The 115343-nt window shown below is 61.4% G+C and carries 92 protein-coding genes (1 of these 92 running past the window's edge); 52 read left to right on the plus strand and 40 right to left on the minus strand.

Annotation, left to right across the window (positions count from 1 at the left end; genetic code table 11):
- Positions 1 to 164: 164 nt before the first annotated feature.
- A complete protein-coding gene (locus HX818_RS27525) occupies positions 165 to 1046 on the minus strand; it encodes an NmrA family NAD(P)-binding protein (protein WP_177021081.1) in 882 nt (293 codons plus the stop codon).
- Between the two features lie 96 nt (positions 1047 to 1142).
- Positions 1143 to 1586, minus strand: coding sequence for an Lrp/AsnC family transcriptional regulator (locus HX818_RS27530; protein WP_003217805.1), 444 nt, complete (start codon positions 1584 to 1586; stop codon positions 1143 to 1145).
- A gap of 130 nt (positions 1587 to 1716) precedes the next feature.
- Between HX818_RS27530 and HX818_RS27535 the strand changes: the two genes are divergently transcribed.
- A complete protein-coding gene (locus HX818_RS27535; RefSeq protein WP_177021082.1) occupies positions 1717 to 2616 on the plus strand; it encodes a DMT family transporter in 900 nt (299 codons plus the stop codon).
- 19 nt (positions 2617 to 2635) lie between these two features.
- Here the strand turns inward: HX818_RS27535 and HX818_RS27540 are convergent, their stop codons facing one another.
- Together HX818_RS27540 and HX818_RS27545 are read right to left on the minus strand one after the other, a co-directional pair.
- Positions 2636 to 4624 (minus strand): U32 family peptidase, encoded by a 1989-nt coding sequence (locus HX818_RS27540; RefSeq protein ID WP_177021083.1) that lies wholly within the window; start codon positions 4622 to 4624, stop codon positions 2636 to 2638.
- 238 nt (positions 4625 to 4862) lie between these two features.
- Positions 4863 to 5243, minus strand: coding sequence for a RidA family protein (locus tag HX818_RS27545; RefSeq protein WP_003217799.1), 381 nt, complete (start codon positions 5241 to 5243; stop codon positions 4863 to 4865).
- A 543-nt stretch (positions 5244 to 5786) separates the two neighbouring features.
- Here HX818_RS27545 and HX818_RS27550 point away from each other — a divergent pair.
- Entirely contained in the window at positions 5787 to 6728 is a 942-nt protein-coding gene (locus tag HX818_RS27550; protein ID WP_008433330.1) for a cupin, read from the plus strand.
- Here HX818_RS27550 and HX818_RS27555 read toward each other — a convergent pair.
- Genes HX818_RS27555 through HX818_RS27565 form a run of 3 tightly spaced genes read right to left on the minus strand, consistent with a single transcriptional unit; the run spans position 6721 to position 10176 of the window.
- Positions 6721 to 7626 (minus strand): LysR family transcriptional regulator, encoded by a 906-nt coding sequence (locus HX818_RS27555; protein ID WP_177021084.1) that lies wholly within the window; start codon positions 7624 to 7626, stop codon positions 6721 to 6723. The genes HX818_RS27550 and HX818_RS27555 overlap by 8 nt on opposite strands.
- Positions 7627 to 7660: 34 nt before the next feature.
- Positions 7661 to 8383, minus strand: a complete 723-nt coding sequence (locus HX818_RS27560; protein ID WP_177021085.1) for a FadR/GntR family transcriptional regulator — start codon at positions 8381 to 8383, stop codon at positions 7661 to 7663.
- Between the two features lie 56 nt (positions 8384 to 8439).
- On the minus strand, positions 8440 to 10176 hold the full coding sequence (locus HX818_RS27565; protein WP_008433338.1) for an IlvD/Edd family dehydratase: 1737 nt from the start codon (positions 10174 to 10176) through the stop codon (positions 8440 to 8442).
- A 192-nt stretch (positions 10177 to 10368) separates the two neighbouring features.
- Between HX818_RS27565 and HX818_RS27570 the strand changes: the two genes are divergently transcribed.
- Genes HX818_RS27570 through HX818_RS27590 form a run of 5 tightly spaced genes read left to right on the plus strand, consistent with a single transcriptional unit; the run spans position 10369 to position 16265 of the window.
- Positions 10369 to 11691, plus strand: a complete 1323-nt coding sequence (locus tag HX818_RS27570) for an MFS transporter (RefSeq protein WP_087693837.1) — start codon at positions 10369 to 10371, stop codon at positions 11689 to 11691.
- Between the two features lie 21 nt (positions 11692 to 11712).
- Complete coding sequence (gene araD1, locus HX818_RS27575) at positions 11713 to 12705, plus strand: AraD1 family protein (RefSeq protein WP_134326635.1); 993 nt, start codon at positions 11713 to 11715, stop codon at positions 12703 to 12705.
- 11 nt (positions 12706 to 12716) lie between these two features.
- Positions 12717 to 14297 (plus strand): aldehyde dehydrogenase (NADP(+)), encoded by a 1581-nt coding sequence (locus tag HX818_RS27580; protein ID WP_177021086.1) that lies wholly within the window; start codon positions 12717 to 12719, stop codon positions 14295 to 14297.
- 39 nt (positions 14298 to 14336) lie between these two features.
- Complete coding sequence (locus HX818_RS27585) at positions 14337 to 15212, plus strand: SMP-30/gluconolactonase/LRE family protein (protein WP_177021087.1); 876 nt, start codon at positions 14337 to 14339, stop codon at positions 15210 to 15212.
- A 48-nt stretch (positions 15213 to 15260) separates the two neighbouring features.
- Positions 15261 to 16265 carry a substrate-binding domain-containing protein gene (locus HX818_RS27590; RefSeq protein ID WP_003217769.1) on the plus strand — a complete coding sequence of 335 codons (1005 nt, stop codon included), beginning with the start codon at positions 15261 to 15263 and terminating at the stop codon, positions 16263 to 16265.
- Positions 16266 to 16419: 154 nt separating this feature from the next.
- Here HX818_RS27590 and HX818_RS27595 read toward each other — a convergent pair whose 3' ends face one another.
- On the minus strand, positions 16420 to 17568 hold the full coding sequence (locus tag HX818_RS27595) for an aldose epimerase family protein (RefSeq protein ID WP_102369085.1): 1149 nt from the start codon (positions 17566 to 17568) through the stop codon (positions 16420 to 16422).
- Between the two features lie 128 nt (positions 17569 to 17696).
- Here HX818_RS27595 and HX818_RS27600 point away from each other — a divergent pair, with 128 nt between their 5' ends.
- The gene (locus HX818_RS27600; protein ID WP_003217767.1) at positions 17697 to 18479 is read left to right on the plus strand and encodes an SDR family NAD(P)-dependent oxidoreductase; all 783 of its coding nucleotides are present in this window, start codon (positions 17697 to 17699) and stop codon (positions 18477 to 18479) included.
- A gap of 122 nt (positions 18480 to 18601) precedes the next feature.
- A complete protein-coding gene (gene treS, locus HX818_RS27605) occupies positions 18602 to 20653 on the plus strand; it encodes a maltose alpha-D-glucosyltransferase (RefSeq protein ID WP_008433350.1) in 2052 nt (683 codons plus the stop codon).
- Between the two features lie 36 nt (positions 20654 to 20689).
- On the opposite strand, the gene HX818_RS27610 is transcribed toward treS, so the two are convergent.
- The 3 genes from HX818_RS27610 to HX818_RS27620 all read right to left on the minus strand — a co-directional run bounded on the left by HX818_RS27610 (position 20690) and on the right by HX818_RS27620 (position 26499).
- Positions 20690 to 23737 carry an efflux RND transporter permease subunit gene (locus HX818_RS27610; protein ID WP_177021088.1) on the minus strand — a complete coding sequence of 1016 codons (3048 nt, stop codon included), beginning with the start codon at positions 23735 to 23737 and terminating at the stop codon, positions 20690 to 20692.
- Between the two features lie 9 nt (positions 23738 to 23746).
- Positions 23747 to 24859, minus strand: a complete 1113-nt coding sequence (locus HX818_RS27615) for an efflux RND transporter periplasmic adaptor subunit (protein WP_008433355.1) — start codon at positions 24857 to 24859, stop codon at positions 23747 to 23749.
- 104 nt (positions 24860 to 24963) lie between these two features.
- Entirely contained in the window at positions 24964 to 26499 is a 1536-nt protein-coding gene (locus HX818_RS27620; protein ID WP_256346325.1) for an efflux transporter outer membrane subunit, read from the minus strand.
- 409 nt (positions 26500 to 26908) lie between these two features.
- Between HX818_RS27620 and HX818_RS27625 the strand changes: the two genes are divergently transcribed.
- The 4 genes from HX818_RS27625 (at position 26909) to HX818_RS27640 (ending at position 31898) form a co-directional block, all read left to right on the plus strand.
- Positions 26909 to 27865: an ABC transporter substrate-binding protein gene (locus tag HX818_RS27625; RefSeq protein WP_177021089.1), complete on the plus strand. Its 957-nt coding sequence runs from the start codon at positions 26909 to 26911 to the stop codon at positions 27863 to 27865.
- 23 nt (positions 27866 to 27888) lie between these two features.
- A complete protein-coding gene (locus HX818_RS27630; RefSeq protein WP_177021090.1) occupies positions 27889 to 29220 on the plus strand; it encodes an LLM class flavin-dependent oxidoreductase in 1332 nt (443 codons plus the stop codon).
- Between the two features lie 96 nt (positions 29221 to 29316).
- On the plus strand, positions 29317 to 31263 hold the full coding sequence (locus HX818_RS27635; protein ID WP_177021091.1) for a PAS domain-containing sensor histidine kinase: 1947 nt from the start codon (positions 29317 to 29319) through the stop codon (positions 31261 to 31263).
- A gap of 32 nt (positions 31264 to 31295) precedes the next feature.
- The gene (locus HX818_RS27640; RefSeq protein WP_177021118.1) at positions 31296 to 31898 is read left to right on the plus strand and encodes a dTMP kinase; all 603 of its coding nucleotides are present in this window, start codon (positions 31296 to 31298) and stop codon (positions 31896 to 31898) included.
- A 12-nt stretch (positions 31899 to 31910) separates the two neighbouring features.
- Here the strand turns inward: HX818_RS27640 and HX818_RS27645 are convergent, their stop codons facing one another.
- Positions 31911 to 33038 (minus strand): NAD(P)/FAD-dependent oxidoreductase, encoded by a 1128-nt coding sequence (locus HX818_RS27645; RefSeq protein ID WP_177021092.1) that lies wholly within the window; start codon positions 33036 to 33038, stop codon positions 31911 to 31913.
- 140 nt (positions 33039 to 33178) lie between these two features.
- Between HX818_RS27645 and valS the strand changes: the two genes are divergently transcribed.
- On the plus strand, positions 33179 to 35746 hold the full coding sequence (valS, locus tag HX818_RS27650; protein ID WP_177021093.1) for a valine--tRNA ligase: 2568 nt from the start codon (positions 33179 to 33181) through the stop codon (positions 35744 to 35746).
- Between the two features lie 79 nt (positions 35747 to 35825).
- Here valS and HX818_RS27655 read toward each other — a convergent pair whose 3' ends face one another.
- The gene (locus HX818_RS27655) at positions 35826 to 37205 is read right to left on the minus strand and encodes an NAD-dependent succinate-semialdehyde dehydrogenase (RefSeq protein ID WP_177021094.1); all 1380 of its coding nucleotides are present in this window, start codon (positions 37203 to 37205) and stop codon (positions 35826 to 35828) included.
- Positions 37206 to 37454: 249 nt separating this feature from the next.
- Between HX818_RS27655 and HX818_RS27660 the strand changes: the two genes are divergently transcribed.
- The 11 genes from HX818_RS27660 to HX818_RS31075 all read left to right on the plus strand — a co-directional run bounded on the left by HX818_RS27660 (position 37455) and on the right by HX818_RS31075 (position 51329).
- Positions 37455 to 38681, plus strand: coding sequence for an MFS transporter (locus HX818_RS27660; RefSeq protein WP_177021095.1), 1227 nt, complete (start codon positions 37455 to 37457; stop codon positions 38679 to 38681).
- Between the two features lie 68 nt (positions 38682 to 38749).
- A complete protein-coding gene (locus HX818_RS27665; protein ID WP_003217687.1) occupies positions 38750 to 39592 on the plus strand; it encodes an oxidoreductase in 843 nt (280 codons plus the stop codon).
- Between the two features lie 17 nt (positions 39593 to 39609).
- Positions 39610 to 40548 (plus strand): AraC family transcriptional regulator, encoded by a 939-nt coding sequence (locus HX818_RS27670; protein WP_177021096.1) that lies wholly within the window; start codon positions 39610 to 39612, stop codon positions 40546 to 40548.
- Positions 40549 to 40729: 181 nt separating this feature from the next.
- A complete protein-coding gene (locus HX818_RS27675) occupies positions 40730 to 41242 on the plus strand; it encodes a sigma-70 family RNA polymerase sigma factor (protein WP_177021097.1) in 513 nt (170 codons plus the stop codon).
- Positions 41239 to 42192 (plus strand): FecR domain-containing protein, encoded by a 954-nt coding sequence (locus HX818_RS27680; RefSeq protein ID WP_003217682.1) that lies wholly within the window; start codon positions 41239 to 41241, stop codon positions 42190 to 42192. The genes HX818_RS27675 and HX818_RS27680 overlap by 4 nt, the downstream gene beginning before the upstream one ends.
- Positions 42193 to 42383: 191 nt before the next feature.
- A complete protein-coding gene (locus HX818_RS27685; RefSeq protein ID WP_177021098.1) occupies positions 42384 to 45323 on the plus strand; it encodes a TonB-dependent receptor in 2940 nt (979 codons plus the stop codon).
- A 129-nt stretch (positions 45324 to 45452) separates the two neighbouring features.
- Positions 45453 to 47291 carry an extracellular solute-binding protein gene (locus tag HX818_RS27690; RefSeq protein WP_177021119.1) on the plus strand — a complete coding sequence of 613 codons (1839 nt, stop codon included), beginning with the start codon at positions 45453 to 45455 and terminating at the stop codon, positions 47289 to 47291.
- A complete protein-coding gene (locus HX818_RS27695; RefSeq protein ID WP_003217676.1) occupies positions 47278 to 48342 on the plus strand; it encodes a microcin C ABC transporter permease YejB in 1065 nt (354 codons plus the stop codon). Before HX818_RS27690 ends, HX818_RS27695 begins: the two co-directional genes overlap by 14 nt.
- Positions 48342 to 49364 carry an ABC transporter permease gene (locus tag HX818_RS27700; RefSeq protein WP_166742170.1) on the plus strand — a complete coding sequence of 341 codons (1023 nt, stop codon included), beginning with the start codon at positions 48342 to 48344 and terminating at the stop codon, positions 49362 to 49364. The genes HX818_RS27695 and HX818_RS27700 overlap by 1 nt, the downstream gene beginning before the upstream one ends.
- 15 nt (positions 49365 to 49379) lie before the next feature.
- A complete protein-coding gene (locus tag HX818_RS27705; protein WP_008433389.1) occupies positions 49380 to 50960 on the plus strand; it encodes an ABC transporter ATP-binding protein in 1581 nt (526 codons plus the stop codon).
- Positions 50961 to 50969: 9 nt separating this feature from the next.
- On the plus strand, positions 50970 to 51329 hold the full coding sequence (locus HX818_RS31075) for a hypothetical protein (protein ID WP_218173812.1): 360 nt from the start codon (positions 50970 to 50972) through the stop codon (positions 51327 to 51329).
- Positions 51330 to 51450: 121 nt separating this feature from the next.
- On the opposite strand, the gene HX818_RS27715 is transcribed toward HX818_RS31075, so the two are convergent.
- Positions 51451 to 52200 (minus strand): SDR family NAD(P)-dependent oxidoreductase, encoded by a 750-nt coding sequence (locus HX818_RS27715; protein ID WP_102369069.1) that lies wholly within the window; start codon positions 52198 to 52200, stop codon positions 51451 to 51453.
- A 98-nt stretch (positions 52201 to 52298) separates the two neighbouring features.
- On the opposite strand from HX818_RS27715, the gene HX818_RS27720 reads away from it, so the two are divergent.
- A complete protein-coding gene (locus tag HX818_RS27720; RefSeq protein WP_177021099.1) occupies positions 52299 to 52658 on the plus strand; it encodes a helix-turn-helix domain-containing protein in 360 nt (119 codons plus the stop codon).
- A gap of 198 nt (positions 52659 to 52856) precedes the next feature.
- Positions 52857 to 54059, plus strand: coding sequence for a multidrug effflux MFS transporter (locus tag HX818_RS27725; RefSeq protein WP_003217667.1), 1203 nt, complete (start codon positions 52857 to 52859; stop codon positions 54057 to 54059).
- A 40-nt stretch (positions 54060 to 54099) separates the two neighbouring features.
- On the opposite strand, the gene HX818_RS27730 is transcribed toward HX818_RS27725, so the two are convergent.
- Positions 54100 to 55179 carry a LacI family DNA-binding transcriptional regulator gene (locus HX818_RS27730; RefSeq protein ID WP_102604341.1) on the minus strand — a complete coding sequence of 360 codons (1080 nt, stop codon included), beginning with the start codon at positions 55177 to 55179 and terminating at the stop codon, positions 54100 to 54102.
- A gap of 203 nt (positions 55180 to 55382) precedes the next feature.
- On the opposite strand from HX818_RS27730, the gene hisD reads away from it, so the two are divergent.
- Both hisD and HX818_RS27740 read left to right on the plus strand, forming a co-directional pair.
- Positions 55383 to 56690 carry a histidinol dehydrogenase gene (gene hisD, locus HX818_RS27735; protein WP_003217662.1) on the plus strand — a complete coding sequence of 436 codons (1308 nt, stop codon included), beginning with the start codon at positions 55383 to 55385 and terminating at the stop codon, positions 56688 to 56690.
- A gap of 120 nt (positions 56691 to 56810) precedes the next feature.
- Positions 56811 to 58202, plus strand: a complete 1392-nt coding sequence (locus HX818_RS27740; RefSeq protein ID WP_003217660.1) for a GntP family permease — start codon at positions 56811 to 56813, stop codon at positions 58200 to 58202.
- Positions 58203 to 58241: 39 nt separating this feature from the next.
- Here the strand turns inward: HX818_RS27740 and HX818_RS27745 are convergent, their stop codons facing one another.
- The 9 genes from HX818_RS27745 to HX818_RS27785 form a co-directional block, all read right to left on the minus strand.
- Positions 58242 to 58541: a DUF971 domain-containing protein gene (locus HX818_RS27745; RefSeq protein WP_102604342.1), complete on the minus strand. Its 300-nt coding sequence runs from the start codon at positions 58539 to 58541 to the stop codon at positions 58242 to 58244.
- Positions 58538 to 59491 (minus strand): HEAT repeat domain-containing protein, encoded by a 954-nt coding sequence (locus tag HX818_RS27750; RefSeq protein WP_177021100.1) that lies wholly within the window; start codon positions 59489 to 59491, stop codon positions 58538 to 58540. The genes HX818_RS27745 and HX818_RS27750 overlap by 4 nt, the downstream gene beginning before the upstream one ends.
- Positions 59488 to 60327, minus strand: a complete 840-nt coding sequence (locus HX818_RS27755; protein WP_177021101.1) for an ABC transporter ATP-binding protein — start codon at positions 60325 to 60327, stop codon at positions 59488 to 59490. The genes HX818_RS27750 and HX818_RS27755 overlap by 4 nt, the downstream gene beginning before the upstream one ends.
- The gene (locus tag HX818_RS27760) at positions 60327 to 61109 is read right to left on the minus strand and encodes an ABC transporter permease (protein WP_134326624.1); all 783 of its coding nucleotides are present in this window, start codon (positions 61107 to 61109) and stop codon (positions 60327 to 60329) included. Before HX818_RS27760 ends, HX818_RS27755 begins: the two co-directional genes overlap by 1 nt.
- A 12-nt stretch (positions 61110 to 61121) precedes the next feature.
- The gene (locus HX818_RS27765; RefSeq protein ID WP_087692993.1) at positions 61122 to 62528 is read right to left on the minus strand and encodes an ABC transporter substrate-binding protein; all 1407 of its coding nucleotides are present in this window, start codon (positions 62526 to 62528) and stop codon (positions 61122 to 61124) included.
- Between the two features lie 122 nt (positions 62529 to 62650).
- Complete coding sequence (locus tag HX818_RS27770; protein WP_003217650.1) at positions 62651 to 62896, minus strand: ferredoxin family protein; 246 nt, start codon at positions 62894 to 62896, stop codon at positions 62651 to 62653.
- Positions 62897 to 62935: 39 nt separating this feature from the next.
- On the minus strand, positions 62936 to 64666 hold the full coding sequence (locus HX818_RS27775; protein ID WP_177021102.1) for a fumarate reductase/succinate dehydrogenase flavoprotein subunit: 1731 nt from the start codon (positions 64664 to 64666) through the stop codon (positions 62936 to 62938).
- Positions 64663 to 65424, minus strand: coding sequence for a GntR family transcriptional regulator (locus tag HX818_RS27780; protein WP_008433419.1), 762 nt, complete (start codon positions 65422 to 65424; stop codon positions 64663 to 64665). The genes HX818_RS27775 and HX818_RS27780 overlap by 4 nt, the downstream gene beginning before the upstream one ends.
- A gap of 170 nt (positions 65425 to 65594) precedes the next feature.
- On the minus strand, positions 65595 to 68516 hold the full coding sequence (locus HX818_RS27785; RefSeq protein ID WP_177021103.1) for a TonB-dependent receptor: 2922 nt from the start codon (positions 68514 to 68516) through the stop codon (positions 65595 to 65597).
- A 229-nt stretch (positions 68517 to 68745) separates the two neighbouring features.
- Between HX818_RS27785 and HX818_RS27790 the strand changes: the two genes are divergently transcribed.
- Both HX818_RS27790 and HX818_RS27795 read left to right on the plus strand, forming a co-directional pair.
- A complete protein-coding gene (locus HX818_RS27790) occupies positions 68746 to 69018 on the plus strand; it encodes a DUF2790 domain-containing protein (RefSeq protein WP_008433423.1) in 273 nt (90 codons plus the stop codon).
- A gap of 99 nt (positions 69019 to 69117) precedes the next feature.
- On the plus strand, positions 69118 to 69975 hold the full coding sequence (locus tag HX818_RS27795; RefSeq protein WP_003217640.1) for an SDR family oxidoreductase: 858 nt from the start codon (positions 69118 to 69120) through the stop codon (positions 69973 to 69975).
- Between the two features lie 119 nt (positions 69976 to 70094).
- Here the strand turns inward: HX818_RS27795 and HX818_RS27800 are convergent, their stop codons facing one another.
- From HX818_RS27800 to HX818_RS27810, 3 genes are all read right to left on the minus strand, one after another.
- Positions 70095 to 70319 (minus strand): DUF2188 domain-containing protein, encoded by a 225-nt coding sequence (locus HX818_RS27800; RefSeq protein ID WP_003217639.1) that lies wholly within the window; start codon positions 70317 to 70319, stop codon positions 70095 to 70097.
- A 115-nt stretch (positions 70320 to 70434) separates the two neighbouring features.
- On the minus strand, positions 70435 to 71349 hold the full coding sequence (xerC, locus tag HX818_RS27805) for a tyrosine recombinase XerC (protein ID WP_087692998.1): 915 nt from the start codon (positions 71347 to 71349) through the stop codon (positions 70435 to 70437).
- A gap of 103 nt (positions 71350 to 71452) precedes the next feature.
- Complete coding sequence (locus HX818_RS27810; RefSeq protein WP_087692999.1) at positions 71453 to 72241, minus strand: M949_RS01915 family surface polysaccharide biosynthesis protein; 789 nt, start codon at positions 72239 to 72241, stop codon at positions 71453 to 71455.
- Positions 72242 to 72710: 469 nt separating this feature from the next.
- Between HX818_RS27810 and arnC the strand changes: the two genes are divergently transcribed.
- From arnC to HX818_RS27870, 12 genes are all read left to right on the plus strand, one after another.
- Positions 72711 to 73745 (plus strand): undecaprenyl-phosphate 4-deoxy-4-formamido-L-arabinose transferase, encoded by a 1035-nt coding sequence (gene arnC / locus HX818_RS27815; RefSeq protein WP_003217633.1) that lies wholly within the window; start codon positions 72711 to 72713, stop codon positions 73743 to 73745.
- Positions 73742 to 75733 (plus strand): bifunctional UDP-4-amino-4-deoxy-L-arabinose formyltransferase/UDP-glucuronic acid oxidase ArnA, encoded by a 1992-nt coding sequence (arnA, locus tag HX818_RS27820; protein ID WP_177021104.1) that lies wholly within the window; start codon positions 73742 to 73744, stop codon positions 75731 to 75733. The genes arnC and arnA overlap by 4 nt, the downstream gene beginning before the upstream one ends.
- A complete protein-coding gene (gene arnD, locus HX818_RS27825) occupies positions 75733 to 76617 on the plus strand; it encodes a 4-deoxy-4-formamido-L-arabinose-phosphoundecaprenol deformylase (protein ID WP_177021105.1) in 885 nt (294 codons plus the stop codon). The genes arnA and arnD overlap by 1 nt, the downstream gene beginning before the upstream one ends.
- Positions 76614 to 78269, plus strand: a complete 1656-nt coding sequence (gene arnT, locus HX818_RS27830) for a lipid IV(A) 4-amino-4-deoxy-L-arabinosyltransferase (protein ID WP_177021106.1) — start codon at positions 76614 to 76616, stop codon at positions 78267 to 78269. The genes arnD and arnT overlap by 4 nt, the downstream gene beginning before the upstream one ends.
- On the plus strand, positions 78266 to 78613 hold the full coding sequence (arnE, locus tag HX818_RS27835; RefSeq protein WP_003217625.1) for a 4-amino-4-deoxy-L-arabinose-phosphoundecaprenol flippase subunit ArnE: 348 nt from the start codon (positions 78266 to 78268) through the stop codon (positions 78611 to 78613). Before arnT ends, arnE begins: the two co-directional genes overlap by 4 nt.
- Positions 78610 to 79023 carry a 4-amino-4-deoxy-L-arabinose-phosphoundecaprenol flippase subunit ArnF gene (arnF, locus tag HX818_RS27840; protein WP_177021107.1) on the plus strand — a complete coding sequence of 138 codons (414 nt, stop codon included), beginning with the start codon at positions 78610 to 78612 and terminating at the stop codon, positions 79021 to 79023. The genes arnE and arnF overlap by 4 nt, the downstream gene beginning before the upstream one ends.
- Entirely contained in the window at positions 79020 to 80399 is a 1380-nt protein-coding gene (locus HX818_RS27845) for a UDP-glucose/GDP-mannose dehydrogenase family protein (RefSeq protein ID WP_102369058.1), read from the plus strand. Before arnF ends, HX818_RS27845 begins: the two co-directional genes overlap by 4 nt.
- A gap of 3 nt (positions 80400 to 80402) precedes the next feature.
- Entirely contained in the window at positions 80403 to 82025 is a 1623-nt protein-coding gene (locus HX818_RS27850) for a phospholipid carrier-dependent glycosyltransferase (RefSeq protein WP_177021108.1), read from the plus strand.
- Between the two features lie 520 nt (positions 82026 to 82545).
- On the plus strand, positions 82546 to 82725 hold the full coding sequence (locus HX818_RS27855) for a type VI secretion system contractile sheath small subunit (protein WP_256344058.1): 180 nt from the start codon (positions 82546 to 82548) through the stop codon (positions 82723 to 82725).
- 176 nt (positions 82726 to 82901) lie between these two features.
- On the plus strand, positions 82902 to 83618 hold the full coding sequence (locus HX818_RS27860; protein ID WP_102369056.1) for an HPP family protein: 717 nt from the start codon (positions 82902 to 82904) through the stop codon (positions 83616 to 83618).
- A 124-nt stretch (positions 83619 to 83742) separates the two neighbouring features.
- Positions 83743 to 84846: an enoyl-CoA hydratase/isomerase family protein gene (locus HX818_RS27865; RefSeq protein ID WP_177021109.1), complete on the plus strand. Its 1104-nt coding sequence runs from the start codon at positions 83743 to 83745 to the stop codon at positions 84844 to 84846.
- 3 nt (positions 84847 to 84849) lie between these two features.
- The gene (locus tag HX818_RS27870; RefSeq protein ID WP_177021110.1) at positions 84850 to 86001 is read left to right on the plus strand and encodes an acyl-CoA dehydrogenase family protein; all 1152 of its coding nucleotides are present in this window, start codon (positions 84850 to 84852) and stop codon (positions 85999 to 86001) included.
- A gap of 141 nt (positions 86002 to 86142) precedes the next feature.
- On the opposite strand, the gene HX818_RS27875 is transcribed toward HX818_RS27870, so the two are convergent.
- Genes HX818_RS27875 through HX818_RS27895 form a run of 5 tightly spaced genes read right to left on the minus strand, consistent with a single transcriptional unit; the run spans position 86143 to position 91698 of the window.
- Complete coding sequence (locus HX818_RS27875) at positions 86143 to 86916, minus strand: enoyl-CoA hydratase (RefSeq protein ID WP_003217608.1); 774 nt, start codon at positions 86914 to 86916, stop codon at positions 86143 to 86145.
- 9 nt (positions 86917 to 86925) lie between these two features.
- Positions 86926 to 88053, minus strand: a complete 1128-nt coding sequence (locus tag HX818_RS27880) for an acyl-CoA dehydrogenase (protein WP_008433455.1) — start codon at positions 88051 to 88053, stop codon at positions 86926 to 86928.
- A gap of 9 nt (positions 88054 to 88062) precedes the next feature.
- A complete protein-coding gene (locus tag HX818_RS27885) occupies positions 88063 to 89247 on the minus strand; it encodes an acetyl-CoA C-acyltransferase (RefSeq protein ID WP_087693007.1) in 1185 nt (394 codons plus the stop codon).
- 11 nt (positions 89248 to 89258) lie between these two features.
- Positions 89259 to 90026 (minus strand): SDR family NAD(P)-dependent oxidoreductase, encoded by a 768-nt coding sequence (locus HX818_RS27890; RefSeq protein ID WP_008433459.1) that lies wholly within the window; start codon positions 90024 to 90026, stop codon positions 89259 to 89261.
- A gap of 22 nt (positions 90027 to 90048) precedes the next feature.
- Positions 90049 to 91698, minus strand: coding sequence for an AMP-binding protein (locus tag HX818_RS27895; RefSeq protein ID WP_177021111.1), 1650 nt, complete (start codon positions 91696 to 91698; stop codon positions 90049 to 90051).
- A gap of 446 nt (positions 91699 to 92144) precedes the next feature.
- Here HX818_RS27895 and HX818_RS27900 point away from each other — a divergent pair, with 446 nt between their 5' ends.
- From HX818_RS27900 to HX818_RS27915, 4 genes are all read left to right on the plus strand, one after another.
- Positions 92145 to 93035 carry a bestrophin family protein gene (locus tag HX818_RS27900; RefSeq protein ID WP_087693011.1) on the plus strand — a complete coding sequence of 297 codons (891 nt, stop codon included), beginning with the start codon at positions 92145 to 92147 and terminating at the stop codon, positions 93033 to 93035.
- A gap of 75 nt (positions 93036 to 93110) precedes the next feature.
- Complete coding sequence (locus HX818_RS27905) at positions 93111 to 94169, plus strand: lipopolysaccharide assembly protein LapB (RefSeq protein WP_003217597.1); 1059 nt, start codon at positions 93111 to 93113, stop codon at positions 94167 to 94169.
- 111 nt (positions 94170 to 94280) lie between these two features.
- Positions 94281 to 95783, plus strand: coding sequence for an ATPase domain-containing protein (locus HX818_RS27910; protein ID WP_102369051.1), 1503 nt, complete (start codon positions 94281 to 94283; stop codon positions 95781 to 95783).
- The gene (locus tag HX818_RS27915; RefSeq protein WP_008431031.1) at positions 95780 to 97450 is read left to right on the plus strand and encodes a response regulator; all 1671 of its coding nucleotides are present in this window, start codon (positions 95780 to 95782) and stop codon (positions 97448 to 97450) included. The genes HX818_RS27910 and HX818_RS27915 overlap by 4 nt, the downstream gene beginning before the upstream one ends.
- Before the next feature lie 30 nt (positions 97451 to 97480).
- Here the strand turns inward: HX818_RS27915 and HX818_RS27920 are convergent, their stop codons facing one another.
- From HX818_RS27920 to HX818_RS27940, 5 genes are all read right to left on the minus strand, one after another.
- Positions 97481 to 97858, minus strand: a complete 378-nt coding sequence (locus HX818_RS27920) for a response regulator (RefSeq protein ID WP_003217591.1) — start codon at positions 97856 to 97858, stop codon at positions 97481 to 97483.
- A gap of 78 nt (positions 97859 to 97936) precedes the next feature.
- The gene (locus HX818_RS27925; protein ID WP_003217587.1) at positions 97937 to 99130 is read right to left on the minus strand and encodes a hybrid sensor histidine kinase/response regulator; all 1194 of its coding nucleotides are present in this window, start codon (positions 99128 to 99130) and stop codon (positions 97937 to 97939) included.
- Entirely contained in the window at positions 99124 to 99723 is a 600-nt protein-coding gene (locus HX818_RS27930; protein WP_008431027.1) for a chemotaxis protein CheB, read from the minus strand. Before HX818_RS27930 ends, HX818_RS27925 begins: the two co-directional genes overlap by 7 nt.
- Positions 99720 to 100535 (minus strand): protein-glutamate O-methyltransferase CheR, encoded by an 816-nt coding sequence (locus HX818_RS27935; RefSeq protein WP_003217583.1) that lies wholly within the window; start codon positions 100533 to 100535, stop codon positions 99720 to 99722. The genes HX818_RS27930 and HX818_RS27935 overlap by 4 nt, the downstream gene beginning before the upstream one ends.
- Positions 100536 to 104033 (minus strand): response regulator, encoded by a 3498-nt coding sequence (locus tag HX818_RS27940; protein ID WP_008431024.1) that lies wholly within the window; start codon positions 104031 to 104033, stop codon positions 100536 to 100538. It lies immediately after the preceding gene.
- Positions 104034 to 104313: 280 nt separating this feature from the next.
- Here HX818_RS27940 and HX818_RS27945 point away from each other — a divergent pair, with 280 nt between their 5' ends.
- The 3 genes from HX818_RS27945 to HX818_RS27955 all read left to right on the plus strand — a co-directional run bounded on the left by HX818_RS27945 (position 104314) and on the right by HX818_RS27955 (position 110091).
- Positions 104314 to 107880, plus strand: a complete 3567-nt coding sequence (locus HX818_RS27945) for a hypothetical protein (RefSeq protein ID WP_256346326.1) — start codon at positions 104314 to 104316, stop codon at positions 107878 to 107880.
- Between the two features lie 216 nt (positions 107881 to 108096).
- Entirely contained in the window at positions 108097 to 108456 is a 360-nt protein-coding gene (locus HX818_RS27950; protein ID WP_003217574.1) for a response regulator, read from the plus strand.
- Between the two features lie 234 nt (positions 108457 to 108690).
- The gene (locus tag HX818_RS27955) at positions 108691 to 110091 is read left to right on the plus strand and encodes a DUF1254 domain-containing protein (protein ID WP_177021112.1); all 1401 of its coding nucleotides are present in this window, start codon (positions 108691 to 108693) and stop codon (positions 110089 to 110091) included.
- A gap of 30 nt (positions 110092 to 110121) precedes the next feature.
- Here HX818_RS27955 and HX818_RS27960 read toward each other — a convergent pair whose 3' ends face one another.
- Complete coding sequence (locus tag HX818_RS27960; protein WP_102369048.1) at positions 110122 to 110793, minus strand: DUF3313 domain-containing protein; 672 nt, start codon at positions 110791 to 110793, stop codon at positions 110122 to 110124.
- A gap of 197 nt (positions 110794 to 110990) precedes the next feature.
- Here HX818_RS27960 and HX818_RS27965 point away from each other — a divergent pair, with 197 nt between their 5' ends.
- Entirely contained in the window at positions 110991 to 112814 is a 1824-nt protein-coding gene (locus HX818_RS27965; protein WP_177021113.1) for a serine hydrolase, read from the plus strand.
- A 6-nt stretch (positions 112815 to 112820) separates the two neighbouring features.
- The gene (locus tag HX818_RS27970; protein WP_177021114.1) at positions 112821 to 113624 is read left to right on the plus strand and encodes a MipA/OmpV family protein; all 804 of its coding nucleotides are present in this window, start codon (positions 112821 to 112823) and stop codon (positions 113622 to 113624) included.
- A gap of 135 nt (positions 113625 to 113759) precedes the next feature.
- Here the strand turns inward: HX818_RS27970 and HX818_RS27975 are convergent, their stop codons facing one another.
- Together HX818_RS27975 and HX818_RS27980 are read right to left on the minus strand one after the other, a co-directional pair.
- On the minus strand, positions 113760 to 115037 hold the full coding sequence (locus tag HX818_RS27975; RefSeq protein ID WP_177021115.1) for an ATP-binding protein: 1278 nt from the start codon (positions 115035 to 115037) through the stop codon (positions 113760 to 113762).
- Positions 115038 to 115343: the 3' end of a winged helix-turn-helix domain-containing protein gene (locus HX818_RS27980; protein WP_003217561.1), read on the minus strand. 402 nt of this gene lie beyond the right edge of the window; 306 of the gene's 708 nt are visible here — the last part of the coding sequence; the start codon falls outside the window, past its right edge; its stop codon occupies positions 115038 to 115040.

Here is a 115343-nt window from a genome sequence, read left to right on the forward strand (position 1 = left end):
TTTTGATCTGACTGCCCCAATAAGCCCGAGGCCGAACGCAGGTATTGCGGAGCGGCGGCCCGCGGAGCAATGCCGTTTGGTGGACTTTGCCGCTTTTGCAAAGTGACTCGCTGTAAGAGCGAAACCATACGCCGCCGTTACCCAAATAACGGATATGTACCCAATCACTGAGCTGGCTTGCAGGCCATGGCATCAGGTTTTGCAGCCAACTCCCGCAGCACCTTGAGCAATGTGGTCTCACCCTTGACCACGTCCGCCTGCTCAAAGCAGATCCAACCTTCGTTAAACCCATCAATCATGCGCATGCGCGGCATTGGATTCTGCGCGCCTTGCTCACGAAACATCGGCTCCCACGCATCGCGAGGCACCACCTGTGCTGTCACACCACGACCAAGCACTTCGGTCAACGTACGAGCGATGTCGTTCGGGCTGACCCATTGGCCTTCCAGCTCAACTACCCGACGCCCACTCCAGTGCTGCTGTAACAATTGCGCGGCAAGGCGGCCGACGTCGGCAGTAGCGATCATCGGCACGGCTTTATCCAGCGGTTGCAGGAAGCTGTTGATCACCCCGTGCTCGCGGGCGGCCAGCACGTCATAGGCCGAGTTCTCCATAAACCAGCCCGGGCGCAAAAAGGTCACCGGCACGTTCAACGCGCTCAGCGCCTGTTCCATCAAGGTGCGTTGGGTCAGCAGGTTCAGGTGTTCGGCCTGGGCGCCAATGGTCGACAGGCAAACAACTTTCTGCGGGGCCGCAGCTTCAATGGCCTGAGCGACGGCGGCAATCACCTTGCGCGCCTCGGGAAAACCCGGCTCCGGGTCGAAATCCGAAGGCGGCAGGATGAACACGCCGGTGGCTCCCTTGAACGCGTCGGTAAGCGTAGCGGCGTCGTCCATATTGGCGATGGCGACCTCGCAACCAAGGGCGGCCCATACGGCGCCTTTGCTGGCATCGCGAATGATTGCGCGCACGGGTTGACGATCGTTGAGGAGAAAGCGCGCGAGGGCGCCGCCGACTTTGCCTGTGATTCCGGTGATGACATACATGGTGTTTACGCCTGTTGTTCCAATGTGTGGATCAAGCATAAACACCGCCCTGGATTGACAGAATAGCGATCCCGTCACTGCATCAGTGACTCAGAATCATGAATCACTCAGTGGTGGCAATCGGCGTTTTACCGGGGTTTTCTTGACGATGGCGGTGTTGGTTTCGGCGTAAGCGTTGAGCTTATCCAGCAGTGTGTCGAGTTGGTCCATGGTGCGCACATGCAGGCGTGCGATGAAGCAGTCATCGCCGGTCACTTTGTCGCATTCGGTGAACTCGGGGATCGCCTGGATCTGGCGCTCCACCTCCTGCAGTTTCCCGGGCAGTGGGCGGATGCGCACGATGGCTTGCAGCAGATAGCCAAAATGCTTGGGGTCAATGTCCACGGTGTAGTTCTTCAACACGCCACGCTCTTCCAGCCGTCGCAGCCGCTCGCCGACGCTGGGGGAGGACAGGCCGGTGATACCCGCCAAGGCCTTGAGGGACAGGCGCGAATCGTCCATCAGCGCGGCGATCAGTTGCTGGTCAATGCTGTCAATCATGGTCGCTCCGAAAGCGATTGCTCAGGTTTGCCTAATAAGAATAGGCGAAATGAAAGGTTCGCCTTATTTAGAATATGGAGTCGCTACAGGCCAGATTGCCATAATTGAGCCTCACTTGAGGAGCTCAATCATGGACAAATCCATACGTCGCGGTTCATGGGAAATGGTCGCCGCCATGCTCATATCCGGCACCATCGGCTGGTTCGTGCTGGTGTCGGGAGTGCCAGTGGTCGAAGTGGTGTTCTGGCGCTGCGTGATCGGCGCGCTGACGTTGCTGGTGGTGTGCTGGCTGCTCGGCTATCTGCGCCTGGACTTGCTGGACTACACCAAACTCGGGCTGGCGATGCTCAGCGGCGTGGCGATCGTGGGGAATTGGTTGCTGCTGTTCGAGTCCTACGCCAGGGCATCCATTTCCATCAGTACAGCGGTGTATAACGTGCAGCCGTTCATGCTGGTGTTGCTGGCGGCAGTGTTCCTGGGCGAGAAAATCACCGTGCAGAAGCTCGCCTGGCTGAGCGTGGCGTTCGTGGGAATGCTGGCGATTGTCACTGCCCATGGCGATCAGTCAAATACCGGGGACGACTATCTGGTGGGCGTGGCATTGGCGATGGGCGCGGCGCTTTTGTACGCGATTGCCGCCCTGATCATCAAGCGCTTGAAGGAGGTGCCGCCGCATTTGATGGCGTTGATCCAGGTGACCACGGGCGCCTTGCTGCTGGCACCGCTGATGCAGTGGCACAGCCTGTCTGCATCGATGGATGCCTGGGCGGCATTGCTGACCCTGGGCGTTGTGCATACCGGCTTGATGTACGTGTTGCTGTATGGCGCGATCCAGAAGTTGCCGACGGCAATTACCGGGGCGCTGTCATTTGTCTACCCGATTGCGGCAATCTTTGTCGACTGGATTGCCTTTGGGCATCGGCTGGGCTGGATGCAATGGCTGGGCGTGGCGGCCATTCTGCTGGCGGCGGCGGGATTGCAGCGGGGTTGGTGGTGGCGTTCGAAAACAGTGATGAGCGTCACGCCGTAGCATGACGCTCACCGGCGACTCAATGTGCGCCGCGCGGGATGGTCTTGAGCAGGTCATCCGGGCTGATATAACCCACCACGCTGCCCGGTTGCGGCAGGCCGAGGATGTGGCCCTTGATCTTGCCGATCACGTGCATCTCGCAAGGCTTGCAGTCGAACTTCAGCGTCAGTACTTCGTCGCCGTGGATCAACTGCATCGGCGCAACCTTGGTCTTCACCCCCGTCACACCCTTGGCCTGTTTGGGGCAGAGGTTGAACGAGAACCGCAGGCAGTGCTTGGTGATCATCACCGGCACTTCGCCGGTTTCTTCGTGGGCTTCGTACGCCGCGTCGATCAGTTGCACACCATGGCGGTGATAGAAGTCGCGAGCCTTCTGGTTGTAGACGTTGGCCAGGAACGACAGGTGCGATTCCGGATACACCGGCGGCGGCGTGGTTTCCGCCTTGCGGCCGCCCCGTGGATGAGCCTGGATACGCGCCTCGGTCAGCGCCTCGATCACTTCACGGCGCAGGGCCTTGAGCTGCGAATTCGGGATGAAGAACGCCTGCGGCGCATCCAGCTCGATCGCAGTGGCGTGGTACTGCGTGGTGCCCAGTTGGCCCAGCAGGTCGCGCAGGGTTTCCAGGGCCTGTTCCGGCTTGTTGGCCACGCCAAACGGGCCGGGCAGGGCAACGCTGGCGCTGATGCCTTCTTCGCTGGTGACGGTCAGTTCCAGGTGATCTTCCTGCAGGCGAGCCGCCCATGACACGCCGATCCGGCGTTCGGCGGAAGTCTTCAGCAAAGCCTGCTGCCAGTTATGGTCCAGGTTGCGGTTCAACGGATGGTTCGGGCGCAGTTGGTGCAAGCCTGCCGGCATTTCATTGGGTTCGACGCGGTAGCGATAGCGCTTCTCGCCGTCTTCTTCGAACTCACCTTTTGGCTCGGCGATGTTCGCGCGGAAACCTACCACTTCACGCTTGATCAGCACATTGAGGCCGTCGCCGTTGGACAGCGGCTCATGGGTGACCACTTGCAAGTCACGCTTGCCGGCTTTTTCCACCACCCCCACCGGCAGGCCGGTAAAGGTTGGGGTGTCGAAGGCGCCAATGTCGACCTTGCGGTCGGTGACGAAGTAGTCGGTGCTGCCACGGTGGAAGGTCTTTTCCGGGTCCGGCAGGAAGAAATGCGCGGTGCGGCCGCTGGAAGCGCGAGCCAGGTCCGGACGGTCTTCGAGGATCTCGTCGAGGCGCTGACGGTAATAGGCGGTGATGTTCTTCACATAACCCATGTCCTTGTAGCGGCCTTCGATCTTGAACGAACGCACGCCGGCATCCACCAGGGCGCGCAGGTTGGCGCTCTGGTTGTTGTCTTTCATCGACAACAGGTGCTTTTCAAAGGCAACCACACGGCCCTGGTCATCTTTCAAGGTGTAGGGCAGGCGGCAGGCCTGGGAGCAATCGCCGCGGTTGGCGCTGCGGCCATTCTGGGCGTGGGAGATGTTGCACTGGCCGGAGAAGGCCACGCACAAGGCACCGTGGATGAAGAACTCGATGGCGGCATCGGTTTCATCGGCAATCGCACGGATTTCCTGCAGGTTCAGCTCACGGGCCAACACCAGTTGCGAGAACCCGGCCTGGTCGAGGAACTTGGCCCGGCCCAGGGTGCGGATGTCGGTCTGGGTGCTGGCATGCAGTTCGATGGGCGGGATATCCAGCTCCATCACCCCCAGGTCCTGGACGATCAGCGCGTCGACGCCGGCATCGTAAAGCTCGTGGATCAGCTTGCGCGCCGGCTCAAGCTCGTTGTCGTGCAGGATCGTGTTGATGGTGGTGAACACCCGCGCATGGTAGCGCCGAGCGAACTCCACCAACTGCGCGATATCGCTCACGTCGTTGCAGGCGTTATGGCGCGCGCCGAAACTCGGGCCGCCGATGTACACGGCGTCGGCGCCATGCAAGATGGCCTCGCGGGCGATGGCAACATCGCGCGCAGGGCTGAGCAATTCCAGGTGATGCTTGGGCAAGGACATAGTTTTTTTAGTCAGGCTTGTCACGGAGGCGGGCATTGTAGCTGCGAAATGCGCTATCGACATCTATCAAGCCCCAGGTGTGCTCCCAAATTGGAATGCACTCAACGGTGGGAGCCGGGCTTGCCCGCGATGCAGACACCGCGGTGTATCAGTGACACCGAGGCGATCCCATCGCAGCCTCGCTGGGGCTCGACAGCTCCCACATTTGATCATCGTTGGTTGATATAGAGCGTTTGGCTTAGCCCTTGGCGGCCATCGCCGTGACTTCTACCCGCATGCCTTCGACGGCCAGGGCGGCAACACCAACCGCCGCACGCACAGGCCAGGGCTTGGCGAAGTAGCGCTTGTAGACTTCGTTGAACGCGGCGCGGTCGGCCATGTCGGTCAGGTAGATGGTCAGGTGCATGACCCGGTCAATCGAACTGCCGGCACGTTCCAGGGCCACCTTGAGGGCTTGCAGGGTGCATTCGCTTTGCAGGGTGATGTCGCCAAGCTCCAGGCTGCCGTCGGCGCGGGTAGGGATTTGCGTGGAGACAAGAATGCCGTTGAAGCCGATAACGTCGGAAGAGATGGAGTCCGGGTCGAGATCGGGGGTGAAGGCGAGGTCGTGGTTGGCCATGGGATTCCCTTGGGTGACATCAGAAAGAAGGCCGATATGGTCCCCGAAAAAAAGGCCCGGGGCAAACCCGGGCCTTTTCGGCGAAGCAGCAAGGTAAAACGGAAGTCCACGATCAACCGTGTTTGTTTAACTAGCCTGTTGTTTCGTGGATAGTTTAATTACCAATAGTTGCGTGCGCAGGTGCACTGCCGATTAAACTCGATTAATTAAAATTCACTGTGCATATGCGCACGCTGCTGTAGTTTTAACCCTGTCTTAGCCGCTCTGCTTCGACAACATCCTTTGGTTTGCCGCCGCAGTCTCTGCGGCGGATTTTTTATGGGCGCTGATGTATATATATTTAACTTATTTATAAAGTGGCACTTTGATAGTTGGTTGAATCAAACTATCAGTACACCAAGAGAGGCTTGTGCCTGCCCCATTTCGCACAACTGCTATGCAAGATGAGGGATTAATCCACCGCCGCTGAATGCCTATAGTTCTTTCACCGCCGCAGCGCCCCACGGGGCATGCGAAATCCAGTCGTAGATTGAGGTGATCATAATGAATAGCGAATTCAAGCCTGACGTGGCCGATACCCAACCGCAGCACCTGCTCGATGCCGAATACTTTGAATACAGCAAGGCCGCCAATCCCATCAGCGCCAACCTGATCACGCGCATTCCCTATCACAGCTTCCCGGCCTCGCTGTACGACAGTGGGCCCTCTCGGGTAGTGCCGCTGGACCTCAGCGATGCCTTGGGTTGCGAAGGTCCGGCCACCGGTCCGGGGCTGTGTGCGAACTTCATTCGCCTGAACGCCGGCGATACGCTGGAACTGCACCCAAACGCCACTTCACAGGTGTTTTATGTCATCGCCGGGCAGGGCAGTGTGGTTCAGGGCGCGCACCGCATCGACTGGACCAAAGGCTGCTTCATTGCGCTGCCAGGTCTGCAGCAAGCGCGGTTCAGCGCATCAGAGGATGCGCGCCTGTATTACGTCCACGATGAGCCGCTGTTGCGTTACCTGGGCGTGATCCGCAGTGCCGATCGCTTCGTGCCGACGCTGTATCCCGCGGAGCTGGCCAACGCAAAACTGCGGGAAGCGGCCGATGATCCCCGCGCCCAGGACCGTAGCCGTATCAGCATCCTGCTGGGCAATCGCAACTTCCCGCAGACCCGTACCGTGACCCATGTGCTGTGGGCGATGTACGGCATCCTGCCGCCGGGGTCGATTCAGAAGCCCCACCGACACCAGTCGATTGCGCTGGATTTCATCATTGATTGCCCCAAGGGCTGCTATTCGCTGGTGGGCACCGAACTGGACGCCGACGGGCAGATCCGCAACCCGGTGCGGGTCGACTGGTCGCCGGGCCTGGCGTTCGTGACGCCGCCAGGTTACTGGCATGCCCACTTCAATGAGTCCGACACGGAAGCCTTCCTGATTCCGATCCAGGACGCCGGGCTGCAAACCTATCTGCGGTCGCTGGATATCCGCTTCAGTTGAGACGTTTCCAGTGCGGTGTTTCGCCCAGCTGCTCGACGATAAAGTCGATGAAGCACCGCACTTTGGAAGACACGATCCGCTTGGGTGGATAAACGAACCAAACCGCCGATTCACGGCCTGCGATGCGGATATCCCACTCAGGCAACCACACCAGCAACTCGCCGGTTTCAATGGGTTTGGCTACCAGCCAGTCGGGCAGCAAGGCAAATCCCAGGCCCTGTTGTGCGGCGATCAATTGTGCGTCCAGGTCGTTGATCCGGATGCTGTCTTTATGCACCAGCGGTGACACCTCACGCCCGTTGGCAAATGCACTGTCAGCCGCCCCCAGGATCGCCGGCATGGCAGCCAGGTCGGCAGGGTTGACCGGCGCCGGATACTCCCGGCAAAACGCCGGGCTGGCCACCAGCCGGTAGCGCTCATCGCAGATCTTGCGTGCCTTCAACGTGGAATCCGCCAGGGTGCCAATGCGGATCGCCAGGTCCGCGCCGGCATGAATCAGGTTGACGTGGCTGTCGTCCAGCACCAGTTCCAGCTTGATCTGCGGGTAGCGGGCCAGGAAGGCATTCAAGGTGGGAAGGATATGGTGGCGGGCAAAGGCGGGCGGCAGGTTGAGCTTGAGCACGCCCCGTGGTTGTTCGTTCAGTGCGGAGGTGGCGGCCTTGGCTTGTTCGAGTTCATCCAGTACCCGGCGTGCGTGCGTCAGGAATGTCTGGCCACCCTCGGTCAGGTGCAGCGTACGGGTAGAGCGGTTGAACAAGGCGATGCCGAGGTCCTGTTCAAGGTCCTTCACGTAGCGTGAAACCGTGGAAGCCTTGATGCCAAGCCGGTCGGCGGCACGGGAGAAGTTATTGCCCTCGGCGGCTTCGACAAAGGCGGTTAACGCAGCGAAGTAATCCAAGGGCGGCCTCGACTTGACGGTGGGTTGCCTGGCGCTACAGCGGCGTCAGCACGTTCATCACGGTGTCCAGCGCCACCCGGGTATCGTCCAGTTGCACCAGGGAGGCATGCCGCGCGCCGAGGGCGTCACGGTTCTTGATCGCCGTGAGGATCGCCTTGTGCCGGGGCAGGCTGAGGCCCTGGATGTCGGGACGACGGTTGGTGATGTTGATGGACTCGCGAAGTGGCAGCGACAGCATGTTGCACATGTAGGCCAGCAAGTCGTTGCGGGTCGCATCGGCAATCGCCCGGTGGAAGTCCAGGTCTGCCTGCAGCAACGTTTCGTGGGTATTGGCGGTTTCCATGCCGAGGTAGGCTTTTTCGATGGTAGCAATGTCGTCGTCGGTCGCGGTGGTCGCAGCCATGGCGGCGATTTCCGGCTCGAGGATCCGACGTACACCGGCCAGGGTGTTGAAAAACTCGCTGTGGGGTGTCGACTGCATCAGCCAGGTCAGCACGTCCGGGTCCAGCAAGTGCCACTGCACCCGTGGGCGCACCACGGCGCCAACCTTGGGCTTGGAAATCACCAGGCCCTTGGCGCTGAGCACCCGGGTCGCCTCACGCAATACCGAGCGGCTGACCTTGTACTCCTCGCACAAGGTGGCCTCCATGGGCAACCGTTCTTCCGGCTTGAAGCGCCCGGAAACGATGTGCATGCCCAAGTCCTGAACGATTTGGGCGTGCATGCTCTTGCGCGGCTTGGTCGGCTGCTGATCCATAACAGGGAGGCTACTCTGGCGAAATACGCGGCATCATAGCATTGCTCCCGTCCCAATTAGTGGGAATGACGCGGCACTTCGGCGCCACGGCAGCCCACCAGGAAGTCGAAGTCGCAGCCCTGGTCTGCCTGTAATACGTGGTCGATGTACAGCTGCCGGTAGCCCCCGACAATCAGCTGCTCGGGCGGCGCAAGGTCGGCCATGCGGGCCGCCAGTTCGGCGTCCGGGATGTCCAGGTGCAGGCGGCCATTGGCGCAATCGAGTTCGATCCAGTCGCCTTCCTTGACCGTCGCCAATGGACCGCCGGCCGCCGCTTCCGGTGCCACGTGCAACACCACGGTGCCGTAGGCCGTGCCGCTCATGCGCGCATCGGAAATCCGCACCATGTCGGTCACGCCCTGGGCCAGCAGTTTGGCCGGCAAGCCCATGTTGCCGACTTCCGCCATGCCCGGATAACCCTTGGGCCCGCAGTTTTTCATCACCAGGATCGAGTTGGCATCCACGTCCAGTTCCGGGTCGTTGATCCGTGCCTTGTACATGTCGAAGTTCTCGAACACCACGGCACGCCCGCGATGCTGCATCAGTTCGGCACTGGCAGCCGAGGGCTTGAGGACTGCACCCAGTGGTGCGAGGTTGCCCCGCAGCACACAAATGCCGCCGTCGGCGCGGATCGGGTTGTCGAGGGTGCGGATCACTTCGTCCTGGCCGTAGATCGGTGCTTCGCGGGTGTTTTCGCCGAGGGACTTGCCGTTGACGGTCAAGGCATTCGGGTGCGGGATCAGGTTGGCCTCACCGAGGCGGCGCAGCACCGCCGGCAGGCCGCCAGCGTAGTAGAACTCCTCCATCAGGAAGCGCCCGGACGGCTGCAGGTCGACGATGGTCGGCATGCCACGGCCCATGCGGGTCCAGTCGTCCAGGTCGAGCTCGACGCCGATGCGTCCGGCGATGGCTTTCAGGTGAATCACCGCGTTGGTCGAGCCGCCGATGGCTGCGTTGACGCGAATCGCGTTTTCGAAAGCCTCCTTGGTCAGGATCTTCGACAGCTTCAGGTCTTCACGCACCATTTCCACCGCACGCATGCCGGACATGTGCGCCAGTACATAACGCCGTGCATCCACCGCGGGAATCGCCGCGTTGTGGGGCAGGGACGTGCCGAGTGCTTCGGCCATGCAGGCCATGGTCGAGGCGGTGCCCATGGTGTTGCAGGTGCCCGCCGAGCGGGACATGCCACCTTCGGCCGCGAGGAAATCGTCGAGGGTAATGGTGCCCGCCTTGACCTGTTCGCTGAGCTGCCACACCACGGTGCCCGAGCCGATGTCCTGGCCCTTGTGCTTGCCGTTGAGCATCGGCCCGCCGGTGACGACGATCGCCGGCACGTCGCAACTGGCGGCGCCCATCAGCAGCGCCGGAGTGGTCTTGTCACAGCCGGTCAGCAGCACCACGCCGTCGATGGGATTGCCGCGAATGGCTTCCTCCACGTCCATGCTGGCCAGGTTACGGGTGAGCATCGCGGTGGGGCGCAGGTTCGATTCGCCGTTGGAGAACACCGGAAATTCCACTGGAAAGCCACCGGCTTCGATCACGCCGCGTTTCACATGCTCGGCAATCTGGCGGAAGTGCGCGTTGCAGGGCGTCAGCTCCGACCAGGTATTGCAGATCCCGATGATCGGTTTGCCGTGGAACTGATGATCGGCAATCCCCTGATTTTTCATCCAGCTGCGGTACATGAAGCCGTTTTTATCGGCGGTACCAAACCAGCTGGCGGAGCGCAGGACGGGCTTTTTCTCGGACATGGCTGACTCTCTTATTGTAAGACTATATTGATCCATTCTCGGCTTAACATAGGCGTAAATTCGGGTGTTTGGAAGTGTTGTTGATTAAATAGTATTACTATATAGTCCGATTCAACGAGGCCTGGCCCTGGCGGTTTTCCGCGAGAGGCGACCCGAAACGCTCTATAAAAATAACAATCGGAGACCGCTCACATGAGCCAGGAACAGCGGCTGATACGTCGCATCACGCTGAAACTGATTCCCTTCCTGATCTTGCTGTACCTGATTGCCTACGTGGATCGCTCGGCCGTGGGCTTCGCCAAATTGCACATGGGCGCGGATGTCGGCATCGGCGATGCGGCGTATGGACTGGGAGCAGGGCTGTTCTTTATTGGCTACTTCCTGCTGGAAATCCCCAGCAACCTGATGCTCGACCGTTTCGGCGCGCGGCGCTGGTTCGCACGAATCATGGTGACCTGGGGCGCGATTACCATCGGCATGGCATTCGTCCAGGGCCCCCACAGTTTCTATGTGATGCGCTTTCTGCTGGGCGCCGCCGAAGCCGGGTTCTTCCCGGGTGTCCTCTACTACATCACCCAATGGTTCCCGGTGAGGCACCGCGGCAAGATCCTCGGGCTGTTCATCCTGTCCCAACCCATCGCCATGATGATCACCGGCCCCGTGGCGGGCGGCTTGCTCGGCATGGACGGGATACTCGGCCTGCACGGCTGGCAGTGGTTGTTCATCGTCATCGGCACCCCGGCGATCCTGCTGACCTGGCCGGTGCTGCGCTACCTGCCGGATGGGCCGCAACAGGTGAAATGGATGGACCAGGCGGAGAAGGCCTGGCTCACCGGCGAGCTGGCCAAAGACCTGCAAGCCTACGGCCAGACCCGGCACGGCAACCCGCTGCATGCGCTGAAGGACAAACGCGTGCTGCTGCTGGCGCTGTTCTACTTGCCGGTGACCTTGAGCATTTATGGGCTGGGCCTCTGGCTGCCGACCTTGATCAAGCAGTTTGGCGGCAGCGACCTGACCACCGGGTTTGTGTCGGCAGTGCCCTACATCTTCGGGATCATCGGTTTGCTGATCGTCCCGCGCAGTTCCGATCGCCTGAATGATCGCTACGGTCATCTTGCCGTGCTCTACGTGTTGGGCGCCATCGGCCTGTTCCTCAGCGCCTGGCTGACAGTGCCGCTGTGGCAACTGGCAGCGCTGTGCCTGGTGGCGTTTGCGCTGTTCTCTTGCACGGCGGTGTTCTGGACCTTGCCGGGACGTTTCTTTGCCGGCGCGAGTGCAGCGGCGGGCATCGCCTTGATCAACTCGGTGGGCAACCTCGGCGGCTACATCGGGCCGTTCGTGATCGGCGCCCTCAAGGAGTACACCGGCAACCTTGCGTCGGGCTTGTACTTCCTGGCGTGCGTGATGCTGTTCGGGGTGGTGTTGACCGGGGTGGTCTATCGGTTGCTGGAGCGCAGGCACGTGCTGCCGCCCGACCAGTTCGCCGCCAGCGCCCGTGGCGCCACGCGTACTTAATTGGCAATCAGGAGAACACTCATGGGGTTAGTGCAGTTTGAATTGAACAACGGCGAACGCCGAGTGGGCGTGGTCGACGGCGATCAGGTACGCGAGGTGCGGGCCGCCCGCACGGTACGCGACCTGGCACTCGCCGCCATCGAGGCTGGCGTCACCTTGCAACAGCACATAGACCACCTCGGCCTGGCCGAGAGCCACGACTACGCCAGACTGCTGGCCGCGCAGAAGATCTTGCCACCGCTGGATCACCCGGACCCTGCCCACACGCTGGTCAGCGGTACCGGCCTGACCCACCTGGGCAGTGCGTCGGCGCGGGACAAGATGCACCAGAACGCCAGTGACGAAAGCGCGATGACCGACAGCATGCGCATCTTCAAATGGGGCGTGGAGGGCGGCAAACCGGCTGCTGGCCAGGCCGGTGTGCAGCCGGAATGGTTCTACAAGGGCGACGGCAGCATCGTGGTGCGTCCGGGCCAGCCATTCCCGTGGCCAGCGTTTGCCGAAGACGCCGGCGAAGAGCCGGAAATCGCCGGGCTGTATGTGATTGGTCACGACGGCAAGCCGTATCGCCTGGGCTACGCGGTGGGCAACGAGTTTTCCGACCACGTGATGGAGCGCAAGAATTACCTGTACCTGGCCCACTCCAAGCTGCGCAGTTGCAGCTACGGTCCCGAGTTGCGCCTGGGTGAACTGCCCCGGCACCTGGCGGGCACCAGCCGTATCGTGCGCAATGGCGAGGTGTTGTGGCAGCACGAATTCCTCAGTGGCGAAGCCAACATGTGCCACAGCCTCGAAAACCTTGAATACCACCATTTCAAATACACCCAGTTCCTGCGCCCAGGTGACGTGCATATCCATTTCTTCGGCACCGCCACCTTGTCGTTTGCCGACGGCATTCGTACCCAGCCAGGCGATGTGTTCGAAATCAGCCAGGCCGAATTCGGCGCGCCATTGATCAACGGCATTGCCGTGGCCAACAGCGGCGTGGCACCTGGCGGCATAGGCACCCTTTGAAGGAGACAGGCATGACCCGGATTTGTGGCCATAACTACATCGGCGGCCAGCGCAGCGCTGCCGGCAGCATCACCCTGCAGAGCATCGACGCCACCAGTGGCGAGGCATTGCCCTTTGATTTCTACCAGGCCACCGCGCAGGAGGTCGACGCCGCGGCGAACGCCGCCGCTCAGGCTTACCCGGCCTATCGCAGCCTGAGCGCGCAGCATCGTGCGTCGTTCCTGGAGGCGATAGCCGATGAACTGGACGCCCTGGGCGATGACTTTGTCGCCCTGGTCTGCCGCGAAACGGCGTTGCCCGCCGGGCGTATCCAGGGTGAGCGCGGTCGTACCAGCGGCCAGATGCGGTTGTTCGCCAAGGTACTGCGGCGCGGTGATTTCTACGGCGCGCGGATCGACCAGGCGCTGCCGGATCGTCAGCCCTTGCCGCGCCCGGATCTGCGCCAATACCGCATCGGCCTGGGGCCGGTCGCGGTGTTTGGGGCGAGCAATTTCCCCCTGGCCTTTTCCACTGCCGGTGGCGACACCGCCGCCGCGCTGGCGGCCGGTTGCCCGGTGGTGTTCAAGGCCCACAGCGGCCACATGGCCACCGCCGAGCGGGTCGCCGATGCGATCATGCGGGCGGCCGAGCGCACAGGTATGCCCGGTGGCGTGTTCAACATGATCTTCGGCGGCGGTGTGGGGGAAGCGCTGGTCAAGCACCCGGCGATCCAGGCCGTGGGGTTTACCGGCTCGCTCAAGGGCGGCCGGGCGTTGTGCGATATGGCGGCGGCACGCCCGCAACCGATCCCGGTGTTCGCCGAGATGTCCAGCATCAACCCGGTGATCGTCTTGCCCCAGGCCCTGCAAACCCGGGCAGATACCATCGCCCGCGACCTGGTCGCCTCGGTGGTGCAGGGGTGCGGCCAGTTCTGCACGAACCCGGGCCTGGTGATCGGGATTGCCTCGCCAGCGTTCACAGGCTTCACCCAACAGGTCGCCCAACTGATCGGCGGCCAGCCCGCGCAAACCATGCTCAATGCCGGCACCTTGAACAGCTACGGCAAAGGCCTGCACACGCTGCTGGCCCATCCTCACATCGAGCACCTGGCGGGCCAGACGCAAACCGGCAATCAGGCGCAGCCACAGCTGTTCAAAGCGCACGCCAGCCTGCTGATCAACGGCGATGAAGTGCTGCAGGAGGAAGTGTTCGGCCCCACCACGGTGTTCGTGGAAGTCGCCGACCAGGCCCAACTCGCTGCGGCGTTGCACGGCCTGCACGGCCAATTGACCGCGACGATCATCGGCGAGCCGGCGGATTTCACCCAGTTCGGCGAGTTGACGCCGCTGCTGGAGCAAAAGGTTGGCCGCATCCTGCTCAACGGCTACCCCACGGGCGTCGAGGTGTGTGACGCGATGGTCCACGGCGGGCCGTATCCGGCGACTTCGGATGCCCGTGGCACTTCCGTGGGTACCCTGGCGATCGAGCGTTTCCTGCGACCTGTGTGCTTTCAGAATTACCCTGATAGCCTGCTCCCCGACGCGCTGAAGAATGCCAACCCGTTGCGCATTCAGCGTCTGGTAGATGGGCAGCCGTCGCGCGACGCGCTGTAACCGGTACCACCTGAAAACAACAAGAAAGCAGGAGGTTTCATGTCGTGGACCGCAGTCACACCGCACCGGGCTCGGCTGGGCGAAGGGCCGTTCTGGGATGTACCGGGCCAGGCCTTGTATTGGGTGGACATCATCGGCCAGCAGGCCTTGCGCCTGCAGGGCGGGCAATTGCACACCTGGCAATTGCCTGAGCCGGTCTCGGCGTTTATCCCGTGCGCCAGCGGCGATGCACTGGTGACCCTGAGCAGCGGCGTGTATCGCCTCGACCTCGATTCGGCGCCAAGCGATCCGCGCCTGACCTTGCTCTGCGTCGCCGATCCGCAACCGGGCAACCGTGCCAACGAAGCCCGCTGCGATGCCCAGGGCCGGCTGTGGCTGGGCACCATGCAGAACAACATCGGCGAGCACGGTGAAGACTTGCCGGTGCTGCGACGTTCCGGCGGCCTGTTCCGGGTCGATACCGACGGGCAGGTCACGCCGTTGCTGCAAGGCCTGGGGATTCCCAACACCTTGCTGTGGAACGACGCCGCCACCCACGTGCATTTCGGCGACAGCCTGGACGGCACGCTCTATCAATATCCGATTAATGAACAGGGCCAGCTCGCACCCGCGCAAGTCTGGTTCGGGCCTCACTCCCGGGGTGGCCCGGACGGCTCGGCCATGGACGCCGAAGGCTATATCTGGAACGCCCGCTGGGACGGCAGCTGCCTGCTGCGGCTGACGCCGGACGGTGAAGTTGACCGGGTCATCGAATTGCCGGTCAGCCGTCCCACCAGTTGCGTGTTCGCAGGCCCCGACCTCAAGACCTTGTACATCACCAGTGCCGCCAGCCCGCTGGATCACCCGCTGGACGGTGCGGTGCTGGCCATTGAGGTCGATGTGCCGGGGAAAACCTGCCACCGCTTTGCAGGATAACCAACAGGCTGTTTAACGCACTCAAAAACAACAACAAGGAGTCACCCTATGAATCGTCGTCGTGGTATCCGTTCCCTGTGCTGCGCCGCTGTGGCGGTGTCCGCCGTCGGCCTGAGCAGCCTGTTGCTGGCGGCCGAGCCGGTGAAGATCGGCTTTCTGGTCAAGCAGGCGGAAGAGCCCTGGTTCCAGACCGAATGGGCCTTCGCCGAAAAGGCCGGCAAGGACAAGGGCTTCGAGGTGATCAAGATCGCCGTGCCCGACGGCGAGAAAACCCTCTCGGCCATCGACAGCCTGGCGGCCAACGGTGCCAAGGGTTTTGTGATTTGCCCGCCGGACGTGTCCCTCGGCCCGGCGATCATGGCCAAGGCCAAAGCCAACGGCTTGAAAGTGATCGCCGTGGATGACCGTTTTGTGGACGCCAAGGGCAACTTCATGGAAGACGTGCCTTACCTGGGCATGGCCGCGTTTGAAGTGGGCGAGAAGCAGGGCAGTGCCATGGCCACTGAAGCGAAAAAACGTGGCTGGGACTGGAAGGACACCTATGCGGTGATCAACACCTACAACGAACTCGATACCGGCAAAAAGCGCACTGATGGCTCGGTCAAATCCCTGAAGGCCGCGGGCATTCCAGATGATCACATCCTGTACGCAGCCCTCAAGACCCTCGACGTCCCCGGCAGCATGGACGCCACCAACTCGGCGCTGGTCAAGCTGCCCGGCGGCGCGAAAAACCTGATCATCGGCGGCATGAATGACAACACCGTGCTTGGCGGCGTGCGCGCCACCGAAAGCGCCGGGTTTGCGGCGGCGAATGTCATCGGCATCGGCATCAACGGCACCGATGCCATTGGCGAATTGAAGAAAGCCAACAGCGGCTTCTTCGGCTCGATGCTGCCCAGCCCGCACATCGAGGGCTACAACACCGCGAGCATGATGTTCGAGTGGGTCACTACGGGTAAGGAGCCGCCGAAGTACACGGCCATGGATGAGGTGACGCTGATCACCCGCGAGAACTTCAAACAGGAGCTGGAAAAGATCGGTTTGTGGAACTGATGGCCGCTGACGTTTCCCGGCAGCCCTGCTAACGCCGGTACTGTGAGAGCTGTCGAGCTTTGGCGAGGCTGCGATAGCGGTGGGTCAGGCACCTTGGATATTGATAGTGCCGACGTCATCGCAGCCTCGCCAAAGCTCGACAGCTCCCACAGGTTTAGTCAGCAGAGAATTTCAGCACGGTATTCTGCGTGTAGGTCTGGCCAGGATCGAGACGGGTAGAGGGGAAGCTCGGCTGGTTGGGGCCGTCGGGAAAATGCTGGGTTTCCAGGGTGAACGCACTCCAGTGGGCGTAAGGCTTGCCACCCTTGCCCTTGATCGTCCCGTCGAGGAAGTTGCCGGTATAGAACTGCACGCCAGGCTCGCTGGTATACAGCTGCAAGCGGCGACCGGACTGCGGGTCACGAACGTCGGCGGCCAGTTTGCCGATATCACCCTTGGCATCCAGCACCCAGTTGAAGTCAAAGCCACCTTGTTTAGGTTCGGCGAATTTCAGCTGGGGATGATCGTCCTTGATGTGCTGGCCGATGGCAGTGGGCTTGAGAAAGTCCATCGGCGTACCGGCGACCGGGGCCAGTTCGCCGGTGGGAATCAGGGTGCTGTTGACCGGGGTGTAATGGCTGGCATGCAGGGTGGCGACCTGCTTGAGCACATCACCGCTGCCTGCGCCGGCGAGGTTGAAGTAACTGTGGTTGGTGAGGTTGAGCACCGTGGGTTTGTCGGTGGTGGCCTTGTAGTCGATGTGCAGTTCGTTCTTGTCGTTGAGGCTATAGGTGACATCGACTTTCAGGTTGCCGGGGAAACCCATCTCGCCGTCCTTTGACAGGTAGCTCAGGGTCACGCCCACCGAATCGTCCTGCTTGACCGGCTGGGCTTTCCACACATGCTTGTCGAAACCTTGCGGGCCGCCGTGCAGCGAGTTCGGCCCGTCGTTGAGGGGCACTTGATAGCGTTTGCCGTCCAGTTCAAAGCTGCCCTTGTCCAGGCGGTTGCCAAAACGGCCGATGGTCGCGCCGAAGAACGCAGTACCGGCCTGGTAGCCCTGGACGTCATCGAAGCCCAGCACCACGTCGGCGAACTGGCCGTGTTTGTCGGGTACTTTCAGCGACTGCAAGACCGCGCCATAGGTGATGACCGTGGCTTGTACGCCATGGCTGTTACGCAACACATACTGCTCGACGGCGGTGCCGTCATTGGTTTTGCCGAAGGGTTTGTGTTCGCTGGACAAGCCAGCCGCCTGAGCGCCCAGGCTGGCCACCGCCAGGGAGAGGCCAAGGCCGGTAAGCAGGAATCGGGATTGCCGCATGACTGAGCTACCTTTATTGTTGTTAATTAAATAGTTCTACTATTTACTCGGCTGCAGGGCTGATTTATAGCCAATATCGCAAAACATGCAATATAAAATAAGACTAAATACAGCGGAGTGACTGCCCCATGAACACTGAAAAACAGCCCGGCGCGCAGGCGATGTACCCGGACCTGCGGGATAAAACCGTGCTGATCTCCGGCGGTGCTTCCGGGATAGGCGAGGCCATGGTGCGTGCCTTCGCACGCCAGGGGGCCAAGGTAGCCTTCGTGGACCGGGCGCAAGGGCAGGGCGACCGATTGGCGGCGATATTGTCGGCCGAGGGCCATGCCGTCGAATTCGCCCATTGCGATATCACCGACGAGATCGCGTACAAGGCCGCGATAGCGTGCCTGGCGCAGAGCCTCGGACCGATCGACGTGCTGGTGAACAATGCCGCCAACGACGTTCGGCACACCCTGGATGAAATCGACTCGGAGCGGTTCGACCAACTGATTTCGGTCAACCTGAAGCACGGTTTTTTCGCGGCCCGGGCCGTGGTGCCGATGATGAAGGCGGCAGGCGGCGGGTCGATCATCAACCTGGGTTCCATCGGCTGGATGATGGCTTCCAGCGGCTACCCGGTATACGCCGCCAGCAAAGCCGCCGCCCACGGCATGACCCGGGCCCTGGCGCGGGAGCTTGGGCCCAGCCGTATCAGGGTCAATACGCTGGTGCCGGGCTGGGTGATGACCGAGAAACAACTGGCGATGTGGGTGGATGACGCGGCCCGGGAGTTGATCGCCCGCAGCCAGTGCCTGCCGGGCAGTGTGGAGCCGGAACATATCGCCAATATGGCGCTGTTCCTGGCCTCTGATGTATCGGCGATGTGTACCGCACAGAACTTCATTGTGGACGGCGGCTGGGTCTAGGCCGGGGAAGCGTCGCCATCCCGGATGCAACGAATCGCCGCCCGGGGCCTCATACAGTAACGAACGGTGGTTCATATGCAGCCACCGCAACCGACTACTTCATGGGTGCAGGTGATTGATTTATGACGGACGCCGATAAGAAACATGTGGCCTGGCTGGTGGAACAATCGATGCTGCATGCCGCCAAGCAGCGCGCCAGGCTCTACTCGGGGCAAGGCCGGTTGTGGCAACAGCCGTATGCCCATACCCGGCCCCGTGATGCTTCAGCCCTGGCATCGGTGTGGTTCACGGCCTATCCGGCGTCCATCGTCACCCGTGAAAACGGCAGCGTACTCGAAGCCCTGGGGGATGAGACTTTATGGCACGCGCTGTCAAAAATCGGCATCCAGGGCATTCACAACGGCCCATTGAAACGCTCGGGCGGTCTATCCGGCACCGAGCACACCCCCACCATTGACGGCAATTTTGACCGCATCAGCTTCGACATCGACCCGCAACTGGGCACCGAAGCCCAGCTTCAGGCGCTGGCCCGCATGGCCGCCGCGCACAACGCAGTGATCATCGACGATGTGATCCCGTCCCACACCGGCAAGGGCGCGGACTTCCGCCTGGCCGAGATGGCCTACGAAGACTATCCCGGGCTCTACCACATGGTGGAGATCCGCGAAGAAGACTGGCCGCTGCTGCCCGACATCAGCGAGGGCCGCGATGCGCAGAACCTCAGCCCGCAGCAGGTCGACGTGCTCAGGGACAAGCACTACATCGTCGGCCAGTTGCAACGGGTGATCTTCTTCGAGCCCGGGGTCAAGGAAACCGACTGGAGCGCGACCGATGTGGTCATCGGCGTGGACGGCAAGCCCCGGCGCTGGGTGTACCTGCATTACTTCAAGGAAGGGCAGCCGTCGCTGAACTGGCTGGACCCGACCTTCGCCGCGCAGCAGATGATCATCGGCGACGCCCTGCACGCCATCGACGTAATGGGGGCGAAAATCCTGCGCCTGGACGCCAACGGTTTCCTCGGTGTGGAACGAAAACTGGAAGGTAACGCCTGGTCTGAAAGCCATCCGCTGTCCATCACCGGCAACCAGATCCTGGGCGGCGCGATTCGCAAGGCGGGCGGTTTCAGCTTCCAGGAACTGAACCTGACGGTGGACGACATCGCCGCCATGTCCCACGGCGGCGCCGACCTGTCCTACGACTTCATCACGCGCCCGGCTTACCAGCACGCGTTATTGATGGGCGACACCGAATTCCTGCGCCTCATGCTGCGGGAGATGCACACCCTGGGCATCGACCCCGGCTCGCTGATCCACGCCTTGCAGAACCATGACGAGCTGACCCTGGAACTGGTGCACTTCTGGACGTTACACGCCCATGACACCTACCTCTATCAGGGGCAGACCTTTCCCGGCGGCATCCTGCGCGAGCATATCCGTGAGCAGATGTACGAACGCCTGGCTGGCGAACACGCACCGTATAACCTGAAGTTCGTGACCAATGGCGTGTCCTGCACCACCGCCAGCATCATTACGGCGGCGCTGGGCATTCGCGACCTTGAGGCGATTACCCCGGCGGATATCCAGCAGATCCGCCAGATTCACCTGCTGCTGGTGATGTACAACGCGATGCAACCGGGGGTGTTTGCACTGTCCGGCTGGGACCTGGTGGGCGCATTGCCGTTACCGGCGCAGGAGGTGGCCCACTTGATGCTGGATGGCGACACACGCTGGATCCATCGCGGCGCCTATGACCTGGTGGACCTGAATCCGGATGCGGAGCAATCCGCCGGGCAGATGCCACGCCCGAAAACCTTGTATGGCAGCCTGATCAGCCAGTTGGCCGACCCGGATTCGTTTGCCTCGCAACTGCAAAGAATCCTCGCGGTGCGCCGAGCCTACGACATCGCCGCCAGCCGCCAGATCCTGGTGCCGGATGTGCAGCACCCGGGGCTGTTGATCATGGTGCACGAGCTGCCGGCGGGCAAAGGTACCCAGATCACGGCGCTGAACTTCGGCTCGACGCCGATTACTGAAACCCTGCACCTGCCCGATATTGCGCCCGGGCCGGTGGTGGACATCATCAATGAGCGGGTGGAGGGCGATCTGACACCCGAGGGTGATTTCACCATCACCCTGGATGCGTATGAAGGCTTGGCGCTGCGGGTAGTGATCTGACCCACTGATCCACTGCAGGAGCGAGCAAGCTCGCTCCTACACGGGGACCGGCTGTTCCGCCTCCTGATGGTGCGTGGAGCCAATGAACATATACATCGCCGGCACCATGAACAGCGTCAGCACGGTACCGATCGACAACCCGGCGAAGATCACCAGGCCCATGTCATGCCGTCCCGCAGCCCCGGCACCGGAGGCCCACACCAGCGGCACCACGCCCAGCACCATGGCGGCGGTGGTCATCAGGATCGGCCGCAAACGCACGCCGGCGGCTTCTTCTATGGCCTCACGCTTGCTGTGACCGGCGCGCTGCAACTCGTTGGCAAACTGCACGATCAGGATCCCGTGCTTGGTGATCAACCCCAGCAACGTCACCAGGCCCACCTGGGTGTATACGTTGATCGAGGCAAAGCCCATGGTGATAAACGCCAGCGCGCCGAAGAGTGCAGGGGGCACCGAGAACAGGATCACCACCGGGTCGCGGAAACTCTCGAACTGAAACGCCAGGGCCAGGTACACGATCAGGATCGAAAACATCAGCAGGCCGAAGAACCCGCCGGATTCCTGCATGAACTGGCGTGATTCGCCGGAGAAGTCCGAGGTGTAACCCGACGGCGCAATATTGGTCAGAATGGTGTTCAGTTTCGCCAGCAGTTCGCCCTGGGCCACGCCGCTGACGCCCGACAGGGTCGCCGAGTTGAGTTGCTGGAAGTGGTTGATGGATTCCGGCTGGGTCGAGGTTTCGATATGCGCCACGGTCCGCGCCTGGATCATGCTGCCGGATGGGGTGCGGATGTAGTAATCGAGAATCTGGTCCGGGTTGAGGCGATCAACCTGCAACACCTGGGGAATCACTTTGTACGAGCGCCCGGCAGTGGAGAAGTAGTTCACGTAGTTGCCGCCCAGTGCCGCGGACAGCGCCGCACCGACGTCGGCCTGGGTCATGCCCAGTGCGGCGATTTTTTCCCGGTCCACCACCAGCTTGGCTTGTGGCTTGTCGAGTTTCAGGTCCATGTCGGAGAAATAGAACAGCTGTTGTTTTTGGGCCTCGGCCACCACGGCCTGGGCGACTTCGTTGAGGTTTTCCACCGAGTCGGTGGTGGTGATCACGAACTGCACCGGCAAGCCCTGGGCGCCCGGCAGCGATGGCAGCGGGAAGGCGGCGATGGTCGCGCCCGGCACCTGGTTCCATTTCTGCTGGAGTTCCAATATCAGTTGGGCTTGGGAGCGCGAGCGGTCGCCCCAGTTTTTCAGCAGTACACCGCCCAGGCCCTGGTTGAGGATAGGCAACCCGGTCAGCTGGAACATCTGCGCGTATTCCGGCTCTTTGTTGGCGATCTGGAAGGCCTGGTCGGCGATGCGCTCCATCTGCTGCGGCGAAGCGGTGGGCGGGCCCTTGATCTGCATGAACACCAGCCCCTGGTCCTCGGTGGGCGACAGTTCGCTTTTGGCGGTCATGCCGCTGGCGGCCACCAGCAGGAACAGCACAAAACCAAACGTCACCAGCACCGGCCATACGTTCAGGCCGCCCGAGAGTACGCGGTGGTAACGGCCCCGCAACCAGTCAAAGTACTGATCGAGCTTGCGGGCGAAACGACCTTCTTCCTGCCCGGTCTTGAACAGCCGGGACGTCATCATCGGCGAAAGCGTCAACGCCACCACGGCCGACACGGTCACGGCACCCGCGAGCGAGAAGCAGAACTCCTTGAACAGCGCACCGGTAAGGCCGCTGCGCAGCCCGATGGGCACGTAGGCGGCGATCAGCACCACGGTCATCGCGATGATCGGCCCACCCAGTTCCCGGGCGGCAACCAGCGCAGCTTCCAGCACGCCTTTGCCTTCTTCCTTGATATGCCGGTCGACGTTTTCCACCACGATAATCGCGTCGTCCACCACCAGGCCGATCGCCAATACCAGGGCAAGCAGGGTCAGCAGGTTAATCGAGTACCCCAGCAGGTACATGATGAAGAAGGTCCCGACCAGCGACAGCGGGATCGCCACCAGCGGCACGATCACCGCGCGGAACGAGCCGAGGAACAGGTAGATCACCACCGATACAATGATCATCGCCTCGACCAGGGTCTTCACCACCTCATAGATCGAGGTGTTGATGAACTCCGTGGAGTCATACACGATCTCGCCGCGTACCCCGGTGGGCAACTGGGATTGCAGCTCGGGGAAGGCCTCGCGCACGCTGTCGGCCACCGTCAGGATATTGGCAGTCGGCGCCGTCTTGATGCCGATGAACACCGAACGCTTGCCGGAAAACGCCACGCTGCTGTCGTAGCTTTCGGCGCCGAGGGTGACGGTGGCCACGTCCTCCAGGTACACCAGGGCATCGCCTTTCTGCTTGACCACCAGCCGCTTGAATTCATCCACCGTGTGCAAGTCGGTCCCGGCCGTCAGGTCGACTGTCACCGTTTGCCCGCGGGTGGAACCGACCGCAGACAGGTAGTTGTTGTTGGCCAGGGCAGTGGACACGTCCTGGGCGGTCACGTTATGCGCCGCCAGTTTGTTCGGGTCCATCCAGGCGCGCAGGGCGAACTGGCGCCCGCCGAGGATTTCTGCGGTTTGCACGCCCTGGATCGAGTCCAGCTTGGGCTTGACCACCCGCACCAGGTAATCGGTGATGTTGTTGGTGGGCAGGGTGTCGCTGTAGAAACCCAGGTACATGGCGTCGGTGGTCTGCCCGACCGCCACCGTCAGCACCGGTTCCTGGGACTGCGCCGGCAGTTGGTTCTTGACCGAGTTGACCTGGGTGTTGATCTCGGTGAGGGCCTTGCTCGCGTCGTAATTCAGCCGCAGCGTGGCGGTAATCGTCGAGACACCGGTGATGCTCGTTGATGACAGGTAGTCGATGCCCTGGGCCTGGGCGATGGCCGATTCAAGCGGCTGGGTGATAAAGCCGGCAACGGTGGAGGCGTCCGCGCCGTAGTAGGCGGTGGTGATGGTGACCACGGTATTTTCGGTGCGTGGCCATTGGTTCACCGGCAATTCGAAGATCGAGCGCAGCCCCAGGATCAGGATGAACAGCGAGACAACAATCGCCCAGACCGGCCGCTGAATAAAGGTATCGGTAAGCTTCATGGGACACCTTTAGTGTTCTTGGGGAGTCGGCGCAGGATCGTTCAGCGGCGCGGCGCTGTTATCGACCTTCACCGGCGAGCCATTCTTGAGCTTCATCTGGCCGCTGGTGATCAGCAGATCGCCTTCCTTCACACCCGACAGGATCGCCACCTGATCGCCCCGGGTCGGCCCGGTCTTGATGAAAGTCTGTTGCGCGGTGAGGACTTCCTCACCCTTGTCGTTCTTGCTCGATGTGGCAATGAATACCGTGGTGCCGTAAGGGTTGTAGGTCACCGATGTCTGCGGGACGGTGAGGTAGCGCTGCGTCGCACCGGAGTTGACCACGGCGCGGGCAAACATCCCGGGCACCAGGTTCTGTTTGGGGTTGTCGACGGTGGCTTCCACGGTGACATTGCGCGTGGTGGCGTCGAACTGGGTGTCGATGGTGCTGATCTTGCCGGTGAAGGTTTGATTCGACAGGCCGTCGGCCGTTACCGAAACCCCTTGGCCGATGGCGATGGCCTCCATTTGAGTCTGGGGCACCGTGAAGTCGATGTAGATCGGATCGAAGGTTTGCAGCGTGGCGATCTTGTCGCCGGGGTTGAGGTATTGGCCAGGGTTGACGCTGGTGATGCCGATGCGCCCGGCAAAGGGTGCGCGGATGGTTTTTTTCGCCACCAGCGCGCGCTGTTGTTCGGCGGCGGCGAGCTTGGCTTTGAGGTCGGCGGTGTCAGTGTCCACTTGTGCCTGGGAGATGGCGTTAACCGCCAGTTGCGCCTTGTCACGCTTGAGGACGATCACCGCCAGGTCGGCCGTGGCCTCAAGGGAATGCAGTTGCGCGATGTCCGAGTCGGCATTCAGTTGGACGAGCAGCGCCTGGGCCGCCACTTCTTGCCCGGGCGTGAAGCCGATGGTGCGCACGATGCCGCCCACTTCAGTGGTCACATCCACCCCCCTGACCGCTTTCATTGAGCCCACGGCGCTGACATTCGGTTGCCAATCACTGAACGGCACCTTCATGGCCGTGACCACGGAGGCGGGCAGGGGCATTTTCGACTGGGCGATCAGCGCCGAAATCTGCACGAACTTCACCCCGGCAATGATCGCCACAATCACCAGCACCACCACGATCATGATGATCATCGGCCGCCACAGTCGGCGCTTGCGCGGTGCGCCGGGCTCGGTGGGCAGGGGAGAGGCGGTTATGACGTCAGCCATGGATGTTCTCGCTGTTTCAAGAGTTCAGTTCAGTTGAACCGTGCCGAATCGGCAGGCGCTGCCTCGTTCCTGGCCGGCATGATCTCGTTCCACGAAGGCAGGCCGAACCGATCAGGCCGGCCCTTGGTGGCAGGGTCCACATCGGTACGGTTCCACCATCCGCCACCCAATGCCTGGAAGAGCGCGGTGGTGTCGCTGTAGCGGGAGGCCTGCGCCCTGACCCGGGCCAGCACCGTGTTCTGGTAGGTTTGCTGGGCCGTGAGCAGGTTGATGTACGCCACGGCACCGAGTTTGAACTGCGCCTGCACCAGGTCCAGGTTGGCTTGGGCAGAGCGCTCGGCCACTACCTGCTGGTTGAGCGCATCGGCATCCGCCTCCAGCGCCCGCAGTGCGTTGGCCACGTCCTGGAACGCGCCGATCACCGTGCCACGGTAGCGGGCTGCCGACTCGTCATAGGCGGCCACGGCAGCGCGTTTGCGATGTTCGAGTGCGCCGGCATCAAAGATCGGTTGGGTGATCGACCCGGCTAGGCTCCAGACCCCACTGCCCGCTGAAAACAATTTGGTCCCGCTGGCCACCGTGGAGCCCACCGATCCGGTAATGCTGAACTGGGGCAACTGATTGGCGACGGCCACGCCGATATTGGCACTGGCCTGATGCAGTTGCGCCTGCGCGGAACGCACATCTGGCCGCTGGCCAACGATGGCCGAAGGCAGGCTGAGCGGCAGTTCTTCGGGCAGGTGCAGGGAGGCGAGGTTGAAGCGCTCCTCCCGGTCCTGGTTGGGAAACCGGCCGAGGTAGGCCATCAACTGGTTGCGGGTCTGGGCGAACTGCTTTTGCAGGGGCGGCAAGGTGGCACGGGTTTGCGCCAGCGCGGTCTGTTGTGTGAGCACGTCGGAGTCGCCGATCGCACCCAGCCGGCGCTGCGCCTGCAGGACGTCGAGCTGATCACTCTGTAGCCGAATGATGGTTTCGGTGGCGGCGATCTGGTCGCGTATAGAGGCCAGGCTGACTGCGGTGTTCACCACGTTGGAGGTCAAGGTGAGGTAGGTCGCCTCCAACTGGAAGCGTTCGTACTCGGCCTGGGCCGAGGTGGATTCAATTTGCCGGCGCGTGCCGCCGAACACATCCGGGGCGTAGGACACGCTCAGCGACGCCGAACTCACCGTGAGAATCGGCGACTCCGGCAGGCCCGAGGTGACGCCCGATACTTTCTCGCGGGCTTTCTGCACGTTGGCGCTCACCGAGGGAAACAGCGACGCCTGGTCGGCATAGACCAGCTCGTTGGCCTGGCGCAATGCCGCCTGCGCGGCGGTGACATCCGGGTTGGCGCGCAAGGCTTCCTCCACCAGCGCGTTCAGTTCCGGTGAGCGGAACAGCGTCCACCATTGCCCGGGAATATCCATCCCGGCGATCAACCGCTGCGCCGCACCGCCGGTGTCGATATCGGCCTTGGCGGTGGAGGTGAGTTTTTCTCGTGAATAATCGGCGTTCGCCGGCACCTCAGGGCGCGCGAAATCGGGCCCGACGGTGCATCCGGCGAGGGCGATGCACAGCAGGCTCAACGGAGCCAGAAGGTGGGGTGGTCGAAAAAGGGCGCGGCTGTGCGCCACTGGTTGCGGTGCCGATGCAAGCTGCCGAGGCTGCTCTTTCATATTTACTCTGATTAATCAGTTGGTTAACTGCTTTATTTGTTGAGCAATGAGTGCGCGGGCATCGGGCCATACGGCTGAAAAAATGGCGCGAGAGTCGCCGAATTCAAATCAGTGTAGGTGGTGCAGGCGGGTACGCAATGTCCGTGCGCGCCGACCACCCACAAAAATGCATTTAACGCATTAATATCGAATTAGGTTATGCGTTATAAGTATTTTACATGCAGCCGTCAGCCCCTCATCGTAGCCCTCCCTACGAACACTGCCGAGACCGCACGCGCGGATCGACTTTCAATGCTTGAGAAGGCATCTGGAGACGAACGTGCGTTACCTGACAAAACTGGCGGCCGGGTTGGCCGTCACGCTGCTGTGCCTGACCGCGAACGCGCAAACGCTGGTGGTCGGAGACCAAAGCTACAACGCCCAGGCCGTGATGGAAGCGGCGGGGGTGCTGGATGATCTGCCCTACACCCTTGAATGGAAGCAATTCACCGCCGGGTCTCCGGTGGCGGAAGCCCTCAATACCAACAGCCTCGACATCGGCCTGCTCGGCGATGCGCCCGTGCTGTTCCTCGGTGCACTCGGCGCACCGATCAAGGTGATTGCCATCAGCCGGCAAAACCTCGAGGGCGTGGCCATCCTGGTGAAAAAGGATTCCTCGATCCACAGCCTTGCGGACCTCAAAGGCAAGCGCGCCGCCATCTGGAAAGGCTCCTGGAGCCAGCAATTGCTGCTGACCGCACTGGATAAGGCGGGCGTGCCGAAAGAGGCCCTGGAGTTGCGCTACCTCAGTGCACTGGATGCTTCCCACGCACTGGAAGGCGGTTCGGTCGACGTCATCGCCACCTGGGAACCCTACGTCACCCAACAGGAACGCCAGGGCGCACGGGTATTGGCGACCGCAGACGGGCTGATCCCGGCCCAGAGTTTCGTCGCCGCCAGCACCAGGGCCGTCGATAACAAGCGTGAGCAAATCAGCGATTTTCTCCAACGCCTGAAGAAAGCCCGTGACTGGACGCGCCAAAGCCCGGCCAACACCGACGCGTATGCAGATGCCTGGGCCAAGCGCACCCGCGCAGATGCCGACATTGCCCGCGCCTGGTTTGCCCGGGCACGCACGACGGTCGAACCGGTGACAGCCCAGTCGCCTGTAGAAGCACAAAAGACCGTGGACTTTTTCGCAAGCCAGGGACTGGTCAAGTCTTACCCGGCAGCCAAGCTGTTCGACGACTCCTTCGCGGCGTCCTTGCAACCAGCCGTCGCCAGAACCCAGCCCTGAACGTTTCCAGGAATACGTAGGACATGACTAAAAGACAGCTCAAACTCGGCGCCCTGACCATGGGCTGCGGCGGGCCCGGCCGCCACAATCTGTGGCTCGACCCGCAATTGCCGGCCGATGCCAGCGTCAACGTCGACTGGTACATCGACATTGCACGCCAGGCCGAGGCGGCATTGTTCGACTTGATGTTCATCGTCGACAGCCAATTCATCACACCGGGTTCGCCATCCCACTACCTGAACCGGCTGGAGCCGCTGACGCTGTTATCGGCACTTGCCGTAAGCACCCGGCACCTGGGCCTGGTCGGTACGCTGACGACCTCTTACAACTCGCCCTATAACGTCGCGCGGCGCCTGGCCTCACTCGACCTGATCAGCAAAGGCCGCGCCGGCTGGAACGTGGTCACCAGCGGCGACGCCGGTACCGCCGGCAACTACAGCCGCGACGAACATTATGACTACGACACCCGCTATGGCCGGGCGGCCGAACACGTCCAGGTCGTGCAGGGCCTGTGGAACTCCTATGAGGAAGATGCCTTCGTGCGTGACCGCGCCACCGGCCGGTTTCTCGACCCCGCCAAACTCCACAGCCTGAATCACAAGGGCGAGCACTTTTCCGTGGTCGGGCCGCTGAATATCCAGCGCTCACCCCAGGGCCAACCGGTGATCTTCCAGGCTGGCGATTCGGAACAAGGCCGCGACCTCGGCGCAGCCACGGCCGATGTGATCTTTACCCATGCGGCCAGCATCGAGCAGGGCCAGGCTTTTTATCGGGATATCAAGGGCAGGGCGCTGCAACATGGCCGTGACCCGAAGCAATTGCTGGTGATGCCCGGCGCCGAGATTTATGTAGGCGATACCGATGAACAGGCGCGTGAAACCGAGCGGCACTACCATCAGGCCGACCACAGTTTCGAGCTGGCGCTGAAGGAGTTCGGACGCAATTTCGGCTGGCATGATTTCAGCCAGTACGACCTTGATGCGCCGTTCCCGCAGGAGAGCCTGGAGGCGGCACGCAGCAGCTTTTTTACCGCGGCCAAACGCATTGCCGATCAGGCACGGGAGAAAGGTTTTACATTGCGCCAGGCGGTGGAGTTCGGGCGGCAACTGCGCCTGGGAGCGTTTGTCGGATCGGCGGATACCGTCGCTCGGAAAATGGCTGACTGGCTTGAAGCCCGCGCGGTGGATGGTTTCAATATCTACATCGGCCATCCGGAGCAGTTCAAGCGCTTCACGCACGAGGTCATCCCGTTGTTGCAGGAGCGCGGCGTGTATCGCACGGCTTATGAAGGTACGACCTTGCGCGAAAGCCTGGGATTGAAGATTCCACGGTTTGCGCGCAACGGCGGCGGTTGACTCAAAAAAACTGTTCAGATGAATAAATTGGTGGGCCGGGGATTTTTTTAGACATACTGAGGGCTCAAGCCACTCATTTGTCCCGAGACTTTCCTGATGCCATCCCATCCTGCACAAGGGCCTTTCAATCAGGACGACCGGTATCGACTGCTCGTCGACGCAGTGGTCGACTATGCCATCTATATGCTTGATACGAACGGGTTGATTCGCAGTTGGAACTCCGGGGCGAGAAAGATCAAGCAGTACGAACAGAGTGAAGTGCTGGGCAGGCATTTTTCGCTGTTCTACACCCCGGAAGACCTGGCCTCGGACTTGCCGGGCCGGGCACTCAAGAGCGCCGAGCAGTCAGGGCGCTTCGAGGGCGAAGGTTGGCGCATCCGCAAGGATGGGACTCGTCTCTGGGCACTGGTGATCATCGACCCGATACGCGCCGACGACGGCACGTTGATTGGCTTCGCCAAGGTCACACGGGACCTGACCGAGCGTAAGGCCGCGGAGCAGGCGCTGCGCCAGAGCGAGCAGCAATTCAGCCTGCTGGTGCAAGGCGTCACCGACTACGCGCTGTATATGCTGGACCCCAACGGCGTGATCACCACCTGGAACGCCGGCGCCCAGCGCATCAAGGGTTATCAGCCGGCAGAAGTCATCGGCAGGCATTACTCCATGTTCTTCCAGCGTGAGGACGTAGACCACAATGTCCCGCAGCGCGCCCTTGAAACGGTGGTCAGGGAAGGTCGTTACGAAGGGCAGGGCTGGCGCCTGCGCAAGGACGGCACGGGATTCCTCGCCCATGTGGTTATCGACCCGATCAAGAATGAACTGGGTGAGCTGGTGGGGTTTGCGAAGATCACCCGGGACGTTACCGAAAGCGTCCAGGCTCAACAGGAGATCAAGGAAACCCGAGAGGCGTTATTCCAATCCCAGAAAATGGAGTCCCTGGGCCAGCTCACCGGCGGCATCGCCCATGACTTCAACAACCTCTTGATGGTGATTCTGGGGAGTCTTGAACTCGCCAAGAAGCGTGTCCCGCAGGACTCGAGAACCTGCGCCTTACTGAATAATGCCATCGCGGGCGCCCAGCGGGGCGCAACGCTGACTCAGCGCATGCTGGCCTTTGCCCGTCGCCAGGAGCTTGACCCTCAGCCTGTGGATGTGGGCGATCTGATCCGCAACATGTCAGACCTGCTGTCCCGCATGTTGGGCGCAGGCATCAACGTCGACACACAGTTCCCATTGATCCTGCGGCCGGTATTGGTCGACATGAGCCAACTGGAAATGGCTGTGATGAACCTGGTGATCAACGCCCGGGACGCAATGGAAGGTCGGGGCAGGATCCTGATTTCAGCGCGGGAGGATTCGTTTCCCGGCGGGGCGAATGACTCGCAAAGGCTGATTTGCATCTCTGTCACCGACACCGGCCCCGGGATGAGTGACGCGACCTTGCAACGGGCCATGGAGCCGTTCTTCACCACCAAGGGAGCGGGAAAAGGCACCGGGCTTGGGCTTTCGATGGTGCATGGCCTGGCGGCACAGTCACAGGGCCACTTTGTGCTGAAGAGCCGGGTAGGAGAGGGCACAACCGCAGAGCTCTGGTTACCGGTGGCGGTGACCGACACCACACAGTCTGCGGCGCTGGCATCAACTGCAGATACACCCGATGCAGCCCATCAGCAAAGCCTCGAGATTCTGCTGGTAGATGACGACCCGCTGGTGCTGATCAGCACCGGGGCGATGCTTGAAGACCTGGGCCATCATGTTGTGTCGGCAGGAGACGGGCATGCTGCGTTGGCGTTCCTGGCGCAAGGCGCGTGCTTTGACCTGGTCGTGACAGACATGGCAATGCCGGACATGACCGGGATCGAGCTTGCCGGCAACATCGAGTCGTTGTATCCCAACCTTCCCATCATTCTTTCCTCGGGCTTTGCGGAAATCTCCCTGGACCTCAAGACCACATTGACGCGCTTACCCAAGCCATTCGATCAATCTGCACTGGCCAGGGTGATCGCCGAAACCATGCGCAGCCGGACCGACAAGCCGTGTTGAGTCAGGCGGCTGGCCGTCCGTTGTTTGTTTCCATGGATGGCCCCAAGGGTACTGGCAAAACCACATTGCTGGAGGCCGTAACAAAAGCGCTTAGGGCTGACAACAGAATGGTGATCCGGCTTTGCGAGAGAAAAAGCGATCCCTTCAGAAGTGAAACAATGACCCTCGTTAACAGACTCGCCAGGCATCCCGGCCTGGATCTGGAGTGGGAGGTTTGTGAACGCTTCGCTGATAGCCGTGCGTGGATTTCCCGGCACGTGCTGGCTAGACAGCCACCAGACAGCATCGTCCTGATCGACCGCTGGTACCCGTCTGATGCCGCGTTTCGCCGGGAAGTCCCGCTGGCAGAAATCCTGCAGTTGAACATTGATCGAAACGTGCAAGTGCCGGACCTGCATATCGGGGTCGTCACCGACCCTGATATCTCATGGGCACGGGCCGCGGCACGCCGGCGCGGACTGAGCAGTACCGTGATCCACACGCTGGCAGAACATGTCGCCTGTACCCGCGCGTTCGAGCGAGCGGTTGCGGATCACGGCTGGGTATTATGCCGGAATGAAGGAACCATTGAGGGCGCGACACGGCAGGTGGTTGCCGAAATTTATAACGTCCTTGAGTCCTTCCAGTGTGATTGACCCGAGCCCTGTTCAGGCACTTGCCCCGTTGAACATGCTGACCAGGCTATAGGGTGCATCGTCACCAAACAGCAACTCATGCAGTTCATTCCCTTCGGCAGCCATTTGCGCGCTGCGCGGGAACATGGCCTGTTCGTATTCGCCCAGGGCGGCTTCGACGTCATCAGGGTATGAGGCGATGGCCTTGCCGAGTTCGGCACCATCGTACATGGCCAGGTTGGCACCTTCGCCATTCGGGGCCGCAAGGTGTGCGGCATCACCGATCAGCGTTACGCCCGGCACCCGCTCCCAGCGGTGCTCAACCGGCAGCATAAAGAGCGGGCGCCATACCAGTTCGGTGTCGCTGTCGGTGATCAATGCCGTGAGGGCAGGGGACCAGCCTGCGAATTCCTGCGCGATCCGTGCCGCCGCCGTTGGCGTGTCGGTGAAATCGATGGCGGCAAACCAGCTTGGGGATTCGGTGAGCACTACGTAGGTGTGCAGCGTGGCGCCCGTCTCACGGTGCGCCTGGATCCCTTTTCCCGGTTGAAGTGCGAACATCGCACCGCCACCTACCGCCCTGGAGGTGGCCGGGTGCCGGGCGTCGCTGTCATACAGGTAGGTTTCGATCAACGAGCGGCCCATGTACTCGGGGGCAGCGTCGCTGAGCAGCGGCCGGACCTTTGACCAGGCTCCGTCCGCGCCAACCAGCAGGTGGGTGGCAACGCAAGTACCGTCGGCGAAGGTCACTTCGTGGCGACCCTCGCCGAGGGCGCGCACGCTCTTGACCTTGTGGCCCCAGCGCACAGTACCGGCGGGCAGTGAATCGAGGAGCATCTTGCGCAGCTCGCCACGCATGACCTCGGGACGGCCGCCTGTGCCGTCGTCGGGTTGATCCAACAGAGTGGCACCCTGCCAATCAAGCACCCGAGTCGCCTCGCGACCTTTCAGGATAAGCGCGCGGAACTCGTCCGTCAGGCCCGCTGCCTGCAAGGCCAGTTGGCCGTTGTAGTCGTGGATATCAAGCATCCCGCCTTGGGCGCGTGCGGTTGCCGACGGCTCTGCTTCATAGACGGTGGCGGCAATACCGTGGACGTACAGCACGCGAGCCAGGATGAGACCGCCCAGGCCAGCACCGATGATTGTGACGGGGGTGTGCATAGGTTACCTGTTGAATGTGAGAAATCTTCCGGACTGTTTTTACGCTATTTTGTGGAAAAAATGGCCTGGTTCAAGGGGTTTACTTTCCGCAGGCGATTGAATATAAAGTTTGCTTCGGCGCACAACCGTTGTTGCGCCCCATGATGTTGACAGGAGGAAGCTATGTCACCGTTAAACGTGATGAAGTTCTAAACGATCAAACCGTCACCCCCTCGCTTGAAAACCTCGAAACACGCTGGTCTCAGCGTTGGCAGCTCGAAGGCACGTATGCCTTTGACCACAGCGCCCAACGCGACGCTGTATTCTCCATCGACACGCCCCCACCGACAGCCTCAGGTTCGTTGCACGTTGGCCATGTCTTCAGCTACACCCACACCGATATCATCGCCCGGTTCCAGCGGATGCGCGGCAAGGCTGTGTTCTACCCCATGGGTTGGGACGACAATGGCTTGCCGACCGAACGCAGGGTCGAGAATTTCTACGGCGTACGTTGCGACTCGTTGGCCGCTTACCAGCCTGGCTTCAAACCCTCCGAGTCAATTCCATTAAAACGGGCTGACTTTGCCGTCATCAGTCGGCGCAACTTTATCGAGTTGTGCCATGAGCTGACGGCCATCGATGAGCAAGCGTTCCGTGCACTGTTCGTGCAACTGGGCTTGTCCGTTGATTGGCGTCTTTCATACGCCACCATTGATGAACGCTCCCAACGAGCCAGTCAGCGCGCGTTACTGCGTAACTACCAGCGTGGCGAACTGTATAGCCAGGAGGCTCCGTGTCTCTGGGATGTGACGTTCCAGACGGCCGTAGCCCAGGCAGAGCTTGAGGAGCGCGAGGTTGCGGGTGCGTATCACGAACTCGGCTTCGACGCGGCTGATGGTGCCGAACTGAAGATTGCTACGACTCGACCTGAGTTGCTGATGGCATGCGTGGCGCTGGTGGCTCACCCGGACGACGCTCGTTATCAGGCGAGGTTCGGGCAGACCGTGCGTGCGCCGATTTTTGACCTGGACGTTCCGCTGCTGGCCCACCCTTTGGGTGACCCCGGCAAGGGCACCGGGTTGGCGATGGTCTGCACCTTTGGCGATCTAACCGATGTGATTTGGTGGCGGGAGTTGCAGCTGCCCACACGGTCAGTCCTGGGAAAGGACGGGCGCCTGTTACTTGAGACGCCCTCCTGGTTGACGACTCCGCGCAGCCAACAGGCCTACGCAGGCCTGGCCGGCCGTACCCTGTCCCAGGTTCGTACGCAGCTCGTTTCGATGTTGCGTGACTGCGGCGCCATGCGAGATGAACCACGACCGATTACCCACGCGGTAAAGTTCTTCGAGAAAGGCGACCGGCCTTTGGAAATTCTCGCGACGCGGCAATGGTACTTGCGCAATGGCGGACGCGACGCGAACCTGAGGGACGTGTTGCTCGACGCTGGCCAGGCGTTGGACTGGCATCCGCCGCACATGCTCAGGCGTTACGAGCATTGGGTAGGGGGGTTGAATGGAGACTGGCTAATCAGTCGCCAACGTACGTTCGGCGTGCCGATTCCGTTCTGGTATCGCCTGGACGCGCAAGGCGAAGCCGAGCATGGCGCTCCGATTATCGCCAGTGAGGCAAGCCTGCCTGTCGATCCAGGCCTGGATACACCGCCTGGGTATCGACCCGAACAACGTGGTCAACCCAACGGGTTTATCGGTGAACAAGACATCATGGACACCTGGGCCACCAGTTCCCTGACGCCTCAGATTGCCGGCGGCTGGGGAGAGGACGATGGGTTGTTTGCCAAAATATACCCGATGGACCTCAGGCCCCAAGGTCACGACATAATCCGAACCTGGCTGTTCTCGACACTGGTACGCAGCCATTTTGAACACGGTTGCGCGCCATGGCGCAACGTAGCGCTTTCCGGGTGGATCCTTGATCCTGATCGCAAGAAAATGTCCAAGTCCAAGGGGAATGTGGTCACCCCTCAAGCCTTGCTCGACCAGTATGGAAGTGACGGCGTGCGCTATTGGGCTGCCTCGGCGCGGCTCGGCAGTGACACAGCCTTTGAAGAGCAGCAGATGAAAATCGGCCGCCGCCTGGCCGTCAAGCTGTTCAATCTTTCGAGGTTGGTTCAAGGCTTTGCGAAGGATGACACCGGGGATATCGACCAACCGCTGGATCAAGCCATGCTTGAACGCTTGGGTGGCGTAGTCCAGGACGCTACCGCCGCGCTGGAGGCCTATGACTACAGCGGGGCGTTGTCGCGTATCGAAGGATTCTTCTGGTGGTTTTGCGATGACTACGTCGAATTGGTCAAGCGTCGTGCCTACCGACCCGACGGCTACTCGGCGCGTAATGCATTGGCACATGCGCTGAGCGTGCAGCAGCGACTGTTTGCGCCATTTCTGCCCTTTGTGTGTGAGGAGGTCTGGCAATCCTGGAAGTGCGGCTCAGTGCACAAGGCGCCCTGGCCGCAAGGGGGCGCTTGCCCTGACGCGGCTGTTGAACAGTTATTGATGAGCCTGAGCAGCGTGCTGTCTGCGATTCGCAAAGCAAAGTCTGATGCCAGCCAGTCCATGAAGGCTCCGGTAGCACGTGTTGAGTTGGTCGACAGCGCCGCGCAGCTTGAACTGATAAAAGGCGTCAGCCAAGACCTGATAGAGGCGGGGCAGGTCGAGGCCTTGGTGTTTATAGAGGGCGCGGAGCGGCAGGTCGATGTCTGGCTGACGTAACGTGGAGTGGTGCCGACCGCCTCAGTGACACCCACTGGGGCGGGCCGGACCATGCAAGCCTGTTATGCCACCCCACCTTTCAAAATTGTGCGCCGGCCATAAGCACATACTTGACGTGTACGTACTCCTCGATCCCGTAGTAACTGCCTTCGCGACCGTAACCGGACTGCTTGATACCGCCAAAGGGAATCGACACGGTACCCACGGATCCCGAGTTCAGAATCACCATGCCCGCCTCCAACTGGCGGGAAAGGCGCAATGAGCGCCCCAATGCGCTGGTGTAGGCATAGGCGACCAGGCCGAACTCAGTCTGGTTGGCGCGAGCAATCACTTCCTCCTCATCCTTGAATGAATAAATGGCGAAGACCGGGCCGAAGATCTCGCTGGTGGCCAGCGGCGAATCATCCTGCAAGCCGGTCAGCACAGTCGGCTCATAAAACAGACCGCCCTTGGCGTGAGGCTTGCCGCCCATCAGGACTTTTGCTCCGGCGGCCTTGGCTTGCTCCACCAGCGATACAACTTTGTCAAAACCCGTCTGATTGACCAACGGCCCCACCACAAAGTCTTCACGCATGCCCTGGTCAACATCGATCCTGGCTACGCTTTCCTTCAGGCGCTTCACGAAGTCTTCAAAAATAGTGTTCTGCACGAAGATGCGGTTAGGCGAGATACACACCTGCCCGGAATTGCGCAGCTTTGCACCCACCAGGCCTTTGATGGCTTCCTCGATATTTGCGTCCTGGAACACGATGAAGGGTGCATTGCCACCCAGCTCCAGGGTCATTTTTTTTACCGTCGCCGCACATTGTGAAGCCAGGAGTTTGCCTACACCGGTCGAACCGGTGAACGAGATTTTGCGAATGCGCGGATCGCCAGTCAGGATCAGGCCGATCTCCTTGGGATCACCGACGATGACCTCGAATACACCTTCAGGAATTCCCGCCTTGCGGGCATGTTCCAGCAACTTGAAGGCAGTAAGCGGCGTGTCTTCTGCGGGCTTGATCACCATGGTGCAACCTGCGGCCAGCGCGGTCGCCACTTTGCGGGTAATCATCATGAAGGGGAAGTTCCAGGGGGTGATCGCGGCGACCGGCCCGATAGCTTCCTTGGTGACAACCACATTGGCATTTTTATCGTGGGTAGGAATAGTGTCCCCGTAGACGCGCTTGGCTTCTTCGGCGTACCACTCGATGAACCCCAACCCGTAGTCGATTTCGCCTCGGGCTTCAGAAAGGCACTTGCCGTTCTCCCGACACATCAGTTCGGCGAAGGCTTCCTTATCATCCTTAACGCTGTCGTGCCAGCGCCGCAGAATATCGCTGCGCTCCCTGGCCAGTTTCGATGACCATTCCGGGAACGCTGCACAGGTACGATCTACAGCAGCCTTTACTTGTGCTGCGTTGCTTTTGGCCACGCGGCCGACTTCGCTGCCATCGGCCGGGTTGTAGACGACTAACATGGGCTTATCTCCAATAGTTGAGTATTCATCAGCGCAGAAGCTGAGCGCCCAAGGTAAGGCGCGGCAGACATGGCGCGAATACCGGTTCATCTCCTTTGCTTGCCTAATCCAATAACTGCCGGGCGATGTCACGAGGGGTGTGCCTGGACGAAGCAAGCACGGAGAGGAATGAGCAAGACCCTGATGCTTTCAGGCGTTTTCATCGGGCGATGCCTTGCCTAACGTGGCAGGCTCAACCAGGAGCGCGCCATGAAATCAACCCAACAAGCGCTGAACGCATTTGACGCCATCGTATTGTCTGTCTGCTGCGGACTGTCGGTTGCCACCGCGTACTACAACCAGGCAATGCTGCCCTTGATCGGTGCCAGCTTTACGGTGTCGCCTGCGCACACCGGCCAGGTCGCGACCGCCACACAACTTGGCTACGCGCTGGGCCTGTTGCTGTTTGTACCGCTGGGCGACCGCGTGCAACGCCGCAACCTGATCATGGCTTTGCTGGCAGGCAACATCGTCAGTTTGCTTTGGTGTGCCAGCACCGGAAGTTACAGCACGCTGTTAGTGAGCAGCGTTGCGATCGGGGTATCGGCCATCAGTGCACAAATCATTATCCCGGGCACGATGACGTGGGTGGATGCGCAGCATCGGGGCAGGGTGCTTGGCCTTATGGTCAGCGGATTGTCGGCTGGCGGGTTGCTTGCACGTACGGTCAGTGGTGCGTTGGGGCACTGGTTGGGTTGGCGAGGAATGTTCACTGCAGCGGCAGGCATGGATGTGTTGGTGCTGCTGGCGATTGCCTCGCGTATGCCGCGCAGCGAGGTTGTCATTAGCTTGCCCTACGGCGCGCTCCTGGGTTCGTTGGGAGGGCTGCTCCGGCGCTATCCGTCACTGTGGCGTTCTGCGCTGTGCGGTGGCTTGTTGTTTGGCGCACTCAATGTGTTCTGGGGTTCGATGGCAGGCTTGCTGGCGCGGCCACCGTATGGATTCAGCACCCTGCAGTCAGGATTGATAGGGCTGTCGGCCGTGGTTGGCATTGTCAGTGCTTCGACCCTGGGGCGCTGGACGCGACAGCATAGCTTGCGCCTGTCCTGCCTTGGGGCCACGCTGGTGCTGGCGGCGTTCTTGGCATTGGTGTTTGCCGCAGACGCCAAATTGATACCGCTGGTGGTACTCGCTGCCACCTGTATCGACCTGGGCAATCGTGCCAACCAGTTGGCCCATCAAACCCAGGTACTGGCCTTGCAACCGGATGCCGTCAGCCGCCTGAATACGGTATTTATGATGATTTACTTTATTGGCGGTGCCTTGGGTTCATCGTTGGGCGCTGCTGCCGCGGGGCGCTATGGCTGGCCAGGGATGGCGGCGGCCGGGGCCTTGCTGTCCATTGCGGCAGGTGTCGGCAGCGCCGCTTTTTCCAGAACTCGCCAGGGCAGCAAAGCCATTCCTCGCCAAGCAAATAGGAATAGGCAAGCCTCATAGATGATCCGGCATAGGTCGCCAGCGGTGGCTTGGCTACCATTAGCACTCAGTAACCGAGAGGAATTTCCATGAGCACTCGCAAAACCCTGTTCATCACCGGCATCAGCAGCGGCTTTGGCAAGGCCCTCGCGACCGAGGCACTGGCTGCAGGCCACCGTGTCATTGGTACCGTTCGCAACGAAGCCGCGCTGCAAACGTTCGAGGCATTATCAGCGGAGCGTGCTCATGGCGTGATCCTGGATGTCACCGACTTTGAGCGGATCGACAGCGTCGTTGCCGAGATCGAGACCCGCTACGGCCCGGTGGATGTGCTGGTGAACAACGCAGGTTACGGCCATGAGGGCATTTTCGAAGAGTCGCCGCTGGAAGAAATGCGTCGTCAGTTCGACGTCAACGTGTTCGGCGCCGTTGCCGTGACCAAGGCGTTCGTGCCGTACTTCCGCCAGCGCCGCAGCGGGCACATCATCAACATCACGTCCATGGGCGGCACCATCACGATGCCGGGTATCGCCTACTACTGCGCCAGTAAGTTCGCGCTGGAAGGCATCTCCGACACCCTGAGCAAAGAACTCAAGCCATTCAACATTTTTGTCACCGCCGTGGCGCCAGGCTCATTTCGCACCGATTGGGCCGGCCGCTCGATGCAGCGTACGCCCCGCAGCATCGCCGACTACGATGCCAGCTTTGATCCGGTACGCCAGGCGCGCGAAGCGAAAAGCGGCCACCAACTGGGAGACCCGCAAAAAGCCGCGCAAGCCATGCTGCAGTTGATCGCCAGCGACAACCCACCGGCCCACCTGCTGCTCGGCAGCGATGCCATAGGCTTTGTGCGCGAAAAGCTGACGCAATCCCTGCGAGACATCGACCAATGGGAAGCACTGACACGCTCTACGGATGGTCACGCTTCGTGAAACCGCAAGAGGGGCCTATGAATCATTTTGCCGCGCGAACCCGGCGCATGGTCCAACTGATGGAGCAGTTGGCCCCCCTGGAGGGCTACAACCTGAGCGCACTGGAAGACATACGCTTCCTGCGCTCCAATCGCCCGCTGACCCGCACGCCAGTGCTCTACGAGCCTGGCATCGTCATCCTGTGCCAGGGGCGCAAGCTCGGCTATCTGGGCGACGAGGTCTACCTTTACGACGCCCAGCACTACCTGGTGGTGTCTGTGCCAGTGCCTTTCACCATGGAAACCGACGCCAGCGAAGAGGAACCGATGCTGGCGGTATACATGCGCCTGGATTTCAAACTCGCTGGCGAACTGATCCTGGAAATTGACGAAAAATCCGGTCCGACCCACGAACGTCCCAAAGGCATGTATTCCTCGCCGATGGACGAGATGTTGCGCGAGTCCACACTGCGCTTTCTCGAAGCGATGAGCCATCCGATCGATGGCCCGATCCTCGGCCCCTCGCTGGTGCGCGAGATTTACTACCGGATCATCGCAGGTGAACAAGGAGGGTCCATGCGGGCGGCCCTTGGCAAGCAAGGCCATTTCGCAAAGGTGACCCGCGCCATTCGCAAGATACACAGCTGTTACCAGGAGCGGCTGGACGTCGAGTGCCTGGCCCAGGAGGCGAGTATGAGCGTACCCAGCTTTCATCTGCACTTTCGAACAGTCACCGACTCCTCACCCATGCAGTACCTGAAATCGACTCGTCTGCACCAGGCAAGGTTGTTGATGCTCCGCGACGACATGTCGGCCTCATCTGCGGCTTTTAACGTGGGCTATGAAAGCGCATCGCAGTTCAGCCGAGAGTTCAAGCGCTACTTCGGCCGCACACCCCATGCTGAAGTCGAATGGATGAAAGCAACCTATTCGCTGCCAGCGCCGGCGCAGCCTTCTGTCTATGTGTCTTCGCACTGACCTGACAGCCAGGGCGCTGCCCCCTATCTGATTTTTCTGCATATGCCAATTTGACAGGCTGCTGTTATTTTTTATTCTTTCCTAACCTATGCTCCCCTCATGCAAAGTCCGCCTCCAGCGATGGCTTTCCATTGCTCATCAACCGCCAGGCTGAATGGCCTTTATTCGCATGGAGCATGCAATGGGTGTGAATCAGAACCCACATTTCGGTCTGATTGGGCAGATGTTCAAAAGTGACTACAGTTGGCTTTGCACGCGGGTAGGCCGGGCGATGGGTTGTGCCCATGGGGCTCAGGACATTGCATCGGAGACCTTCCTGCGGGTACTGGCATTGCCCGACCCTTCGCAAATCCGCGAGCCGCGGGCGTTGCTGACCACCATCGCGCGGCGCCTGATGTATGAGGGCTGGCGTCGCCAGGACCTGGAACGTGCCTACCTGGAAGCATTGGCCCAGGCGCCGATGATGGTGCACCCGTCGCCCGAGGAGCGTTTGCTGTTGATCGAGACGCTGCTGGAAGTCGACCGCTTGCTCGACGGTTTGTCGGCCAAGGCCAAGGCGGCGTTTTTGTATCACCAGCTGGACGGTTTGACCTATGCGCAGATTGCCGAGCGCCTGCAGGTCTCGGTCAGCCGGGTTCAGCAATACATGGCCGATGCGTTCAAGCGCTGCTACCTGGCGATGACACAGCCATGAGCCACAGCGCGCCGGATGAGGCGATCATCGACGAGGCGGCGCAGTGGATGGCGTTGCTGCAATCCGGGCACGCCAGTGCTCAGGAGCACCAGGCGTTCCGGCGCTGGAGTGAGGGCGACCCACGGCGTGCCGAAATCTTCAACATGATGGGCGGCGTCCCGGCCGTGCTGAACAATGACGAACTGCGCCGCATGCCCCGCGACAGCCTGTTGCACACCCTCAACGCACCGTCGGGCCGCCGGCGCTTCTTGCGCAATACCCTGGCGCTGGTTGGCGTTGTGTCGTTTGGAAGTCTGATCACGCGGCTGTCCGACAGCTGGTTGCCGTTGGGCGCCTTGCGCACCGGTACGGGCGAGCGCCTGAACCTCACGCTGGAGGATGGCAGTGCATTGACCCTGGATGCGCGCAGCAAGGTGCTGACGCATTTCGATGCTCGGCAACGGCTGTTGCAGTTGCTCGACGGCAAGCTGCTGGTCGACGTTTTCAAGGACAGTCTCAGACCGTTTATCGTCGAGACCGAACACGGCCGCATGCGCGCCTTGGGCACGCGGTTTCTGGTACAGCAGGGCGAGGATCGAACCCAAATCACGATGCTGCATTCCCAAGTGGAAATCACCACGCGCGACGGCGCTGTGCAGGTGATCAGTGCCGGCCAGAAAGCCACGTTCAATGCCCACGGCATCCTCGACCTGGAAACCGCCAGCGGCGGCGAGGCCTCGTGGACCCAAGGCTTGCTGGAAGTGCGTGACCGCTCATTGGGTGAAGTGGTACAAGCCCTGCGTGACTACCGGCGCGGCATCATCCGCGTCAGCCCTGAGGCGGCGAGCCTGAGGCTGAGCGGGATTTTCCCGCTGGACGACAGCCAGGGCGCCCTGCAATTGCTGGCCAAATCCTTGCCGGTGCAGATCGATTATCACAGCCCTTATTGGGTCAGTATCGAGCGCCGATAAAAATAATTTTCCCAGCCCTATAAAACCCCCGCCACTGTTGCACAACCCAATACAGGCCAGGGTGTATCTGCCTGGGAGTGTTGTTTCGGGCCGTTATAAACCCATGCTTTTTTAGCCTAACGGCCGCCTATAAAAAACCCCGATCTGTTGTTCAACCCATCAACGGCATATCAATGATGGGAACCTCAACCATGCAACGCAAACCTCTCAGTCGCGCATCTCTGGCGGCACTGTCTCTGACGATTGGCCTGACTTTGGCGGGACATGGCACGGCGGTGCTGGCACAGCCGCTGTCCGCGATATCGACCGCCCAGACTTTTGATTTTGATATCGCCAGCGGCCCCCTCGACCAAGCGCTGTTGACCCTGTCGCGCAGCAGCGGGCAGATCATTTCCTTCCAGCAAGACCTTGTGCAAGGCCTGACCAGCGCGCCGGTGCGGGGCACCTTCACCACCGAGCAAGCGCTGCGACAGGCGCTGCGCGGTGCAGCCCTCGACGCCGTGCCCAGTGGCGACGGCGGTTGGACCCTGCGCCGGGCGGCCAAGCCACCTGCAGCGGCGGTCAAGGCTGCGCCCACGGCGGCGAAAGTCCCGGGTGATGTGGCGTTGGAAAAGGTCGTGGTCACGGGGTCACGCATTGCCCGTGCCCAGGTTGAAGGGCCGTCGCCGGTCACGGTCATCACCGCTGACGAAGTCACCCGCAGGGGCTACAAAAACGTCTACGACGCCATCGCCTCGCAAACCCAGAACACCGGCATGACCCAGGGCGAAGACTACGGCAACACCTTCCAGCCGGCCGCCAGTGCCCTCAACCTGCGAGGGCTGGGGCCGAACCACACACTGGTGCTGATCAACGGCAGGCGCGTGGCCGACTACCCCACGGCGTACGACGGCGCGGTCAACTTCACCAACCTTGCAAACATCCCGGCGGTGATGATCGAGCGTATCGAGATCCTCAGCAGCGGCGCCTCGGCGGTGTATGGCTCCGACGCGATTGCCGGGGTGGTGAACATCATCCTCAAAGACAAGATCAGCGGCGTGGACGTCAATCTGCGTGGTGGCGCCGCCGAGCGTGGCGGCGGAGACAACCAGCGCCTGCAGATCAGCGGCGGCGAGACCTGGGGCGATTTTGACGGGGTATTCGGCCTGGAGCTGACCCAGCGCCAACCGATCTGGGCCAACCAGCGTGGCTTTATGAGCGACGGCCCGGCCAAGGACGTGGGCTACCGCCGCAACCTCGACAGCGGCGCCTACCTCGGCCCCGGCTGCGGTGCCTACGGCGGTATCTACAACGGCAAGCTCGGTGGCAGCAGCACCCGCTGCACCACCAACCAGTACTACAACGACTACTGGACCTTGCAGGCGCAAAAGGAAAACTATGACGGCTACACGCGCGGCACCTGGCACTTCAGCGACACCGGCAAAGTGTTCGCCGACTTGATGTTTGGCTTTGATCACACGCAGAACAACACGCGCGGCCCAAGCTTCACCTCGCCGGACTTTATCAACCGCAACACCGGTAACCTGGAGCGCTGGTCACGCAACTTTTCCAGCGAGGAAATCGGAGGCAAGACCAGCAACAACAGCAAATGGCGCGAAGTGTCCTGGACCGGCACCCTGGGCCTGGAAGACAAGTTCACCAACAGTGACTGGGGTTATCAGATTGCGGCGAACCGCTCCGAGTACACCAGCGACCGCACCACCCGCTACACGCCTTTGAGCGGCATCCGCGATTACTACCTCGGGCCGCAACTGGGCACACAGGACGGGCACCCGGTCTTCGCGCCAGACCCTTCGCGGCTGGACCAGCCGCTGACTCCGGAGCAGTGGGATCAGTTTCGCGGCAACCTGGTGCAGAAGAGTAAATCGGTTTCCCAAACCTTCAGCGCCAACATCAACGGCGACCTGTTCGAGCTGCCCGCCGGGCCGGTGGGCTTTGCCGGTGTGACCGAAGTGGGGCGGCAATCCTACAGCGTCGATGTCGACGACCAACTCAATGACGGCACGTTTTACAACACCACGCCGGCCTCCAATTCAGGCGGTTCGCGTGACCGCTACGCCGCGGGTGGCGAGCTGAGCATTCCCGTTACCGACACCTTGCTCGCCTCGGCGGCCGGGCGCTGGGACCAATACAAATTCAGTGGCCGCACCGAGCAACAAAAAACCTACAACCTGGGCCTGGAATGGCGCCCGGTGACCAGCCTGTTGTTTCGTGGCAGCTACGGCACCAGCTTTCGCGCACCCGACCTCAACTACCTCTACCAGGCCGCGACCAATGGCTACACGCCTGACCAGATCGACTATTACGGTTGCAGCAAGGGCGTAGAAGGGGCGTGTGACCGAGGCCGCGTGGATTACACCCAGACCGGTAATTCGGACCTCGCCTCCGAGCGTGGCAAGTCCTGGACGTACGGCTTTGTCTGGTCGCCTTCGCATCAGTTTGATTTCTCCGCCGACTTCTGGCGCGTCGAAATCAAGGACCTGTTGACCACCGTCGACATCAACCGCTTGCTGCAACAGGAAAACCAGTGCCGCAACGGCCAGCTTGATGCGACCACTTGCGCCGACGTCTTGGCACGCATCCAGCGCAATGCCAGCACGGCGGCAGTGGACCCGAACGTGCTGCAACGGGTGCAGGTCAATGCGATCAACGCCGCCAGCGAGCGGGTCAGCGGCCTGGACCTCAAGAGTAATATTCGCTGGGGCGCAGGCCAGTACGGCGCGTTCAGTTCGGCGATTGGCTACAGCCTGGTGCTGTCCCACTACCTCAAGGAATCGGACGATGCGCAAACCCAGAACCTGCGCTCCAGCACCGACAACCACGACTGGCGCAGCAAGGTCAACGCGAGCCTGACCTGGGACTACCAGCACCTCACCACCACGCTGACCGGCATTCGCTACGGCAGCGTGACCAATGGCGCCGGCGATGGGCGCCTGTCGCCCTGGACCACCTTCAACGCCAGCGCCCGTTACCAGGTGAACGAGCAGGCGAGTGTCGGCCTGACCGTCAACAACCTGCTCAATCAGGTCAAGCACGATGACTCCGCCGGCTGGCCGTATTACCCCAGCGGCAACTACGACCCCTATGGCCGCCAGGTCTGGCTGGACGTGAGTTACCACTTCGGCAAGTAGCGCATAAGCACATGCGCTAACGGTCTAACCGGTGCTCTATAAAAACCCTGGCGTCGACGCACAACCCTGCATAAGTGAGCCTTCAGTGTTTTTGGAAAAGGAGTTGAGTTTGTGAGCCTGTTTCGCTTCATGGTGTGGGCACTGCTGACGGGCCTTTGGGCGCCGTCACTGCTCGCTCAACCGACGCACGCTTTGACGGTATACGGCGAAGCGCCCAAGTACCCGGCCAACTTCAAACACCTGGATTACGTCAACCCGAACGCGCCCAAGGGCGGCAGTTTTCGTCGCTCGTCCATGGAAGGCGGGGCGTTTGATCACCTGATCCCGTATGTCGACAAAGGCACCGGCATCACCCAGATCCAGGGTTGGCTCTACAGCCCGTTGGCGTACCGTTCGCAGGATGAGCCGTACACCGTGTACGGGTTGGTCGCGAAAGGCATGGAGCTGGCAGATGACCATTCATGGCTGCGTTTCTACCTCAATCCCAAGGCGCGTTTTGCCGATGGCACGCCCATCACCGCGCAGGACGTGGCCTACACCTTCAAGCTGTTCACCACCGAAGGGAGCCTGGCGTATCGCCAAAGCTTTGCCGATGTGGACCAGGTGCTGGTGGAATCGCCGACCCAAGTGCGGTTCACCTTCAAAAGCGCCGACAATCGCACCTTGCCCCTGGACCTCGCTTCACTGCCGGTGCTGCCGGAACATTGGTGGCAGGGGCGCAATTTCGCCAACGGTGGCGGCTTTGAACCGCCGGTGGGCAGCGGCCCGTACCGTATCAGCAGCGTGGACAACGGGCGCAGTGTCACCTTCGAGCGGGTCAAGGACTGGTGGGGGCGAGACCTGCCGGTGACGCAGGGGCAGTACAACTTCGACACCCTGCGGCTTGAATTTTTTGCCGACGGCGACGTGTCGCGCCAGATCCTGCAAGCCCAGGGTTACGACTTCAATCGCGAATTTTCCGCCACCAGTTATTCGGTGGGCTACGACGGCGAGGCTTTGCGCGACGGTCGTCTGCAACGTGAACAACTGGCACCGAATGCCGTGCAGGGCACCCAGGGTTTTGTGTTCAACCTGCAAAAACCGCAGTTCCAGGACCGCCGCGTGCGCGAGGCGCTGAGCCTGTTGTGGGATTTCGACTGGAGCAACCGGCAGATGATGCACAGCCTGTACCTGCGCCAGCGCAGCTTCTTTTCCCGCAGCGCATTGGCGGCCACCCAGCTGCCGGATGCCCAGGAACTGGCCATTCTGGAGCACTGGCGCGGGCAAGTGCCGGAGGAGGTGTTCACCCAGGTCTACCAGCCGCCGCGCACCGATGGCAGCGGGCGCATTCGGCCGCAGCAGGCGCAAGCGCTGAAGTTACTGGCAGAGGCGGGCTGGACGCCGCGCGGCGACCAGTTGGTTAACGCCGAGGGCACGCCGTTGCAGTTCACCTTCCTGAATGCCCAGAAAGGCTTCGAGCGTTTGCTGCTGCCCTACAAACGCAACCTGGCGCAGATCGGCATCGGCTTCACGATCCGCATGATCGACTCGGCCCAATACGCCAACCGCGTGCGCGCACGGGACTACGACATGATCGTCAACGGCTACCCGGTCAGCCCATCGCCGGGCCGCGAGCTGACCAACTACTTCGGTTCCGAGAGTGCCGATGACCCTGGCTCCAACAATTACATGGCACTGCGCAACCCGGCGGTGGACGCCTTGATCGATGGCCTTGTCCGCGCCAACGACCGCCCGACCATGGTGCGCTACGCCCATGCCCTCGACCGCGTGTTGCAGTGGGGCTTCTACTGGATTCCCAACTATTACCCGCCGGGCTCGTCCTCGCTGTGGTGGAACCGTTTTGGTCGGCCCCGCACAGCGCCGCTCAATGACGTGGGCATCGACACCTGGTGGGAAGTGAGCCCGACGCCGCTGACCACCGCACAGATGCGTCAACTGACTGAGGCTTCCCAACATGCTGGCCTATAGCGCGCGCCGTTTATTGCTGATCGTGCCGACGTTGGTGTGCATCCTGCTGGTCAACTTTTTTATCGTGCAAGCCGCCCCGGGTGGCCCGGTTGAGCAAGCCATCGCGCGCTTGCAAGGCATCGGCAGCCAAGCGTCGGTGGCCGGCACACGGGTGGAAACCGGCAGCACTGAATCGCGCACAACTCGTGGCCTGGACCCCGCGCTGGTGGCCGATATCGAGCGCCAATACGGCTTCGACAAGCCCCTTGGCGCACGCCTTTGGTTGATGCTCAGCAGCTACGCGCGGCTGGATTTTGGCGATAGCTTCTTCCGCGGCGCCAAGGTCACCGACCTGATCCTGCAAAAACTGCCGGTGACTTTGTCCCTGGGCTTCTGGGCCACGCTGATCAGCTACCTGGTGTCGATCCCGCTGGGCATTCGCAAGGCCGTGCGCCATGGCAGCCGCTTCGATGTGTGGAGCAGTGCGGCGGTCATTATCGGCCACGCCATGCCGGCGTTCCTGTTCGCCTTGCTGCTGATCGTGGTATTCGGCGGCGGTAGCCTGTTGAACTGGTTTCCGGTGCGCGGCCTGGTCTCGGAGAACTTTGCCAGCCTGTCATGGGCGGGCAAGGTCGTGGACTACTTCTGGCACCTTGTCTTGCCGGTATCGGCGCTGGTGATTGGCGGCTTTGCCACACTGACCATCCTCACCAAAAACAGCTTCCTCGACGAGATCAGCCGCCAGTACGTAGTGACCGCGCGGGCCAAGGGCTTCAGCGAAAAACAGGTGCTGTACAAACACGTGTTTCGCAACGCCATGCTGCTGATCGTGGTTGGCCTGCCCCAGGCGCTCACCGCGATGTTGTTCGGCGGCTCGTTGCTGATTGAAGTGATTTTCTCCCTCGACGGCCTCGGTCGCCTGAGCTACGAAGCGGCAGTGGCACGGGACTATCCCGTGGTCTTCGGCACGCTGTTTATCTTTACCCTGGTCGGGTTGGTCATCAAGTTGCTGGGCGACCTGTGCTACCGCCTGCTGGACCCCCGGCTGGATTTTTCCGCGAGGTCGCACTGATGCCGGTTTTTACTCCGATCACCCGTCGCCGCTGGCTGCACTTCAAGCGCAATCGCCGCGGCTGGTGGTCGCTGTGGATGTTCCTGGCGCTGTTCGCCGTATGCCTGGGTGCCGAACTGCTGGCCAACGACAAGCCACTGGTGATGGCGTACCAGGGCTCACTGTATTTCCCGGCCTTCGAGCGCTACACCGAGCAGGATTTCGGCGGCACGTTGCCGTTTCAGCCGGATTACCGTGACCCTTACGTGCATGAACTGATTGAAGGGCAGGGCGGCTGGATGCTGTTTGCGCCCATTCCGTTCAGCTACGACACGGTCAACTACGACCTCACGACCCCTTCGCCGGCGCCGCCCAGCGCGAGCAACTGGCTGGGCACCGATGATCAAGCCCGGGATGTATTGGCGCGGGTGATTTTCGGCACCCGGGTATCGCTGTTATTTGCCTTGGCGCTGACCGTGGTGAGCACTTTGATCGGGGTCGCCGCCGGCGCGCTGCAAGGCTATTACGCCGGTTGGGTCGACCTGTTGGGGCAGCGCCTGATCGAGATCTGGTCGGGGCTACCGGTCCTGTACTTGCTGATCATCTTGTCCGGGTTTGTCGAACCGGGTTTCTGGTGGCTGCTGGGGATCATGGCGCTGTTTTCCTGGCTGACCCTGGTGGATGTGGTGCGCGCCGAGTTCCTGCGCGGGCGCAACCTGGAGTACGTGAAGGCCGCGCGAGCCCTGGGTGTGGGCGATGTTCAGGTGATGTTGCGGCACATTCTGCCCAACGCGCTGACTGCCACCTTGACCTACTTGCCGTTCATTTTGACCGGGGCCATTTCGACCCTCACCGCCCTGGATTTTCTTGGCTTCGGCATGCCCACGGGCAGTGCGTCCCTGGGTGAATTGATCGGCCAGGGGAAAAACAACCTGCAAGCCCCGTGGCTGGCGCTGACCGCATTTTTTACGTTGGCGTTGATCCTGTCCCTGTTGGTGTTTATCGGCGAAGCCTGCCGCGACGCCTTCGACCCCCGATCCTGATAAGCGAGCTGTGCCGTGACTGACGCGTTGATTGAAATTCGTAACCTGAAAGTGGCGTTCGACGGGCACAAAGCGGTGCGTGGCATCGACCTGGATATTCACCCGGGCGAGTGCCTGGCGCTGGTGGGCGAGTCGGGCTCCGGCAAATCGGTGACCGCCCACTCGATCCTGCAATTGCTGCCGCCCCACACCACGCGTACCCAGGGCAGTATTCGCTACCAGGGCGAAGAGCTGCTCGGCGCGCGGCCGGAGCGTTTAAGGCAGATTCGCGGCGATCGCATCGCGATGATCTTTCAGGAGCCGATGACCTCGCTCAACCCGCTGTACAGCGTCGAACGGCAGCTGTCCGAAACCCTGCTGCTGCACAAAGGCCTGGGCGGTGCGGCGGCGCGTGAGCGCGTGTTGGAGTTGCTCGAACTGGTGGGCATCCAGCAGCCGCGCCAGCGCCTTGCGGCGTACCCGCATCAGCTCTCCGGCGGGCAGCGCCAGCGGGTGATGATCGCCATGGCGCTGGCTTGCGAACCGCTGCTGCTGATTGCCGACGAGCCCACCACGGCCCTGGACGTGACCGTGCAACGACGCATTCTTGCGCTGCTCAAAGACCTGCAGCAACGCCTGGGCATGGCGCTGCTGTTGATCAGCCACGACCTCAACGTGGTGCGCAGCATCGCCCAGCGCGTGGCGGTGATGCGCGCCGGCCAGATCGTCGAACAGGCCGACTGCCAGGCACTGTTTGCCGCGCCGCAGCACGCCTACAGCCGGCAGTTGCTCGAAGCCGAGCCAGAGGGCAGGGCGGTGGTGCGTGAGACGGCGGACAACCTGCTGGAAGTGGACAACCTCAAGGTCTGGTTCCCGCAAGGCGGCCTGCTGCGGCGCAAACCTCCGATCAAGGCGGTGGACGGCATCGACCTGCGCCTGCAACGTGGCAAAACCTTGGGCATCGTCGGCGAGTCCGGCTCGGGCAAATCCACCCTAGGCCAGGCGATCCTGCGGTTGATCGACGCCCAAGGCAGCATTCGCTTCCAGGGCCAGGCCCTCGACGCACTCAAAGGCAAGGCCCTGCGTCCGTGGCGGCGCAAACTACAAGTGGTGTTTCAAGACCCGTTCGGCAGCCTCAGTCCGCGCATGAGCGTGCAGCAAATCATCGAAGAAGGCCTGCGCGTACACACGGACCTCAATGCTTGCGCGCGCGAAGCTCAAGTGATTGCCGTGTTGCGCGACGTCGGACTCGACCCCGATACTCGCCATCGCTTCCCCCATGAATTCTCCGGCGGCCAGCGCCAACGCATCGCGATCGCCCGCGCACTGGTGATCAAGCCGGATTTGATATTGCTCGACGAACCCACCTCAGCTCTCGACCGCACTGTGCAAAAGCAGGTGGTTAGCTTGCTGCGCAGGTTGCAGGAGGAGCATGGGCTGACGTACTTGTTCATCAGCCACGACCTGGCGGTGGTAAGGGCTTTGGCTCACGACTTGATCGTGGTGAAGGATGGAGTGGTCGTGGAGGCGGGGAGTACCGAGCAATTGTTCGACGCACCGGAGCATGCCTATACGCGGGATTTGCTGGTAGCGTCGTCGTTGAGGAATCGCGAGTAGTACAGCCTAGTGGGCGCTGATCTCACGCTTTACCGTCTGCTGTGCTTCTGCCAACAACCAGTCCCGGAACGTCGTCAGTTTGGGCAGGCTGGCGCACTCAGGCCGATAAATGACGTAGTAGGCCAGATCCGAGTGTTCGGCGTAATGGCGGTCGGGTCTTTTTCGTCGGGTGGGCTGCTGTCGGCTTATGGCTGGAATACAGTGCTGTGGGTTTCGCTTTTACCGCTGGTGTTGGCTGTCGTCGCGCTGGCACTGACTGTCCCGAAGTACATGGCCGGTCGGTTTGATCTGAAAGGGCAAGGTGCGTTAGCCACTCGAGCGCATTTCCTGCTCAAGCAAATCCCGGTCGCTATACGTCATTTAACATAATATACATTATGCGTAATCATATGATCCGTTATCAGGGTCAGTGCCAGCCAGATTTCAACCAGTGCACCACGCTCCTCATCGACCAAACCCAACCTGTCTCGATTTGGTCGATGAGCCTGGATCACACCTGAGCGAAACCGCCATCCACGAACATCTCGCTGCCCGTCATGAAGCTGCTCTCATCCGATGCCAGGAACAATGCCGCATTCGCCACTTCATCTGGCTGCCCCATACGACCCAGCGGTACACGCGTAACCATCGAATCGACAATCGCATCCTTCTGGCCGGTACCTGATAGCGCTCTGTCCAAACCCGGTGTCGTTGTCGGCCCAGGTGAAAGCACGTTCACGCGAATACCTGTGCCTTGCAGATCCAGCGCCCAGCTTCTCGCGAAGTTTCGCAGTGCGCCTTTCGACGCGCTGTAGACGCTGAACGCTGCGGTGCCCATCGAGGCCGTCGTCGAACCTGTCAGCACAATCGAGCCACCGGCGCTCATCAATGGCAACGCGTTCTGTACGGTGAACAACGTGCCTTTCACGTTCACGCCAAAGGTGCGATCAAACGATTCCTCCGTGATCGCACCAATGGGCTCCAGATCCCCAAGGCCCGCATTGGCGAACAACACATCAACACGACCTTTGTCAGCCTTGATCTGCGCGAATACCCGCTCAAGATCACGCAGGTTTGAAATGTCGCCCTGGATCGCGATCGCGTCATGCCCGATCAGGACCAAGGCTTTGTCCAGTTCATCCTGGCGGCGTCCCACGATAACGACCTGTGCACCTTCGGCCGCAAAGCGTATGGCGCTGGCCAAGCCGATCCCGCTGTTGCCACCGGTGACGATGGCGATTTTCCCGTTGAGCCTGTTCATGAGTGTTTCCCTCAAATGTTGAGGCCCAAGCGTAGATCTGCGCTATTGTTTTGAATAGTATGCACCTTTTGGTAAGTACCCAGCCTGAGGGCAAAAACATGTCAAACAGCACCTTTAACTGCGGGCTCGACGCCGCCCTGGCGGTGATTGGCGGGAAATGGAAACCGTTGGTCCTGTATCACCTGGCCCATGAAGTTCACCGTTATGGCGAACTGCGGCGCGCCGTTGGCGGCGTGACGGACAAGGTGCTGATCCAGCAATTGAAGGAGCTGGAACGCGATGAGATCATCGCGCGCATCGACTACAAGGAGATACCGCCAAAGGTCGAATACTCCCTGACTCCCTTCGGACGCTCGCTGGCCCAGGCATTGGGGCCGCTTTGCCAATGGGGCACCGACCATATGCTGGCGGTTGAACGCATCAGTGAGCGCCGAACGACCGCCCTCGCCCAGCCTTAAATTCGCGAAATATCCAACTCGACTAAATGGATATTTAGTTGAGTTAAATCAACACTTTACGTCTATCTCCCGTATCCATTGCCTATTCACGACACCCTGCCGCTGGTGACTCTGTAGCGAGTCTGTAAACACCGGCTTGTATGCGCCGAGGGCGATCACTAAGCTGGCCCCTCTTTTTTACCGCCGCCCGGAACCACCATGTCTCGAAGTATCGCCCACCTCGCCCTGCTGCTGGGGTTGATCACCGCCGTCGGCCCGTTTGCCATCGACAGCTACCTGCCGGCGTTGCCGACACTCGGCGCCAGCCTGCATGCCTCGCCTGCCGCGGTGCAAATGAGCCTGACGGTGTTCTTCATGATCATCGGTGTGTGCCAGCTGTTCTACGGCCCGATCAGCGATGTGTTCGGGCGCAAGCCGCCGATCTATGCCGGCCTGGCGATTTTCATCGTGGCCAGCATTGGTTGCGCCCTCGCCCCCTCCATCGAGGTGCTGATCGGCTTCCGGGCGTTGCAGGCCTTTGGCGCCTGCGCCGGGATGGTGATTCCACGGGCGATTGTGCGTGACTTGTACACCGGCCATGAAGCCGCGCGCCTGATGGCGTTGCTGATGCTGGTGGTGAGCATTTCACCGATTCTCGCACCGCTGGCCGGCAGCGTGATCATTGCCGTGTGGAGCTGGCGCGAAGTGTTTTGGGTACTGGGTGTGGCCGCAGTGCTGTGCCTGATCATGACCGCCGTGCAATTGCCGGAAACCCACCCCGCCGAACGCCGCCTGGGCAAGACCCTGGGCAATGCGTTCGGCAGCTACGGCGCGTTGCTGCGTGATCCGGTGTTTACCGGGTTGTCGGTAGTGGGCGGTTTTGGCCTTGCGACGTTCTTCGTGTTCATCGGCAGCGCGCCATTCGTTTACATCGAGTACTACGGGCTCACGCCAACGCAATTCAGCCTGTGCTTTGCCCTCAACGCGGCGTCGTTTTTTGCCCTGAGCCAGTTGACCGCGCGCTTGAGTGCACGCTTCGGCCTGGCGCCGTTGATTCGCTGGTCGGTGGCGGGCGTGGCAACGGTCATGGCCTTGCTGGCGCTCACCACGCTGTGGGTCAACAGCCTGCCGTTGATGATGGCGCTGCTGTTTATCGGCTTCGGTTTTCTCGGGCTGCTGTTGCCGGCGGCCGGGGTATTGTCCCTGGAAGACCATGGCGCAGTGGCCGGTTCTGCATCAGCGTTGCTGGGCGCGATCCAAATGATCACCGCCGCCGTGTGCATGGCGGTGGTGGGTGTGTTTGCCGACCACACCCCGGCACCGATGTTGATCGGCATCGCCCTGAGCGCGGTGGCGGCGATGCTGACTGCGTGGTGGACCCTCAACCGATTGCCACCGCACCTGGCCCGCGCGGGGTCATAGCGACGCCGGGTAGGTCGTCGCCAGCCTTCGACCGAATGGCTCACGCCTGTTCCTGGGGTTGCCACACCCGGCAGTCGGGCCCCTGCTCTACCCCGCTGTCCGGGACTTTCGCACTTTTGCGTACGATCAACCGCCCCCTTACGACTTCCTGAATGGCAGGCGTATCGGGGTTTTCCAATTGCGCGCAGATGATCCCAACCGCACGACTCACCATATCGCTCACCGGTTGAACGTAGGTGGTCAACGAAAACACTGGCCAGGCGGCCAGGCCGATGTCATCGAACCCGACAATCGAGATCTCTTTGCCCGGTGTGAGCCCGAACTCCTCGCGTGCGACATTGATGGCGCCCAGGGCCATGATGTCATTCGCACAAAAAATCCCGTCAGGCGGACTGGCACTCGACAGCAGCCGGCGTACGGCCTCCATCGCGCCTTCAAAGGTGTAGTCACCCACGGCGCGTTGCGGTACCGGATGCCCCAGACGTTGCAGTGCGTCGACAAAGGCGATTTCCCGGTCACGACTGGTCGAGGAGCTTTCCTTGCCGGCGATATAAGCCAGCTCGCGATGCCCGCCAGCCACCAGGAACTGCGCAATTTCCATGCTGCCCTGGGCGTTGTCGCTGGTCACGCTGGAGATACTGGTGCTGTCATTTCGACGGTTGACCAGCACCACTGGCAACCCGGTTTGCTTGCACTCCTCGGCAAACCGCGAAGACAGGCTCGCCGACACCAGCACCAGCGCCTCCACGCGGTAGCCCAGTATCTCTTCCAGCACCGGGTCAGAGTCTTCGTGGTTGGCCGTGGAGAACAACAGTACTCGATAGCCAAGCTCTTCGAACGCCGCCGACAAGGCTTCCAGCACTGCAGAATAAAACGGGTTTTCCATACTTGGCGCGACCACGCCAATCAGGTTGGAGCGCCGCTTGATCAACGAGCGCGCCCACTGGTTCGGACGGTAGCCCAATGCTGCCGCCGCCGCCTCCACCTTCTGCCGGGTTTTCGGCGAAACACTGGCGCCTTTGGTGAACGTTCGCGAGACCGCAGACTGCGAGACACCGGCCAACCGGGCCACATCATGGGCAGTGATCGGGTGTCTGGAAGGGTCGTTGGAGTCTGCCATTGAGTCTGCATCCACATTTCAAATGCCGATCATACCTGCCATTTAAAGCGAGGTGTGTCGCCCGTCCCATGCTCGCCCGTCTCGCGCAAATTTCTCGGTCTTTTTTCGCCCTCCCCCTTTTCATCTCGTCCGGGAATGGCTTAGCATCGGCTCAATTGCATACGTATGCAATATCTAAAACAACAACGCTAGGAATTCATCCCATGGCAATTTGGCTCAAAAAAGGCGCAGAAGCGTCCGTCATCAAATCAGCAGCGCGTGAGGTGCGTGACACCGTCGAAAAGACCCTGGCAGACATCGAAGAACGGGGTGATGACGCGATTCGTGAGCTGTCGATCCGCTTCGACAATCTGGACCGGGATGACTACCGGCTCTCCAGCGCCGAGATCGATGCCTGCATGGCGCAGTTGACCAAGCGCGACATCACCGACATCGAATTCGCCCAGACCCAGGTGCGCAATTTCGCCCAGCACCAGCGCAACAGCATGCGTGACCTGGAAGTCGAAACCCTGCCGGGCGTAGTGCTCGGCCACAAACACATTCCGGTTAACGCGGCGGGCTGCTATGTACCCGGTGGCAAGTATCCGTTGCTGGCCTCCGCGCACATGTCGGTGATCACCGCCAAGGTCGCCGGGGTTCCACGCATCATCACTTGCGCCCCGCCGTTCCATGGCAAGCCGGCACCGGCGATTGTCGCCGCACAGCACATGGCGGGTGCCGACGAGATCTACTGCCTGGGCGGCATCCAGGCTATCGGCGCCATGGCCCTGGGCACCCAGTCGATTGCTGCGGTGGACATGCTGGTGGGGCCGGGCAACGCGTTTGTGGCGGAAGCCAAGCGTCAATTGTTCGGCCGCGTCGGTATAGACCTGTTCGCCGGTCCGACCGAGACCCTGGTAATCGCCGATGAAACCGTGGACGGTGAAATCTGCGCCACGGACCTGCTCGGTCAAGCCGAACACGGCCCGGATTCCCCGGCGATCCTGCTCACCACGTCGGAAAAACTCGCCCGCGAGACGATGGCTGAAATCGAGCGCTTGCTGACGATCCTGCCGACCGCCGGGATTGCGCGCCAGGCCTGGGAAAGCTTCGGCGAAGTGATCGTCGCTGAAGACGAACAGGAGATGCTCGCCATTGCCAATGACCTGGCGTTCGAACACGTACAAGTCATGACCCGTGACCCGGACTTCTTCCTGGACAACATGCGCAACTACGGCGCCCTCTTCCTCGGCCCTCGCACCAACGTCTCCTACGGCGACAAGGTGATTGGTACCAACCACACCCTGCCCACCAAAAAAGCCGCGCGTTACACCGGTGGGCTATGGGTCGGCAAGTTCATCAAGACCTGCACCTACCAGAAAGTGATGACCGACGAAGCCTCCTCCCTCATCGGCGAATACTGCTCACGCCTGTGTGCCCTCGAAGGGTTCTCCGGGCATGGCGAACAGGCCAACATCCGCGTGCGTCGCTACGGCCACAAGCACGTCCCTTACGCCGGTATCGCAGAATAAAAACAGCTTGGCTACAACGGGTCGCGCCACGTGCGCGGCCCGACAACAACAAAAATCATAGCCATCGCGCAGCCCAACACTGGCCCTCTGCGCCAAAGGCCCAGCCTCGAAGGACATCCCATGAGTGTCATCATCGCCTTGCTGGCGTTGTTCGCGTTAATGCTCGCTGCATATCGGGGATACAGCGTCATTATCTTCGCGCCTCTCGCCGCACTCGCTGCCGTTCTACTGACTGACCCCGGCGCCGTTGCGCCGGCGTTCACTGATATTTTCATGGACAAGATGGTCGGTTTTATCAAACTGTACTTTCCGGTGTTTTTGCTCGGCGCCGTGTTTGGCAAGTTGATTGAGTTGTCCGGCTTTTCCCGCTCCATTGTCAAAGCCGTGATCCAGGTGCTCGGCAGCAGCCAGGCCATGCTGGTGATTGTGCTGGTCTGTGCGCTGCTCACCTACGGCGGTGTTTCGCTGTTCGTGGTGGTGTTTGCGGTGTATCCGTTTGCCGCGGAAATGTTCCGCCAAAGCAACATTCCCAAGCGCCTGATGCCCGCAACGATCGCCCTGGGTGCCTTCACCTTCACCATGGATGCGTTGCCTGGTTCGCCGCAGATCCAGAACATCATTCCCACCACGTTTTTCGGTACCACGTCCTGGGCGGCGCCCTGGCTGGGAGTCCTGGGTTCGTTGTTCGTACTGATCGGCGGCATGCTGTACCTGGAGCGCCAGCGACGCAAAGCCCGGCGCGCGGGCGAGGGTTATGGCACCGACCTGCGCAATGAGCCCGAAACGCCCCAGGACATCGCCCTGCCCCACCCGTTAGTGGCGTTGCTGCCGTTGCTGTTGGTAGGCGTAATGAACCTGGCCTTCACCCACTGGATTCCACAGTGGTACGGCAGCATTTATGAAATTGACCTGCCCGGACTGAAGGCACCGATCCAGACCCAGGTATCGAAGATGATCGCCATCTGGTCGGTCCAGGCGGCCTTGCTGGTAGGCATCGTCACGGTCTTTGCATTCGCCTGGCGCACCCTCGTCAGCAAACTCGCCGAAGGCAGCCGCACCGCCGTCGGCGGGGCCATGCTCGCTACGCTCAATACCGCCTCGGAATATGGGTTTGGCGCAGTGATTGCGGCGTTGCCTGGCTTCGTTGCAGTGGTTGAAGCGCTCAAGGTGATCCCCAATCCGCTGATCAACCAGGCCATCACCATTAACTTGCTGGCGGGTATTACCGGGTCGTCATCGGGTGGCATGAGCATTGCCCTGGCGGCGATGTCGGACACCTTCATCGCCTCCGCCAACGCCGCGCATATCCCGCTGGAAGTCATGCACCGTGTGGCCGCCATGGCTGCAGGGGGCATGGACACCCTGCCCCACAACGGCGCGGTCATCACCTTGCTGGCGGTCACCGGCCTGACTCACCGCCAGGCCTATAAAGACATTTTCGGCATGACGATCTTCAAGGTACTGGCGGCGTTTTTCGTGATTGGCGTGTACTACCTCACCGGGCTTGTCTGATCCGGACCGTGTGACGGGAAGTTATACCGCCGCGTTGTTTTAGTCCGACGGAGCCCCGGCCTGGGGCTCCATCTGTGCCAAATAAGCCCACGGGTAAATCCCCCGCTGGTGCCCATCGCTGAAAATCAACTGCACGCCATACCCCTGGGGATGGACCTCCAGCACCCGGACACGGTCCGACACCAGCGGCGGCGTGCCTCTCAACCGAAAGGCCCGGCACTGCGAGCACGGGCATTCACGGCGCAGGCGAGCGTGGTCGATCCATTGCACGCCGTCGCGCCATTCCAGCCTCAAGCGCCCATCATCATCGCGGCCAATGCCGTTCGGTGCACTGTTCATTGCAGTTGTGCCAGGGCAATGCGCACCGCCTTGCGTACTTCCGGGTCGCCATCGTCGGCCGCATCACGCAGCGGGCCAAGGGCCTGTCGGTCGCCCAACTCGCCCAGCGCCAGGGCGGCTTCCTTGCGCAGGTTGCTGATGCTGTGGCCCAACGTCAGGAGCAGCGCCGACAACGCCGGTGCATACCGCAGGCGCCCAAGGCTGCGGGTAGCGCGCAGGCGGACTTGCCAGTAGTCATCGGCCAGCGCCGTGATCAAGGCGTCGCCCGCGCGGGTGCTACCGACTTTGCCCAAGGTGGTCGCGGCCTCTTCCCGTACTTGCCAGGTGGCGTCCTGCAACGCTTCATACAGCGCCGGCAGTACCCGCTCATCACTGGCCAGGCCGAGGGCGCCGGTGGCGGCACGCCGGACCTCGGTGTCCGGATCGCTGCTGGCCAACCTCGCCAGGGCCTCCAATGCCGGCAGGTGCTTGAGCCAGCCGAGCACACCGACCGCTTCGCGGCGCACCCCCGCATCGGTATCGCTCAGCGCCAGCATTGCCGACGGCGCCGCCGCTTCAAGGCGCAACTCGCGCAGGGCACGGAAGATTGCCGTGCGCACGCTGACGTCGGCGTGGGTGGCCCATGGCAATAACAGCCGGCCCGCCTGCGTCGACTTGAGTACGCTCAAGCTCTGGGCGGCGGCATCACGTACCGACGCTTCAGTGTCGGTCAGCGCCTGGCACAGCGCCTCGACCACTGCGTCTTCTTCCCACGCCTCCAGCAGGCTGGCAGCCTGGGCGCGCACGTCGGTGGCCGGGTCGTGGCGCAGGCTGTCCACCAGCCACACCAGGCCGTCGGGGTCTTCCAGGTCAGCCAGGTCAATCAGGGCGATCCGGCGCATGCCGGCATCCGGCGCTTGCAGCCGGGGGCGCAGGGCTTGGATGTCGGGGTTTTCGGTTTCATAGGTCATATGGCAAATCGCGGTCTTGGGTGATCGTTGGGTAGCCCGAGCGGGTTCAGCCGTGGTAACTGGCGACCATCTTCGTGGTGCAGCAGTTCCAGGCAATGGCGCTTGAGGTGGGTAAATTCCGGCGAGGTCATCAGTTCGGTGCTGCGCGGCCTTGGAAAAGTCAGCTGGAAATCCTCGATGATGCGCCCGGGGCGCGGGCTCATGACCAGGATGCGGTCGGCCAGGAACAGCGCTTCGTCGATGTCATGGGTGACAAACACCACGGTGGTGCGGATGCGCGTCCAGATGTCCAGCAGCAAGGCCTGCATCTTCATGCGGGTCAGGGCATCCAGCGCGCCGAACGGTTCATCCATCAACAGCAGGCCGGGACGATTGATCAATACCCGGGCAATTTCCACCCGCTGCTGCATGCCACCCGACAGCTGGTTGGGCCAGCGCTCGGCAAAACCTTCCAGGCCCACCAGGTGAAGGATCTCATCGGCGGCGGCCAGGCGCTCGGCCTTGCCTACGCTGCGCATCTTCAGGCCGAAGGCAACGTTTTCGCGCACCGTACGCCAAGGGAACAGTGTGTGTTGCTGAAACACCATGCCCCGTTGCTGGGACGGCCCGGCAACCGGCCGGCCATCCATTTCCAGCGTGCCCTGGCTTGGCGTGAGATGCCCGGCCAGCGCGCCGAGCAAGGTCGATTTGCCACACCCGGACGGGCCGAGGATGCACACGAACTGCCCCGGCTCGATCCTGCAATCCAGGGCTTTCACCGCCTCGAATGCCTGCTGCTGTTCGCCCAATACAATGGACAAGCCGCGTATGTCGACACGGCCTTCAAGATGACTCATCAGGCTTTACCTCGTGGTCGATGCCAGGGAGTGAACAGTGCGCCGAGACGCTTGACCAAAAGGCTGCTGCCCATGCCCAGCACGCCGATCAACAGCATGCCAACGACAATGTCGGCATAGTTCTGGATGGTGTAGGACTCCCAGGTGTAATAGCCGATGCCGTACTGACCGGAGATCATTTCCGCTGTCACCAGGCAGAACCACGAAGTGCCCATGCCAATCGCCAGGCCGGTGATGATGCTCGGCGCGGCGCCCGGCAAAATCACCTCCAGCAGGATCGCCCGGCGCCCTGCCCCCAGGCTGCGCGCCGAGGCGATCAGCCGAGGATCGACGCCTTCCACGCCATGCACCGTATTGAGCAGCACCGGAAACAGCGCGCCGGTGAAGGTGATGAAGATCATCGACAGCTCCGACGACGGGAACATCAGGATCGCCAGCGGAATCCAGGCCACCGCCGGGATCGGCCGGATCACCTCCAGCGGCGGCAACAGCAGGTCTTCCGCCCACTTCCAGCGGCCAATCGCGATGCCCAGGCCGATCCCCACCAGCGCGGCCGCCAGGTAGCCCTCGAACACCCGGGTCAGGCTTGCGCTCAAGTGCCGCACAAGCTTGCCCGAGTCCGCCAGCCCCAGGGCAGCCTGCAGCACGGAGCCCGGCGTGGGCACATTGGCAAATGTCACCAGCCACAGGTTCCAGTGCTGGCTGGCCGCCAACTGCCAGAACAGCAGGCACAACAGCAAGGAAGCGGCCTTGGGCAGCCAGCGCCATGGGGTGCTTGTCATGAACACGCTCCCTCAGCGACCGGCAACGGCCTGCGCGCCGGCGTCGGTGAAATTGAACACCTTGCCGCCCTGGGCCTGGGCAAATTGCTGCGCCTGGCCCTTGAGCAGGAATGCACTGAGTTGGCCGTGCTGGTTGGTGGCAAACCAGGCCTGGCTCGCCAGCAGCTTGATGCCGCTGTCTTCGGCCTGGGCATACACGGCGCGCACCGCCTTGCCCTGTTTGTTCAGGCTGTCCAGCGCGGTGAACGCCGCCTCGGCCGACGCGTAATCGCGCACCTTGGGCTCACCCTTGACCCAGATTTGCGCGACGTGCTTCCAGTCAGTGATCGGCGCGCCGCTCAGAGCGTCGTTGGCCTTCAGCGGGGCCTGGGCGTAGTTGCCCAATTGCGCCGCATAGTCCAGGCCCGAGGCCTTGAACGCGGCACGGATGTACTGGTCATCGATAAAGGTATTGAGGTCCAGGCCACGGTCGGCCTTTTTCAGCAGCTTGAGGGTGTCGATCGCGGTGCCCACGGCCTGGCGGTATTCGGGTTTCCAGCTCAAGTCGCGGGTCTGCACGCCCAGCGGGCCATGGAACAGGTAGTTGACCTCGGCTTCGACGCCGGTGACTTTTTCGATCAGCTCGCTGTACTTCTCCGGCTCTGCGGCCAGCAACTGATTGGCCTCGATACTCGCGCGCAGGTAGGCGACGACCACTTCCGGGTACTGTTTGGCATAACTTTCGTCCACCAGCGCGCCGTGGAACGTCGGGGTGTTGGATTGCGAGCCGTCGTAGATCTTGCGGGCGAAACCACGGTTGGGGAACAGTTCGCCGAACGGCACAAAGTCGGCATGGGCGTCGATCTTGTTGGCCTGCAACGCCGAGCCTGCCACTTCGGGCGCCTGGGCAATGATGTTGACGTCCTTGAGCGGGTCCCAGCCCTGGGCCGCAACAGCGCGCAGCAACATGCCATGGGCCGTGGAGGCGAACGGCACGGAAATCGTCTTGCCTTTGAGGTCCGCCAGGGACTGGGCGCTGGAAGCGACCGGCACCACAATGCCGTTGCCGCTGCCCTTGATGTTGCCCGACAACACGCTGATGAACAGGCTGTGCTTGCCCGCCGCCTCGAACGCTACGCCGTTGAAGGCACCGGGGAAGTCGGCCATTGCGCCAAAGTCCAGTTTGCCGGCGACCATTTCATTGGTCAGCGGCGCGCCACTGGTGAAGTTTTTCCACTGCACGTCGTAGGTCGCGTCCTTGTACTTGCCGTCGTGCGGCAGGTATTTGTCCAGCAGCCCCAGCTCGCGGATCAGCAAGCCGCCCGCGGCACAGTTGATGGTGGTGTCCTGGGTGCCGATGGCCACCCGGATCGTTTGTGCCTGGGCCGACAGGCTCAAGCAAGCCAGCACCAGGCCGGCCAGGGTTGCGCGCAATAACATTGGGTAGTTCCCCTCGAATCATGGTTGAAGGAATCGTCTCCGCCACGGTCTGGCGCGGTGGGAAACGAGGGGGTGTGGCTAGGGCTGCGTCCGGGGTTGGCGGATGGCGTTTGCGGCAGGTCTCAGCGCAACAGGTACGGAATTTCGACCTTGACGGCGCCGGTGGGGCAATCTTTTTCACAGGGCATGCAGTACCAGCATTCATCGAACGCCATATACGCCTTCTGCGTTGCCGGGTTGATCGCCAACAGGTCCATCGGGCACACGTCGACGCAGACCGTGCAGCCTTTTTCGGCGATGCACTTGTCCTCGTCCACCGTTACCGGGGCGTTGGAGCGGAAGAATATTTCCTGGGGCTGATAGGCCATTTCACGGTGTCCTGTGGTGAGCGAGCTTGGGGGGCACATTCAGGCGGCGTCAGCCCCTACGCGCAGGCGGTCGTAAGCCTGCATCTCTTCGGCATCCAGCGGGATCACATAGGGCTCGACGGGTTTCTTGAAGCTGACCATCTGCCCGTCGTCGCCCTTTTTCAGGTGGCAATGGCAGAACCAGTCGGCGTCGTTGCGTTGCGGGTGATCGACCCGGTAGTGGTACAGGCCCCAGCGGCTTTCGGCGCGGTAGAGCGAGGCGCGGGCGGCCATTTCGGCGCAGTCGCGGATCACGCTGGTTTCCATGGCGCGCATCAATTCATGGGGGTTGTGCGCCTTCATCTGGTCCAGGTCGCGCTCGATATCGGCGAAGCGTTGCAAGCCGATTTCCATCTTGCGGGTGACCTTGGGCGGCTGCAGATAATCGTTGACGAAGCGCCGCAGCTTGTACTCGACCTGGGCCGGCGGCAGACCGGTTTCGCGGTCCAGTGGCGCATAGACCCGAGCCTGCTCGGCGGCCACTTGCCGGGCATCCACCGCGCTGAATTCGCGCCCGGCCACAAAGCTTGCCGCGTTGGTGCCGGCAAACCAGCCATAGGTGAACGCGCCGAGCATGTAGTTATGTGGCACCGCCGCCATGTCGCCCGCTGAATACAGGCCCTTGACCGAGGTTTCCGCGCGCTCGTTGACCCACACGCCCGACGCCGAATGCCCGCTGCAAAAGCCGATCTCGGAGATATGCATCTCGACCATCTGGCTACGGTAGTCGGTGCCCCGGTTGGCGTGGAACTGGCCACGGCTGGGGCGCTCGTTGCTGTGCAGGATCTGCTCGATGTTCTGGATGGTTTCCTCCGCCAGGTGATCGAGCTTGAGGAACACCGGGCCGTTGCCGCTTTCCAGTTCCTGGTGGAACTCCCACATCATCTGCCCGCTCCAGTAGTCGCACTCGATGAAGCGTTCACCCTTGTTGTTGGCGGTGTAGCCGCCCAAGGGGCCGGTGACATAGGCGCATGCCGGGCCGTTGTAATCCTTGATCAGCGGGTTGATCTGGAAGCACTCCAGGTTCGCCAGTTCGGCTCCGGCGTGGTAGGCCATGGCGTAGCCGTCGCCGGCATTGGTCGGGTTTTCATAGGTGCCCATCAGGTAACCCGAGGACGGCAAGCCCAGGCGGCCGGCCGCGCCGCAGCAGAGGATCACCGCCTTGGCCTTGATCACCTGGAAGTCCGCAGTGCGGCAGTCAAAACCCATCACGCCATTCACCGCGCCTTCGCTGTCGGTCAGCAAGCGGGTGCACACCAGGCGGTTGGTGATGCTGACCCGGGCGCGCTTGAGCTGGCGATACAGCACCTTCTTGATGTCGTGCCCTTCAGGCATCGGCAACACGTAGGCGCCCATGTGATGGACTTTTTTCACCGCGTAATCGCCGGTTTCGTCCTTCTCGAACTTCACGCCCCAGCGGTCCAACTGCTCGATGGTTTCAAAACTGTGGGTCGCGTAGGCGTACACCGCCGCCTGATTGACGATGCCGTCGTTGGCAATCGTGATTTCCTTGGTGTACTGCTCCGGCGTGGAGTGGCCGGGAATGATCGCGTTGTTGAGGCCGTCCATGCCCATGCTGATGGCGCCGCTGCGCTTGACGTTGGCCTTGTCGATCAGCAATACGCGCAGATCGCGGTTGGCCTCCTTGGCCTTGATCGCCGCCATGGGGCCGGCAGTGCCGCCGCCGATCACCAGGATGTCGTATTCCAGTTCCAGGGTTTGGCGGCTCACGGGCGGCTACCTCGCTGACGGTCGATGCGCAGGCGATATTGAAACGCGTCGCCACGGTAATACAGGTGTTCGAAGTCCACGGGCTGTCCGTCTGCGGTGTGGGTCAGGCGTTCGATGCGCATGATCGGCGAGCCGGCCTCGACGTTCAGCGCCTGGGTCAGCTCGCTGTCGGCGAGTACCGCGTCAATCGCCACGTCGGCGTGACCCAGTTGCAAGCCACAGTCGTTCTCCAGGATCAGGAAGATGTCGCGGGTTACCAGGTCGGCGTTTTCCAGGCGTTCGCCCAGGGCCTGGCTGAGGTAGGTGATTTCCAGCGACACCGGCTCGCGGTTGATCAGCCGTACCCGCTTGATCTGCGCGACAGTGCTGCCCTCCTCCACGCCCAGGCGCTCGGCCACCAGCTTGTCGGCGGGCACGAAGCGGTAGCTGCGCAGGCGGTTGATCACTTCATAGCCGCGCTCGGTCATGGACTCGCCCAACCCCTGCAGGGTGCTGACGTTCTGATAAGCCTTGGGTTTGGAAACAAAGGTGCCTTTGCCGTGGATCTTGTAGATCAGGCCTTCCTTTTGCAGATCACCCAGGGCCTGGCGCACGGTGATGCGGCTGACTTTGAAGCGCGTGCCCAGTTCGCTCTCGGAAGGCATCTGGGTGTTCGGCGCGTACTCACCATCAAGGATGCGGCTGCGCAGCAGGTCCCGCAGTTGGGCATGCAGCGGAACGCTGGACAGAGGGGATAAGGCGACGGTTGATTCGTTCATCAGGACCACTTGTCATAACGAGTTATGACGTGATCATAAGGAGTCTTATGAAAAGCCTGGAAATACCGTTTTGGAATAAGGTTATGGACAGGCGAAAACCCGCTGCACCTGCGAGGCAGGCGCAGCGGATCCGTCGGTTTTATAGCGCAGTGTCTGAAGCGGATGAACAATCAGAAGTTATAGCTGACTCGGGTATAGAGGATGCGGCCAAACGGGTCGGCGTATTTCGGGTCGTACCCGCTCTGGAACGCATAGGTCTGGTTGCTGAACGGCGGCGCGCGGTCAAACAGGTTTTTCGCGCCCAGCGTGACGGCCAGGGACTTGCTCCAGTTGTAGGTACCCGCCAGGTCCCAGACGTTGTAGGAGCCTACGGAGTCGTGGGTGTCGGGGTCCGAGTCGTGATAGCCACTGGTGTAGCGGTTGGTCAGGCTGACGCCCAGCGGTCCGCGGGCCCAGGTGCCGGTCAGGCTGTGGCGCCAGCGTGCAACGGCGCCCGCGGTGGAGAACTCGCCGCCACGGAAATCACCGAGTTTGTCGATGTAGTCGCCCTTGAGCTCCTGCTGGTATTTGTATTCGTTGACGTAGGTGCCTTGCAGGCCGATGCCGAAGTCACCGATGGCGGTGCTCGGGAAGCGGTAGTCGAAACTCACATCCACGCCGTTGGTCTTGGTCTTACCCAGGTTGGCAAGGCCGGTAACGATGTGATCGATGGAGCCATCCGCCTTGCGAATCAAGCGGTCGCCGTAGGCATCCGGATCGTCGAATACCGACGACTCAGGAAATTCGGCAATCTGGTTGGCGATGGTGATCCACCAGAAATCCAGGCCGGCACTGAGGCGCTCGATCGGTTGGAACACGAAACCAAAGGTCACGTTACGTGCGGTTTCCGGGCTCAAGCTGCCGTTGCCCCCGCTTTGCCGGCGGAACTGCTGGGCGCAGTCGCGGTTGCCGATCCCGCCATTGGCCGGGGTGCCGCCCGGGCACAGGCGCGGGTCGTTGTAGTTGGCCACGGTGTAGCTGGTGTAGGTCGGGTTGTACAACTCGTACAGCGACGGCGCACGGAAGCCTTCACTGTAGGCACCGCGCACCACCAGTTCCTTGAACGGCTGGAAGCGGAACGAGTATTTCGGGTTGGTGGTGCTGCCAAAGTCGCTGTATTTGTCATGACGCACGGCGGCAGACAGTTCCAGGCTTTCGAGCACCGGCACGTTGACCTCGGCGTACTCGGCCGACACGCTGCGATTGCCGCGCACCGCGCCATTGGGGTCTACGCCCAGGCTCTGCACGGTCTCGGCAAACTGGGCGAAATCCTGGTGGAAATCCTCCTTGCGATATTCACCGCCCAGCGCCAGGCCCGTCGGCCCCGCACCGAACCAGTCGCCGATTTCACGGCTTACGCGCCCGTCGATACTCTTCACTCGGCCCACGGCAGTGGCGTAATCGCCATCGACGCGGCTGGAGGCGAGCAACGCCCTGCCCGCTTCACTCTGCGGCCCGAACGGGTTGATCACACCGCTGGCAATCCCCTGGCTGATGGTCTGGTCGTTTACATAGCCGTCAAGAATGGTTTGCACCACTTTGTTCTGGTTGTAGGACGCGCCGACGTTGTAGTCCCAGTTCGCCACATTGCCTTCAAAGCTCAGCAGCAGCCGCTGGCTGGTGTTGTCATCTTCGTGCTTGCGCGCGCCGGCATCGGTTTCACGCCAGTTCACGTCTACCGGCTGTGTCGGGTCCAGGGCGAAACCCGTGGGGCCCGGGGTGATGACGTTGCCCGGATAGAAAGGCGTACCCGGATTGACCTGGGCCCCCATCAGGGTGCCTGGGCCAATCTGCGTGCGGTTTTCGTTGCGCGCCCAGAAGTATTCGAGGCTGACGGTATGGTCATCGGCCAGCTTGCCGGTGGCTTTGGCAAAGGCCGAGGTTTTTTCGGTTTCCGGCACCAGGTCCAGGTAACTCCACAGGCTTTGGCGGCAGATGCCATTGCGTGACAGCAGCCCGGGGGAATTGCAACCGGAGCCGGCCAGCGGGTTGGTCGCGTTGCTGCCCTGGCTCCAGTTGGCCGGCGCGGCGGTGCCGGAGGTGAAATCCAGGCCGCGACCTGGCTGGTAGTTGTAGGTGAAGTCACGGTCCTTGGCCGCCAGGCGCGTCTGCCTGTCGTAGCTGACCACGCCGAACACGTTGAAGCGGTCCTCTTCAAGGTCGCCGAAACCGTAGCTGCCACTGAAGTTATGGCTGTCGCCGCCGCCGGAGCGTGTGGGCGAATCGTAGTTGGTGGAAAGTTGCCCACCGGTGAGGCTGGTCTTGGTAATGAAATTGATCACCCCGCCAATCGCGTCGGTACCGTACAGCGCCGAGGCGCCATCGCGCAGGACTTCCACGCGGTCGATGGCGGCGAACGGGATGGTGTTCAAGTCCACCCCGGAACCGTTGGTGGTGTTGACGGCGTTGTTGCTCAGGCGCCGGCCATTGAGCAGCACCAGGGTTTTGTTCGCGCCAATCCCGCGCAAGTCGGCATACGCCGCACCGCCGCTGCTGGAACCCACCGAACGCCCGGAGCCAACGGCAGACTGGTTGGCCGAAATGCGGTTGATCAACTCCTCGGTGGTGCTCACACCCTGCTCGCGCAATTGCTCGACCCGCAGGATGGTCACCGGCACTGCCGTTTCCGCGTCCACCCGGCGAATCGCCGAGCCGGTCACCGTGACTTTTTCCAGGCGGTAATCAGTACTTTTGCCCTCGGCCGGTGCGACGCTGGTGGACGTCACGGGTGCTGGATGCACCGTCAGCCCCTGTTCGCTGTCGCTCACTTGCAGGCCGCTGCCCTGCAACGCCTTGTCCACCGCTTGCAGGCTGCCCAAATCGCCGCGGATGGCGGCACTGCGCTTGCCCTGCACCCACTGTTGATTGAACGAAATCATCACCCCGGTCTGCCGGGAGATATCCAGCAGCACCGTATCAAGCGGGCCGCCAGCGATATCGAAGGTGAACACCTGGCCGGCCGCTTCCTGGGCCATCACCGATGTCGTGCACACTCCCATCGCCAGCGCCGCCGCCAGCGTCAGCCTTGGTAGTTGTTGTTTGAATAAAAACATCGAGGAACTCCCTGTTGTATGTGTCTACAGGGATGAGCAACGGCAGACGGATATTTATAGGGTTGCGTTTAGGCGAAGATGCTATGAGTTTATAACCGGTTATAAGAGGCTTGCTGCATCGATTTGGCTGATGTCTTCTATTGGCCCGCAAGCGTTCATCCCCGCGCCAGGCGCTTTGTAGAATGAACCCCACAGTCAAGCCACCACCTTCGTGGTGTCGGAGGTTCTCATGCGTTATCTGCTTATCGCCGTGCTGGGCCTGTTCAGCACACTTGCCTTCGCCCAGGGCGAAACCCCGGCACCCACTGTGAGTGCCAACGCCCCCGCCAGCGAGGCGTACGACTATTCCCAGGACCTGGACATCGCCAAGGTGGTGCGCGTCAGTACCGAATCCTCCACCGAGTGCGGGCCGGTCAAGGGTCACATGGTCTACATCGACAGCCACGGGGTGCGTCATGAACTGGACTACATGCGCCTGGGCGATGCCTGCCAGCACGGTTGAGCGCAAACCATTCGTCGGGCTCGGCCGGCATCGATTACAACTATCCGGCAGCTGAAAATCACTAATCCATAGAACCCGTTGTGATCTATGGAGATTGAGATGACTGACTACCCACGCCCACCTTTCGCCAGCCAGGCCCAATCCGTTCCCGGTTCGCAGAAGAAGATGGACCCCTATCCCGACTGCGGCGAGAAGAGCTACACCGGCTCCGGCCGCTTGGCCAACAAGATCGCCCTGATCACCGGCGCCGACAGCGGTATCGGCCGCGCCGTGGCGATTGCCTTTGCCCGCGAAGGTGCCGATGTGGCCATCGCCTACCTGGACGAACACGAGGACGCGAAGGAAACCGCACGCTGGGTGGAAGAAGCCGGCCGCCAATGCCTGTTGCTGCCCGGCGACCTCGCGCAAAAAGCCAACTGCCAGGCGATTGTCGACCAGACCGTCGAGCAGTTCGGGCGGATCGACGTGCTGGTCAATAACGCCGCATTCCAGATGACCCACGAGACCCTCGAAGAGATACCCGACGAGGAATGGGTCAAGACCTTCGATATCAACATCACCGCGATGTTTCGCATCTGCAAGGCGGCGCTGCCGCATATGAAGGCCGGCGGGTCGATCATCAATACCAGCTCGGTGAATTCCGATATGCCCAAGCCAACGTTGCTGGCATACGCCGCCACCAAGGGCGCGATTGCGAACTTTACCGGTGGCCTGGCGCAACTGCTGGGCAGCAAGGGCATCCGCGTGAACAGCGTGGCGCCGGGGCCGATCTGGACGCCGTTGATTGTCTCGACGATGCCGGACGAAGACGTGAACAGCTTCGGCAGCGAGACACCGCTGGGCCGCCCCGGCCAGCCGGTGGAAGTGGCGCCGATCTATGTGTTGCTGGCGTCGGATGAGGCGAGTTACATCTCGGGCTCGCGGTATGCGGTGACGGGCGGCAAGCCGATTCTCTAGGGTGGAATGCAAATCCAGTGTGGGAGCGGGCTTGCTCGCGAAGGCGGAGTGTCAGGCAATGCATCTGTGACTGATCCAACGTCTTCGCGAGCAAGCCCGCTCCCACATTTGGGACTCGGTCAGCCCGGAGATCGTGTCGGGTCAGCCTTGCGCGGATAGGTTCTTTCCTCCTGAATCCGCCCATCCATGCTGTGAATCCTCAGCGACGCCGTCTTGTCGCTGAGAAACTCTTTCGCCAACTCAACGATCGCCTCCTTGGTCTCTGCCGTTTTCGACGGCCGTGCCGAGCCCTGCTTGGTCAACGCCCAACCGGTGCCGGTCTTGTTGATGTTGTAGGTATCCATGGTCTGCTCCTTCGACTGAATAAACACGGCACGCGGCAAAACCCGCGCCCTACTATTGCGAGCGCGGCTGCCGGGCAGAGTTCAAGGCAGTTGGCGGGCCAGGTTACGGGCGGCCCTACAGGTCAAACCGATCCACGGCCCTGCGCCGCTCATTGTCGTCGCGCACATCGTAGGTGGCGGTGGTCTGGATATTGGTGTGGTGCGCCAGCTTCTGGGCGATCGACAGGTCGTACTCTTCAATGACCCGCGTGATAAACGAACGGCGGAAATCATGGGGCATGATTTTCACGCCGACCTGTTCCCCACGCTGGCGGGCGATGTAGTAAATCGCGTGTTTGGTGATGCGCTCGCGGGTGATATGGCTGCCCCGTCGAATCCGGTTGAACAGGAAACCATCGTCCTGCTCACCCGGTTTCAACTGGCTGCGGCGAAACGCCAGCCACGCCTCCAGCTTGGCAAAGGCCCAGGCCGGTGCGTACTTGATCAATTGCTTGTTGCCCTTGCCGGTAACCTGCAGGCTGCGCTCGTCAAAGTTGACCTGGCCCAGCTCGATGTTCACCGATTCCGACTTGCGCATGCCCGAGCCATACAGGATCCCGATCACCGCCGCATCCCGCAGGCCCTGCGGGCGCGGATCGGCGGCGCAGACTTCCATCAACTCACGAATCAGCGTACGCCGCAGGTTGCGCCCCTGGCTCAGGCGGGTGCCGGCCATGGCCTTGACCGAGCGCATCTTCAGCAGGTGGTCCTGGCTGATCAGGCTCATGCGCCAGGCTTCGTTCATCACCCCGCGCACGGCGTTGACGTACAGCGATGAGGTGTTCGGCGCATACCCGTCTTCCCGCAGCACCGCCACCAGGGCCATGACGTGTTCGGGCTGCAGCAGGTGCCAGTCGATGTCTTCGAGGTTGATGTCTTCAAAACCCAGGCGGTCGGCGGCGTCCTGCAGCACGTAGCGCATGGTCAGCTGGCTGGAGGGCGCCAGGCGGGTGAGATAGAGGGTCAGCGGGTTGCGGGTAGACTCAGTCAAGGTAGATCAGCCTTTGGATTAAATATGTCGACTAACCATCTGTTTAATCGACATATTTAGTGAATTGGCGAGCGCCGAGTCTAGCGCAGGTCAATCCACGGGGCTATTCCTGATCGTCTTCCGCCGGGGCTGGCGTCTGCTGCTGGCTCCAGTCGGTGTCCTGCTTCTGCATCAAGGCAAACCAGTGCTGGCGCATGAACTCCAGGTACGGTTTGGGCGCCTTGGCAAAATCTTCTTCGTCGCCGTAACAGCCAGGAAGCGGCAGCTCGGTACCCTGCTCCTTGTACTGGCTGACCAGCGCCTGTTGGGCGGCGATGCTGCAATCCTTGGGCAACGGCATGCCCTGCAGGGCGCCGGCGTCTTCATCCCACCAGCTGGCGCCATAGCGGTCGATGCCGCGCAGGCGGTACTTCTGCGACTTGCCGATGTGCATGATCAGCTTGAAATCATTGGGGCTGACGTCACTGGTGCAGGTGCGGCTATACCCCACGGTGACCTGGCTGATGCCATCGCCCAGCAGGTCGGTGACCTGGGTGGCGTCGCTGTTGAAGTGCGCGCCGGCATCGAACTCGCAATGCTGCACGTCGTCGTAGAGCATCCACAGGCGCTTGGGCCGGTCACCGTCGAGCAGGTACTGGGCGGCGTAGACAAAGGCCGACTGCGCACCGTCGTCGTCGCGTTCGCTGACTTGCTCTGCGAGTACCAACAGGTTCTTGCCCTGTTTGTCGCTCCAGACGAAGGCGCCGACCTGTTTACCCCGCACTTCTACGCCATCGGGCACCTGGTCGATGGACGTCAGTGCCACGCCGTCATCGGCCCGCACACTCGTGGCCCAGGCCACCGTCATCAACAACACCATCAACATTGGCCGTAAACGCTGCACGCTATTCATCCGACTGCCCTGGCAAGAGATGGCTTACTTTACCGGCACTTGCGCGGCATTGCAGAGAAGATTCTTCAGGAACCAGCCCGCGCGCAGAAAAAGCCTACCGGCCCTTCTCCCCTCATCGGCACGGCGTTGTCCGTACTTCTGCTGTTTACCTGAACCCTAGCTGTCTACCTGCCAAAAAAACGACTTTTTCATCTGCGTTTCATATTCGTTGAACATTTTTGCGCTTAATCTTGGCGGAACGACTTGAGAACGAACCGTACTTTGCAGGTTAACTCGTTGATTCCGCTTTACCTTTGAGCATTTTGGTCTTTACTCACGAAAGCCATGGAAGACCCACTGTGACCTGTCAGGACTGTCGAATGAATGCCACAAATCAACGCTATTTTTGATCGGATGCCCGGCATCCGAGGCTGACGATAACTGCTGTCTTTACGCTCCAAGTTGCTCTAACCCCCGAGGTAATGAATCTTTGAAACCCTATCCAATTCATTGCGTGTCGATCGTTATCCCGGTCTACAACGAACAAGAAAGCCTGCCTGAACTGCTGCGCCGCACCATGGCCGCCTGCAAACAACTGGCTTACGAATACGAAATCATCCTGGTGGACGACGGCAGCCGCGACAACTCCGCGCAATTGCTGGAAGACGCCGCCGCGCTCGAAGGCAGCAATGTGGTGGCGGTGATCCTCAACCGCAACTACGGCCAGCACGCCGCAATCATGGCCGGCTTCGAGCATTGCCGGGGCGACGTGGTGATCACCCTGGACGCCGACCTGCAAAACCCGCCGGAAGAAATCCCGCGTTTGGTCGAACAGGCCGCCCTGGGCTATGACGTGGTTGCCACCGTGCGCAACAACCGCCAGGACTCGGCCTTCCGCCGCTGGCCGTCGCGCCTGATCAACCTCGCCGTGCAACGCTCCACCGGCGTGGCCATGAGCGACTACGGCTGCATGCTGCGTGCTTATCGCCGCACCATCGTCGACGCCATGCTGGCCTGCCGCGAGCGCAGCACCTTTATCCCGATCCTGGCCAACAGCTTTGCGCGCCACACCACGGAAATCCTGGTGCATCACGCCGAGCGTGAACACGGCGAGTCCAAATACAGCCCGATGCGCCTGATCAGCCTGATGTTCGACCTGCTGACCTGCATGACCACCACGCCATTGCGCCTGTTGAGCATCGTCGGTTTCAGCCTGGCGGCCCTGGGTATGCTCTTCGCCTTTGCACTGATCGTGCTGCGTATCGCTTTCGGTTCCGGTTGGGCCGGCGACGGCATGTTCGTGCTGTTCGCCGTATTATTCGTGTTCACCGGTGGCCAGTTCATCGGCATGGGCCTTCTGGGTGAATACCTGGGCCGCATGTACAGCGATGTGCGGGCCCGCCCACGGTTCTTTATCGAAAAAGTGCTGCGCAACCAACCGGCAGCACCGGCCGAGACCTTTACGGTCGACGGCCTGACGTCCTCCCACACATCTACTTCTCCTTCCGATCAGGTTTCGTCATGAATTCAAACGCTGTTGTCTTCGCTTACCACGATATTGGCTGTGCTGGCATTGAAGCCCTGCTCAATGCGGGTTACGAAATTGCTGCCGTGTTCACCCATGCCGATGATCCCAAGGAAAACAATTTCTACGGTTCCGTCGCCCAGCTATGCGCCCGCAATGGCATCCCGGTGCACGCCCCGGAAGACGCCAACCACCCGCTGTGGATCGAGCGCATCGCCAAGCTGAACCCGGACTACATCTTCTCGTTCTACTACCGCAACCTGCTGAGCGAAGCTCTGCTGGCCACCGCCAAAAAAGGCGCGTTCAACCTGCACGGCTCCCTGCTGCCTAAATACCGTGGCCGCGCACCGGCCAACTGGGTGCTGGTCAACGGCGAAACCGAAACCGGCGTGACCCTGCACCGCATGGTCAAGCGTGCCGATGCCGGCGCGATCCTGGCCCAGCAGAAAGTCGTGATCGAGCGCACCGACACCGGCCTGACCCTGCACGCCAAACTGCGTGACGCCGCCACCAACCTGCTGCGCGATGCCCTGCCGCAACTGGCTCAAGGCAAGCTGACCGAAACCGCCCAGGACGAAAGCAAGGCCACCTACTTCGGTCGTCGCACCGCCGCAGACGGCAAACTGGATTGGAAAAAACCGGCTGAAGAGCTGTTCAACCTGGTTCGCGCCGTTACCCAACCATACCCGGGTGCCTTCTGCGCCGTGGGCGAGCACAAGCTGATCGTCTGGAACGCCGAAGTCGTCAAGGGCAACGAAGGCCTGGCGCCAGGCCGCGTGATCAGCGTCAACCCGCTGCGCATCGCCTGCGGTGAAGACTCCCTGGTGGTCAAGTCCGGCCAGCGCAACGAGAACGGCCTGTACCTGGCCGGCCCGTCCCTGGCGGATGAACTGGGCCTGGTGGACGGTTCCGTACTGCGCGGCGCCGAGTCCGGCCGCAAGCCCCGTCGTACCCGCGTGCTGATCCTGGGTGTGAACGGTTTCATCGGTAACCACCTGTCCGAGCGCCTGCTGCGTGACGACCGTTACGAAATCTACGGCCTGGACATCGGCTCCGACGCCATCGAGCGCCTGCGCAGCCACCCGAACTTCCACTACGTGGAAGGCGACATCAGCATCCACTCCGAGTGGATCGAGTACCACATCAAGAAGTGCGACGTGGTCCTGCCGCTGGTGGCCATCGCCACCCCGATCGAATACACCCGCAACCCGCTGCGCGTATTTGAACTGGACTTCGAAGAGAACCTGAAACTGGTTCGCTACTGCGTGAAGTACAACAAGCGCGTGATCTTCCCGTCGACCTCCGAAGTGTATGGCATGTGCCAGGACCAGTACTTCGACGAAGACACCTCCAACCTGGTGGTGGGCCCGGTCAACAAGCAGCGCTGGATCTACTCGGTCTCCAAGCAACTGCTGGACCGCGTGATCTGGGCCTACGGCGACAAGGGCCTGAAGTTCACCCTGTTCCGTCCATTCAACTGGATGGGCCCGCGCCTCGACCGCCTGGACTCGGCCCGTATCGGCAGCTCCCGCGCCATCACCCAGCTGATCCTGAACCTGGTGGAAGGCACGCCGATCCGTCTGTTCGACGGTGGCGAGCAGAAGCGTTGCTTCACTGACATCGCCGACGGTATCGAGGCCCTGGCGCGCATCATCGATAACGACAACGATAACTGCAACGGCCAGATCATCAACATCGGCAACCCGGAAAACGAAGCCAGCATCCGTCAGTTGGGCGAAGAACTGCTGCGTCAGTTCGAAGCTCACCCGCTGCGCAGCAACTTCCCTCCGTTCGCCGGTTTCCGCGACGTGGAAAGCAAGGCGTTCTACGGCACCGGTTACCAGGACGTGGCGCACCGCAAGCCAAGCATCGACAACGCCAAGCGCCTGCTGAACTGGGAGCCTACCGTGGAGATGAGCGAAACCATCGGCAACACCCTGGATTTCTTCCTGCGTGAAGCCATGCTCGAAATCGCGGACAAGCGTTGATGCAAGCGGGTCTACGCATCGACGTCGACACTTACCGAGGCACCCGTGAAGGGGTGCCAAGGTTGTTGGAGTCGCTTGATGAAGCCGGGGTCAAGGCGACCTTCTTCTTCAGCGTCGGGCCGGACAACATGGGGCGCCACTTGTGGCGCCTGATCCGCCCGCAGTTCCTGTGGAAGATGCTGCGCTCCAACGCGGCCGGTTTGTACGGCTGGGACATTTTGCTGGCCGGCACCGCCTGGCCGGGCAAACCCATTGGCCGCGACCTGGGGCACCTGATGCGCCAGGCCAAGGCCGCCGGGCATGAAGTCGGGCTGCACGCCTGGGATCATCACGGCTGGCAAGCCAACACCGGGCGCTGGAGCGATGCACAGCTGATCGAGCAGATTCGCCGTGGCGTCGACACCTTGAGCGACATCCTCGGTGAACCCATCGACTGCTCAGCCGCCGCGGGCTGGCGTGCCGATGAGCGCGTGGTGCAAGCCAAGCAACAGTTCAATTTCCGTTACAACAGCGATTGCCGTGGTACCAGCCTGTTCCGGCCGACCCTGGCGGATGGCAGTGCCGGCACACCACAAATTCCGGTGGACATGCCGACCTTCGACGAAGTCGTGGGACCGGTGGTGGCCGCCAAGGATTTCAATAGCTACATCCTCGACCGCTTCAAGCCGTCGAAGCTCAACGTCTATACGATCCACGCAGAAGTAGAAGGGATTCTGATGGCCAATGATTTTCGCCAGTTGCTCGCCCAGGCAGGGCAGCGCGGCATCGCGTTCGAACCGTTGGGCGACCTGTTGCCCGCCGACCTCACCACCCTGCCCCAGCAACAGCTGGTGCGTGGTGCGTTGAGCGGCCGTGAAGGCTGGCTCGGAGTGCAAAAGGCATGATCCGGCGCTGGGCCCTGCCCCTGCTCCTGCTGGCCTTCGGGGTGTTCTACCTGATCCCGTTGGCCACCCACGGCCTGTGGATCCCCGACGAAACCCGCTATGCACAGATCAGCCAGGAAATGCTGCTGACCGGCAAATGGGCCTCGCCACACTTCATGGGGATTCGCTACTTCGAGAAACCGGCGGCCGGTTACTGGATGATCGCGCTGGGCCAGGCGATTTTCGGGCAGAACCTGTTCGGCGTGCGTTTTGCCTCGGCCCTGAGCACCGGCTTGAGCATCCTGCTGGTGTATTTCGTGGCCCGGCGTTTGTGGAACGACCCGCGCAAGAGCCTGGTCAGCGCCGTGCTGTACATGAGTTTTGTGAGCGTCGCGTTCCTGGCGGGCTATGCGAACCTCGACCCGCAGTTCACCTTCTGGGTCAACCTGACCGGGGCGGCGCTGTGGTTCTGCTTCGACAGCACCACCACCCGCGGCCGGCTGTGGTCGTGGGCCTTGCTCGGGTTCGCCTGCGGCATGGGGTTCATGACCAAGGGTTTCCTTGCCTGGTTGCTGCCGGTGCTGATCGCCCTGCCCTACGTGCTCTGGCAAAAACGCATTCGTGAACTGCTCACCTATGGCCTGGTGGCCGTGGTGGTGGCGATTGTCGTGAGCCTGCCCTGGGCGCTGATGGTGCATGCCCAGGAACCGGACTACTGGAATTTCTTCTTCTGGCACGAGCACATCCAGCGCTTTGCCGGCGACGACGCCCAGCACTCCGAGCCCTTCTGGTATTACCTGCCGCTGATGGTTGCGTTCACCCTGCCGTGGATGGCGTTGCTGCCGTCCACCGTGAAGCAGGCATGGCTGGAAAAACGCAACAGCAAGGTCGCCTTCCTGCTGCTGTGGCTGCTGATGCCGCTGGCGTTCTTCAGCCTGGCCAAGGGCAAGCTGCCGTCGTACATCATGCCCTGCCTGTTGCCACTGGCGCTGCTGATGGGGCATACCCTCGCCGACAAGCTGGCCCAGGCCCGTGGCCGCGTACTGCGCATCAACGGCTGGGTGAATCTGGTCATTGGCGTATTGGCGTTGCTGACCCTGACCTGGTTCCAGCTGAAAAAACCGGTGTACGAGCACGGCCAGGAAACACTCAGCCTGGTGCTGGTGTTCGTCTTCCTGTTCGGCTGGATCATCGCCAACCTGCTGCAAGCCGCCCGCCCGTTGCACATGTGGGCCGCACCGGTGATCGGCAGCTGGTTGCTGGTGGCGCTGGTGCCGGCCGCGTTGCCGCACTCGGTGGTTTATAACAAGACCCCCGACCAGTTCATCATCGACCACCTCCAGGAGCTGCAGCCGACCACTGCGTTGCTGAGCAACGACCTCGGCGCCGCATCGGCCTTGTCATGGCGCCTGCAGCGTCCTGAAGTGATGCTCTACAACACCGTTGGCGAAGTGAAATACGGCATCGCCTTCCCGGACACCGCTTACCGCAAGATCGATGCCGCCAGCGTCCAGCAATGGATGAGCGAGGCGCGCAAGCAAGGCTCGGTGGGCGTGGTGATGCGGGTCAAGGGTGACGACGAACGCCAGGAAGTGGACCTGCTGCCCAAAGACGGCAAGCGTTACGAGCAGGGCAATATCGTGATTCTGATCTTCCCGCAGAGCGCGCCATGACCACTCTGTTGCTGTTGTTAGGTGCCTGCCTGCTGACCTGCATGGGCCAGGTGTCCCAGAAGTTTGCCGTGGAAGGCTGGCGTGACCAGCCCGACGGTTGGGCCCTGAAGCTGCGCTCGCCGTGGCTGTGGTCGGCGCTGGTGTGCCTGGGCCTGGGTTTGCTGGTGTGGCTGCTGGTGCTGCAACGTTTGGAAGTCGGCATCGCCTACCCGATGCTGAGCCTCAACTTTGTATTGGTCACCCTGGTGGCGCGCTTTGTGTTCCATGAACACATCGATGGTCGCCACTGGTTCGGCGTGCTGCTGGTGATTGCCGGTGTGGTGCTGCTGGGGCGTCAGGTATGAGTCGCGCTCGCGGTTTTGCCCTGGCCCTGGGCAGCGTGGCACTGGTCAGCGGTGCCCAGTTGGGCATGCGCTGGAGCATGACGCGCCTGCCATTGCCCACCGAATGGCTGACAGCACTCAACACGGGTGCCATCGACCTCGGCGCACTGGGCGTGGTGATCCTGGCGATCATCGCCTATGCCCTGTCGATGCTCTGCTGGCTTGGCGCGCTCAAAGACCTGCCGCTGGGCCGTGCCTACTCGCTGCTCAGCATCAGCTACGCATTGGTCTACCTGCTGGCCGCCAGCCTGCCGGTGTTCAACGAACATTTTTCGCTTTCAAAAACTGCGGGAGTGGCCTTGGTCATCCTCGGAGTCCTGACTATCAACTCTCGTCGTGCTAGCACCACAAGTCCCAGGAATGCCCCATGAAAATCAGTGTATTTGGTAGTGGTTACGTCGGTCTGGTGCAGGCCACCGTATTGGCCGAAGTCGGTCACGATGTCATCTGCATGGACGTTGACGAGAACAAGGTCAAGCTGCTGCAACAGGGCCACGTGAGCATCTTCGAGCCGGGGCTGGCGGCCATGGTCAAGGAAAACCTCGAAGGCGGACGCCTGACGTTTACCTATGATGAAAAACTCGCCGTCGAACATGGCGAAGTGCTGTTCATCGCCGTGGGCACCCCCTCCGATGAAGACGGTTCGGCCGACCTGAAATACGTGCTGTCCGTGGGCGATGCAGTGGCTCGCCACCGTATCGACCCGGTGATCCTCGTGGAAAAATCCACCGTACCCGTAGGCACCGGCGACACCTTGCGTGCGCACATGGAAAAAGCCCTGCGCATTGCCGGCCGCCACCTGGAGTTCGATATCGTCTCCAACCCGGAATTCCTCAAGGAAGGCTCGGCCGTTGCCGACTGCCGCCGCCCGGACCGGATCGTCATCGGCTGCGAACGTGAAGAAGTGCGCGAGGTGATGCGTGAGTTGTATGCACCGTTCAACCGCAACCACGACCGCATCATCTTCATGGACCTGCGCAGCGCCGAACTGACCAAGTACGCCGCCAACTGCATGCTGGCCACCAAGATCAGCTTTATCAACCAGATCGCCGAACTGGCCGAACACCTGGGCGCCGACATCGAAGCCGTGCGCCTGGGCATTGGTGCCGACTCGCGTATCGGCTACCACTTCATCTACCCAGGCTGCGGTTATGGCGGCTCGTGTTTCCCCAAGGACATGCGCGCCCTGATCCACAGCGCCAAGGCCGCCAACTGCTCCAGCGACCTGCTGGAGGCCGTGGAAGCCATCAACCAGCGCCAGAAGAGCAAGCTGTTCGAACGCGCCAATGCATTCTTCAAGGGCGACCTGCGCGGCAAGACCTTCGCCTTGTGGGGCCTGGCGTTCAAGCCCAACACCGACGACATGCGCGATGCGCCAAGCCGGGTGCTGATGGAAGCCTTGTGGGCCGCCGGCGCCAATGTACGTGCGTTTGACCCGGAAGCCATGCAGGAAACCCAGCGCATCTACGGTGATGACCCGCGCCTGATGCTGATGGGCACCCCGGAATCCACCCTGAGTGGCTCTGACGCCTTGATCATCTGCACCGAATGGCAACAGTTCAAGGCACCGGACTTCGACCTGATCCAGCAACGCCTGAAAACCCCGGTGATCTTCGACGGCCGCAACCTGTACGACGGCGAACGCCTGGCACGCAAAGGCATCCAGTACTTCCCGATGGGCCGCGGCGATTCCTGCAACTTGCCGATCCCCCAGCAAAACTGGGCGCCTCAGGCCGAGGAAGCCTGAGACGTGGACAAAGCTCATCGGCCCCTGCTCAGCCCGACGATCCGCCGACACTCATGGATCCTGGGGCTGCTGGCCCTGATCCTGTTTGTCGCGGGCAACTGGAACCAGGCAATCATCGGCTTTGACTCGCGCTTCGTGCTGTTCGCCCAGGAGATGCTGCGCCACGGGCCGGGGTTCTTCCCGACCACGTACGGGCAACCTTATGCCGATTACCTGGCCACCTCGACGCTGCTGACCTGGCTGCTGTCGGTGCCCCTGGGGCAGGTCACCAGCCTGACGGCCTGGCTGCCCACGGCCATCGCTTCGGCGCTGATCGTGGTGCTGCTCTACCGGCTGACCGCGCCCTACTCCCGGCGCTGGGCACTGCTGAGCATCGCGGTGATGCTGCTCAGCAGTACCTTCATCAGCGAAACCCGCGCGGTGTCCCTCGACCAGATGCTGGCGGCAGTGGCCCTGACAGTCTTCTACCTGGGTTACGCCCACGACCACTTCGGCGCCGGCAAGCGCCTGCACTGGCTGTTTGCGCTGCTGATCGTGGGGTTCGCGATCCGTGGGCCGATCGGCCTGGTGATCCCCACCGGCATGCTGTGCAGCTATTACCTGATCAACCGGCAATGGCGCCAGCTCTTCAGTTTCGGCCTGCTGGCGTTGGCGTTACTGGCGGCGTGCGTGGGCCTGCTGTTGCTGCTGGCCAAGCTCAGTGGCGGTGAAACGTTCATGCAGGACGTGATCCGCATGCAGTTCCTGGGTCGCATGGACGGCACCGAAGGCTCCGGCAGCGCGCTGTATTACTTCAGCAGTTCGCTGGGTAACTACGCGCCGGCGTATCCGTTGGCAATACTCGCGCTGATTGCGATTGTCGCCGGTGGCCGCGAGGACAAGGGCCCGGCGCTGAAACTGGTGCTGTACTGCCTCGCCGCCGGCTTGATCGTGATGATCGGCTTGTCGGTGCCCCAGGCGAAAAAAGCGCGCTATGTGCTGCCGATGCTGCCCCTGGCCGCGATCATCGCCGCGTATCCGTTCCAGGTGTCGCGGGGCAGACTGTTCGCCGGGCTGCGCTGGCTGATGCTGGGGTTGTGGACGGTCATTCCGGGGCTGCTGATCGCAGGCTTGTTCGTGGCGCGTCACCGCTTCCCCGAGCAGATTGGCAGCCTCAATCCGGTGTTCGGGATCCTGATCGCGATCCAGGTACTGGTGCTGGGCTTGCTGTTCAACCGGCGGCTTCGCTACGTGGGCCCGGCCTTCGCCGCGGTATTGGCGGTGTGGCTGGCGTATATCGTGATGGTCGAGCCGCTGGAGCGCCGGTTGTATGACACGCGCACCTTTACCCTCCAGGCCCACGCGCTGACCCAGCTACAACCGGCGCCGCTGGTATTGCACGCACTGGGCAAGGACGCAAAAGCCATCAAGTTCATGGTCAACCTCGATTGCGACCGGGTGCCGTTGTTTACCCAGTTGCCTGCCGACCTGGCGCCGATCCAGGCTCCTGCATGGCTGATCATGAGCCAGTCGGACTATGAAGCGTTGAGCGACCCGCGTTTTCGTTCACTGCAGCCGGTACTGACCGGCCAGTTCGACAAGAACCCTTACGTACTGCTGCATTTGATCAAACCCGCACAACCTTGATACAGGGCGCGGGATAAGCGGAACCAACCGCTTATCCCGCGCCAGTACATTCAGTAGTTATAAATCCAAGTGTATGTAAGAAACTTCTTTGCCCATTCAACTTCGAAACTTTTAGCGTAGCAACTATCGAGAAACATCCTACGCATCTATACGCTGCTACCGATAAGACGCCCTCTTCCCGCCCCTAGCCCTCGACTGTAGACTCGCCTGCCAAGCGAGTTAATTATTTAATAACTTTTAACTATTTTCAGAAGTTCCAAAGGTGCGGTGTAAGGCATTCCTGTTACTTTCGAAAGAAACTCGACGAACGTAGCAGCAAGCCATCAATCAAGACATGCCCCGCTTAAACGAACAGTCGAAATAACAATAAAGACCTTTAAACAGCATTCAGCGCTGCCGTTTATTTCATTTAGAGGAATGTTTTGTGTCCGACCGTCGATTGCCCGACCCCTCAACCTCTGACGCTGTCGCGCCTTTGTCCCGCGACAGAGTCAATGCGGGTTACATCCCGCTGCCAAAACTGGATCGGCTGATGGAACTGCGTGATGCACTGGTGGTGCTCAAGGGGCCATTGGCCAACAATCCATCGCTGCGGGAAAATGTACAAAACCTGCTGATCAACGAGGAAACCGATGACCGTGTGCTGGGCAAGATCAGCAACCCCATGCCACCGCCAACCCGCCTGATACCGTTTGGCTGACACGTTTTACTGCAAAAATACTGCACTTGACCTGCATTAATATGCATTGGCAGCAGTCTTCATCGATTGGCACACTGCACAGGTTCCTCCCCCAAATGCAGGAACTTCTTTAAAGGGCTTTTCCGGGAAACCAGGCAAGCCTTTTTTTTCGCCCGCTTTTCACGGATCGTCTGTCAATGCTCGCTCGCTGGTTACCCGCTGCCATCAATACCCGCCCTGCCGAATGGAGTCGTGCCGCCATCGGCATGGCCCTGGGCACACTGTTCAGCGTCTGGGTATGCGCCCAGGTGTTCGGCACCGAGGTGGCCCTGCACCTGATAGGCCCGCTGGGAGCCTCGGCGGTGCTGCTGTTTGCCGTATCCTCCGGCGCGCTGGCCCAGCCCTGGTCGATCATCGGCAGCTACCTGTGTGCCGGGATCGTTGCGCTGCTGGTGGCCCGGGTATTGGGCCGAACGCTGGGCAGCGCATGCCTGGCTGCCGGGATGACCGTGATCCTGATCTGCTGGCTGCGCTGCCTGCATCCACCGGCGGGCGGCCTGGCCATGAGCCTGGTGCTGGCTGACCCCGCCTCGATTGCCATGGGCTGGCACGAACTTGCCGCAGTCATGCTGGGCGCCACGGCCTTGTTGGCCTGCGCGCTGGCCTACAACAACGCCACGCGCACGCGTTACCCCAAGGGCACCCGCGAACCGGCTGCGCCGATCTTTATGCCAATCGCCACCGAAAACCCCGGGATCAGCGCCGAGGACCTCAAGCAGGCCCTCGCCGAGCGCGAGCAGTTCCTGGACGTTACCCCGCAGGAACTGGAAGAGCTGATCCAGGCCAGCGAGCGGTATGCCCGGCGGCGCACCATCGGCGCGGTTTTCCAGCACCAGGGCCAGCCTCCTCCATAAGGCAAAAATGCAAAAACGACCTGCATGATTCCGACTTGTACTGGGCAAATTTGCACTGGTACGATCGCGAGATGGTTCGCCCGCGAACATCTTGATAAAGAACAATAAAAGCAGGGAGTTAGAGATGACTGCTCAGGTTTCATCCGAGGCAAGCAGCGCCGGGATTGTGCAAGACGAGGTCCTGGCGCACGTACGCAACCATATTGGCCACCTGACCCTCAATCGCCCCGCAGGCCTTAACGCCCTCACCCTGGACATGGTCCGCAGCCTCAGCCGGCATTTGCAGGCGTGGGCGGAGGATCCCCAGGTGCATGCCGTGGTGTTGCGCGGTGCCGGTGAAAAAGCCTTCTGCGCCGGCGGCGACATTCGCTCGCTGTACGACAGCTTCAAGAGCGGCGACACCCTCCACGAAGACTTCTTCGTCGAGGAATACGCCCTCGACCTCGCCATTCACAACTATCGCAAACCGGTCCTGGCACTGATGGACGGCTTCGTCCTTGGCGGTGGCATGGGCCTGGTCCAAGGCGCCGACCTGCGGGTGGTCACCGACCGCAGCCGCCTGGCAATGCCCGAGGTGGCCATCGGGTATTTCCCTGACGTGGGCGGCAGCTATTTCCTGCCGCGCATTTCCGGGGAACTGGGGATCTACCTCGGGGTGACCGGCGTGCAGATTCGCGCCGCCGACGCCCTGTATTGCGGCCTGGCGGACTGGTACCTCGACAGCACCCGGCTCGCCGACCTCGATCAGCGCCTGGACCGCCTGGAATGGCACGATTCTCCCCTCAAGGACCTGCAAGGCCTGCTGGCCAGCCTCGCGGTGCAACAATTGCCCGACGCCCCTCTGGCGGCGCTACGCCCAGCCATCGATCACTTCTTTGCCTTGCCGGACGTGCCGAGCATCGTTGAGCAATTGCAGCAAGTCACCGTCGCCGACAGCCATGACTGGGCATTGACCACCGCCAGCCTGATGCAGACGCGCTCCCCCCTGGCCATGGCCGTGACCCTGCAGATGCTGCGTCGCGGGCGCCACCTGCCGCTGGAGCAATGCTTTGCCCTGGAACTGCACCTGGACCGCCAATGGTTTGCCCGTGGCGACCTGATCGAAGGCGTCCGCGCCCTGCTGATCGACAAGGACAAAACCCCTCGCTGGAACCCTCCAACCCTGCAGGCGTTGGAGGCTGATCATGTCGAAAGCTTCTTCCGCGACTTCGACAAGAACGGGAACTAAGTCATGCAAGATATTGAATTTACAGAAGAACAAGTGATGATCCGCGACATGGCGCGGGACTTTGCCCGTGGCGAAATCGCCCCCCACGCCCAGGCTTGGGAAAAGGCCGGCTGGATCGACGATGCTTTGGTCGCCAAGATGGGCGAGTTGGGTTTGCTGGGCATGGTGGTGCCTGAAGAATGGGGCGGCACCTACGTCGACTACGTGGCCTACGCCCTGGCAGTGGAAGAGATTTCCGCTGGCGACGGCGCTACCGGCGCACTGATGAGTATCCATAATTCAGTGGGTTGCGGGCCAATCCTCAACTACGGCTCACAAGCACAAAAGGAAACCTGGTTGGCGGAACTGGCCAGCGGCCAGGCCATCGGTTGCTTCTGCCTTACCGAACCCCAGGCCGGTTCCGAAGCGCACAACCTGCGCACCCGTGCCGAACTGCGGGACGGCCAGTGGGTGATCAACGGCGCCAAGCAGTTTGTCAGCAACGGCAAGCGCGCCAAGCTGGCGATCGTGTTTGCAGTGACCGACCCGGAGCTGGGCAAGAAAGGCATCTCGGCGTTCCTGGTGCCGACCAACACCCCGGGCTTCGTGGTGGACCGTACCGAACACAAGATGGGCATTCGTGCCTCGGACACCTGTGCCGTCACCCTCAACCAGTGCACCGTGCCGGAAGCCAACCTGCTGGGTGAACGCGGCAAGGGCCTGGCCATCGCCCTGTCCAACCTCGAAGGCGGACGCATCGGGATTGCCGCCCAGGCGCTGGGTATTGCGCGTGCCGCCTTTGAGGCCGCGCTGGCCTATGCCCGTGACCGGGTGCAGTTCGACAAGGCGATCATCGAGCACCAGAGCGTGGCCAACTTGCTGGCCGACATGCAAACCCGCCTGAATGCGGCGCGCTTGCTGATCCTGCACGCCGCCCGATTGCGCAGTGCGGGCAAGCCATGCCTGTCGGAGGCCTCCCAGGCCAAGCTGTTTGCCTCGGAAATGGCCGAGAAGGTGTGCTCTTCAGCCATGCAGATTCATGGGGGTTATGGCTATCTGGAGGACTACCCTGTGGAGCGTTACTACCGGGATGCGCGGATTACCCAGATTTACGAGGGCACCAGCGAGATTCAGCGGATGGTGATTGCCAGAGAATTGAAAAACTACCAGCTGTAACAGGTATTTCGCATAACCCATGTGGGAGCGGGCTTGCTCGCGAAGGCGGTGGATCAGTCGATACATCGGGTGACTGTAATACCGCCTTCGCGAGCAAGCCCGCTCCCACATTTTTTGATCTTCAGCGTTTCAGGACAGTGTTTACTTGTCCTTGAACTCCGGCGCACGCTTGGCCACAAACGCCGCCATGCCTTCCTTCTGATCCAGCGTGGCAAACGCCGCGTGGAACACCCGGCGCTCAAAGCGCACGCCTTCGGACAGGCTCACTTCAAACGCGCGGTTCACGCTTTCCTTGACCATCATGCTGATGGGCACCGACTTGCCGGCGATCAGGGTCGCGACCTTCAGTGCTTCGTCCAACAGCTCATCCGCCGGCACTATGCGCGCGACGATCCCGCAGCGCTCGGCTTCCACCGCATCGATAAAGCGCCCGGTCAGGCACATTTCCATGGCTTTGGCCTTGCCCACGGCGCGGGTCAGGCGCTGGGTGCCGCCCATGCCCGGCAGCACGCCGAGGTTGATTTCCGGCTGGCCAAACTTGGCGTTGTCACCCGCCAGGATGAAGTCGCACATCAAGGCCAGTTCACAGCCGCCACCCAGGGCAAACCCGTTGACCGCCGCGATGATCGGCTTGCGGCGGTTGGCCACGCGATCGCTGTCGCTGAACAGGTCGTCGAGGTAGATCTGCGGGTAGGTCAGCTCGGCCATTTCCTTGATGTCGGCACCGGCGGCAAAGGCTTTTTTCGAGCCGGTTAGCACGATGCAGCCGATTTCCGGGTTGGCTTCCAGGCTGTCCAGCGCCTGGTTCAGCTCGCTGACCAGTTGCGCGTTCAGGGCGTTCAGCGCTTGCGGGCGATTGAGGGTGATCAGCCCGACCCGGCCCTGCACGTCCAGCAAAATGCTTTCGTAACTCATAGAGACTCCTCAGAGATTGCGTGAAATGACCATGCGTTGAATATCGCTGGTGCCTTCGTAAATCTGGCAGACCCGCACATCGCGGTAGATCCGCTCCAGGGGAAAGTCGCTCAGGTAACCGTAACCGCCGAGGGTTTGCAAGGCTGCCGAGCAGACCTTTTCGGCCATTTCCGAAGCAAACAGCTTGGCCATGGACGCTTCCACCAGCGCCGGCTTGCCGCTGTCACGCAGGGCGGCGGCGTAATGCACCATCTGCCGCGCCACGGCGATTTGCGTCGCCATGTCCGCCAGGCGGAAGGCCACGGCCTGGTGCTCGATGATCGGCTTGCCAAAGCTTTCCCGCTCGCGGGCGTAGTCCCGGGCCGCTTCAAATGCCGCCCGCGCCATGCCTACCGCTTGCGAAGCAATGCCGACACGCCCGCCTTCGAGGTTGGCCAGGGCGATCCGGTAGCCTTCGCCCTCCTCGCCCAAACGATTGGCCACCGGCACCTTCACATCCTCAAACAGGATCTGGCAGGTGTCGGAAGCATGCTGGCCGAGCTTGTCCTCGACCCGCGCGACGCTGTAGCCCGGCGAGTCGGTGGGCACGATAAAGGCGCTGATGCCGCGTTTGCCTGCAGCCGGATCGGTGACTGCAAACACAATCACGATCCCGGCGTTTTGCCCGGAGGTGATGAACTGCTTGCAGCCATTCAAGACGTAGTGATCGCCCTCCAGCCGGGCACGGGTTTTCAGGCCGCTGGCGTCGGAACCGGCCTGGGGCTCGGTCAAGGCAAACGCACCGAGCATCGCACCACTGGCCAGGGGCTTGAGGAACTGCTCGCGCTGTTGATCATTGCCGAACTTGAGGATCGGCACGCAGCCCACGGAGTTGTGCACGCTCATGATGGTCGAGCAGGCGCCGTCACCGGCAGCGATCTCTTCCAGGGCCATGGCGTAGGCCAGGTAGCCGGTATCACAGCCGCCCCATTGCTCCGGGACCAGCATGCCGAAAAAGCCCAGCTCGGCCATTTCACCAATGGCTTCCTTGGGAAAGCGATGCTCGCGGTCCCACTCGGCAGCGAACGGTTTAAGGCGTTCCTGGGCAAATTGCCGGGCGGCTTCGCTGATTTGCAGTTGTTCGTCATTCGGCAGCATAGGTGTTCCTTAGTACAGGCATTCAACGGCCATGGCCGTGGCTTCACCGCCGCCGATGCAGATCGCTGCAACGCCGCGCTTGAGGCCTTTCTGGCGAAGGGCCGAAAGCAGGGTCACCAGGATCCGCGCGCCGGACGCGCCAATCGGATGGCCCAGGGCACAGGCACCGCCGTGGATGTTGACCTTGCTGTGGGGAATCTCCAGCTTGCTCATGGTCACCAGGCTGACCACGGCAAAGGCTTCGTTGATTTCAAACAGGTCGACTTCGTCGAGGTTCCAGCCGGTCTTGCTCATCAGCTTGCGGATCGCCCCCACCGGCGCTACCGGGAACAGGCCAGGCTCATCGGCAAACGCCGCGTGGCCATGGATCACCGCCAGAGGCTTGAGCCCGCGCTTGTGCGCTTCGGACTGGCGCATCAGCAGCAGCGCCGCCGCACCGTCGGAAATCGAACTGGAGTTGGCTGCCGTCACCGTACCGCCTTCACGGAAGGCCGGCTTCAGGGTGGCGATCTTGTCCAGCTTGGCTTTCGGCGGCTGTTCGTCGTGGATGATGGTTTTCTGTTCCTTGCCCACGGTGACCTGCACCGGGACGATTTCGGCGATGAAGTTGCCGTCGGTGATCGCCTGTTGCGCACGGGTCAGGGACGCAATCGCGAACGCGTCCTGGGCCTCGCGGGAAAAGCCGTTGTGCTCGGCGCAGTCCTCGGCAAAGGTGCCCATCAGGCGGCCCTTGTCGTAGGCGTCTTCAAGGCCGTCGAGGAACATGTGGTCGAGCACCCGGCCGTGGCCCATGCGATAGCCGCTGCGGGCACGGTCCAGCAGGTACGGCGCGTTGGACATGCTTTCCATGCCACCGGCGATGACCACCTCCACGCTGCCTGCCAGCAACGCGTCATGGGCCAGGATCGTGGCTTCCATGCCCGAGCCGCACATCTTGTTGAGGGTGGTGCAGCGCGTGGACTTGTCCAGGCCAGCACCCAGCGCCGCCTGGCGTGCCGGCGCCTGGCCGAGGCCGGCGGGCAGCACGCAACCGAACAGCACTTCATCCACGGCATCGGAAGCGATACCGGCGCGTTCGACCGCTGCACGAATCGCCGCAGCGCCCAATTGCGGAGCGGTGAGGCCTTTGAGATCGCCCTGGAACCCGCCCATCGGGGTGCGTACCGCGCTGACAATAACGATTGGATCAGTCATGAAAAATCTCCTTATTTGGCTGCCATGCGCAAGGCCCCGTCGAGACGGATCACCTCGCCGTTGAGCATGCTGTTTTCAATGATATGCCGCACCAGCGCGGCGTACTCGCCCGGCTTGCCCAGGCGCGGCGGGAATGGCACGCCGGCGGCGAGGGATTCGCGCACTTGCGGCGTCATGCCCGCCATCATCGGAGTTTCGAAAATACCGGGGGCGATGGTCATCACCCGAATCCCGTAGCGCGCCAGTTCGCGGGCCGCCGGCAGGGTCAGGCTGGCAATCGCGCCCTTGGAAGCGGCGTAGGCCGCCTGGCCGATCTGGCCGTCAAACGCTGCCACTGAAGCGGTATTGATGATCACACCGCGCTCGCCATCGGCATTCGCCTCGGTTTCAGCGATAGCCGCTGCAGCCAGGCGCAGCAGGTTGAAACTGCCGATCAGGTTGACGTTGATCACCTGCGCGAAGTTGGCCAGCACGTGCGGGCCATTTTTGCCGAGGATTTTCTCTCCCCGCACCACACCGGCACAGTTGACCAACCCATGCAAACCGCCAAAGGCGGCGACGGTGGCCTGTACCGCCGCTTCGGCAGCGGCTTCCTGGCTGATATCGGCGACTACGCTGCGGGCCTGCGCGCCGAGCTTTTGCGCCTGGGCGGCCACTGCGTCGGCGTTCAGGTCCACCAGCATCACCTTGGCACCGGCCGCCACGAGCATCTCGGCGGTTGCCGCGCCGAGGCCTGAAGCGCCACCGCTGACCAGAAAAACCTTGTTCTCAATCTGCATCATTGTTTCCTTGAAGAATGGGTCACGCCGTGGCCGCCTGGGCCTTGGCAATTTCCTGATTACGCAAAATGAAGCGTTGCAGCTTGCCGCTCGGGGTCTTGGGCAGCTCGCTGACAAATTCGATTTCCCGCGGGTACGAGTGAGCGGCCAGGCGCTTGCGCACGTGCTGGCGCAGCTCTTCGGCCAGGGCCGGCTCGGCGCGGTACTGCTCGCTGAGCACCACAAACGCCTTGACGATCTCGGTGCGTTCCGGACATGGCTTGCCCACTACGGCGGCCTCCACCACGGCCGGATGCTCGATCAAGGCGCTCTCTACGTCGAACGGCCCCACGCGATAGCCGGAAGTGGTAATCACATCGTCGCTGCGCCCGACAAAGCTGATGCTGCCATCGGGGTTCAGCTCCACCGTATCGCCGCTGAGGTAGTACTTGCCGACGAAGGCCTTGGTCTTGACGCCGTCATAACCGGCAAACCAGCACATCGGCGATTGCTCGCGGTCGATGGCGAGGATGCCCGGTTGGCCGGCGGGCAACTCCTGATGGTTGTCGTCCAGCACCACGATGCGATGGCCCGGCGAGGCAAAGCCCGCGGAGCCGACGTGCACCGGATGCTCCAGGCCATGGTGATTGCACAGCACCATGCCCAGCTCGGTCTGGCCGTAGTGGTCGTGGATGGTCACGCCGAGGTTATCGGCGAACCAGCGGATCACTTCCGGGTTCAGCGGCTCGCCGGCACTGCTGACAATACGCAGCTTGCCCTTGATCGACTTGGCGAACTGCTCGCCCCCGGCGATCAGCAGGCGGTAGGCGGTGGGCGAACCGGTGAGGTTGGTAATCCCGTATTTGTTGATGACACGGCACGTGCTTTCGAGGGTGAACGGGCCATCGTAGAAGGTGATCGGGTGGCCCATGGACAAGGGGCCGGTCACGCCGAAATAGATGCCGTAGGCCCAGCCCGGGTCGGCGACGTTCCAGAATGCGTCTTCGGGGCGCAGGTCGACGGCGTCGCGGGTGTAGCTCTGGAATGCCACGATTGCCTTGAGCGGTACTGCCAGGGATTTCGACGGGCCGGTGGTGCCGGAGGTGAACATCAGCAGGAACGGGTCGTCGGCGCCCAGCAATACGGGCTCGCAGAGGTTGGAATAGTTGGGCAGTTCGGCCCAGAAGCTGAAATCACCGCGCACGATGCCTTCGCCATTGGGGCCGGCGACGGTGACGATGGTTGGGCAGTCGGCCACTTCATTGAGTTTGGGGCGGTTTACCGCGTCGGTCACCACCAGCGCGGCGCCGGAGCTGTTGAGGCGGTGTTCGATGGCTTTGGGGCCGAAGGCGGTGAACAGCGGCTGATAGACCGCGCCGATGCGCCAGGTGGCGAGTACCACTATCAGTAACTCGGCGGTGCGTGGCAGGAGGCCTGCTACCTTGTCGCCGCGATTGACGCCCTGGGCCAGGAGGAAGTTGGCGAAGCGTGCGGCCTGGTCTTGCAGTTGGGTGAAGGTGGATGTGGCGCTGCGGCCGTCCTTGCCCTCCCAGAACAGTGCGATGCGACCGGGCAAGGCGTGGCGGTCGCAGCATTCGACGCAGGCGTTGAGGGCCTGCAGGTTGCCCGACAAGGCAGCGTCGACGGTGTGTTGGTAGTTGAACTGGGTGGTGGCAGCCGAGTAATCACGCATCGCTTCAAATCCCTGTGTGTTTTTTATTTTCAGGATGGGTACGTAGACCGGTGAAATAGTCGCTCTAGAGCGGTGGGTGGGCAATGGTCAAAGCTTTCAACTTGGTTGACTGGTTTGGCCAATGGGGGGGCGCTGTTTGGTGTGTGTGAGTGTTGAAGAGCAAAATCAAAAGCTAAAGCGGGCACGGTCCAAATGTGGGAGCGGGCTTGCTCGCGAAGGTCGTTAACGATGACGCGGGCATTCTGGATGAACGCGGCGCTCTCAGGTTTTTCGCGAGCAAGCCCGCTCCCACAGAAAAGCAGATCTGCTTTCGCTCTGGTCACCGAAAAAACGGATATTTACTCAATCCCGATAGACCCCACCAATCACCCAGTCAGCCCAAGCAATTGGACGCAACGCAAACATGCTTCTAACCTGACAGCCTGCGCCACCCAAGAACCCCGCCCATGATCGTCCGTCCCAAACCCAACCTGCTCGGCATCCTGTTCTCCCTCAAGGGCTCGATCGCCAAACGCATTGCGCTGCGCAGCCTGCTGGTCACCCTCCTGGCCTCAGTCATCGTGCTGGTAGAAACCCTGCACCCGGCCTACTTTTCCAAGGTCAACGCCACACCCTTCACACTGCTGGGGCTGTCACTGTCCATCTTCATGAGCTTTCGCAACAACGCCTGCTACGACCGCTGGTGGGAAGGCCGCAAACAACTGGGCCAGATGATCATCGAGATCCGCTCACTTATCCGCGAAACCCAGGTCCTCAACCCTGCCGAACGCAAACACGTCCTGCGCAGCCTGTGCGGTTTCGCCCATGGCCTGATCGCCCGCCTGCGCCTGGAAGACGAAAGCCAGGCGATCAAACCGTGGGCCAACCCAGAACCCGGCCACCCGAACCTGCCCGACAGCATCCTGCAAGACCTCGGCGCCCGCTGCTCGAACCTCGCCGAACAGGGCCACATCAGCGACTGGCGCTACACCCAACTGGAAACCCGGCTGTACGGCCTGAGCCAGGTCCAGGCCTCCTGCGAGCGGATCAAACACACCCCGCTGCCCTTCCCCTACACCTTGCTGCTGCACCGCACCATCTACCTGTTCTGTATCCTGCTGCCCTTCGCCATGGCCGAGCCGCTGGGCTGGCTGACCCCGGTGTTCACCGCCATCGTCAGCTACACCTTCTTCGGCCTGGACGAAATCGGCGACGACCTCGAAGACCCGTTCGGCTTCGACGAAAACGACCTGCCCTGCAACGCCATCGTGCGCACCCTGGAGCGCGAGATTCTCGCCGCCCTCGGCGAAACCACGCTGCCGCCGGCCCTTGAGCCGATTGAGTTCGTGCTGACGTGATGCGGGTTTGACACTCGCGATAACCTGACCGAAGCTGATGGCTTTGCACTAGCTGCCCAGCTTTCGGACGCCTGCATGTCAAAGTCACGCCGTTACTCCATCGTCGGCCTGTGCGCCCTGTTGTTTATTGTGCTGATCACCTGGTATTTCACCCGCACCACGCCGGTGGTCGTGCCCCCGGCCATCGCCCATGGTTACGCCAAGGCCTTGAAACAGGCGCACAACGGTGAACCCGGCGCTGCCCGGGTGCTGTATCAACAGTTGAGCCGCCCGGACCTCTCCGATGTGCGCCGCGCCGCCCTGCATGCCGAGCTGCCCAACTACCCCAGCCCCCAGGCCCTCAAGCTGGCGGACAAGGACCTGGCCAACGACGCACCGATGGTGCGCGAGGCGGCGATTCACAGCATTGTCGGCCTGGTGCCCAGCGGCCAGCGCACGCTGTTGCTCGGGCCACTGCTGGATGACCCGGAGCAAAGCGTCAGGTTTGCCGCGGCCAATGCCTTGCTCGGGCTGTCCCCGGATACCCTGGGCCTGTACTTCGGCCCGTTGCAGCAAGTGCTCGACGAATACGTAAAGCTGCTCAAGGGCCAACCCGAAAGCCCCGAAGGCTGGATCCAGCTGGCACGCCTGTACATTCACAGCGCGCTGCTGCCCGACGCACAAAACGCCCTGGAGCAGGCGATGCGCCTGCAACCGGACAACCTGCAAGCCGTGGTCGCGCAAATTGAACTGCTGGACAAGCAGGGCAAGGTCGACGAGTCCCGCCAACTCCTGGCCAAACAGTTGCAGGCCCACCCCGATTCGGCCTACCTGCAACATGCCCTGGGCATGTGGCTGCTGCACCATGGCGAGCGCGCCTTTGCCCTGCTCAGCCTGTCCCGGGCGGTGGAGCTCGAACCGAACAACCAGGATTACCGCTACGACCTGGCCACCACCCTGCACGCCCAGCAGGAACTGGAGGCCGCCCAGCGCCAGCTGGAAGAAATCATCCAGCGCAACCCGGCCAATCGCAAAGCCAGGGTGCTGCTGGTCAATTACTGGAAGGAAACAGGCCAGTTGCAGAATGTGCAGGTGCTGCTGGCACAGCTTGAACAGCAGAATCCGGACGACCCGGCGCTGCAACAGGGCCTGTAAAAGCGGTATTTGATACAAAACGTTGAACCGCCACACGGCGCCAAGGTCAAGTAAATATGGCGCGCCCCAGACGGCGCTGCCGACTACTTATTTGTGACCCGAGGGCACTTCTTGTCTACATCCAAAGAGCTGTTCACAGCAAAGGCGGCCACCGGTATTGAAGGTCTGGACGACATTCTTGCCGGAGGGCTTTCCCGTAGCCATTTGTTCCTGCTGGAAGGTGAACCCGGCACCGGTAAAACCACCGTGGCCTTGCATTTCCTCCAGGCCGGCGCAAAAAACGGCGAACGATCGCTGTACATCACCCTGTCGGAAACCGAGCGCGAGTTGCGCCAGGGTGCCAAGTCCCATGGTTGGGACCTGGACGAACACATTCACATCTTTGAACTGACTCCCCCCGAAAGCCTGCTCAATGCCGAGCACCAGCAAAGCCTCCTGTATTCCTCGGACCTTGAGCTGGGCGAAGCCACCCGGCAGATCTTCGAAGTGGTGGAACGGGTCAAACCTACCCGCGTCGTGATCGACAGCCTTTCGGAAATCCGCCTGCTGGCGCAAAGCTCCCTGCGCTATCGCCGGCAGATCCTGGCGATCAAGCACTACTTCGTGCGCTACGACGCCACCGTGCTGCTGCTGGACGACCTGACCACCGAGTCCCTCGACAAGACCGTACACAGCGTGGCCCACGGTGTGATTCGCCTGGAAGAACTGACCCCCAACTACGGTGCCGAGCGCCGCCGCGTGCGGATCGTGAAGTACCGTGGCCAGAAGTACCGTGGCGGTTTTCACGACTTCACCATCATGGAAGACGGCGTACATGTGTTCCCGCGCCTCGTGGCAGCCGAGCACCGTGGCGGCTACAACCGCCAGACCCTTACCAGCGGCATCCGCGAGATGGACGCCCTGTTGGGCGGCGGGATCGAGACAGGTTCCAGCACCTTGATCCTGGGCCCGGCCGGTACCGGCAAATCGCTGATCTCGATGATCTTTGCCGCGGCAGCCGTCTCCCGGGGCGAAAAAGCCGCGCTGTTCATTTTTGACGAAGAGCTGGGCCTGCTGTTCGAGCGCATGAAGAACATGGGCATCGACCTGGAGGCCCTGCAAGCCACCGGCAACCTGCTGATCGAACAGGTAGACGCCGCCGAGTTGTCCCCCGGCGAGTTCTCCCATCGGGTGCGCCGCTGTGTGGACGAACGCGGGATCAAGACCGTGGTGATCGACAGCGTCAATGGCTATCAGGCCGCGATGCCGGAAGAGAACGCGTTGATCCTGCACATGCACGAACTGCTGCTGTACCTCAACCGCCGTGGCGCTGCGACCTTCATGACCGTCGCCCAGCACGGGCTGGTGGGCGACATGCAGGCGCCGGTGGACATTACCTATCTGGCCGACACCGTGATCCTGCTGCGTTACTTCGAAGCGCTGGGCAAGGTGCGGCGCGCTATTTCGATCATCAAGAAACGCACCGGCAGCCACGAATCGACCATTCGCGAATACCGCATCGGCAGTCGTGGCATGACCATCGGCGAACCGCTTGATGCGTTCCAGGGTGTATTGCGCGGCGTACCGACCTACATGGGCACCGACAACCCGCTGCTCAAGGATGAAAGTTCATGAGTGGCCTGCCGGCCATTTTCGAACGGGCGATCATTCTGGCGCCCCTGGGTCGCGACAGCTCCCTGGCGTTGATGATGCTCAATGAGGCTGGTTTCAACGGCATCATCGCCAGCCATTTGCAGATGCTCTGCGAGGAGCTGGAGCACGGTGCCGGCTTGCTGGTCATTGCTGCCGAAGCCCTGCGCGGTATCGACCTGGAACCGCTGCTCACGCACCTGCATCAACAACCGGCGTGGTCAGACCTGCCGATTGTGCTGATGACGCACCACGGCGGCAGCGAACAGAATGGCTCGTCGCACCTGAGCACCTTGCTGGGCAACGTGACGTTCCTGGAGCGCCCGTTCCACCCGATCACCCTGATCAGCCTCGTGACCACGGCGCTGCGCGGACGTCGTCGGCAATACGAGGCCCGCGACCGGCTGATCGACCTGAGCCAGAGCGAACAGCGCCTGCAAAGCACCCTGGAAACCCTTGAGCAACAGGTGGAAGAACGCACGGCGCAGCTGCGCAATAACGAAGAAGCGTTGCGCCAGTCACAGAAAATGGAAGCCGTCGGCCAATTGACCGGCGGCATCGCCCATGACTTCAACAACATGCTGACCGGCATCATCGGCAGCCTGGAACTGCTGCGCAGGCGCGTGGCTCGGGGCCGCACCGAAGACCTCGACAGCCTGATCGACCTGGGTGTCACGTCGGCCAACCGCGCAGCAGCCCTGACCCACCGCCTGCTGGCCTTCTCCCGGCGCCAGTCGCTGGATTCGAAACCGGTGCAGATCAATCAGCTGGTGAGCTCCATGGGTGAGCTGCTGCAACGCAGCCTGAATGAAAGCATTGCCCTGGATATCCGCCTGACCGAGCAACTCTGGACCGCCGAAGCCGACCCCAACCAGCTGGAAAGCGCCCTGCTCAACCTCGCCATCAATGCCCGGGATGCGATGCCCAACGGCGGCAAACTGGTGGTGGAAACCACCAACCGCCACCTGGACAGTGTGTTTACCGCAGCCTACGGCACCCTCACCCCTGGCGACTATGTGGAACTGAGCGTCAGCGACACCGGCTGCGGCATGCCCGAGAGCGTGATCAGCCGTGCATTTGACCCGTTCTTCACCACCAAACCCATAGGCCAGGGCACCGGGCTGGGGTTGTCGATGATCTACGGGTTTGCGCGCCAATCCCACGGGCATGTGTCGATCCACAGTGTGGTGGGCCAAGGCACCACCGTCAGCCTGTTCCTGCCGAGGTATGTCGGCGAGGTCATTGCAGATGAACCGCTCAACCCGGCATTGCTGCCGTTCGCCAATGCCGGCGAGACCGTGCTGATCGTCGAGGACGACCCGGCCGTGCGGGTGCTGGTCAGCGCCGTGCTGAGTGAACTGGGCTATGCCTTCGTCGAAGCCGGTGATGCCGACAGTGCCATGCCGATCATCGAGTCCAGCCAGCGCATTGACCTGCTGATCAGCGACGTTGGCCTGCCCGGCATGAACGGCCGGCAACTGGCGGAGATCGGCCGGCAGGTGCGGCCCGAGTTGAAGGTGTTGTTTATTACCGGCTATGCAGAGCATGCGGCTGTACGGGGCGGTTTTCTGGACCCGGGCATGCAGATGATCACCAAGCCGTTCACCTTTGATCTGTTGACGGCAAAGGTGAGGGAGATGATCAAGGCTTGAAGAGGGAGTGTGCTCCCTCTTCTCAAGACGTTAAGCCAACAGCCGCTGGATATGTTCCTGCAACGTATCCAGGTCAAACGGTTTGGCCAGGATCGGCGCATTGCGCGTGATCGGGCTGTTGCAGTCGAGAATCTCCTGCGGGTAACCGCTGATGAAGATCACTTTCAATTCCGGGCGCAGCTTGATCGCAGGCTCCGCGATCTGCACCCCGGAAATGCCGCCAGGCAGGCGGTAGTCGGTCACCATCAGGTCCAGGTGCGGCTTGGTGGCCAGGATTTCAAACGCCTGCTCACCGTCAATCGCCTTCAACACCCGATACCCCAGGCCCGCCAGGTACTCGCCCAACACAAACATAATCGATTCGTCATCTTCGACGATCAGTACAACATCTTGTGCATCTTCACTCATGGGAAGCCTTTGTCCGGTCAATTGCTGCTGATACGACCATGGGGTCACGCAGAGGTTGCGTCGGATTTGCGATTGATTTCATGCCCCGGCCTCCAGGGGCAGGCAGACGCGGAACAGCGCGCCCTCGCCTATCCGGCTTTCCACTTCAATGGTCCCGCCGTGGGCCGCGATAATCTGCTCGGAGATAAACAACCCCAGGCCCAGGCCCGCCACGGCATGGTTGGCCGACACGCGCTCGAACTGCTGGAAAATACGCTTCTGGTTGTCTTCGCTGATGCCGATCCCGTGGTCACGTACTTCTACCCGCGCTTCGCCATGCTCGGCGTACACCCGCACTTCCACCGGGCTCTTGGCCCCGTAGCGCAAGGCGTTGGTCAACAGGTTGGACACCACCTGTTCGATACGGAATTCATCCCAGTTGCCTACCACCGGCCCTTCCTGGACCCAGGCCACCGAAGACTCCGCCGCCGCCACCTGCGGCGCAAAATTTTCCAGCAGGTTGTGCACCAGTTGCGTGAGGTCAAAGCGACCGGGGCGGATCGACAGCTTGCCCGTGCGAATGCGCGACACGTCGAGCATGTCTTCGATCAGGCGAATCAGGCTCTGGATCTGCCGCTCATCGCGGTCGACCATGGCGTGCATCTTGTCCAGGGTAAACGCCGCGGCGTTGTCCCGGGCAAGGTGCATCTTGCGCAGCTGGGTTTCCAGGATCAGCCCGTTGAGGGGCGTGCGCACTTCGTGGGCGACGATCGACATGAAGTCATCGCGCATGCGCACGGCCTGCTCCAGTTCGGCCTGGGTGGCCTGCAAGCGCGTGAGCAAGGCTTCCTGCTCGCGCCGGCTTTGCTCCAGGGCTTCAACCTGCTGCTTCATCGCCTTGCTCTGGCGGTACAGGTCAACGAATACGTTGACCTTGCTCTTGACCGCGTGGATATCCAGCGGCTTGTGCAGGAAATCCACGGCGCCGCTTTCGTAGCCCTTGAACGCATAGTTGAGCTCACGGCCGGCAGCACTGACAAACACGATGGGAATGTTCTTGGTCTTTTCGGTGCCGCGCATCAGCTCGGCCAGCTCGAAGCCGTTCATGCCCGGCATCTGCACGTCGAGAATGGCCATGGCGAACTCGTGCTCCAGCAGCAGCGACAAGGCCTCGTCGGCGCTCAATGCCTTATAGACCTGGCGGTCCTCGCGCTTGATCAGCGCTTCAAGGGCCAGCAGGTTTTCCGGCAGATCGTCGACGATCAGCAGTTTGGCCTGGACAGTACTTAACATGGGGAGGATTCCAGGGAAGCCAGCAAGGTGCCGATGCGGCTCAAGGTGAGGATATGGTCAGGTTCATGCAGCGCCAGGGCGGCCCGGGGCATCACGGCGACGCGGGCCTCCAAAGGGTCCTGCACCACCGTGGTACCGCCGCTCTGCTTGACGTGGGCCAGGCCCCGGGCGCCGTCCTGGTTGGCCCCCGTCAGCAAAATCGCCAGCAACCCCTTGCCGTAGACATCGGCGGCTGAATCAAACAGGTAGTCGATTGCCGGGCGGGAATGGTGCACGCGGTCCTCCTGGCTCAGTGACAGGCTGCGGTCGTGCTCCACCGACAGGTGATAACCGGGGCCGGCAAAATACAGGGTGCCGGGCTGGATCACTTCCTTGTCGCGGGCCTCCACTACCTTCATCGATACGCGTCGGTCAAACACTTCCGCCAACTGGCTGCGGCGCTCGTCCGGCAAATGCAGCACGGTAATGATCGGCAGGCCGAAGCTCGCCGGCAGCTCGCCAAAAATGCTCAGCAATGCCTCGACACCGCCTGCGGAAGCGCCGATCACAATGGCCTCGATCCCGGATACCGGGCTGGCAGTAGCTTCATTCATAATTTTCGGTAGATCCGTTCTTGCTTGACCAGGGGTTCGAACTGTTTGCTGTAGGCGGAAAAATCCAGGGTTTCCTTGCTGCCCAGCACCAGGAAGCCGCGGTGACACAGCGACTCATGGAACAGTCCAAACGCCCGATCCTGCAACTTTTTATTGAAGTAAATCAATACGTTGCGACAGGAAATTAATTGAGTTTCGGAAAATACGCTATCGGTCGCCAGGCTGTGATCGGCAAACGTCACGTTCTCCCGCAGGGTCTTGTCGAAGATCGCATGATCGTAAGCCGCCGTGTAGTAATCGGCAAACGAACGCTGGCCACCGGCCTGTTGGTAGTTGTGGGTATAGGCGCGGATGTTCTCGAGGGAAAAAATCCCCTGCTTGGCTTTTTCCAGGGACCGGGGATTGATGTCGGTGGCGTAGATGATGGTGCGTTCCAGCAGGCCTTCCTCACGCAACAGGATGGCCATGGAATACACCTCCTCCCCGGTACTGCAGCCCGCGATCCAGATCTTGATCGACGGGTAGGTCTTGAGCAGCGGCACCACTTCCTTGCGAATCGCCAGGAAGTGCGAGGGGTCGCGAAACATTTCGCTGACCGGAATCGTCAGGAACTGCAGTAACTGCATGAACGCCGTCGGGTCATGCAGCACCCGTTCCTGCAAGGCCGAGATGGTGGCGCAGTCGAACTGACGTAACGCATGAGCCACGCGGCGCTTGACCGAAGCGCCGGAGTAGTCGCGAAAGTCGTAGCTGTACTTGAGGTAAATCGCCTCAATCAACAAGCGCAGTTCGATGTCAGTGCTTCGTTCCAATTAAATCCGTTCCATCTTGGGTAGCCACACGCGAATCAATGAAAACAACCGGTCCAGGTCGATGGGCTTGGCCAGGTAATCGTTGGAGCCTGCCGCCAGGCAGCGCTCCTGATCGTCCTTCATGGCCTTGGCCGTCACCGCGATGATCGGCAGTTTGCGCCAGCGCGGGTCCTGGCGGATCAAGGCGGTGGCCTCGTACCCGTCCATCTCCGGCATCATCACGTCCATCAGTACCAGGTCGATGTCATCGACTTCATTGAGTTTCTCGATCGCCTCGCGGCCATTACGGCCGATCACGACAATCGCGCCCTTGTGCTCCAGGGCACTGGTCAGGGCGAAGATATTGCGTACATCGTCATCCACCAGCAGGATCTTGCGGCCCTCGAACACCTTGTCGCGGCTGCGGGCAGTCCTGAGCATTGTCTGGCGTTCATGGGACAACTGCGATTCGACTTTGTGCAGAAAGAGTGTCACCTCGTCCAGCAGGCGCTCGGGGGAACGCGCGCCCTTGATGATGATCGAGCGCGAATACTTGCGCAGTTCGGCCTCTTCATCGCGGGTCAGGTTGCGCCCGGTGTAGACGATCACCGGCGGGAACGAGCAGATGTCCTCGATGGACATGCGCTTGAGCAGCTCGTTGCCGAGCATGTCCGGCAGCTTGAGATCGATGATCATGCAGTCGTAGATGTGGGTGCGCAGCAGGTCCAGGGCCTCCTGGGCGAAGCCTACGGCGGTGATCTCGATATCATCGTCGCCGATCAGGCGGGCAATGCTGTCTCGCTGTAGGTCATCGTCTTCCACCAGCAGCACACGCTTGACCTTCTGCGTCAGCTTGGCTTCCAGGCGGGCGAACACATCCTTGAGCTCTTCGCGGGTGGTCGGCTTGACTGCATAGCCCACGGCGCCCATGTGCATGGCGGCTTCGACGCGGTCCTCCACGGAAATCACGTGCACCGGGATATGGCGGGTCCCGGCATGTTCCTTGAGCCGTTGCAGCACGGTCAGGCCGGAATGGTCCGGCAGGCGCATGTCCAGCAGGATCGCGTCGGGAATGTACTGTTCCGCCAGGGCGTAGCCTTCGTCTGCGCCATGGGCCACCAGGCAGTGGTAACCCAGTTCATGGGCGAGGTCGAAGAGGATGCGGGCAAAGTTGGGCTCATCTTCCACCACCAGGATGCAACGCGTGGCGAACGGAGCCTTGTCGCGGTCATCGATAAAGCGCGGGATCTGCGCTTCGTGGGCGATCGGCATCGGCGACACCTTGATCGGCGCCGGTGCAGGCACAGGGACTACCGCGCGCGGCTGTTCCAGCGCCGGGGTGTCTTCGTCACGCTCTACATAGTGCTCAGGCACCACCAGGGTAAAGATACTGCCCTGGCCAGGTTCGCTGGTGACGCTGATATAGCCGCCCAGCAGGTTCGCCAGGTCCCGGGAAATCGACAGGCCCAGGCCGGTGCCGCCGTAACGACGGTTGGTGGTGCCATCGGCCTGGCGGAAGGCCTCGAAGATGCTTTCCTGCTGGTCCGGGGCGATGCCAATCCCCGAGTCGCGTACGGTAAAGGCGATGCCCTCCCCCGGTGCCCGGGATACCGACAGGCTGACCTCACCTTTCTCGGTGAACTTGATAGCGTTGGACAGCAGGTTCTTCAGAATCTGCTCCAGGCGCTGGCGGTCGGTGAACAGCATGTGTGGCGAGCCTTCCTGCACCTCCACCTGGAACCCGAGCTTGCGGTCGGCCGCCAGCGGCTCGAACATGCCGCGCAGGCCATCGACCAGGCGCGCAACGCTGGTGTTCTCCGGGCGCATTTCCAGCTTACCGGCTTCGACCTTGGAGATATCGAGGATGTCATTGATCAGGTTGAGCAAGTCGTTACCGGCCGAGTAGATCGACTCGGCGAACTTGACCTGTTCGGCGCTGAGGTTTTCCTGGGGGTTCTCCGCCAGCAACTTGGCCAGGATCAACGAGCTGTTCAGCGGCGTGCGCAGCTCGTGGGACATGTTGGCGAGGAATTCGGACTTGTACTTGCTGGAGCGCTGCAACTCGTCGGCACGCTCTTCCAGCTCGATCTGTACGCGGTTGAGCTGGACGTTCTTCTGGTCCATGGCATCGCGCTGCTCGGCCAGGGTCTGGGTCTGTTCGGCCAATTGTTCGTTGGTCTGCTCCAGCTCCGCCTGTTGGGTTTCCAGGTGGGCCTGGGACTCCTTGAGGATGCGCGACTGTTCTTCCAGCTCTTCGTTGGCCGTCTTGAGCTCTTCCTGCTGCACTTGCAGCTCTTCATTGAGCTGCTGGGTTTCGGCCAGCACTTCCTGCAGGCGCTGGCGATAACGCGCGGCTTCGATGGAGGTGCCGATGTTGTCGGCAATCAACTCCAGCAGTTCGACATCACGGTCATCGAGTGCACGCAGGAAACCCAGTTCGATCACCCCGTTGACCCGGCCATCATCGCTGGTCGGTACCACCAGCACGCTGCGGGTCGCACCTTCGCCGAGGCCGGAACTGACCTTGAAGTAATCCACCGGCACATCGTCCAGGCGAATCAGGCGGTCCTGCCGGGCCGATTGGCCGACGATGCCTTCGTCGTTGTAGATCGACTGTTCCTGCTGCTCCTGCTCGCGGGAGAAGCCATAGGTAGCCACGCGTGTGAGGCCGCCGTGCTCTTCACGCACGTACAACGCCGCCACCGCCGAGCCCATGTACTGGGCAAAGAACTGCAAAATGTTGCGCCCCAGCAGGTTCAGCGTCAGTTGGCCAAGGACCTGCTCGGCCAGCTCGGTCTGGCCGTTGCGCAACCAGGCTTGCTGCTCGAGGCGCTTGGCGATCCTCTGCTGCGACATCAGGTTTTCGCTGTAACTGTTTGAAAGTTCTAGAAGATTCTTTCGGCCGACATACGCCAGGAAGCCACTCAGGCCGAGCACAAACACCAGGTACAAGGTGACGCTGATGATCGTGGTGCGGGTAACGTCTTCATTGCGGGTGATGCGGAACTGTTGCTCCATCGCCACCGCCCGGTCGTACTCCTTGCGAATCTCGTCCGTCAGGCTCTTGCCACGCCCGGCTTTCACGGCGGTGCGGTAATCGCCGTTTTGCCGCTGCATGTCAATCATCGACTGGGCGTAGGTGTTCCACGCCTGTTGCAACGACTCCAGACGCTTGAGCCGGTCCACCTGCTCCGGATTGTCCGCCACCAGTGCCTGCAAGTTGCGCAAGTCGGAAATGATCCGCGGCTTGGCCACTTCGTACGGGTCGAGGAAATGCTCGTCACCGGTAATCAGGAAGCCGCGCATGCCGGTTTCCAGGTCCACGGTCAGTTTCGAGGTTTCGTTGAGATTGTTGATTACCCGGTCGGTGTGTTCGACCCACTGGATCACCGACAACAGGTAGGTGATCAGAACGACGAAAAACACCGCGCTGAGCACGCCAACGCCCAACGGCAGTGCCACGTTGCGGCCCAGCAATTTACGGAAGCTTTTCTCATCGACAGACGACGCGGGAGTCATGGGCATGCCTTGGCCAATACGGAAAAACGAGGAGTTTGCCCCAAAGTTGCGCCTGAGCGCTATTTTTCTGCTACCCGTAGCGACATGGATTACATAACCCATTGATAAATAGACGAATGGATGTGTTTTTAACACTCGGCAATTGTCTTTCCTTCTTACATGGGAACCGAAGTGAGCCTGGAACGTTGTGTGTGGGCCGCCCCACCCAAAGGGGTGCCGTGGGGAACAGGGAACCTCCTCGGAAAAGGCGCGTATCTCCTAATAAAACAGGTACCCACCGATGCAAAATGTCAGCAACCTCTCCGTGCAACAGCCTGCGCCCCAATTCTTTTCCTCCCCTGCTTCCGGGGCAACGTCCCTGAGCCCCCAGCCAGCCACGCCCCCTGCCGTTGCAGCAGCGCCAGCATCAGCCGCCAGCCGCTCCGATGTGCTGAAACAGCCCATGGCCGACCGGCAGAACTGGCAGAACCTGCTGGACGCCATCAACCTCGCAGCCCCGGCCCTGCAAGACTACGACACCGCCCCCTATGTACAGTCCGTCCTGAAGCTCACACAAATGGCCATTCATCCGGACTCGTCCCATCACAACACCCTGGACATGGGGACCAGGGTCAACCAAAGCCTGGAGGCATTCCTGAATGCCAACGGGGTGCCTCTGCCAACCTCCAAGGCCGAGTTGCTCAAGCTGAAACTGGAAGCGACCGTCAGGATCGCCGCCCACCCTTTCGGTGACCTGGGCGGTGCCCTGTCCTGGCCCGCACCGCTGGACCAGAACCAGCAAACTCAGTTGCGCCTGCTTGCGATGAACCACGCCCACCACCTCGGCGATCAGCCGCAAGTCACGCAGACAAAGAGCGTCCTGGACTTTCTCGCGTACCAGAATCCCATTCCTGTGGCCGCCTTGAACGACCCGGCGAAGATCCTCGAGTTTCTTTTAAGCTCGCCCGAAGGCCAACTGATGGGCCAGGCCCTGCAGCGCGGGCTCAATGGCATCGAGACCAAGAACAGCCATTACGACTACCTGCTGGCCGCCATCAGTGCACAGATGGATCCCGAGTCAATCCAGGCGCCTCAACGGAACAAACTGGCCGGTTTCGACGTGGCCAGTGAAGAACATTGGGGCAAGCCGGCCTCTGCCATCGTCAACGGGCTGAGCGCACACCTGTCGAGCGAGGGCAGAACGAGCCCCGAGATGGCCCAGGCGGGTGCTTACGTATTGCTGGCAAGAACAGCCCCGGAGTTCCTGATCAAAGACATCCCGGCCAGCGTGACCTATGGCAGCCCGGCCTGGGTCAACCTGGCGGTTGCGGCGGCGTCGATTGAAGCGCAGTCGCCGGGCTCGGTACCGAACATGACTTTCGCCCAAGTGATGCTCAAGGCCGAAAGCGCTGCACTCGCCGAGCCCGCCGTGACCCAAAGCGCACAGAGGGCAGCGCTGATTGATTGGGCCGTGGCCAACGGCGTTATCAGCAAACAACCCAACGATGCCTACAGCCCCGACCAGCTGGAAGCGATACGCGTCGAGTTCACTCAGCAGGTGGATGAACGCATGAAGGCCTCCACCCTGCTGGAGACCGATATCCCGAGCCGCAAGGCCATTGCACTGGCCCAGCTCAAAGAGCGATTTGGCGAGGATGTGCCGTTTGAAAAAAAGGCCCTGACGGTGAAGGACACCCGCCAACAACAGTTTGGCGTACCGCTCTACGACCCAAACCGCGCACCTGCGGGCCTGCATTCGTTGCTGGACATCGCCATGAGTGGCTTGGGCGATTACACCTGGGAATCCAAGGATCCAGACATCACCCAGGCACTGGAAGGCCAGTCGCTCAAGTTCGACGTAAACGCGACATTTCAAAAGCAGTTTGAAGCGTCGATCAAGTCGCTGAACGACGGGGTTGCCACCACCGTAAAGCACCTGATCGCCAGCCTGCCGCTGGAAGATCGAAAAAACATCGAGCAGGGCAACCTCACTTTTTACCAGCCCTCTGTTTATCAATTGGGCCCAAACCTGGTCACCTCGCTTTTCAAACCGATTAAAAATGAGCTGCTGATACAGGTAGAGGGTGGCACGGAACCTGTTACCTATAGGCTGGACATAAAAAACGGCAGCATCAAAAAAGTAACGCCCCAGGATTTCTCTGCGAGTACCTGGGAACTGGCGATCGAGGAAAACAGAATAAAAAAATTCGACGCTTCAGAGGCCAGTGAGCCCGAGCGCTCAGCCAGTACAGACACGAACCCACTGCCTCCCAACAGCTTTGCCACCGCCCGTACCCAGTACATCGCGGATGCATTTGTCGAAAACCTCGACCTGGGCAACGAGGATGTCGTCAAGCAAGCCAAAGGCGCCACGACCTACGACAAGCAAATGGAAACCGAGCTGAAGGTGACCCATTTCTTCCTCGACCTCATTCCCTTCAAGTCAGCGATTGCTAACTTTACCAAGGGTAATTACCTGGAGGGGGCGATTGACCTCCAGCTGGACCTGCTGGGTTTTGTCAGCCTGGGTTCGTCCAAAGCGGCACAGGCGGGCACAAAAGCCCTCAGTGCAGGCGCCAAGGCGCTGAATGTTGCCAAAAAGATCGGTGTCGCCACCATCGGCGCCTTGAACCCGGTGGGCGGCTTGGGCGATTTGCTTCTGGGAGGCGCAGGACTGATTAACCGGGGCGGCAAGTTTGTAGTCGAAAAAAGCATTAACGGGCTAAACAAACTCAAGGGGGCAGCCGGCAGCCATGACCTGTTGAAAGCCGCCGGCAAGGAGCATGGCGTCGCGGCAATCGGCACCATCAAGCTGGCGGATCAAACCGTCGAAGCCTCCGCTGTATTGAACAAGGGCGAATGGTACGCGTACGACGCCCTCAAGAAACAACCCTATGGCCCACCGTTGAAGGGGTTCACGCCACAGACCGTGTCGATCCAGGACAACGTTGAAAGCTTCTGGGAGTACTTTGTCGGAGGGCCGGCCACCAAGGCGCAAAACACACCCTCCAAGCAATTATCCAACTCATTCAAGGCTACGCAGGAACACGCCAGAACAACGAGCCACGATGCGTATATGCGTGGCTATAACAACGGGGTAGTGGATGACATCCCGGGCTACTCGGGCTCCATGGATATCGCAGAGCTCATGGAACTGGCACTTAAGCCGAATCGAAGCCCCGAAGAAATCGGCGCCCTGGCACAGTCAATAGGCAAAAAGCGATCAGAAGTCGGCCTTAAAAACTATGAGTTCTACAAAGCCGAAATTGAGCGCATCCCCGGCATCAAGCTCAGGGGCATGCCCCAGAATTTCTATTTGAGCCAGGTGGACACGGTGACCGGAGGCGAATGTGGCGTGTTAGCCAACGCAATGGCCTACGCCGTGTCCGTTGGAAAACAGGACGAGTACATCGACAAGCTTTTCATTGCGGCGGCGACCAAGGAAACCAACCCAAAATCGGCGAGGTTCATCAAGGACATGAGCGAAGCCCAGGATCACTTCAGAAAGCGACCGCACTCGGCCGAAGTCGTCACGCAAAAGTCCTATCAGGCCATCATCGATGACCTGGCCAACGCGACGACGTCCAAGACACTCATCATCGCCACGCCCGTCCACGCGATGACAGCGGGAGTGATCGTGGAAGGCGGCACGCGAAAATGGTTCTATTTCGACCCCAATTTCGGATTGGTCAATTTTCCGACCGAGGACGCCATGAAGAAAGGAATGAAGGAATCGCTGGCCAACAGTAAGACGCCGCTCATCCCGGGAGCGTTTGGGACGCCGACAAACCCGGAATATACGGTCAGCACCTTCAAGGCAAGCGAGAACCAGAGCCGGGTACATGGGTTGGTGTACGGATCCCTTTAACCGATAAAACCGGCAGCTTGAGACCATGGCCGGGGCTTGCTGGTTGTTCCAGCAAGCCCCTGGCAAGTGAGTGGCGGTGATACGCGACATTTGTAGCCGTTACCGGCACAATGTTTTGCTTATCTGGGGAACTTGCCGGGACCGACAATACTCAGGATGAAAACGGTCTTCCCATCGCCCAAGACCTGCCCCTTCCACTGTTCGGGAACCTCCACTATGTCAGCCGCCCCCTCCACCATCCTTGTAGTCGAAGACGACGCCATCGTGCGCATGTTGATCGTCGATGTCCTCGAAGAGCTGGAGTACCAAGTGCTTGAAGCGGCCGATGCCGAAGAAGCCTTGAAAATTGTTCAAGACACCGACCAGACCATCGACCTGATGATGACCGACGTCGGCCTGCCGGACATGGACGGCAAGCAACTGGCCCTCAAGGCCCGTGAAATACGCCCCGCCCTGCCCATCCTGTTCGCCAGCGGTTATGCCGAAAATATCGATTCGCCAGCCGACATGCAGGTGATCGGCAAGCCGTTCTCGATTGATCAGTTGCGTGACAAGGTTAAGTCCATACTGCCTTGACTGCCCCCCGATGCCGCCTTTCACAGGCGGCACTTGATCTCGTTGATGTCAACTGATCGATAGATCTTTGCGTTGAACCTCACGTGCCAAAAGACTTCCCGAGCAACTGAGTGCAAACTCTGCCTGACACGCAAAGGTTCAGCTAGTTGCGACTGTACGCGCCCACCGGAGCCTGCTTTTATAACAGCTGAAAAACTCGACGACATCCGACTGACTCAGTAAGGACGCAACAACATGATTCGAACACCGACGCGCCTGCTGTTGGCGAGCCTCTCGATTTTCATGAGTACCGGCGCCTGGGCCGATTTCACCGCCACGCCGAGTGAAGCCCGGGCCATCGCCAAGGAAGCCTATCTTTATGGCTTCCCGGTGGTGGAGATGTACAAGACTCTCTACACCCAGGCTGTCGACAAGACCGGGGCGAACTTCAAGGCGCCGTTCAACCACATCGGGAACACCGCGCAGGCGATAACCCCTAAAGATACAGCGATCCCCACCCCCAACCCGGACACGCCCAACTCCTTTGTCTGGCTCGATCTGCGGGCCGAGCCCGTGGTGTTGACCCTGCCCAGGATCGAAGACAACCGCTACTACGCCGTGCAGTTGGTCGACCTCTATACGCAGAACTTCGGCTATCTGGGCACCCGCAGCACCGGTAACAACGGTGGCCACTACATGATTGCCGGCCCGGGCTGGAAAGGCCAGCAGCCAACCGATATCGACCGCGTCGTGTACAGCGAAAGCAACATCGCCTACGCCCTGTACCGCACTCAATTGTTCGATGAAAAGGACTTGGGCAAAGTCAGACAGATCCAGGGCGGCTATAAGGTCCAGACCCTGAGCAGCTACGTGAAGCAGCCCAAACCCATCAAGCCGCCGAAAATTGCCTGGCCCAAGCCTACGCCGAACATGAGCGACAGCGTGCATCTGTTCCGCTATCTGAACTTCATGCTGGCCTACGCAGCACCGCAGGACAGTGAGAAAAACGTGCTCGCGCGTTTTGCCAGGATCGGCGTCGAGGCGGGCAAACCGTTCGACCTCAAGGCCCTGACGGTTGAGCAACGCAAAGCGCTGGATGACGGCATCGCCGACGGCAAAGCCGAGTATGCAGCCTTCAAAAAAGACAAGATCGATACCCATCAAGTATCCAGTGCAGACCTGTTCGGCAATCGCGACCACCTTCAAAACAACTACCTGTACCGCTACGCTGGCGCCAACCTGCACCTGTTTGGCAACTCCGGCGATGAAACGGCCTACCTGCGCTACTCCGTGGACAGCGAGGGCAAAACCGCCAACGGCGCACGCCACAGCTACACCCTGCACTTCGCCAAGGACCAGTTGCCACCGACCGACGCATTCTGGTCACTGACCATGTACAACGCCAAGACCAATCTGCTGACCCCCAACCTGAAGAAGCGCTACGTGCTCACGTCGGGGATGTTGCCCAACTTCAAGCTCGACGCCGATGGCGGCCTGACGCTGTTGGTCGCGCACCACGAGCCACCGAAGGCGGAACAAAGCAACTGGCTGCCAGCACCACCCGGCCCGTTCTATGCCCTATTGCGCATTTACCTGCCCAAGCCTGAAGTGGGTAACGGGCAATGGAAGCAGCCACCGCTCACACCGATCAAATAGCACCCGCTCAAGTCGCGCACCGTTTGAGGCTTAGCCCTTTTTAAGCTTCAAAAACGATTGATGCAGGTCCGACGCCCAGCCGTCGATGACGCTTTTCACGTCATCGGCTTTCATCACCTGGGAGTCGTTTGCCAACGGTTTACCGGTGCCTTTGCGCACGACTTGGGCGACCACCTTGCCACTGGCACCGTCGAGGAATTGGGCTTCGGTGCCCAAGGTGGTTTCCTGGTCACGAATCCCGGCGCCCGTGCTGACCGTGGCGACCACCAGGGCGACAGGAATGTACTCATAGGGCTTGAGACTTTCGGTCTTGCTGCTGACGGCAGTGATCGCCGCGCGCACCACGATCACGCCCGGGCCTGGTCCGTCGGCCAGCGGCAAGGACTTTTCCAGTTCGCGCTTGAGCGCCTGGCTGTAGTAGGTGCTGATGCCCTGCAAGGTGCTTTCAGGGATCCTGGTGCTGGCTTGCGGCTTGGGGTAGAACTGGGTGGGCTCGATGTACACCGCGTTATAGCGGCTCAGACTCAGGTTGGGGTCCACCCAACGCATCACCTGCGCGCCCGATGGCGACTTGGCTTCCTTGAGGTTGCTGTAGTCTGAGAGAAACCCGGAGTATTCGTCCGGCTGCGTCACCTTGCTGGAACACCCCATCACCCCGATCGTGGCAATACACACGGTGCTGATCATTATTCCCAGTTTCATCGCGAGACTCCTTGGCTGACGTTGAGGAAGCGTTGAGCATTAGGTATAGCTGATGCTGGAGCTGCGGCAATGGAGCAAACCCGCTAGGGGCGGCCTGCATTAACAGTCTTTGACAGTTTCCCGACAAAGCTCACAAAGACTCATCGACGGCCCGCCCCTAGCATTCGAGCATCCAAACCACCCCTCGGGTGCTCATCATGTTTCGCACATTGCGCAGTATTCCGCTGCTGGGTTGCCTGCTGGGCAGCCTCGGCTGCCACGGCCAGCCGCCGGCCCCGCCGCCCATTCCCAAGGGCGACTACAGCGCAATCATCCGCTACCTGCAAAAACGCATTCCCAGCGAAATGGCCAGGCAAAACATACCCGGCCTGTCCATCGCCCTGGTCAACGGCCAGGAACTGATCTGGGCCCAGGGCTTTGGCCTGGCCGACAAGGCCCTGGGCAAACCCGTCACCCCCAACACCGCGTTCCGCGCCGGCGCCCTCTCCAAACTGCTGACCGCCACCGCCGCCCTGCAACTGGTGGAGCAACAGCGCCTGGCCCTCGACGCACCGATCCAGGACACGCTGCGGGAGTTCTACGTACGCTCGCGCTTTCATTCCGACCAGGCTGCCGCCGACCGCGACATCACCCTGCGCCGCCTGCTAAGCCACCAGTCCGGCCTGCCCAGCGAACACCTGCGGGACGTGCGCAACACCTTCGCCATGGGCCAGATGCCGATGCGTATTTCAGGGGTTTGGCTGAGCACGCCACCGGGGACCCAGGTGGCCTATTCCAACCTCGGCTACGCCCTGGTCGGCGCCGCCATCGAACGCAGCAGTCGGCAGGATTTCGAAACCCGACTGCAAAGCAGCCTGCTCAAGCCCCTGGAGATGAACCAGTCGAGCTTCGTCGGCACCGGCGCGCAACCGGGCTTTCGCGCCCGGGGTTATGCAGACGGCACCGTCAGCGCCGACGCCCAGGTGCGCGACCTTGCGGCCGGTGGCTTGTGGAGCAGCCCCAAGGACCTCAGCCACTACGTGCGCATGCTCTTCGCCCGGGGCCTCTATAAAGACAGACAGGTACTGGGCAGCCAGTCGATTGACGAGATGTTCAGCCAGCAAAACACCGGCAACGCCCTGGACTTCGACTGCCAGATGGGCCTGGGGTGGTTTCTCGCCCCTTGCGGCGATGAGCCGGTGGGCCCCGGCATTCGCACCTTCCAGCACAGCGGTGGCGGAGATGATTTCGCGGCGCAACTGACGATGCTGCCGGACCAGCAACTGGCCGTGATCGTGATGGCCAACGACAGCAACGCCGAAGAGATGGTGGTGTCCCTGACCACCGACACCCTGCGCCTGATGCTCCAGGCCCAGACCGGCGACCCGGTGTGTGCCGACAACTGCCAGGCGCCCGCCCATGGCCTGAAAATCCGCCAGGTGCCCGCCGCGATCGACCGCAGGCGCCTGGCGGGTTTCTACGCCACGGCCTGGGGTGTCTTCCGTATCAAGGACGAAAACGGCCAGCTGTATGGCGAGTTGGCCGACACCCGTTTCGAACTGCTGCGCGACGGCCAGGGCTGGCTGCGGGCACAACAGAAATTCCTCGGCTTCTGGCTCAAGGACCTCGGCGAACTGGGCCGCGTGCAGCTGGATGTGGTAACGGTGCAAGGGCGCCAGATGCTCACCGCCCGCAGCCACGGCCAACGCGTCCCGGTGGGCGAACGCATCGAACCGACCCCGCTGAGCAATGCCTGGGCCGACACCATCGGTACCTATCAAGTGCTCAACACCCATGAGCCCGACGCGCCCCTGAGCGGCATCAGCGTGCGCCTGGAGAACGGCTTCCTGGTGATCCGCGGCCAACTGCACGACGAGCCGCTGACCGACTACATCCTGCTGCCCGTGGACAACGCCCATGCGGTGCTGGCCGGCAACGGCTATGGCCTGGGCGACACGGTGAGTCGCCAGGTCAACGGCCTGAGCGCCTCCGGCTACCACTTCAAACGTACCGATTCTCCCCACAACCCCTTGAGTCTCTGACCTCACATGAAGACCATCATGCGTTCAAAACACCTGTGCCTGTCCCTGACGTCGCTGTGCCTGCTGACCAGCGCCGACACCCTGCTGGCCGACGACTGGGAATACACCCTCAAGGCCGGCGTGGCCAACCTGCCCCGCTACAGCGGCAGCGACGAGCGAGTCACCGCGCCGGTGCTGGGGGCGGCCATCGTCAGCCCGCGGGGGATTTTCCTCGACACCGACAAGGGCCTGGGCTGGGGTTATGACGGCGGCGGTGCAAGCTTCAGCGCCTACGTCGGCGCCAGCGGCTCACGCAAGGACGAAAGCAAGACCGGGCGCCCGGGCTCGAAGAAACTCAAGGGTATGGGCGAGATCAAGACTCGCGCCCAGGTGGGTGTCAGTGGCAGCTATAACCTGGGCGGGGTGATTCTCGGCGCAACCCTGGAGCATGCGCTTGAGGAAGATGATCACAAGGATTCCGGCAAGGCGTTCACCCATCTGGAACTGAGCCTGGGCACCAACCTGTACGACGGCGACTACGGTTCGCTGGATGCCAGCCTCAGCAGCCATTTTGGCGACAGCAATTACCTGCAGACCTGGTACGGCGTGACCACCGGCCAGGCCGCACAGAGTCGCTTCAAGACCTACAAGGCCAGCGGCGGCAACATCAGCAACGGGATGAATCTGGTGTGGAGCTTGCCGATCAGCGAGCACACACAGTTTTCGACGCTGCTGGATGTGCAGTACCTGGCAGACAAGGCCGGGCAAAGCCCGATTGTGGAGAGACGCTTGCAGACGTCGGTGATGGGGATGGTCGAATACACGTTCTAACTTTGGTAACCCAATCAAAATGTGGGAGCTGGCTTGCTCGCGAAGGCGGTGTTTCAGTCAATGTATCCGGCGACTGATTCACCGCCTTCGCGAGCAAGCCCGCTCCCACATTTGATCTCCATGGCTCCTGGATGATTACTCGGCATACGCCCAGGTCATCCGGAACGATGCCCCGCCCCACTCCGAATCCAGCACTTCAACCTGCCCGCCATGCCATTGGCACACCCGCCGCACCAGCGCCAGGCCGAGGCCGAAGCCACCGGTGCGGCGGTCACGGCTGGCGTCCAGGCGCAGGAACGGCTCGAAAATCTTCCCTCGCCCTTCCACCGGCACACCGGGCCCGTCGTCATTGACCCGTACTTCATAGCCGGTGCCAAACTTCACCAGCGACACTTCCACGCGCCGGTCGGCGTAGCGAATTGCATTGCGCAACAGGTTGATCACCGCCCGTGCCATAAAGCGCGGCTCGATACGGATGTAATCGACTTCACAGGTGCGCAGCAGCAACTGCACGCCTGCCGCCTCGGCCTCCAGGGCGACGCTGCCGATCACACTGTCGAGCCAGCTGTGGGCCTCGATGCTTTCCCGGGTGATCTGCGTGGCGCCGCGTTCCAGGCTGGCGTAGGTCAACAGTTCCGAGACCATTTCTTCCAGCTCGCCGAGGTCGGCATACATGTCGGCGATCAGCGCGCGGCTCTCCCGTGGATCGGCCTGTTGCTTGAGCTGGTCTAGCTCAAACGACAGCCGCGCAATCGGCGTACGCAGCTCGTGGGACACGGCGTTGGTCAACTCGCGCTGGTTGGCGATCAGGCTTTCAATGCGCTCGGCCATCTGGTTGAAGTGCCCCGCCAGCTCGCGCACGGTAGAACGGCGCGGCAGCAGGATGCGCGAGCCGAGATCGTTGTCACCGAAACGTTGCGCGGCCAGGCGGATATGCTCCAGGTCACGCCAATGGGGCCGAACCCAGAAGTACAGGACAATCGCCAGGCACAGGCCGAGGAAGCCATAGGCCCACATGTACAGCCACTTGGGCTCTTCCGGCAGTTTGATTTCCAGCAGTTGGTGGCCGCCGTCGATGTTGGAGATGAACTCCATGAAATCCCCACGCACCACCAACTCGCCACTGGCCAGCAGCTGCTGCTCACGCTCGGTCAGTTTCAGCTTGTCCCGCTGCACCAGCGCCAGGCGCAGCCCATAGTGCGGTTGCAACTCGGCCAGGCGGGCGGCGCGCGCTTCCCCCGTCACCGGCCGCAATTGTTCCACCACCCCATACGCCGGGCCGCGCAGGGCCTCGCGGTTGTAGGTTTCGTTGGCCTCCGGCAACAGCTCATCGAAGGTATAGTTCACCAGCCAGATCGCCCCGGCCAAGCCAATGGCCAGGATGATATACAGACGCAGAAACAGCCTTAACATCTAGACCTCCCAGGCGAACGGATTGAACAGGTAGCCCTTGCCCCAGATGGTCTTGATGCACACCGGTTCCCGGGGGTTGTCATTGAGCTTGCCGCGCAGCTTGCTGATGTACACGTCGACGCTGCGGTTGAGCCCGTCAAAGGCAATACCGCGCATGCGGTTGAGAATGTCATCGCGGGAGAGGATTTTCCCGGCGGCGCTGGCCAGCAACCACAGCAGTTCGAATTCCATGGTGGTCAGGTCGATCTTCTCCCCGCCCAGGCTCACCACCCGGCAACTGCGGTCGATGGCCAGGCGGCCAAACTC

This window comes from Pseudomonas sp. F9001 (assembly GCF_013385435.1).
In the GTDB taxonomy this organism is placed as follows: Bacteria; Pseudomonadota; Gammaproteobacteria; order Pseudomonadales; family Pseudomonadaceae; genus Aquipseudomonas.

Coding starts and splice junctions, on each gene's coding strand:
- HX818_RS27580 (WP_177021086.1), top strand. CDS start 12,717: ATGACCCGGATTTGTGGCCATAACTACATCGGCGGCCAGCGCAGCGCT.
- hisD (WP_003217662.1), top strand. CDS start 55,383: ATGGCAATTTGGCTCAAAAAAGGCGCAGAAGCGTCCGTCATCAAATCA.
- HX818_RS27950 (WP_003217574.1), top strand. CDS start 108,097: ATGTCAGCCGCCCCCTCCACCATCCTTGTAGTCGAAGACGACGCCATC.
- HX818_RS27610 (WP_177021088.1), bottom strand. CDS start 23,737: ATGAAGCTTACCGATACCTTTATTCAGCGGCCGGTCTGGGCGATTGTT.
- HX818_RS27560 (WP_177021085.1), bottom strand. CDS start 8,383: ATGGATCAGCAGCCGACCAAGCCGCGCAAGAGCATGCACGCCCAAATC.
- HX818_RS27895 (WP_177021111.1), bottom strand. CDS start 91,698: ATGCGTGATTACTCGGCTGCCACCACCCAGTTCAACTACCAACACACC.
- HX818_RS27745 (WP_102604342.1), bottom strand. CDS start 58,541: ATGAACAGTGCACCGAACGGCATTGGCCGCGATGATGATGGGCGCTTG.
- HX818_RS27875 (WP_003217608.1), bottom strand. CDS start 86,916: ATGAGTTACGAAAGCATTTTGCTGGACGTGCAGGGCCGGGTCGGGCTG.
- HX818_RS27845 (WP_102369058.1), top strand. CDS start 79,020: ATGAAAATCAGTGTATTTGGTAGTGGTTACGTCGGTCTGGTGCAGGCC.
- HX818_RS27545 (WP_003217799.1), bottom strand. CDS start 5,243: ATGGCCAACCACGACCTCGCCTTCACCCCCGATCTCGACCCGGACTCC.
- HX818_RS27530 (WP_003217805.1), bottom strand. CDS start 1,586: ATGATTGACAGCATTGACCAGCAACTGATCGCCGCGCTGATGGACGAT.
- HX818_RS27890 (WP_008433459.1), bottom strand. CDS start 90,026: ATGCAGATTGAGAACAAGGTTTTTCTGGTCAGCGGTGGCGCTTCAGGC.
- HX818_RS27765 (WP_087692993.1), bottom strand. CDS start 62,528: ATGTTATTGCGCGCAACCCTGGCCGGCCTGGTGCTGGCTTGCTTGAGC.
- valS (WP_177021093.1), top strand. CDS start 33,179: ATGATGTTGACAGGAGGAAGCTATGTCACCGTTAAACGTGATGAAGTT.
- HX818_RS27570 (WP_087693837.1), top strand. CDS start 10,369: ATGAGCCAGGAACAGCGGCTGATACGTCGCATCACGCTGAAACTGATT.
- HX818_RS27635 (WP_177021091.1), top strand. CDS start 29,317: ATGCCATCCCATCCTGCACAAGGGCCTTTCAATCAGGACGACCGGTAT.
- HX818_RS27920 (WP_003217591.1), bottom strand. CDS start 97,858: ATGAGTGAAGATGCACAAGATGTTGTACTGATCGTCGAAGATGACGAA.
- HX818_RS27675 (WP_177021097.1), top strand. CDS start 40,730: ATGGGTGTGAATCAGAACCCACATTTCGGTCTGATTGGGCAGATGTTC.
- treS (WP_008433350.1), top strand. CDS start 18,602: ATGACGGACGCCGATAAGAAACATGTGGCCTGGCTGGTGGAACAATCG.
- HX818_RS27595 (WP_102369085.1), bottom strand. CDS start 17,568: ATGCGGCAATCCCGATTCCTGCTTACCGGCCTTGGCCTCTCCCTGGCG.
- HX818_RS27730 (WP_102604341.1), bottom strand. CDS start 55,179: ATGGCAGACTCCAACGACCCTTCCAGACACCCGATCACTGCCCATGAT.
- HX818_RS27965 (WP_177021113.1), top strand. CDS start 110,991: ATGTTTCGCACATTGCGCAGTATTCCGCTGCTGGGTTGCCTGCTGGGC.
- HX818_RS27725 (WP_003217667.1), top strand. CDS start 52,857: ATGTCTCGAAGTATCGCCCACCTCGCCCTGCTGCTGGGGTTGATCACC.
- HX818_RS27740 (WP_003217660.1), top strand. CDS start 56,811: ATGAGTGTCATCATCGCCTTGCTGGCGTTGTTCGCGTTAATGCTCGCT.
- HX818_RS27680 (WP_003217682.1), top strand. CDS start 41,239: ATGAGCCACAGCGCGCCGGATGAGGCGATCATCGACGAGGCGGCGCAG.
- HX818_RS27760 (WP_134326624.1), bottom strand. CDS start 61,109: ATGACAAGCACCCCATGGCGCTGGCTGCCCAAGGCCGCTTCCTTGCTG.
- HX818_RS27955 (WP_177021112.1), top strand. CDS start 108,691: ATGATTCGAACACCGACGCGCCTGCTGTTGGCGAGCCTCTCGATTTTC.
- HX818_RS27915 (WP_008431031.1), top strand. CDS start 95,780: ATGAGTGGCCTGCCGGCCATTTTCGAACGGGCGATCATTCTGGCGCCC.
- HX818_RS27945 (WP_256346326.1), top strand. CDS start 104,314: ATGCAAAATGTCAGCAACCTCTCCGTGCAACAGCCTGCGCCCCAATTC.
- HX818_RS27900 (WP_087693011.1), top strand. CDS start 92,145: ATGATCGTCCGTCCCAAACCCAACCTGCTCGGCATCCTGTTCTCCCTC.
- HX818_RS27660 (WP_177021095.1), top strand. CDS start 37,455: ATGAAATCAACCCAACAAGCGCTGAACGCATTTGACGCCATCGTATTG.
- HX818_RS27860 (WP_102369056.1), top strand. CDS start 82,902: ATGCTCGCTCGCTGGTTACCCGCTGCCATCAATACCCGCCCTGCCGAA.
- HX818_RS27670 (WP_177021096.1), top strand. CDS start 39,610: ATGAATCATTTTGCCGCGCGAACCCGGCGCATGGTCCAACTGATGGAG.
- HX818_RS27885 (WP_087693007.1), bottom strand. CDS start 89,247: ATGACTGATCCAATCGTTATTGTCAGCGCGGTACGCACCCCGATGGGC.
- HX818_RS27585 (WP_177021087.1), top strand. CDS start 14,337: ATGTCGTGGACCGCAGTCACACCGCACCGGGCTCGGCTGGGCGAAGGG.
- araD1 (WP_134326635.1), top strand. CDS start 11,713: ATGGGGTTAGTGCAGTTTGAATTGAACAACGGCGAACGCCGAGTGGGC.
- HX818_RS27690 (WP_177021119.1), top strand. CDS start 45,453: ATGGTGTGGGCACTGCTGACGGGCCTTTGGGCGCCGTCACTGCTCGCT.
- HX818_RS27550 (WP_008433330.1), top strand. CDS start 5,787: ATGAATAGCGAATTCAAGCCTGACGTGGCCGATACCCAACCGCAGCAC.
- arnT (WP_177021106.1), top strand. CDS start 76,614: ATGATCCGGCGCTGGGCCCTGCCCCTGCTCCTGCTGGCCTTCGGGGTG.
- HX818_RS27810 (WP_087692999.1), bottom strand. CDS start 72,241: ATGAATAGCGTGCAGCGTTTACGGCCAATGTTGATGGTGTTGTTGATG.
- HX818_RS27880 (WP_008433455.1), bottom strand. CDS start 88,053: ATGCTGCCGAATGACGAACAACTGCAAATCAGCGAAGCCGCCCGGCAA.
- HX818_RS27795 (WP_003217640.1), top strand. CDS start 69,118: ATGACTGACTACCCACGCCCACCTTTCGCCAGCCAGGCCCAATCCGTT.
- HX818_RS27800 (WP_003217639.1), bottom strand. CDS start 70,319: ATGGATACCTACAACATCAACAAGACCGGCACCGGTTGGGCGTTGACC.
- HX818_RS27770 (WP_003217650.1), bottom strand. CDS start 62,896: ATGGCCTATCAGCCCCAGGAAATATTCTTCCGCTCCAACGCCCCGGTA.
- HX818_RS27565 (WP_008433338.1), bottom strand. CDS start 10,176: ATGTCCGAGAAAAAGCCCGTCCTGCGCTCCGCCAGCTGGTTTGGTACC.
- HX818_RS27720 (WP_177021099.1), top strand. CDS start 52,299: ATGTCAAACAGCACCTTTAACTGCGGGCTCGACGCCGCCCTGGCGGTG.
- HX818_RS27640 (WP_177021118.1), top strand. CDS start 31,296: ATGGATGGCCCCAAGGGTACTGGCAAAACCACATTGCTGGAGGCCGTA.
- HX818_RS27750 (WP_177021100.1), bottom strand. CDS start 59,491: ATGACCTATGAAACCGAAAACCCCGACATCCAAGCCCTGCGCCCCCGG.
- HX818_RS27925 (WP_003217587.1), bottom strand. CDS start 99,130: ATGTTAAGTACTGTCCAGGCCAAACTGCTGATCGTCGACGATCTGCCG.
- HX818_RS27685 (WP_177021098.1), top strand. CDS start 42,384: ATGCAACGCAAACCTCTCAGTCGCGCATCTCTGGCGGCACTGTCTCTG.
- HX818_RS27865 (WP_177021109.1), top strand. CDS start 83,743: ATGACTGCTCAGGTTTCATCCGAGGCAAGCAGCGCCGGGATTGTGCAA.
- HX818_RS27540 (WP_177021083.1), bottom strand. CDS start 4,624: ATGTCCTTGCCCAAGCATCACCTGGAATTGCTCAGCCCTGCGCGCGAT.
- HX818_RS27655 (WP_177021094.1), bottom strand. CDS start 37,205: ATGTTAGTCGTCTACAACCCGGCCGATGGCAGCGAAGTCGGCCGCGTG.
- HX818_RS27615 (WP_008433355.1), bottom strand. CDS start 24,859: ATGATCATCATGATCGTGGTGGTGCTGGTGATTGTGGCGATCATTGCC.
- HX818_RS27590 (WP_003217769.1), top strand. CDS start 15,261: ATGAATCGTCGTCGTGGTATCCGTTCCCTGTGCTGCGCCGCTGTGGCG.
- arnF (WP_177021107.1), top strand. CDS start 78,610: ATGAGTCGCGCTCGCGGTTTTGCCCTGGCCCTGGGCAGCGTGGCACTG.
- HX818_RS27695 (WP_003217676.1), top strand. CDS start 47,278: ATGCTGGCCTATAGCGCGCGCCGTTTATTGCTGATCGTGCCGACGTTG.
- HX818_RS27870 (WP_177021110.1), top strand. CDS start 84,850: ATGCAAGATATTGAATTTACAGAAGAACAAGTGATGATCCGCGACATG.
- HX818_RS27960 (WP_102369048.1), bottom strand. CDS start 110,793: ATGAAACTGGGAATAATGATCAGCACCGTGTGTATTGCCACGATCGGG.
- HX818_RS27715 (WP_102369069.1), bottom strand. CDS start 52,200: ATGAACAGGCTCAACGGGAAAATCGCCATCGTCACCGGTGGCAACAGC.
- HX818_RS27665 (WP_003217687.1), top strand. CDS start 38,750: ATGAGCACTCGCAAAACCCTGTTCATCACCGGCATCAGCAGCGGCTTT.
- arnE (WP_003217625.1), top strand. CDS start 78,266: ATGACCACTCTGTTGCTGTTGTTAGGTGCCTGCCTGCTGACCTGCATG.
- HX818_RS27905 (WP_003217597.1), top strand. CDS start 93,111: ATGTCAAAGTCACGCCGTTACTCCATCGTCGGCCTGTGCGCCCTGTTG.
- arnA (WP_177021104.1), top strand. CDS start 73,742: ATGAATTCAAACGCTGTTGTCTTCGCTTACCACGATATTGGCTGTGCT.
- HX818_RS27535 (WP_177021082.1), top strand. CDS start 1,717: ATGGACAAATCCATACGTCGCGGTTCATGGGAAATGGTCGCCGCCATG.
- HX818_RS27645 (WP_177021092.1), bottom strand. CDS start 33,038: ATGCACACCCCCGTCACAATCATCGGTGCTGGCCTGGGCGGTCTCATC.
- HX818_RS27755 (WP_177021101.1), bottom strand. CDS start 60,327: ATGAGTCATCTTGAAGGCCGTGTCGACATACGCGGCTTGTCCATTGTA.
- HX818_RS27970 (WP_177021114.1), top strand. CDS start 112,821: ATGAAGACCATCATGCGTTCAAAACACCTGTGCCTGTCCCTGACGTCG.
- HX818_RS27630 (WP_177021090.1), top strand. CDS start 27,889: ATGACTAAAAGACAGCTCAAACTCGGCGCCCTGACCATGGGCTGCGGC.
- HX818_RS27600 (WP_003217767.1), top strand. CDS start 17,697: ATGAACACTGAAAAACAGCCCGGCGCGCAGGCGATGTACCCGGACCTG.
- HX818_RS27525 (WP_177021081.1), bottom strand. CDS start 1,046: ATGTATGTCATCACCGGAATCACAGGCAAAGTCGGCGGCGCCCTCGCG.
- HX818_RS27790 (WP_008433423.1), top strand. CDS start 68,746: ATGCGTTATCTGCTTATCGCCGTGCTGGGCCTGTTCAGCACACTTGCC.
- HX818_RS27700 (WP_166742170.1), top strand. CDS start 48,342: ATGCCGGTTTTTACTCCGATCACCCGTCGCCGCTGGCTGCACTTCAAG.
- arnD (WP_177021105.1), top strand. CDS start 75,733: ATGCAAGCGGGTCTACGCATCGACGTCGACACTTACCGAGGCACCCGT.
- HX818_RS27785 (WP_177021103.1), bottom strand. CDS start 68,516: ATGTTTTTATTCAAACAACAACTACCAAGGCTGACGCTGGCGGCGGCG.
- HX818_RS27930 (WP_008431027.1), bottom strand. CDS start 99,723: ATGAATGAAGCTACTGCCAGCCCGGTATCCGGGATCGAGGCCATTGTG.
- HX818_RS27780 (WP_008433419.1), bottom strand. CDS start 65,424: ATGAACGAATCAACCGTCGCCTTATCCCCTCTGTCCAGCGTTCCGCTG.
- HX818_RS27975 (WP_177021115.1), bottom strand. CDS start 115,037: ATGTTAAGGCTGTTTCTGCGTCTGTATATCATCCTGGCCATTGGCTTG.
- HX818_RS27940 (WP_008431024.1), bottom strand. CDS start 104,033: ATGACTCCCGCGTCGTCTGTCGATGAGAAAAGCTTCCGTAAATTGCTG.